Consider the following 113,222-nt stretch of genomic DNA (forward strand, 5'->3'; position numbering starts at 1 on the left):
TGCCAAGCCACAGGTCTGGCAGGCCATCAAATGGGCGCTGGACTACAAGGGCATGCAGGAAAACATCGTGCCGCTGACGCACAAGGTTCACCAGAGCTTCGAGCCGGAAGGTTTCCCCGGCGCCGTCAACGACACGCCGTACCAGCGCGATGTCGAAAAGGCCAAGGCGCTGATGGCGGAAGCCGGTCTTGCCGACGGTTTCGAAATCACCATGGATCACTATTCCGCCCAGCCTTACCCGGATCTGGCGCAGGCCATCCAGGCAAACCTTGCCGATATCGGCATCAAGGTGCGTCTGCAATCTGCCGAGAACCGTCAGGTTCTGACCAAGATGCGCGGCCGCGAACACCAGATGGCGCTTTCCGCCTGGGGCACGGATTATTTCGATCCGCATTCCAATGCCGATGTCTTCAACATCAACAAGGACAATGGCGACGACGCCAAGTCCAAGCCCTTCCTGTGGCGTTCGCGCTTCAAGAACGACGACTTTGCCGCGAAGGCAGAAGCCGCCCGTGACGAGAAGGACGCGGCAAAGCGCATCGAGCTTTATGAAGCGCTGCAGCGCGAGCACATGGAAAACAGCCCCTTCGTCTTCATGTTCCAGACGACGAAGACGGCCGCGTTCCGCAAGGGCGTTTCCGGCTTTGAACTCGGCGTTCTCTCCGAGGGCAATTCCTACCACGATGCTAAGAAAGCGTAACATTGAACAAGCGCGTCAAAAGCATATCGTCGACACTGAGCAGCGTCATTCTGACGCTGTTCGGGTTGATGGTCATCACCTTCCTGATCGGGCGCGTCATGCCTGTCGATCCCGTCATTGCGGCAGTCGGCGACAACGCGCCTGAAGACGTCATTGTGCGGGTTCGGGCCGAAATGGGCCTCGACCAGCCACTGGTCGTTCAGTTTTTCCACTATGTGTCGCAGGTGCTGCACGGTGATTTCGGCAATTCCATCCTGACCCGCAACCCGGTCTGGATCGATATCAAGCGCGTTTTCCCCGCCACCTTCGAGCTTGCTACGGCAGCACTCATTCTCGCTGCGCTGATCGGCATTCCGCTCGGCGTATGGGCCGCCGTGAAGCAGGGTAAGTTGACGGACCAGATCATCCGCGTCGTCTGCCTTGCCGGCCATTCCGTGCCCGTCTTCATGCTGGCGCTGATTTCGCTGCTGGTATTTTACGCCACGCTTGGCGTCGCACCCGGACCGGGCAGGCAGGACATCATCTATGACGGCATGATCTCGCCGGTCACGGGCCTGATGACGGTCGATACGCTGCTTGCCGGCGACTGGGACGCGTTTTACGACGCCATCGCCCATATGGTGCAGCCCGTCTGCATCCTTGCCTATTTCAGCATGGCCTATATCACCCGCATGACACGCGCCTTCATGATCGATGCGCTGAAGGGCGAATATGTCATTACCGCCCGTGCCAAGGGGCTTTCGGCAATGACCGTTATCTGGGGGCACGCCTTCCCGACGGTTGCCGTACAGCTCGTCACGGTTCTCGCACTCACCTATGCCGGCCTTCTGGAAGGTGCCGTGGTGACGGAAACCGTCTTCAGCTGGCCGGGCCTTGGCCAATATCTCACCGTCTCGCTCATGAACGCGGACATGAACCCTGTCGTCGGAGCGACCCTGTTGATCGGCCTGATCTATGTCGGCCTCAACCTGCTCGCAGACGTACTTTACCGAGTAATGGATCCCCGCGTTCGATGATGTTAGCAACTTTCAGAAACTGGGCTCTGGATGAGACGCCGCATTCCCGCAGGCAGGCTGCCTGGGGAAACCGGTACCGCATCTGGCTGAACCTCAAGTCCAATCCGCTGGCGGTGGTCGGTCTCACGATCATCATCGTCTTCATTGCGCTGTCGCTGCTGGCGCCGTTCATCGCGCCTTACGATCCGGCCGCGCAGAACCTCGGCAACCGCCTTGCCTTCCCGAGTGCCGAGCACTGGTTCGGCACGGATGAGCTGGGTCGCGACATTCTTTCCCGCATTCTCTATGGTGGTCGCGTCACGCTTGGCATGGTCATTGCCGTCGTCGTTCTCGTTGCGCCGATCGGTCTCGCCATCGGCTGCATCGCCGGTTATTTCGGCGGTATCGTCGATACGGTGTTGATGCGGGTGACCGATGTGTTCCTGGCCTTCCCGCGCCTCATCCTGGCGCTTGCCTTCGTCGCGGCGCTGAAGCCTGGCGTCGAAAGCGCCATTCTCGCCATCGCGCTCACCGCCTGGCCGCCCTATGCGCGTCTCGCTCGCGCCGAAACCATGACGGTTCGCGGCAGCGATTTCGTTGCGGCCTACCGGCTGACAGGCGCTTCCGCCTGGCGCATCATCGCCCGTCACATCGCGCCGCTCTGCGTGCCGAGCCTCATCGTGCGCATCACGCTCGACATGAGCTCGATCATCATCACCGCCGCAAGCCTCGGCTTCCTCGGCATGGGCGCGCAGCCGCCTTCGCCGGAGTGGGGTGCGATGATTGCGACGGCCAAGCGCTTCATCTTCGAACAATGGTGGGTCGCCACCATTCCGGGCATCGCCATCTTCCTCGTCTCGCTCGCCTTCAACTTCCTTGGCGATGGTCTGCGCGACGTGCTCGACCCGAAGGGACATTGAGCCATGCTGGTCGAAATCGAAAATCTGAAGATCGCGTTCCAGACCCGCACCAGCCGCTTCGAGGCGGTGCGCGGTGTTTCCATGAAGCTCGGAACAGAAAAGCTCGGCATCGTCGGTGAATCCGGTTCGGGCAAGAGCCTCACGGCGCGCGCGCTGATGAAGCTTCTGCCCTCCAATGCTGATATCAGGGCCGACAAGCTCTCCTTTGACGGTATCGACGTGCTTTCCGCCAGTGAAAAGCAGATGCGCCAGATCCGAGGAAAACGGGCAGGTTTCATCCTTCAGGATCCGAAATATTCGCTGAACCCGGTCAAGACCATGGGTGCACAGATCGCGGAAGCCTGGCGCGCCCACAAGGGCGGCAGCAAGCGTGCGGCCATGGAGGCGGCAATCGCCCTGCTCGATCAGGTGAAGATCCGCAATCCGCGCCAGGTCGCTTCGTCCTACGCTCACGAGGTTTCCGGGGGCATGGGCCAGCGTGTCATGATCGCCATGATGCTGGCGCCCGATCCCGAGCTTCTGATCGCCGACGAACCGACGAGTGCTCTCGATGCCACGGTTCAGGCGGAAATCCTGCGGCTGATCGAGGAGCTGGTATCGGAACGCGGCATGGGTCTCATCCTCATCAGCCACGACCTGCCGCTAGTCTCGCATTTCTGCGACCGCGTGGCTGTCATGTATTCCGGCCGGGTGATGGAGGAACTGAAGGCTTCCGAACTCCTGAAAGCACAGCATCCTTACACGCAGGGTCTCTTGAACTGCATTCCCTCGCTGACGCATCCGCGCGAGCGTCTTCCCGTTCTCAACCGTGATGCAGCGTGGTCCAGCCTATGATCGACGTCGAAAATCTCCGTATCAAGTTCGGCGACCGTGAAGTGGTGAAGGGCGTGTCCTTTTCGGTCGAAAAGGGCGGCAGCTTCGGCATCGTTGGCGAAAGCGGCTCGGGCAAGTCCACCATTTTGCGCGCCATGGCCGGCCTTAATGAAAGCTGGGAAGGCCGCATCGCCTTTGCCGGCAAGGATGCACCGCTGAAGCGCACGCCGGAATTCTTCCGGCAGGTGCAGATGGTGTTTCAGGACCCCTATGGTTCGCTGCATCCGCGCCAGACCATCGACCGCATTCTCAGCGAATTGCCGTTGGTGCACGGCATGGACAATATCGAAAAACGCATCCAGCAGGCGCTATCGGATGTGGCCCTGCCCCAGGCGGTGCGCTTCCGTTACCCCCACCAGCTCTCCGGCGGTCAGCGTCAGCGCGTGGCGATTGCGCGTGCTTTGATTGCCGATCCGCAGGTTCTGCTGCTCGATGAGCCGACTTCGGCGCTCGATGTTTCAGTGCAGGCGGAAATCCTGAACCTGTTGCAGGATCTGCGGGCGACGCGCAACCTCACCTATATCCTCGTCAGCCACAATCTGGCTGTTATCGCGCATCTGTGCCCACAGGTGGGCGTGATGCTGAATGGTGAAATGGTCGAGCAGCTGAATGCAGGCGATCTACGCGAAGGCCGCACGAAACACCCGCATACCGAAGAGTTGCGCAGCCTGAGTATCCGGCTGGAAGAGCCGGCTTGAGCCCACGTCGCACATAGATCGAGCGGATGCTGCTCGCTTCTTCTTCCCACCGGGGAGAAGGTCGCGGCAGCGGTATGAGGCTTCCCACAAGACCCACGAAGACACGAGACCGAACAATGTCACAGCAATTCGACTGGAACGCCGCTTCGACGCTTGCCGAGAGTTTCGTCTCGCAATGGGCCGGCAACGAGCCAGGCGGAGCAGTGATCGGTTTCGATCTCAATGGCATCCGTTTTGCCCATGCGGGCGGGGTTGAGAGCCTTTCGACGTTTGCGCCGTTCACGCCGAAAAGCGTGGTGCGTTACGCTTCCGTCACCAAACATGCCTTCTGTGCCATGGTGCTTGCCCATTCCGATCTGATCGGGCTTGACGATCCACTCGGAAAGCATCTGCCGGAGCTGCAATCGCCACTCCGCGACGTCACTGTCGGGCAGGCGCTGGATATGAGCGGCGGATTGCCGGACACGCGCGAATGCCTCTCGCTGCTTGGTCTTTCCGTCTACACCGAAACGAAGGCCGGCCCGCTTCTAGACTATCTGTCGCGGCTGACCCGGCTAAACTTTCCGGCCGGCAGCGAGGTTTCCTATTCGAATACCGGTTATCGTCTGGTCGAGGCGGCGCTGGAGCGCCATGGCTTCCGTTTTGACGATTTCGTGCAGACGCAAATTGCCGGCCCGTTCGGTGTTTTCCTGAAGGCGCCGGACGTCTGGAACGATCCGGTGGACGGATTGGTGCCGGGTTACTGGAAGGCTGAGAGCAACTGGCAACTTTCGGCGGCGGGGCTGCATATTTCCGCTTCGGGCAGTCTTGCCGGCAGTGCCGAAGCGCTGACCCGCTGGCTGCAGGGGCTGATGCGCGGAGAGGGCAGCTTTGCCGCCGTCCTGGACGGGCTTTCCACCGAGCGGCGGCTCGCCGATGGACGGATGAGCGAATATGGTCTCGGCCTGCGCTGGTCACATCTCGGCGACAGACGTTTCGTCGGTCATGGCGGTTCGCATCCCGGCTACAAGACGTATTTCCTTCTCGACCCGGAAAACGGCACGGGTTTCGTCGTGGTATCGAACCGCGAGGATACAAACGGCTTCAAGATTGCGCTGGAAAGCATGGCGGCCCTGACCGGTCTGCCTCTACCCAAACCCGCCGCCAGCTTGCCGGAAGGCCTCTATGTCACCGAAAGCGGACCTTGGTGGCTGGAGATCAAGGGCAGTACCTCGACCTTCATCGATGGCGACGACACGCTTTATGAAGATGCCGATGGCTGGGTGTCATCGCGCTCCGCATCCTCTCCGATGCTTCTGAGGCTCGAGGGCGACGCGATCGTCGGCGAGGCAGGCCACGCCGCTCGTCGGTTCCTGCCGGTTGGTGACCATGCGGTGCCCGATGAGCTTTCCGGAACTTGGCGCTCTACCGAAGGGACGGAATTTACGATTTCCGGTTCGTCGCTGACCATGGGTATCGGTCCCACGCGCCGCTCCATGCCTTTGACGGCGCTCGGCAATGGTCGCTTCCTCTTCACGCTCTCGGACGGGCCGTGGACGAAGCGCATCTGCCTCAATCAATTGAGCGACAGCCGGATAGAGCTTGTAGCGAGCCGGGCGCGAATGATCGAATATTCAAGAAGCCTTTAAGAGGGTTTCAATCAGCTGCCATTGCTCCTAATAAAGACCCTTGTTCCAGCTAAAGGCCGGTTCAACATCTTTGTGGGAGAACAGGCCCTTGGAAGTCAAATGGCTCGAGGATTTCCTGGCGCTGGCCGGAACGCTCAATTTTTCGAAGGCGGCGGAAGAGCGACATGTGACGCAATCCGCTTTCAGCCGGAGGATCAAGCAGCTGGAAGCCTGGGTGGGCGCGACGCTGGTCGATCGCGCTTCCTATCCCTCACGACTGACCGAGGCCGGGGTGAAGTTCGTTCCGGTGGCGCAGGAAACCCTGAAGCAGCTTTACCACGCCCGTCGCACCCTGTTGCAGGAAGACGGTGAGGATGCCAGAACAGTGCGGCTGACGGCGCTGCACACGCTGTCTTTCACCTTCTTCCCGGACTGGCTGAAACGGGTGAACGAGAAGGCGGGACCGCTGTTTTCGGTTCTGCGGCCTGATTCCGGCAGCATGGAGGAGAACCTCAATTCGCTGGTTGACGGGCAGAGCGATTTCCTTCTGACCTACGCTCACCCCGAAGTGCCGATGCTGCTCGATGCGCAGACCTTCGAATTCCGCGTGCTTGGCGCGGAAAACATCATTCCCGTTTCCGCCCCCGCGGAGGATGGCGCACCGCTGCACAGCCTGACGGAAAGCGCGAAAAAACCCTTTGCCTATCTGGATTACGAAAAAGCATCGTTCTTCGGGCCGCTGTTGCGCGATCTCCTGAGTGCGCGCCTGCCGAAATTCGAGCGGGTGCATGAGGGCAGCATGTCGGTGGGGCTGAAAGCCATGGCGATGGCGGGATGGGGTGTTGCCTGGGTGCCGGAAAGCCTGATGCGGCACGAGCTGGATAGCGGCGCGCTGGTGCGTGCCGCCGATCACAGTTTCGATATTGCCGTGGATATCCGGCTTTATCGTTCCAAGGAGAACCGCCGTCCCGTTGTCGAGCGCATATGGGCGGTTCTCGAAGATTGATCCTGGTCAGATCGCGGTGCGGTGGGCGTTTTCGAGATAGAGCGCGCGCAGGCGTTTCACCATCGCGCCTGGTTTGCCATCACCCACCGGCTTGCCGTCGATCTTCGTCACCGAAACCACGAAGTTGGAGGCGCTGGTCAGGCAGGCTTCGTCTGCGTTCATCGCTTCTTCCAGCGTGAAAGGCCGTTCTTCCAGCGTGAAACCGGCCTCCTTGGCCAGTTGCAGGGCGGCAAGGCGGGTGCAGCCGGGCAGGGTCTTGTTGCTGTTGCCGCGGGTGATGATCTTCCTGTCGCCGGTGATGATATAGGCGGTGGAGGATGCGCCTTCGGTGACGAAACCATCCTCGATCATCCACGCCTCATCGCAGCCTTCAGCCTTGGCGATGCGTTTAGCCATGACCTGCGGCAGCAGGCAGACGGTCTTGATATCACGGCGCGCCCAGCGCTGGTCGGGAACGGATTTGATCGCAATGCCGGCCTCTTCCACGGCGGTGCCGACGAGTTTTTTGGCCTGCGTGAACATCACCAGCGTCGGCTTCAAATCGGCGGAAAACAGGAAGTTGCGGTCTTCCGCGCCGCGCGTCAGTTGCAGGTAGATCATGCCTTCGACGAGGTTGTTGTCGGCAATCAGGCGACGTTCGGCCTCGACGATTTCCTTTGTTGTGACCGGCAGCGGCACGTCGATTTCGCGGGCGCTGCGTTCCAGCCGCGCCATGTGCAGGTCGCTGTCGATCAGCTTGCCTTCGAGAACGGAGGTAACTTCATAAATGCCGTCGCCGAACAGGAAGCCGCGGTCGAAGATGGAAAGGCGGGCTTCCGCCTCGGGCAGGAATTCGCCGTTGAGATAAACGATGCGACCGGATTGGCTAGTCATGAAAACTCCGTCTGGAAAAGTCAGGCTGAAAGAAGGGTTTTAAGCGTATCGATGGAAATGGCCTCGACCGTGGAGACCTTGCCGGTTCCAGCGTTGAAGCCTGATGTCGTTGTTGCCGCGCATAGCGAATTTAGGATCGCCTCTTCGGTCGCCTCTATCGCAGCTTCGAACAGTGGCGAGATCGCATCGTTGGAAAGCTCAGGAAAATCCGCCACGGCCTTGCGGCGTGCGGGTGTTTTGCGAAGCCGCTCGTTGGTGGAAAATGCCAGCGCATAATCGCCGGAACCATTGCTCAGTGCCGCACCGGTGCGCGAGAGGCCGCCGAAGCTCCTAGCGGCCAAGCGCTTCAAATTGCGCGACGACAGCGGCGCATCGGTTGCGACGATGATGACGATGGAACCGTCCTTGTCCCTGTGCTCCGGGCTCACATAGGGTTTGCCGCAGACGAGAAGATGGCCGCCATAATTGGACTGCACGAGAACGCCGAGCGTATAGGTTTCTCCGGCAGTCGGTACCATGCGGGATGCTGTTCCGATGCCGCCCTTCATGCCGAAAGCCACCGTGCCGGTTCCAGCACCAATGCCACCCTCGGCCACCGGGCCTGTGGCAGCGTTTTTCAGCGCGGCCGAAATTTCCTCGACGGTCGGGCGTCCAGCGCGGATGTCGTTTAGGCGGGAATCGTTGGTCTCTCCGACGACCGCATTGATCGACACCACTTTTTCGTTACCCGGCTGCGCCAGTGTGTGGCGGTTGATCGTCTCGATTGCCCGGCCGGTTGCAAGCGTATTGGTGAGGATGACAGGCGTTTCGAGTTCGCCGAGTTCCTCGATCTGGGTCGAGCCTGCAAACTTGCCGAAACCATTATAGACGGCGAAGGCGGCGGGCACCTTGTCCTGAAAAAGATTGCCGCCATGCGGCAGGATCGCGGTTGCGCCGGTGCGGATCGTGTCGCCTTCGATGACGGTCGAATGGCCGATCGTCACGCCTTCGACATCGGTGATGGCATTGAGCGGGCCGGTCTCGAAATGGCCGGGCGGCAAGCCGATATCGCGCAGTCTCGGGCGGGTCGTCTGATGCATCGGGCGATCACTTTTGCGGAATGCAGGCTCAAGGTGGAACAAGCGCGGCTTGCGAAAAGCTTTGCTCTGACTTGACGTTAGCCTAGTTCGCCGGGAAACGGCATCGCAAAAATGGAATAGTTTTATGCGGGCAATGGATGCGCTCAGAAGGCGCGTAGCGCCGGTCCCCGTTCACGCTCCAGCCATTGCCGCATCGCGTCTTCGGTCTCTTCGCGTGTGGGTGCCCCGATGCGACCACCGAAGACGGTGCATTTCAGGGCAGCCGCAACGGAGGAGAGCCGGATGGCCGCGCGGCTCTCCATGCCTTCGGCTATGGCAAGCGCAAAGGTGCCGTGGAAAATGTCGCCTGCCGCCAGCGTATCCACCGCCTTGACCTGCATCGTTTCCTGAAAATGGACATTGGGATCGCCAGCTTCCGTCCACCAGCAGCCTGCCGGTCCGGCGGTGACGGCGATGAAGGTTTGTGGGTAGCGGGCGTGCAGCACAGGCAGCATGTCCTCTACCGTCTCAAGCCCCGTCAGCCGGGCGGCGGCGGGTTCGGAAAAAACGATGTGGGTTGCGGCGGGTGCGAGCTTTTCGAGGATTTCAACCGGCGCAACGTCGCCGTCGAGAATGGCGTGTTTGCCGAGCGCGCGTGTCACATCAAGAACATCGAGCGCCAGTTCCGGCCAGCGCACATCCACCAGCACGGCGTCGTAAGCGGCGAGGTCCGCTGGTGTGCAGGAGCGCTTCTTCTCATGCAGCCTGTGATCATAAAAAGGCACGATCAGCCTTTCACCGCGATCATCGATAATGATCGTGGAGAGTGCGGAGCGTGCGCCGGCGGCGACTGTCATGCCTGTGGTGTCGATGCCGCTTTCGGCGAGATCGCGCAGGATACGGGTGCCGGTCTCGTCGTCGCCCACAGCACCCCAAAGGCTGGCGCGCCCGCCCATGCGGTGCACCGCATGGGCTGCGCTGGATGCCATGCCCTCGGCGATCTGCAACATTTCGTAAGGCAGGACCTTGCCTTCGCCCTTTGGCATGTCATGGACGCGAAACAGGGTGTCGAGCACGGCTGCACCCACGCACAGCACATGTTTGCGACTCTCGTGTTGGCTGTCCATGCCCGTCACCCTATGTCTTTGTCTTACACAATTTTACTCGGCATGCGCCTTAGATGCGCTTGCCGGTTGCCTTGTCGAAAAGGTGAACCATTTCCGGGTCGATGGCGATATGGATCGTATCGCCGAACCGCACGTCCAGCCGCTCACGGAACAGGCAGGCAATCTCGTCGCCCTTGCAGTTCAGCTTAGCATAGATTTCCGAACCGGTGCCTTCGACCAGTTCGACCCGGCCTTCGATACCGCCGCTTGCTGCACGGATATGTTCCGGGCGCACGCCGTAGACGAGGTCGCGGCCGCCCAGTGCGGCAATGTCGCTGTTGGCTGGCAGGGGAAGGCTTAAGCCCTTCACGGTGCGGAACACGCCTTCTTCGACGCGTCCACGAATGAAATTCATCGCAGGCGAACCGATGAAACCGGCAACGAAGAGGTTGGCCGGGCGGTCGTAAAGCTCGAGCGGCGCGCCGATCTGCTCGATCACGCCGTCATGCAGCACCACGATCTTGTCGGCCATGGTCATGGCTTCCACCTGGTCGTGCGTGACGTAGATGGTGGTGGTGCCGATGCGCTGGTGCATGGCCTTGATCTCGCCGCGCATCTGCACGCGCAGCTTGGCGTCGAGGTTTGACAGCGGTTCGTCAAACAGGAAGACCTGCGGATCGCGCACCAGCGCGCGTCCCATGGCTACACGCTGGCGCTGGCCGCCGGAAAGCTGGCGCGGATAACGGTCGAGCAGCTTGTCCAGCCCCAGAATGGCGGCAGCCTTGTCGACCTTGGCCTTGGTTTCGTCGGCGCTCACCTTCTTCAGCTTCAGCGCGAAGCCCATATTATCCTTCACCGTCATGTGCGGATAAAGGGCGTAGTTCTGGAAGACCATGGCGATATCGCGGTCGCGGGCAGGCAGGTTGCTCACCTCACGCGCGCCGATGTGGATTTCGCCGTCGCTGACCTCCTCAAGCCCCGCAATCATGCGCAGCAGGGTGGATTTGCCGCAGCCGGAAGGGCCGACCAGCACGACGAATTCGCCATCCTTGATATCGATATCGATGCCGTGGATGATATTGACCGCGCCGAAGCGCTTCTGGACGTTTAGAATATTGACCGGTGCCATGTTTTTGGTTCCCGTATTTTTAATTGGTTGATTCAGCCGCCCTTGACGGCGCCGGCGGTCAGGCCCGCCACGATCTGTTTCTGCGCGAACATGGTGAGCAGCAGCACCGGCAGCGTCACGATCAGCGCGGCTGCGGCAAGCGGTCCCCAGCTCACCTGTTCGAAGGACAGCATGTTGTAGACCGCCACCGGCAGGGTGCGCGTTTCACGGCTGGCCAGCACGATGCCGAAGACGAAGTTGTTCCACGAGAAGATGACCGCCAGAATGAAGGAGACGACGATGCCGGGCTTGGCAATCGGCAGCGCCACCAGCCGGAACACCTGCCAGGAGGATGCGCCATCGATGCTTGCCGCTTCTTCCAGTTCCTTCGGTGTGGTTTCGAAATAACCGATCATGATCCAGACCACGATCGGAACCGTCACCACGAGATGGATGATGATCTGCGGCCAGAGTGTGCCGAGCAGGTTCAGCCATTGGAACAGCAGGAACAGCGGAATGAGGAAGGAGAGGCCGGGCGTCATGCGGGCGATCATGATGACGACAGCCGACTTTTCCGCCTTCAGCCGGGCGATGCCGTAACCGGCAGGCACGCCGATCACCAGCGCCAGAATGGTGGCCGCACCGGTGACGAGCACCGAATTCCAGAAATAGAGGAAGAAATTATTCTCCTCGAACACCTTCACATAGTTCGACCATGCGAAACGCTCGGGGATGAGGATCGGCGGATAGGCGCCGTTGTCGATTTCATATTTCAGCGACAGCGAGATCATCCAGATGAAGAACAGGATAACAGGCGAAATCATCACCAGCGCCACGAAAAACAGGCCGATGCGGTCGAGGTTTTTACGTTTGAGCAATTGGCGAGCCATCAGCGATCCTCCATCTCGTTCCATTGCGCACGCTGGCGCACCATCAAAAGCACAAAGGACAGCGCCACGATGATGATGAAGAAGACGACGGCCATGGCCGAGCCGTAACCGATGTCGTAGTAGGAAAACGCCGTGTTGTAGAGGTAGATGTTGATGGTTTCCGAGGCCGTGCCAGGGCCGCCCTGCGTCATCGCGTAGATGATGTCGAAGCTTTTGACGGCATCGATGGAACGGATGATGACGGCGATCATCAGGAACGGCGCGATCATCGGCATGGTCAGGTAACGAAACTTCTGCCAGGCGTTGGCACCGTCGATTTCGGCGCTCTCATAGGGTTCGCGGGGTACTGCAGCCAGTCCGCCGAGCACGATCAGCATGACGAGCGGCGTCCATTGCCAGGTTTCCACCAGCACCAGCGAGGGGATGACGGTGGACTGGTTGTAGATCCATTCCAGCGGTCCGATATGGATGAAGGACAAGAGATAGTTCAGAACGCCGAGCTGCGGGTGGAACATCATGGTCCAGACGAGCGCGATGGCGACCGGGGTCGCCATCATCGGCATCACGAACACGCCGCGCAGAAGACCGCGCAGCGGAAACTGCGCATCGAAAACCAGCGCCGCCAATGTTCCCAGAAACAGCGGAGCGACGACCGACAGCACGGTATAGATGAGGGTGTGCCAGAGCGATTCCCAGAACCTCACGTCGCTTGCGAGCCTTATATAGTTATCGAAACCGATAAAGCTCTGCTCCTGTCCGAGCGTCCAGCGATGGACGCTCATCCACAGGGTGAAGACCCACGGAAAAACGATAACCGCCGAGATGACGACAAGTGCCGGTATGACGAAAGGCCAGTAGTTGGGAGCAAGCCTTGCGGGCCTGCTCCCTTCTTTCCGGCTGACGCCTGTTTTGGTGTTTTCGATGCTCACGGAGGCCATTATCCCTCGCTACGCGCCAGAACGGGTGCGAACTGTTCCGTCGCTTTTTTCAGCTCAGCTGCCGGGTCCGCGCCGCCGATCATGTTGGTGAGGCCGACGCCGTAGATGTCGCGGAATTCCGTGACCGGAATGATGACCGGTAGGGCAAGCTGCGAGACCTTGCCGGAACCGACGACCGCATCCAGCCAGGCGGCCGGCATCTTCACGCCCTCACGCACCTTCTGGTCTTCGAGGATGGACTGGCGGAACGGAACGCCTGCACCCGCCTGCAACAGGCGCGCGCCCATGTCGTGCGAGATCGCCCATTGGCAGAAGAGGTAGGCCGCTTCCTTCTTGCTGCTGGCTTCGACGACACCAAGGCCATCGCCGAAGGTGCCGGCCGCCTGTACTGCCGGGCCCTTCGGCATGACACCGTAACCGACCTTGCCGACAACGCGGGATTTTTCCGGGTTTTCGATCGGCGGTGCAAAACCGACGCCATCGAACCACATGCCGATCTTGCCCTGAAGGAAGGCAGACTGCGCTTCGGCCCAGTTGAAGCCGGAAACGCCGGGAGGGGCGGCTTTGGTCATCAAGCGTTGATAGAGTTTCGCGGCCTCGACCGCTTCCTTGGATTCGGTGTCGACCTTTCCGTCCGCGCCGATCGGCTTTGCGCCGTAACCCAGCATCAACGAAGTCCAGACCGGGGTGTTGGCGTTCTTCAGGCCGCGGGCGACGAAACCGTAGGTGTTGGTTGCGGGATCGGTGATCTTTTCCGCTGCCGTCACCAGTTCCTCGAAGGTCTCAGGGTATTTCAGGCCCTTGGCTTCGAAGAGTTCCTTGTTCCAGTAGACGATCCAGTAATCCACCGAGAAGGGCAGCGAGCGCAGCACGCCGTCGCTATCCTTGGCAAACAGCATGCCGGCTTCGGCGAAATCCTTTTCGACGAGGGACGGATCGGTCAGCGACGGGTCCTTCAGGAAGCCGCTGATATCGGCCAGCCACTTGCCTTTTTCGAACTGTCTCTTCTGCACGTGGTAGCTCAGATGAACGACGTCGAAGCTCGGCTTGCCGGAGGAAAGCTCGATTACCACCTTCTGGCGCTGCTGCTGTTCAGGCGTTGCTTCGGCATTGACCTTGATGCCGGTCAGTTCCTCGAATTCGCCCAGATATTTGATCAGCGTTTCGCTGCGCGGGCTTTTGACCAGGTTGACTTCAAGCGTGGTGCCGGCGTGTTTTTTCCAGTTCACCGCCGCCGATGCGGGGCGGATGCCGAGCACCGCGCTGCCACCGATCGCTGCCGTGCCTGCCAGAAAGGCGCGACGCGTGGGGTTGAGCAATGAATGCCTCATGTCAGTTCTCCTCCAGTTAGCCGGAAATTCTCCTCACCTCCGGCTTGTTGCTTATTTTCATGCAATTCCGGCCGGGACCTTTCTTCTGCCCTACCGGAATTGCCCTATACTGCCAGCGCCCTGTCCCTTGCGTTGCGGATATGGGCGGTCAGCCGCTCCACGGCGTCTTCGACAGATCGCTTCTCAATGGCTTCGAGAATGGCGAGGTGTTCTTTCATCACCGATTTGACATGGCCTGCGATGCGAAAGCGCTCCTGATTGATGAGGCGCATCTTGATGGAATTGACCCTGTAGGCGTTCGAGATGATCGAATTGCCGAGACTATCGATGAAGGCGTCGTGCATGCCCCAGTCCACCTGCTGCGCGTGCTGGTCCAGCTCCGGCGATTCCCCACCGTTTTCCGTCGCCTCGACGATATCGCGGTGCTGTTTCAACAGCTTGGCGATGGTCTCGTCCGAGGCCGAACGCGTAAAGAGCGCCACGGCCTCCTTCTCGAGAAAGATCCGGAACTGGAACGCCTCGCGGATGAGGTTGATGTCGATATGGGCGACCTGCAATCCCCGCTGCGGCACGGTCTTGATCAGACCTTCCGCCTCCAGCCGTGGAATTGCTTCCCGGATCGCGCCCAGCGGCAGACCCGTCAATTCCACGAGGCGGCGTTGCGAGATGAATTGCCCAGGGCGAACGTCGCGCGAGAGAAGGTGATGCGTAAAGCTTTCATACGCCCGTTCCCGCAATGTCTGTTCGCCGGTATCGTCCATGCTCAACCTTTCAAGGTCTGTTCAGGCGGCCTGTTTGCGAAACAGCGCGTCGAATGCGCCTTCGATCTGCCGCCGGCCCTCCGGTGAAATGGCAACGAGCGGCGCGCGCACGTCAGACCAGATATTTTCCCCTGTCGTGTGTGATACCAGCACCTTGACGGCGGGCGTAACCGGAAATTTCAGAAGTTCCACAACAAGATCAACGATGCGCGCATCGTCCTTGCCGTCAACGGCCATGGCGCGGACTTCCTGCGTCAGGAAATTGGCAACGCCGGAGATGGCTCCCTGACCGCCCAGGCGAACGCCCTTGGCCAGATCACGCTCATCGCCGATCAGAATGGCGAGATCGCCGTGTTCTTTCAGCAGGCGCTCTGTGTGGCTCCAGTTGCCTGAGGAGTCCTTCACGCCGGTGACGATGCCCGGAAACGCTTGTCTCAGCCGCCCCACCAGTTCGACCGACAGTGTTACCATGGTCACGGAAGGGATGTTATAGACGAGAATGTCGCGCGCGCCCTTGCCGATCTTTTGGAAAACCGCCGAGAACCAGGCAAACAGGCCGTCATCGCTGACATTCTTGAAATAGGATGGTGGGGCCAGAAGAATATTGCGGGCACCTGCGTTTAGGGCCTCGGCGGATTGGTCGGCCGCATCCTCGATGGAATCCACGAGAACGCCGGTGACCAGACGGGAAGGCGCAATGCCCGCCTCAATGAAGCGGGAGAGAATGACCTGCCGTTCGCGGCTGCCGACGGAGCATCCCTCGCCGGTGGTGCCGAAGAGTGTCACGCTGTCGCAACCATTTGCAAGGCAACGGCGGGCATGCGCGATCATGGCGTCTGTATCGACGGTTCCGTCAGTTTTGAAAGGGGTCGTCAGTGCTGCCGAAAGGCCGAATTTCTGGGTCAATTAAGATGCTCCTCCAAGATGGCTGCAGATTGATGGCACACTGACATGTTAGTTGTAAAGCGGTAATTACAGAATGATTGTTCGGGAGGCTGGAAAGGGGGGAATTGGCTTCTATAGCTGCCTCAGGATCTGTGTTGCGCCCGGTGAGGCATGGAGTGTTTACACCGGTTTACGCGAATGCCATTTTTTAGCGATGCACAGGAAAAATGCTAAAATAAATTTGACTGTTTAAGTAAAGATTTTTATCAGGCAATCTGAATATGGGATAAAGGGAAGCGTCATGACCATTGTGGAGCAATCAGCGCCTGTGGAAGAGATCGAGCAGAGCCGCGTGAAGCGCCTGAGGGCTGCCACGCGTGGCGCGCATGGTGGTCTCGATACCTTCATCATGGCAGCGAAGCCGTTCGAGAGCCGGGAGAACTTCGGCAAATTCGTGGAAACGCAATATCTTTTCCATCGCGACCTCGATGCGTTTTTCTCCAATGAAACGCTTGATGGCCTGCTGCCTGATCTTAAGGGTCGTCGCCGTCTCTCCATGATAGAGCAGGACCTTGCCGATCTGGGACACGCCATTCCTGAAACAAACGAGCCGCGCTTTACCAGCGAAACGCCGTTCGATCTACCTGAGGCCATGGGCTGGCTTTATGTGGTCGAAGGCTCGAACCTCGGCGCGGCTTTCCTCCTGAAAGACGCAGCCAAGCTTGGCCTCACCGAAGAATTCGGCGCGCGCCATCTGGCCGGCGCTCCGGAAGGGCGCGGCCTGCATTGGCGTACCTTTACGGCCGCGCTCGATGAAATTTCACTGACCATCGAAGAAGAGGAGCGGGTCGTCGCCGGCGCCGAAGCCGCCTTCAGGGCCGTGCATGCCTACGCGCAGCAACGCCTCGGTTGAGGTTTTGGCATAGCTTGTCGCTGGTTGTCTTCACAGCGCTTGAAATGCCTCGTTGCACATTCGTGCTGACCTCGTCTTAGCGCCCCACGCCGTCACCCCGGGCTTGGTCCGGGGTCTAGTGCGATCAAGTGCTTGATCGCGCGGGGCTCTATTGGCGGCGCGGACGGGCCGCGGCTGGATACAGGATCAAGTCCGGCGTGACGGAGGAGTGGTTTTCGGCTGTCGTGCAACGCTTCAGAACCATTGTGAGAGCTACTCATTTCCCGCACATTGCGTTCGATATTTGCCGAATAAACAGGCATGTTAATTTACCAAATGATAAAAATTTTATCTTTTGGTAAAAAGAAATTCGCCTCCAAAAAATTATCCAATTGATAAAATTATTTTTTTTCGTCTGGCACGGAACCTGCTACTCTTTCTTCAAATCAGGAAAACGCCTGATGCCAAAAAAGGGAACAGCAAGATGGAAGTTGGTGTTTTTATACCGATCGGGAATAATGGGTGGCTCCTTTCCGAGAACGCGCCGCAATACAAGCCAAGCTTCGACCTGAACAAGGAAATCACGCTGAAGGCGGAAAAGTACGGCTTCGATTTCGCACTGTCGATGATCAAGCTGCGCGGCTTTGGCGGCAAGACCGAGTTCTGGGACTATAATCTGGAATCCTTCACCCTGATGGCGGGCCTCGCCGCCGTGACCTCCAAGATCAAGCTGTTCGGCACCGCCGCCACGCTTGTCATGCCGCCGGCCATCGTTGCGCGCATGGCGACGACGATCGATTCCATTTCCGGCGGGCGTTTCGGCATCAACCTTATTACCGGCTGGCAGCGTCCTGAATACAGCCAGATGGGCCTTTGGCCGGGCGACGATTATTTCGGTGATCGCTATGAATATCTCGGCGAATATACCTCCGTGCTGAAAGAGTTGCTGACGGAAGGGCAGTCGGACTTCAAGGGCAAGTTCTTTCAGATGGATGATTGCCGCATGAAGCCGGTGCCGCAGGGGGATGTGAAGCTCATCTGCGCCGGTTCCTCCAATTCCGGCATGGCGTTCTCTGCCAAATTCGCCGATTACAGCTTCTGCTTCGGCGTCGGCGTCAATACGCCAAAGGCTTTTGCACCCACCAATGAGCGACTTCTGGCGGCAACGGAAAAGTCGGGTCGCGAGGTTAAATCCGTCGTGCTGACCATGATCCTCGCGGAAGAAAAATCCGAGGATGCCTGGGCGAAGTGGGAGCATTACAAGGCGGGCGCGGATGAAGACGCGATCAAGTGGCTCGGCCTGCAGAGTTCTGTCGACACCAAGTCCGGCTCCGACACCAATGTCCGGCACATGTCCAATCCCGTCTCGGCGGTCAATATCAACATGGGAACGCTGATTGGCTCCTATGAGGAAGTAGCGGCGATGCTGGATGAAATGAGCGAAGTGCCGGGAACGGGCGGCGTGATGCTGACCTTTGACGATTTTCTCGAAGGCGTCGAAAAATTCGGCAAATATGTACAACCGCTGATGAAGAGCCGCCAGCATGTGCTGGCCGAACTGGAGGCAGCGGAATGAGTGAAGCCGTCGTGGCGGGTTACAAGGGGCCGGAAAGCCGTTCGGAAAGTGTCACACTTCCCGCAAGGCCGGAGCCGATTACCCTCAAGCCCAGCGAGACCGCCGTTGTCGTGGTCGACATGCAGAACGCCTATTCGACCGAGGGCGGTTATGTCGATCTTGCCGGGTTCGATATTTCCGGCGCCAAGGGCACCATCGCCAACATCAAGAAGACGCTGGATGCAGCGCGGGCGGCAGGTGTTCAGGTCATTTATTTTCAGAATGGCTGGGACAAGGATTATGTCGAGGCCGGTGGGCCGGGTTCGCCCAACTGGCACAAGTCCAACGCGCTGAAAACAATGCGCAAAAGGCCTGAATTGCAGGGCCAGCTGTTGGCCAAGGGCACATGGGACTATGCCATCGTTGATGAGTTGCAGCCGCAGCCCGGCGATATCTTGGTGCCGAAGACGCGTTATAGCGGCTTCTTTAACACCAATATGGACAGCGTTCTGCGTGCCCGCGGCATCCGCAATCTGGTGTTCGTCGGCATCGCCACCAATGTCTGCGTCGAAAGCTCGCTGCGCGACGCTTTCCATCTCGAATATTTCGGGGTGATGCTGGAGGATGCGACGCATCATTTGGGCCCGGACTATATCCAGCAGGCGACGGTCTACAATGTCGAGAAATTTTTCGGCTGGGTGGCGACCGTCAATGATTTCTGCGGCGTCATCTCGCAGGCCGCACCCGTCAGGGATTGATCCCCAAACACAAAGAGGAGAATGAAATGCCGAAGAAGATCGTCGTGCCTGCCGGTACAAGCAAACCCATCGCCCCTTTTTCGCCGGGAACCCTTGCCGATGGCGTGGTTTACGTTTCCGGTACGCTGCCATTCGACAAGGACAATAATGTCGTGCATGTGGGCGATGCCAGCGCCCAGACACGCCATGTTCTGGAAACCATCAAATCCGTTATTGAGACCGCCGGCGGCACGATGGAGGACGTGACGATGAACCACATCTTCATCACCGACTGGGCGAATTATCAGGCCGTAAACACAGTCTATGCCGAATATTTCCCCGGCGACAAGCCCGCGCGTTATTGCATCCAGTGCGGCCTCGTAAAGCCTGATGCACTGGTGGAAATCGCCACCGTCGCACATATCGGCAAGTAAGGCGAAACGGCAAAATGATGCATTTCGAGGTTCATGGCCGGGCCGAGCCTGAGGCGCCCACTATCCTGCTGTCATCGGGGCTGGGTGGATCGGGCGCCTATTGGGCGCCGCAGATCGAGGCCCTTTCCAGCCATTTCCGGATCGTTACCTATGACCATCGCGGAACTGGCCGGACCGGCGGCGAGGTGCCGGCAGATGGCGGCATATCGGCGATGGCCGATGATGTGCTTGAGATCGTCTCGGCGCTGAACCTCGAAAAATTTCACTTCATGGGCCATGCGCTTGGCGGTCTGATCGGACTCGATATCGCGCTTCGCAAGCCCGGCCTCATCGAAAGGCTTGTTCTTATCAATGCCTGGAGCAAGGCCGATCCGCATTCCGGGCGCTGCTTCGATGTGCGGATCGAGCTTCTGGAAAAATCCGGTGTCGAGGCTTTCGTGAAAGCCCAGCCGCTGTTTCTTTATCCGGCGGCCTGGATGTCAGAGCATCAGGAGCGGCTGGCACGTGACGATGCGCATGGCGTCGCGCATTTTCAGGGCAGGGCGAATGTGCTTCGGCGCATCGCGGCGCTCCGGGCCTTTGATATCGACGCGCACCTCGGCGAGATCGGCAATCCGGTTCTGGTAGTGGCAACCAGGGACGATCTTCTGGTGCCCTATACCCGGTCGCTGCGTCTTGTGGAGGGTTTGCCGCAAAGCGAGCTTTGCCTTCTCGATTTCGGAGCGCATGCGGTCAATATCACCGATTCTGACCTTTTCAACGCGCGGCTTTTGCAGTTTCTGCTACCGGCAACACAAACATTCTGACGGGATTTGAGAGTAAAATGACGAGAGCATTGGACGACGCTGCATTGGCAACACTTTTCACCGAGGCACGCACCCACAATGGCTGGACGGACAAGCCAATCGGGGATGAGACGCTGACAGCGCTTTATGACCTGACGAAGATGGGGCCGACCTCGGCCAATTGCTCGCCGGCGCGTTTCGTGTTCGTGCGCAGCCTGGAAGCCAAGGAAAAATTGAGGCCGGCGCTTTCTTCGGGCAATCTGGAAAAGACCATGGCAGCACCCGTCACGGTCATCGCTGCCATCGACAGCGAATTTTACGAGAAGCTGCCGATGCTGTTTCCCCATGCCGATGCGCGTTCCTGGTTCACCTCCAGTGCGGCGATAGCCGAGGAAACGGCATTCCGCAATGCCACGCTGCAAGCCGGTTATCTCATTCTTGCCGCCCGCGCGCTCGGGCTTGATACCGGAGCCATGTCCGGTTTCGACAAGGGCAAGGTGGATGCCGCATTTTTTGCGGGTACGACGTGGAAATCCAATTTCCTCATCAATCTTGGTTACGGCGATCCGTCGAAGCTGTTCGGCCGCCTGCCGCGACTTGCGTTCGAAGACGCCTGTGTTCTGGCTTGAGGGCCTGTTAAGGAAGGATGGTTTAGATGCGGATGATGTCTCTTGAAAAGGAAGCGGAAATGGAGACGAAGACTGCACAGGAACGCAGCCTCGATTATAGAAACGCCATGGCGCGGCTCGGTGCGGCAGTCAACATCGTCACCACGGACGGTGCGGCAGGCCGTGCGGGATTTGCAGCGACGGCCGTTTGCAGCGTTTCCGACAATCCGCCCACGCTTCTCGTCTGCCTCAACCGCGGCTCTTCCGCTTATAATGTGGTGAAGGGCAATGGCGTCATCTGCGTCAACACGCTTGCTTCGAGGCACGAGGTACTAAGCACCCTGTTCGGCGGCAAGACACCGGCGGAAGAACGTTTCGCTGCCGGAAGCTGGGGCGTGCTCGAAACCGGCGCTCCAGTTCTGGAAGACGCACTGGTCTCCTTCGATTGCCGCATTCGCGAGGCACATGATGGCGGCACGCACGATATCCTGATCTGCGATGTCGTCGATATGAAGATCAATGAGGGCGACGAAGCACTGATGTATTTCAACCGGCGTTACCGGGTGCTTTGAGAGCGGTCTCTGGGGCCGGTTGATACCCTTAACTCACGATCAGCTATTTGCGCGCCGTCATCCTCGGGCTTGTCCCGAGGATCTGCAACCGGGACAAGCCCGAGGATGACGGCGGAGCTTTCTTTTCACGTCAGTAAGAAGGGCGTTTCCGGTCTCCCGGAAACGCCCTTTTTCATTACTTGATCAGCGGCAAAAGATCGTTGATCGACTTCTTCGCATCGCCGTAGAACATGCGGGTGTTGTCCTTGTAGAACAGCGGGTTCTCGATGCCGGAATAGCCCGTGCCCTGGCCGCGCTTGGAAACGATGACCAGCTTGGATTTCCATACTTCCAGAACCGGCATGCCGGCGATGGGCGAGTTGGGATCGTCCTGTGCCGCCGGGTTGACGATGTCGTTGGAGCCGATGACGATGACGACGTCGGTATTGGGGAAATCGTCGTTGATCTCGTCCATTTCCAGCACGATGTCGTAGGGCACCTTTGCTTCGGCGAGCAGCACGTTCATGTGACCGGGAAGACGACCCGCAACCGGGTGGATGGCGAAACGCACGGTCTTGCCGTCGGCGCGCAGCTTGCGGGTCAGTTCGGAAACGGCCTGTTGTGCCTGTGCCACCGCCATGCCGTAACCGGGCACGATGATGACGCTGTCAGCGTCGTTCAGCGCTGATGCCACGCCTTCGGCATCGATTGCCACCTGCTCGCCCTCGATTTCCATCGCCGGGCCCGTCGTGCCGCCGAAGCCGCCGAGGATGACCGAGATGAAGGAGCGGTTCATGGCCTTGCACATGATGTAGGACAGGATCGCACCCGAGGAGCCGACAAGCGCACCGGTAACGATCAGGAGATCGTTGCCGAGCGTGAAGCCGATGGCCGCCGCCGCCCAGCCGGAATAGCTGTTCAGCATCGAGACGACGACAGGCATGTCTGCGCCGCCGATACCCATGATCAGGTGATAGCCGATGAAGAAGGCGGCAAGCGTCATCAGCACCAGCGTCCATGCGCCAGCACCGTTGCAATACATGATGAGCAGGACGAGCGACAGGATCGCGGCACCGGCATTGAGGACGTGTCCGCCCGGAAGCTTCTTCGCCTTGCCGTCCACCTTGCCGGCAAGCTTGCCGAAGGCGACGACGGAACCGGTGAAGGTGACGGCGCCGATGAAGACGCCGAGGAAGACCTCGACCTTCATGATTGCCAGTTCTACCGGCGTCTTGTGGGCGAGGAGGGCGGAAAAGCCTGTCAACAGGGAGCGCGCGGTCTCATCGAGCGAGGCGACATGCGCTTCCTCGATATGGGCGTTGAAGCCGATGAAGACGGCGGCCAGACCGACAAAGGAGTGAAGTGCTGCAACAAGCTGCGGCATCTCGGTCATCTGCACGCGGTTTGCGACGAAGTAGCCGAGAACGGCGCCACCCGCCAGCATCAGAAGTACGATGAACCAGTTGCCGACATCAGGTCCGAAGACCGTGGCGACAATGGCAAGACCCATGCCTGTTATGCCGTACCAGACGGCGCGCTTGGCGCTTTCCTGCCCGGAAAGACCACCGAGGGAGAGGATGAATAGAACGGCTGCGGCAACATAGGCCGCGGAAACGATACCAATGGTCATTATGTGTCCCCTACACGGCTCAGGACTTCTGGAACATGGCGAGCATGCGCCGTGTCACAAGGAAACCGCCGACGATGTTGATCGTCGCGATCAGGACGGAAAGTGAGGCAAGGATCACCACCAGCCAGTTGCCGGAACCGATCTGCAGCAGCGCGCCGATAATGACGATGCCGGAAATCGCGTTCGTCACCGCCATCAGCGGCGTGTGCAGCGAGTGGCTGACATTCCAGATGACGGAGAAGCCGATAAAGCAGGCGAGCACGAAGACGATGAAATGGCTCATGAAGCTTGCCGGCGCGTAAAGGCCGACGAGAAGCAGGGCCGCCGTACCGATGACGAGCAGACCGACCTGGCTTTTCGTCTGCGCCTTGAACTCGGCCCGTTCCTTGGCGTGCTTTTCCTCAGGCGTAAGCTCTTTTGCTCGTTCCTTGGGTTTCTGCGCGGCGATGGCCTGGATCTTCGGTGGCGGTGGCGGAAAGGTGATGTCGCCCTGATAGGTGACGGTCGCACCGCGGATGACGTCGTCTTCCATGTTGTGAACGACCTTGCCGTCCTTTGCGGGCGTCAGATCGGTCATCATGTGACGGATGTTGGTGGAATAGAGCGTTGAAGCCTGCGTGGCCATGCGGCTCGGGAAATCCGTATAGCCGATGACGATGACGCCATTGTCCGAGACGACGCGCTGGTCGGGCACCGTGAGATCGCAATTGCCGCCGCGCTCGGCGGCGAGATCGATGATGACCGAACCCGGCTTCATTGCCGCTACCATGTCGGCCAGCCACAGCTTCGGGGCGTCACGGCCGGGGATCAGCGCCGTGGTGATGACGATATCGATCTGCGGTGCCAGCTCGCGGAATTTCTCAAGCTGCTTTTCGCGGAATTCCGGCGAGGAGGGGGCGGCGTAACCGCCGGTCGCTGCGCCATCCTGGCTCTGGTCGGCGAAATCGAGATAGACGAATTCGGCGCCCATGGATTCGATCTGTTCGGCCACTTCCGGGCGCACGTCGAAGGCATAGGTAATGGCGCCGAGCGAGGTTGCCGTGCCGATGGCGGCAAGACCGGCAACCCCGGCACCGATGACCAGCACCTTGGCGGGCGGCACCTTGCCGGCGGCAGTTACCTGACCGGTGAAGAAGCGGCCGAAATTATTGCCGGCCTCGATGACGGCGCGATAACCGGCGATGTTGGCCATGGAGGACAGCGCGTCCATTTTCTGGGCGCGGGAAATGCGCGGCACCATGTCCATGGCGATGACATTTGCGCCCTTTTCCTTCGCCTGCTCCAGAAGGTCCTTGTTCTGTGCGGGATAGAAGAACGAGATCAGCGTCTTGTCCGAAGACAGGCGATCAATCTCCGACGTTTCCGGCGGACGAACCTTGGCGATGATGTCGGCAACTGTATAAAGCGCATCGGCGCTATCGACGATGGTGACACCGGCTGCGCGATAGGCGTCGTCGGAAAATCCCGCCGCCTTGCCCGCGCCTGTTTCGAGGATGCAATCATATCCGAGTTTCTGCAGGCCTTGCGCGCTGTCGGGCGTCATGCCGACGCGCGCCTCGCCATCATATAATTCCTTAGGCGTCCCGATTTTCAAAATGGCTCTCCCTTTTCCGCACGATAGGGCGTCATAGCCTATTTCGAGCGTTTTTGTCTTGTTTTTGGCGGTTTCTACCTGCGGCGGATTGACAGCATGCGAAAGGCCAGTTCGGGCACTGGCGGTACTGCGGCAATAAAAAACCCGGCGCGTCAGCGCCGGGTTTCTATCGTCGGGAGCGAAACCGCTCACTCCATGGTGTGGATGTCGCGATCCTTGGTTTCCGGCAGGAACAGCAGGCCGATGACCAGTGTGATGCCTGCGAAAACGATCGGGTACCAGAGGCCGTAATAGATATCGCCCTTCGCTGCGCTCATCGCAAAAGCGGTGGCGGGCAGCAGGCCGCCGAACCAGCCGTTGCCGATATGGTAGGGCAGCGACATGCCGGAGTAGCGGATGCGGGTCGGGAACAGTTCGACCAGCAGGGCCGCAATCGGGCCGTAGACCATCGTCACGTAGATCACGAGGACGGTCAGGACCGCGATGATGACGACCCAGTTCACGGCAGCCGGATCGGCGACCATGGCGAAGGTGCCGCCACCGGCAATGCTGTAGACGGCCATTTCCGCCGCTCCGGCGGTCTCGGCCGGCGTCAGCAACTTGTCGGCCACCAGCTTGTCGGTCGCCACCATCTTCTTGTCGGCTGCGCGAACGGCTTCCGCATTGAGGTTGAGTTCCGGGTTGGCGGCAATGAAGGCATCCAGTTTTGCGTCCGGCACCTGTGCTACGCCGCGCACCAGCGGGTAGCCGCCGTCATGCAGCGCGATGTTGACCTGTTTCTGGAAGGCCCTGTCTTTTGCGGCAGCATCCGCACCGGCTGCGATGGCGTCGTAGCTCGCAATGGTGGCGTCGCCGATCTTGACGCTTGCCGGCGTTCCAGCCGCTCCAGCAACGACGTCATAGGGAACGGAGTTGCGTGTCAGGAACGAGGTGGCGATATCGCAGGATGTGGTGAATTTCGCCGTACCTGTCGGGTTGAACTGGAATTTGCAGTCGCCCGGAGCAGCGGTCACGGTGGCGCGAACGCTGGCTTGCGCTTGCGCCAGTGCCGGGTTGCCCGCCCATGTGAGCGCCTTGAACAGCGGGAAGTAGGTCAGCATCGCGAGAACGAGACCCGCCATGATGATCGGCTTGCGGCCGATCTTGTCGGAAAGCCAGCCGAAGAGCACGAAGAAGCCCGTGCCGAGGATGAGGGCCGCCGCGACCATGATGTTGGCCGACTGGCCGTCCACCTTCAGAATGCTCTGCAGGAAGAAGAGCGCATAGAACTGGCCCGTATACCAGACGACGGCCTGACCGATGACGGCGCCGACGAGGGCAAGCAGGGCGATCTTTGCGTTTTTCCACTGGCCGAAGGCTTCGCTGAGTGGTGCCTTGGAGGTCTTGCCTTCTTCCTTCATCTTCTTGAAGGCAGGAGATTCGTTCATTTTCAGACGAATCCAGACCGATACGCCAAGCAGCAGAACCGAAACGAGGAAGGGAATACGCCAGCCCCAGGCGGCGAAGGCTTCCTTGCCGAGTGCGAACTGCACGCCGAGAATGACCATCAGCGACAGGAAGAGGCCGAGCGTCGCCGTCGTCTGGATCCATGAGGTGTAATAGCCTCTGCGACCGTTGGGCGCGTGTTCGGCCACATAAGTTGCAGCACCGCCATATTCGCCGCCAAGTGCCAGACCCTGAAGCATGCGCAGGATGATCAGGATGATCGGGGCTGCGATGCCGATCTGCGATGCACCGGGCAGGACGCCGACGAGGAATGTCGAAACGCCCATGATGAGAATGGTGATCAGGAAGGTGTATTTACGGCCGACAATGTCGCCGAGACGGCCGAACACCAGGGCGCCAAAGGGGCGCACGAGGAAGCCGGCGGCAAATGCCAGAAGCGCGAAGATGTTACGTGTCGTTTCCGGATATTGGCTGAAGAAGTTCGCGCCGATATAGATCGCGAGCGAGCCGTACAGATAAAAATCGTACCATTCGAAGACTGTTCCGAGAGAAGAGGCGAAAATCACCTTCTTCTCCTCACCCGTCATGGGACGGGCGGCGCCGCTCACGGCTGCTACGTTTGCCATTGTCTGTCCTCCACAGATGTCAAATGAGCGCATTGCAGAGCCCTGTCTCTCCTCCGGACTCCCCCGTAAGGGTGCAATGCGCGTAATGTTAGAGTGACAGAAAATTAACCCCAATGAGAGCGATGCTTTCGGATTATGACTTTAGTCTAATGCATAACGTGCAAAAATGTCGCGAGGTGGCATTTGCGCTTGTGCGCCGGGTCGCTCGCAACGTGCCTTTTTTCTTGACACGAACACCAAACCTTCTAATAGCTTCTCGCGAAGAAGGAGCATCACCTTGCGCAGGCATGTTGCAGACATGATTGTCATGGAAGGACCGGCACAATCCGCCGGCGATGATCCGCGTCTTTCTTATTCTATCCGAATTACGGCCAAAACGACGATTAAAACCGTCTGACGTCTCTGGCCACCGCTCTCTCCCCGGTTTGGCTGGGGATCGAGGAAGCCGCAATGCGATGCGGGTTCCCCACCTCACCCAAAAGAGGAGAGACAGAAAGAGAGCTTGATCATGGGTTTCAAAGTTGCAATTGTAGGCGCCACCGGCAATGTCGGTCGCGAAATGCTCAACATCCTGGCCGAACGTGGTTTTCCGGCAGATGAAGTCGTGCCGCTCGCTTCCTCCCGCTCGCAGGGCACGGAAGTCTCCTATGGCGACCGCACGCTGAAGGTTTCCAACCTCGAAAACTACGATTTTTCCGACACGGATATTTGCCTGATGTCGGCCGGCGGCGAGATTTCCAAGAAGTGGTCGCCGAAGATCGGCCAGCAGGGTTGCGTCGTCATCGATAACTCGTCTGCATGGCGCTACGACCAGGACGTTCCGCTGATCGTTCCGGAAGTCAATGCCGACGCGATCTCGGGCTTCACCCGCAAGAACATCATCGCCAATCCGAATTGCTCCACGGCCCAGCTCGTTGTCGCGCTGAAGCCGCTGCATGACTTTGCCAAGATCAAGCGCGTCGTTGTCTCCACCTACCAGTCCGTTTCGGGCGCTGGCAAGGAAGGCATGGACGAACTGTTCCAGCAGACACGCGCCGTCTTCGTAGCCGATCCGGTCGAAACGAAGAAGTTCACCAAGCGCATCGCCTTCAACGTCATCCCGCATATCGACGTCTTCATGGAAGACGGCTATACCAAGGAAGAATGGAAGGTTCTGGCCGAAACCAAGAAGATGCTCGATCCGAAGATCAAGGTAACCTGCACGGCCGTGCGCGTTCCTGTTTTCATCGGTCATTCGGAATCGGTCAACATCGAGTTCGAAAACGAGATCACCGCCGATCAGGCGCGTGACATCCTGCGCGAAGCGCCGGGTTGCCTTGTGATCGACAAGCATGAAGATGGCGGCTACATCACCCCGGTTGAATCCGCCGGCGAGGATGCGACCTATATTTCGCGTATCCGTGAGGATGCGACGGTTGAAAACGGCCTCAATATCTGGGTTGTTTCGGACAATCTGCGCAAGGGCGCTGCCCTCAATGCCATCCAGATCGCCGAACTTCTGGTCAATCGTGGTCTCATCAAGCCCCGCAAGGCGGCGGCTTGATACGATTTTTTAAGGTTCGTTAAGTATAACCCGTCTGTTCTGTGTGGGGCAGGCGGGTTTTCCAATTGGCTATCATCACGGCCAGTTTATTTGCAGGCCTTGCTGCCAAAAGGCAATTTAGGCGGCCAAAAAGCAATTTGGCACCCGAGCCCATACAGCAGCGACGTTTTGGTTCTCGGGATAAATTCCCCAAAGGATATCGAAGGCAGATTTTGATGCGGGCAATGAAGGCAATTCTGGCTGGTGTGGCCATGGTCTCGGTTTTGGCGGCGACGCCGGTTGTGGCTGCGCAATGCGGCAACACTTCGGCAGGGTTCGACGCCTGGGTCGGTGCCTTCAAGCAGGAAGCGGCGAGCCGCGGTGTCAGCGCCTCGGTGCTTGATCGTGCCTTCTCCGGCGTCTCCTACAATCAGGCGACCATCCGCGCCGATCGCGGCCAGCACAGCTTCAAGCTGTCCTTCGACCAGTTCATGCAGAAGCGTGGCGGCCAGACGATCATCTCGCGCGGCAAGACCATGAAGAAGAACAATGCGGCTCTCTTCGCCTCGATTGAAAAGGCCTATGGTGTGCCGGCCGGCCCGCTTCTGGCCATCTGGGGCATGGAAACCGGATTTGGCGGCTTCATGGGCAACCAGCACACGCTGTCCGCCGTGGCGACGCTTTCTTTCGACTGCCGCCGTTCGGATTATTTTACCGAGCAGCTTTATGCGGCCCTGAAGCTCGTCGGCAGCGGTTCGCTGAACGTTAACGCCAAGGGTGCTGCCCATGGCGAAATCGGCCAGACGCAGTTCCTGCCGTTGAACGTTGTGCGCTACGGCGTGGATTTCGACCGCGACGGACGCATCGATCTCGTCGGTTCGCGCGCCGATGCGCTCGCCTCCACGGCCAACTTCCTTGTCGGCCACGGCTGGCAGCGCGGCGCGGGTTATCAGCAGGGGCAGACGAATTACGCGGCCATTCAGGGCTGGAACGCTGCAAGCGTTTATCAGCAGGCGATTGCGTTTATCGGCAAGGCGATTGACGGCCAATAAGGCCGCTTTATCCCAATTGGAACGTCCACTTCCGTGATGCCGGACTAGTTCCGGCATCCAGTCACGGCGCGTCTGCGCCGTGAAAAAAATCCTAAGCAATCAAAGACTTGATCGCGCTTAGCCCCGGATCACGTCCGGGGTGACGAAGCTTTGAGAAGGTTTCGACAATCACAGGTCCGGGCGGCGAAAGTCGCCCGTTTTGCCGTCCATCACCCACAATTCGCCGGTGGAGATATCGAACCAGGCGCCATGCAGCTTCACCTTGCCGGCGGTTTCCTGCGCCTTGACGAAGGGGAAGCCGCGAAGGTTGGCGATGGAGTTGCGAATGGAAACGCGCTCCAGCGCCGTCTGGCGCTCGGAAGCGGTCATGACGTCGTTGCTCTGGATCTGCTCGGCGGCGGATTTCACCATGTTCATCCATTTGCCGATGAAGTCGCCGGGTGACAGAGGTTCAAGATTGGGGTCGAGTGCGGCCTGAATGCCGCCGCAGCGGCCATGGCCCATGACGACGATGTCCTTCACCTTCAGAACCTGCACGGCATATTCGATGGCGGCCGATGTGGCGTGGTACTGACCGTCAGGCTCAAAGGGCGGCACCATGTTGGCGACGTTCCGCACGACGAAAAGTTCTCCCGGTCCGCAGTCGAAAATCGTTTCCGGCGCCGAACGGGAGTCACAACAGGCAATGAACAGGGTCTGCGGTTTCTGTCCGGTATCAGCCAGAACGCGGTATCTTTCGCGCTCGTCGGCATAGCGGCCGCTCATGAAGTTCTTGTAGCCGTTGAGAAGGTTTTCCGGAAAATCTTTCATCTATCGCAGTACCGTTGTGCTTGGACCAAGATCAAGAGAAGAACTCGGTGCGTTGAAGACCAATCCTTTAGCCGCTATTTGCGCTTGCTGCGCGAAGGATGCAAGAGATGGCGCATCTGCACCATCGCCATGGGTGTGGAGAGACTTGAAGAATCCGTCTCCAGCGTCAATTCGTTCATGTCGCGTTTTTTGGTTCGCGCCAGAATTTCGAACACGCTGGCGGTGGCCAGTTGCAGCGCCTTCTCGTCGTCCATACCTTCCAGCAGCCGGGCAAGGAACAGCGCCGCCATCAGGTCTCCGAGACCGTTCGGTGCGTCTTCTATGGCGCGGTGTTCCGCCATCAGCGCGTGCCGGCCGCTCAAATAGAGGTTTCCCGTGCCGCCCGCCATCATCGACACGGCTGAGGTGACCAGCATTTTCGGCGGGCCGAGTGCGAGCGCGGCATCCATGATGGCATTGTTGGTCTCAAGCTCGGCGCCGCTCATCCAGGCCAGTTCATAACGGTTTGGCGTGGCGACGGTGGCAAGCGGAATGAGGTGATCGCGGATGGCTTCGGCAGTCTCAAGGGGAATGTAGAGTCCGCCCAGATCGCCCATGACCGGGTCACAGGCATAAATCAGCGACGGGTTCTTTTCCTTGAGATTGCGGATCAGCCTTGCGACGGAGCGCACCTGCGCCGCGCTGCCGAAATAACCGGTCAGGACAGCCTTGACCTCGCCGATCCATTTGGCGTTTTCGAGGTCGGTCATGGCCTTGTCGAAGTCGTCGTCCTGAAAGCGCATCCGGGTGGACGGGCCATGGCCGGGGTGCCAGGGCAAAACGATTGTGGGCACCGCCCATACCGGATAGCCAAGGGTCTCCAGCGCGAAGACTGCGGCACGGTTGCCGACCGATCCACGCATGACGTGGCTGGAAATGACGATGACGGCGCCCTGGGTATTTTCCTGCATCACGGCCTTCTTGCTTTCAAACGCCACAGAAGCCCGCAAGTGCCCCTGCTCACAGATCAAGATGCGCTCTCATGACATATCGCATCGTCACTTTCCACCGTTAATCCCGCAAGGGTCTATCCCGTAAAACGATGGGCGTCCGGTCTTCTTGGCCTTTCCGGTGCCGGTCCGGTATTGCGGTATCGGCGAGCTGCCCTACCTTTTTGTTTACGCATCGGGTTTTCCCAAAACCGCGGTACACTTTTCGGCACGATGCCCTATAGTTGCATCATGCTCGATCTCGTCATCGCCTATTGGCCTCATATCCTTGCCGCTCTTTCCATTTTGATGGGAACCGTGGCGGCCGTACATGCCACGATGACGAAGGAAGAGGTCCGCTCCGCGCTTGGCTGGGTGGGCGTCATCGTTCTGTCGCCGATCGTCGGTGCAGTCATTTATGCGATTGCCGGCATCAACCGGATTCGCCGGTCCAGTATCAGGCAGCAGCGGTCTTTCATGCAGGACGAGATCATGGATCGCGTGGCGCGCCTGGATGCGAGCGGCGAGGTGATTGCCGCGCGGTTCGGACGCCGTTTCGAGGCGATGAAGACGCTCGGCGACCGGGTGACGCGCCACGCACTGACGACCGGTAACCGCATCGAGCCGCTTGTCACCGGCGACGTGGCCTATGCCGCCATGCTTGAAGCGATAGGCGAGGCGAAGCGGTCGATCATCCTCGAAACATATATTTTCGACAATGACAGGATCGGCGCCCGTTTTGTCGCCGCGCTCGAAAGGGCGAAGTTCCGGGGCGTGGAGGTGCGGGTGCTGGTGGATGCCGTGGGCGCCCGTTATTCCGTGCCGAGCATCCTGCCAACGCTCCGGGAAAAAGGCATCGTTGCCGATGTGTTCAACGGCAATGTCATCATGGGGCTGCGGCTGCCCTATGCCAATCTGCGCACCCACCGCAAGATCCTGGTGGTGGACGGGCGCCTCGCCTTTAGCGGCGGCATGAATATCCGCGAGGGCTTCACCCTTGAATTCGGCGGCGAAAAACAGGCGCACGACACTCATTTCAAGATCAGCGGGCCGGTTGTCTCTGATTTTTTCTCCATTGCGGCGGAGGACTGGAGGTTCACGACGGGGGAGCTTCTGCACACGCCGGTCTGGGATATCGCCATTCCCGATGGTGTGCCGGGTTCACAGATCGTTGCGCGCGTTTCCTCCTCGGGGCCGGATAAGAGCATAGAGACCAATCACAAGATGCTGATGGGGGCGTTTTCCGTCGCCCGCTCCTCCATTCTCGTCATGTCGCCCTATTTTCTCCCCGATCGGGAGCTTATTTCAGCGCTCATTACCGCAGCGAGGCGGGGAGTCGTGGTGGATATCATCGTGCCGCAAAGCAACAATCTGGTGCTTGTGGACAGGGCGATGACGGCGCAATTCGACCAGATGTTGAAGAATTACTGCCGCATCTGGCGGGCGACAGGGCCCTTCAATCATTCCAAGCTTCTGGTGATCGACGAGCGCTGGAGCTACATCGGTTCTTCCAACCTGGACCCTCGTTCATTGCGGCTGAACTTCGAAGTCGATCTGGAAGTTATGGATGAGGAATTCGCCGCGACCATCGGAAACCGCATCCGGGAAGCACGGGCAACCGCTTTACCCGTGCGACTGAGCGAACTGAATGCGCGGCCATTCGTTGTCCGTTTTGTGGAGCGCGTCCTGTGGCTCGCTTCGCCGTATCTTTAGAGCGCCATGCGTCGGAAACGCTCTAAAACTTTTAATTTGCGCATCGGAGGCGTCGCAGCGTGAAGAAAAACAGTTTGCTGGAGCGTGGAAAAACGGCACTGGCGAAAAACAGCAGCCTGCCCGCCTTCGTCATGCAGTCGCTGCGCGACCGCCACCAACGGAAGAATGCCGGGCAGGTGGAGAGAGATCACTCCTTTCCGGTCATCGCGTCCTACAACGTCCATAAATGCGTCGGCCGCGACCGCAGGTTCGATCCTGATCGCACCAGCCGCGTTATTCAGGAAATCGGCGCGGATATCATCGCGCTACAGGAGGCGGACAGCCGTTTCGGCGAGCGCACGGGCCTGCTCGATCTTGCCCGGCTGGAGCGGGAAAGCGGGCTTGTCCCCGTGCCTGTTCTGGCGGGTGTGAAGGCGCATGGATGGCACGGCAATGTCCTGTTGTTCAAGGAAGGTGCGGTGCGGGATGTTCATACGCTGAAATTGCCAGGGCTGGAGCCACGCGGCGCGCTGGTGGTGGAACTGGATTTGAAAAGCGGTGGCGCACTGCGAATAATCGCCGCGCATTTCGGTCTTTTGAGGCATTCCCGTGCCCAGCAGGCGAAGGCGCTTATCGGTCTTCTGGAAGCGCGAAACGAATGCGCGACCATCCTCATGGGAGACCTGAACGAATGGCGTCTCGGCAATGGCTCGTCGCTCAATACTCTGAGGGATGCATTCGGCGCCCTGCCGCCGGCAGTGCCCAGTTTTCCATCCAACCTGCCGGTGCTTGCGCTCGACAGGATCATCGCCAACCGCGAAGGGCTGATCGAGCAGGTGGAAGCGCATGACAGTGCGCTGGCGCGCATTGCCTCGGACCACCTGCCGCTGAAAGCCGCGATAAGGACCGATCTGCTTCCAATCTGATCCTGTGGCAGCATCGGATACGGCGACAGACTTCAGAGCCGCTGCGCTACCGTCAGATGGCTGCGCGAACGGGCCTCCAGCAGCGATGTGCGGATGGCTTCCATCAGCCGTTCACGGTTGTTTCTGGTCTTGCATCTGTCCAGATTCTGCGCGGCAAGCGCCAGATCGAGACCTTCATGCATTACTATCGAATAGGCAATGGTTGTCGCCCAGTTCTCGTATTCCTGCTCCATCATGTCACCCCTGAACTAAATCATTTAGCCCGAATCACCCTGTTCTTGAAATTACCACAAAATGGAAAGCATAAAATAGCATTGTTCCTTTACGTATCTGCTGCCTTATGCGGATATAGTGTATTCGTTATTTCTTTATTGCGGCGCAACATGTATGTGCTTGCTGCTTAAGTCATTGAAACAGATTCTGTTTCAGGCGATGCACATGGACGTTCCCACCAACAAAAACGCCGCGCATCGTGAGATGCGCGGCGGGCTTTCGTCGAAGTTTGCGGTGGATTGGATAAGGTCTCAGCCGGCCTTTTCGAGCTTGTAGTCCGAATTGGCAGGTTCTTCCTGTTTGTGCTGGATGAGAGGACGGTTACCCGACAGCTTGCGAACCAGCACGTAGAATACCGGTGTCATGAAGATGCCGAAGAATGTCACCCCGATCATGCCGGAGAACACTGCGACACCCATGGCCGCGCGCATTTCCGCACCCGCACCGGTGGAGATGACCAGAGGCACCACGCCCATGATGAAGGCGAGTGAGGTCATCAGGATCGGGCGGAGGCGCAGGCGACTTGCCTCGACTGCGGCCTGAAGCGGCGTTCGTCCTTCGAATTCCAGCTCGCGGGCGAATTCCACGATCAGGATCGCGTTCTTCGCCGATAGTCCGACAAGGACGACAAGGCCGATCTGCGTAAAGATGTTGTTGTCCCCTCCCGTCAGCCAGACGCCTGTCAATGCGGCGAGAACGCCGAGCGGAACGATCAGAATGATCGCGATCGGCAGGGTCAGGCTTTCATATTGCGCAGCCAATACGAGATAGACGAGCAGCAGCGCCAGCGGGAAGACCACGAGGCTGGAATTACCGGCAAGGATCTGCTGGTAAGTCAGGTCCGTCCATTCGTATTCGATCCCGGCCGGCAGGTTTTCGGCAAGGATTTTCTCGATCGCCGCCTGCGCCTGTCCAGAGGAGAAGCCCGGTGCCGGACCGCCGTTGATATCGGCTGCAAGGAAGCCGTTATAACGGTTTGTGCGCTCCGGTCCTGTCGTTGCATCTACCTTCAACAGCGTGGAAAGCGGGATCATCTGACCGGTGGACGAGCGGACCTTCAGGCGGCCGATATCTTCGGCATGGGCGCGGAATTGCGCATCTGCCTGTACACGCACGCTGTATGTCCGCCCGAAGGCGTTGAAGTCGTTGACATAAAGCGAGCCCAGATAGATCTGCAGCGTCTGGAAGACGTCGCTGACCGAAACACCCAGCTGCTCGGCCTTGGCGCGGTCGAGATCGGCGAAGAGCTGCGGCACGTTGATCTGGAAGCTGGAGAAGATGCCTGCCAGTTCCGGTGTCTGGTATGCCTTGGCGATGACCGCCTTGGCCGCTTCGTCAAGCGTCTGGTAGCCGTAACCGGCACGGTCCTCGATCTGCAGCTTGAAGCCGCCCGTCTGGCCGAGACCGTTAACCGGCGGCGGCGGGAACATGGCGATGAAGGCATCCTGAATGCCGGCAAACTTCTGGTTCAGCTGCATTGCGATGGCGCCGCCTGACAGTTCCGGCGTCTTGCGGTTTTCGAAGTCGTCGAGAACTGCAAAGACGATGCCGGAATTGGAGCCGATGGTGAAGCCGTTGATCGACAGGCCGGGGAAGGCGATGGCGTGGCTGACGCCCGGCTGTTGCATGGCGATATCGCTCATCCGCTTGATGACACTTTCCGTGCGGTCAAGCGTTGCGCCGTCCGGAAGCTGGGCGAAGCCGATGAGATATTGCTTGTCCTGCGCAGGTACGAACCCGCTTGGGACCGCGCTGAACATGCCGTAGGTGGCAGCCACCAGCGCCATATAGACGATCATGACGAGGCTTTTGCGCGTTACCAGACCGCCTACGGTTTTGCCGTACCCATTGGAGGCGGCCCCGAAGGCGCGGTTGAAGCCACGGAAGAACCAGCCGAAAATCCGGTCCATGAAGCGGGTCAGCCAGTCTTTCGGTGCGTCGTGCTCTTTCAGCAGCAGGGCTGCAAGAGCGGGTGACAGCGTCAGGGAATTGATCGCCGAAATGACGGTGGAAATCGCGATCGTCAGCGCGAACTGCCGGTAGAACTGGCCGGAAAGGCCGGAGATAAAAGCCAGTGGGACGAAAACGGCGACCAGCACAAGCGCGATTGCTATGATCGGCCCGGAGACTTCGCGCATCGCCTTGTAGGTGGCATCACGCGGAGAAAGCCCGTTTTCGATGTTTCGCTCGACGTTTTCCACCACCACGATGGCGTCATCCACCACGATGCCGATGGCCAGCACGAGGCCGAACAGGGTCAACGCGTTAATGGAGAAACCGAAGGCATACATGACGGCGAAGGTGCCGATGATCGACACCGGAACGGCGATCAGCGGAATGATCGAGGCGCGCCAGGTCTGGAGGAACAGGATGACCACCAATACCACGAGGCCAACGGCCTCGAGGAGCGTATCAACGACCTTTTCGATGGACGAGCGAACGAACTTCGTCGTGTCGTAGACGATTTCATATTTCACGCCATCAGGCATCGCCAGTTGCAGATTGTCCATTGTCGCGCGGACATTATCGGCGATTTCGATGGAGTTGGAGCCGGGAGCCTGCAATACGGCAATCGCCACGGCGGGTTCGCCGTCGAGCAGCGAGCGCAGCGTATAGTCGGCAGCGCCGAGTTCGATGCGGGCGACATCGCGAAGACGGGTGATCTGGCCGTTCGCGCCGCTCTTGACGATGATGTTGCCGAATTCCTCCGGAGTCGTCAGACGGCCCTGGGCATTGACGTTGAGCTGCAGGTCGACGCCATTGGGGCTTGGCGATGCGCCGATAACGCCGGCTGCGGCCTGGACGTTCTGCTGACGGATGGCGTCGGATACGTCGCTGGCGGCGAGATCGTGTTCGGCCACCTTTTGCGGATCCAGCCAGACGCGCATGGAATAGTCACCCGCGCCGAAGACCTGCACCTGACCCACGCCTTCGATACGGGCGAGGCGATCCTTGACGTTCAGCGTCGCATAGTTGCGCAGATAGGTGATGTCATAGGCATCGGTCTTCGACACGAGATTGACGACCATGATGAAGTCGGGCGAGCTTTTGACGGTGGTGATGCCGAGTGCGCGCACTTCAGCGGGCAGGCGCGGTTCGGCCTGCGACACGCGGTTCTGCACCAGCTGCTGCGCCTTGTCCGGGTCGGTGCCCAACTTGAACGTGACGGTCAGCGTCAGCACGCCGTCCGATGTCGCCTGGCTGCCCATATAGAGCATGTCCTCGACGCCGTTGATCTGTTCTTCAAGCGGCGTGGCGACGGTTTCGGCGATAACGGCCGGGTTCGCACCGGGATAGGTGGCGCGGACGACGACGGATGGCGGAACGACTTCCGGATATTCGGAAATCGGCAGGGCGCGCATGCCGAGAAGGCCTGCGACCACGATCAGGATCGACAGCACGCCGGCGAAGACCGGCCTGTCGACAAAAAATCTGGAAATATTCATATCCAGTCCCCTCTCCGGGTAGATTTGGAAATGCAAGGACCGTTCCGGCGGCATCATGGCCGCCGGTGAGGGCCGGTTCTTTGTGAAATGCGTCTCGCCGGAGGCGGGACGGCGTTATTGCGAGGCGGCGACCTTGTCTTCCGCCTGCGGTGCGATGGTTGCACCGGGGCGAATGCGCTGCAGGCCGTTGACGACGATCGTATCGCCGGCGGCAAGGCCGCTGTCGATGATGCGCTGGCCGTCAGCCGGTGCGCCGGGCTTGATCTGGCGGTAGCTCACCTTGTTTTCGGCATCGACGACAAAGACGAACCGCTTGTCCTGATCCGTGCCGATGGCGCGGTCGCTGATGACTATCCGGTTTTCCGGCTTCGGTTCACCCATGCGCACCCGCACGAACTGGCCGGGAATGAGCCTGCCATCAGGATTTTCGAAGACCGCACGCACACCAATGGTGCCGCTGGCGGAATCGACCTGGTTGTCGATGAGGTGCAGGGTGCCCTTGATCGGCGTGCCTTCATCCGAAAGCGTGCCGATTTCCACCGGGATCTGTTCGAGCGCGGGCAGGGCGTCGGTTGTCTTCGGCAGCTCGGACAGCGCTTTCGCTACCGTTCCTTCGCTGGCGTTGAAGCTGGCATAGATCGGGTTGACCGAAACCAGCGTCGTCAGGGCAGGCGATGTCGAGCCGGCGGCAACGAGGTTGCCGGCGGTGATTTCGATGCGGCCGACCCTGCCGGAAACCGGTGCAACGATTTCGGTGTAACCAAGATCGAGCTGAGCCGTCGTCAGCGTCGAGCGGGCGGCGCGAAGCTGGGCTTCGGCATCCGCAAACGAGCTTTGCCGCTGGTCGAGATCGCTCTGGGAGATCGTGCGATTGTCGGAAAGCCTGCGGCCACGGTCGAGTTCCGTCTTGGCAAGGCTGACCTTGGCTTCGGCGGAAGCGACCTGGGCTTCAGCACCTGCAACGGCTGCCTGATAGGGGGCCGGATCGATGGTGAAGAGGGGGTCGCCTTCCTTCACCAGCGCGCCTTCGCGGAAATGCACGGCCTTGATCTGGCCAGCGACGCGGGAGCGGATCTGCACGCGGTCGACGGCTTCGAGACGGCCGGAAAATTCTTCCCAGCGCATCACATCGCGGCTTTCCACCTTGGCGACGGTGACTGGGATAGCCGGCGTTTCAGCCGGGGTGGAGGCTGCCGTCGCATCACGGCTGGTGGGCAGGTCGAAAATGAGTGCTGCGGCTGCAACGGACATAGCAAGCCCGATACCGGCGCCCGTCAGGGCCCGGCGCTTTGTGGTCAGCGTCATGGGTCTCTCCTTGGCTCGGATCAGGAGCCGGTCAGTTTCTCTATCTGTGTGTTTTGTCGCATGGTCCGGGCGTAAAACCGCTACGCACTTTTACTGGACATGCTCAAAATGCGATTTCATTGTTTTATCTGGTCAACGAAGGTCTTGAACTCCGAACAGACGGATGGGACCCATCCGCCGCCCTTTCCTTGATAAAGCCCCGTCCAGCCAATACCGGCGGGGAAAACATGCTGCCGGACGCTGACACCGGAGGCGATGAGCCTGTCGGCATAACCGACCGTTTCGTCGCGCAGAGGGTCGTCCTCGGCGGTAAAGATCAGCGCCGGCGCCACCCGGTTCAGCCGCGTACACTGGCAGGGCGCGGCATAGGGGTGAAAAAACCCGCAGGCCTTGGCAAGGTAATGGCTCCAACCATCCGCCCAGCGCTGGCGCATGCCGATCCTGTCCGCATCGCGGAAGGATTCCGTCGTCATCATCGGGTCGATCATGGGCGACAGAAGTATTTGACCGGCAAGCTTGCCCGGCATGCGGTCTCGCGCCTTCAGCGCAAGCCCAGCCGCCACATTGCCACCAGCCTCTTCGCCGGCCACAAACAGCAGCGATTTCGCGCCGCCATAATGCTTGCGGTCCCGGCTCAGGTGATCCAGCGCTTCGAAGGCACAATCGATCACCATCGGAAACTCGTTGCCGGACGACTTGCTATAGTCGGCCTCGACGACGATCGCGCCGCTTTCGGCGAGCGCGCGTGCCACCGGAAGCTCCGGGCAATTGCCGCCCTTTTCAAGAAACGAGCCGCCGCGCAAATAAAGGACCACAGGCGGGTTGGTGCACAGGCCGGCACTTTCATATCGGCGCACGGAAAGCTGGGACGCCGAGCCCCCACAGCCTTCTATATTTTCCCAGTGCGCTTTCATCTGATCCGGTCCCGTGCGCCGCCATCAGCAGCTCACCATATTTGCAAAATCTGAAATTCATATTATTGTTCGGGAGAAAACGATCAAGTACGTCAAAATGAAAACACTATTCCAAAAAAACGGATAATAGCGACATGGATCAGCTTTCCGCCATGCGGGTATTCACTCGCGTCGTCGAAACCGGCAATTTCAGCCGCGCCGCGACCGCGCTGAACATGCCCAAAACCACCGTCACCAACATGGTCCAGGCGCTGGAGGCGCATTTACATACCACGCTTCTCAACCGCACAACGCGGCGGGTGATGCTGACGACGGACGGCGCTCTCTATTATGAGCGGGCCTCGCAGATTCTGTCGGAAATCGAAGAGCTTGATGGTAGCATGTCCAGCGCGCAGGTGCAGCCGTCTGGCCGGTTGCGGGTGGAAATGGCCGGTGTCTTCGCGGACCTCGTGGTTATTCCACATCTTTGCGAATTTTACCAGCGCTATCCGCAAATCCGGCTCGATCTCGGCGTCGGCGACCGTTTGGTCGATTATATCGCGGAGAATGTCGATTGCGCGCTGCGGGTCGGCACGTTGCGGGATCAATCCCTTATAGCGCGTAAGGTCGGCGAGTTGAAATTCGAAACCTTCGCCTCTCCCCTGTACATCGAGAGTTTCGGCATGCCGCAACAGCCGGAAGATCTCGAAAACGGACATCATTCCGTGGGATATTTCAATGCCACCACGGGCCAGATCATGCCGATCTCATTCGACAACGGGCTTCGCAGCGTCGAGATTACGCCCAACTATGTCGTGTCGGTGAATGACAGCCGCACCTATCTCAACGCCGCGCTGGCGGGCATGGGCATGGTGCAGCTGCCCGTTTTCATGGTCAAGGATGCGCTTGCGCGTGGCGAGCTTGTGCCGGTTCTGCCGGAATGGCGGCGCGAACCGATGCCGATCTATGTGGTCTACCCACAGACGAGGCACGTCACTAACAAGGTCCGTGTTTTCGTGGACTGGCTGGCGAAGATGGTTCACAGCCTCGTCTGAGGCAGCTAGTCACCGCCCGACCTTTGCCGCGACAAAATCGATAAAGGCGCGTACGCGGGCGGCCAGGTGATCATGTCCGGCATAAACGGCGTGGATCACCTCCATGTCGCCCGGATTGTAATCCTCCAGCACCGGCACGAGCAGACCGGCCTCGATATCCGGCTCGACATGAAACTCTCCGACCCTTCCCAGCCCAAGGCCCGTCAGGCACAGCCGACGCATTGCCATGCCGCTGTTGACCGAGGCGTTGCCGGTCACGGGAAGGCGGTAGACTTCTGTCGTGCCGGGATCACGGAAAGGCCATTCGTTGAGGCTGCGACTGAAATTGAAGCTGATGCAATTATGTCGGGCCAGATCCTGCGGCTTTTCCGGCAAGCCATGTATTTCGATATAGGCAGGGGAGGCGACGATGATCCGGCGGACCTCTTTCAGCTTTCTTGCCTTGAGGGACGAATCCGCCATCCCGCCGGATCGTACCGCTATGTCGGTGCGCTCCTCGATCAGGCTGATGACGCCGTCGGTCAGCGAGATATCCAGTTCGATTTCCGGATAAAGAGATAAAAACTCCGGTGCGAGCGGCAGAAGATACCTTTCGCCGAAGCCCAGCGTGGCGTTGACACGCAATAGCCCCCGCGGCACCACCTTGCCGCCGCCTGCTACGATCTGCTCCGTATCGGCGATGTCGGCCAGAATGCGCCTTGCCCGGGAAAGATAGATTTCCCCCTCCGGCGTCAGCGTCACCACGCGGGTGGAGCGAGCGAGAAGGCGGGTGCCGAGGCGATCTTCAATGCGGGTGACAAGTTTGCTTACTGCCGAGGGTGAAAGCTTAAGCCTGCGCCCGGCTGCGGAAAAACTCCCCAGCTCGGCTGCCGCGACGAAGACTTCCATTTCTCCGGCCCTGTTGTCCATCGCTGCACCACTTGTGAAATTAATTCAAAGGCCTTTATCCAATCTTGCTGATTATCATGCAAGTCCCCTTCGCCCATATTGCAATCATACAGTTGATCCAACCGGACAGTACCCGCTGTCCATAACGCCCGCGATCCCGCTCCGGGCGAAGAGGTACTCGTCATGCCATTGGCCATATTTGCCTTGACGATCGCGGCTTACGCGATCGGAACCACGGAGTTTGTCATCGTCGGTCTTTTGCCGACGGTCGCCGCAGATCTCCACATTACCCTGCCGCTTGCCGGCCTTATCGTTAGCGTTTACGCGCTGGGTGTCACTTTCGGTGCGCCGATCCTGACTGCGCTGACCGGCAAGATCGAAAGAAAGCCGCTGCTGCTGGGTCTGATGGCGCTGTTCGTCGTCGGTAATGTCGCAGCCGCCGTGTCGCCAAGCTATGAGACGCTTCTGGTCGCGCGGGTGCTTTCCGCCTTCGCCCATGGCGTGTTCTTCTCCGTTGGCGCCACCATCGCCGCCGATCTCGTGCCGGAAAACCGCCGTGGCTCGGCGATTGCCATGATGTTCATGGGTCTGACCGTCGCCATCGTCACCGGCGTGCCGATCGGTTCCTATATCGGGCAGATTTTCGGCTGGCGCGCCACCTTCTGGGCGGTTGCAGGTCTTGGTGTCATCGCCTTTGCCGGTATCGCGGCCCTGTTGCCGGGAACGCTGAAGAAAGCGCCGCCCGCCAGCCTTCTCGATCAGGTGCGGGTGCTGGGTTCCGGCCGGCTGATCATCGTTTTCGCCATGACCGCCCTTGGTTACGGTGGCACCTTCGTCGCCTTCACCTTTCTGGCGCCGATCCTTCAGGATGTCACAGGCTTCTCCGAAAAGAGCGTCGGCCTGATCCTTGTGCTCTACGGCATCGCCATTGCCGCCGGTAACATCGGTGGCGGCAAAATCGCCAACCACAATCCGGTCAAGGCGTTGATCGGCCTCTTTCTGGCACAAGCCATCGTGCTGCTGGTCTTTTCCTTCACCGCCGTTTCGCCGGTTCTGACCCTGATCACGCTGGTGGCGCTCGGCTTCCTGTCCTTCGCCAACGTTCCCGGCCTGCAGCTTTATGTGGTGCAGCTGGCCAAGGAACACCGCCCCGGCGCTGTCGATGTCGCCTCGGCGCTCAATATCGCCGCCTTCAATCTCGGCATCGCGATTGGTGCGTGGCTTGGCGGTCTCGTGGTGGAATCGCCGATGGGCCTTGCCGCAACCCCATGGGTCGGCGCCATCCTTGTCGCTATTGCCCTCATTCTGACCCTCTGGAGCAGTGCACTCGACCGTCGCGCCTCGCTCTCGCTGAAGACTGCCTGAGTTTTTCATATAAATCCCGGCCACTGCCTAAGGGCTGGCCGGGCGTACCCTAAAAGGAGAAAATATATGTTTGATGTCACCGCCAACGGCGCATCGATCCCGGTGCTTGGCTTCGGTACCTTCCGTATTCCCGGCCCCGATGTTCTTCGGATCGTTCCGCATGCCCTGAAGGTCGGCTTTCGCCATATCGATACCGCACAGATTTACGGTAATGAGGCCGAAGTCGGCGAAGCCATTGCCGGTTCCGGCGTGGCACGCAGCGATATCTTCCTGACCACCAAGGTCTGGGTGGAGAACTACAGGCACGATGCCTTTCTTGCCTCCGTCGATGAGAGCCTGAAAAAACTGAAGACCGATTATGTCGATCTCCTGCTTCTGCACTGGCCGAACGAAGCAGTAACGCTGGCCGAGCAGATCGGCGCGCTGAACGCGGTTCGCGACGCCGGCAAGGTTCGCCATATCGGCGTGTCCAACTTCAATACGGCGCTGATGGCTGAGGCGGTCAGTTTGTCAAAGGCACCGATCGTCACCAATCAGATCGAATACCATCCCTATATCGATCAGGATATGGTGATCGCGGCGGCCAAGGCTGCCGGCATGTCGGTGACGGGTTATTACGGTATGGCCGACGGCAAGGTTTTTGCCGATCCGGTTCTAAAGGACATCGCCGCAAGCCGGGGCAAGTCGGTGGCGCAGGTGGTGCTGCGCTGGCTCGTGCAGCAGCAGGGTGTTATTGCGCTTTCGAAGACGGTGAGCGAAGCCCGTGTTGATGAAAACCTTGCGATCTTCGATTTCACGCTGTCGGTCGCTGAGACGGATGCGATCCGTGCTCTTGCTCGACCGGATGGCCGTATCGTCTCGCCGGACGGGCTTGCGCCGGTATGGGACGCGGCTGCCTGACAGTTGCCAACGGGTGTGGGTGGAATTCCTCCTGGTGCCGTCACCGGGGTCTAGCCCGGCATGACGGAGGAGCGGTTTTCACTGATATAGATAACCTTAAGACACCCGGATAAGCTATCCGGGTGTCGTCTGAGAGAGTGGATCAGAATTCGCCCCATGTCTGATCTTTCGAGGCCGTGGATACGCCGAGCGCTGCGGCCACCTGGCCGATCATGCGACGCGCCGGGGATGGTCTCGGCTGTGCGTTGTCCGCAACGCGCACCGGCGCTGAAGGCTTATATGCGGTTCTAGCCGTGCTGGTGCTGGCCATTGCGCCATCCAGCTTGAACTGGCCGACGATCTGGCGGAGTTTTTCGGCATCACCGGCAAGCGATGCGCTGGAGGCCGTTGCCCTTTCGACCATCGCGGCATTGTGCTGCGTGACCTGGTCCATCTGGTTCACCGCGCTGTTGACCTCGGCCAACCCGACCGACTGTTCCCTTGCGGATGTCGCGATGGCGTCGAGTTGTGTATTGATGGCGATGACGTGACTCTCAATGATCTTCAGGGCGTCGCCGGTTGCGGTCACGAGTTTCACGCCGTTCTGCACTTCGTCGGCGGAGTTGCGGATAAGCTCCTTGATTTCCTTGGCCGCTTGCGCCGAGCGCTGGGCCAGTTCACGCACTTCCTGTGCCACAACCGCAAAGCCCTTGCCTGCCTCGCCCGCACGGGCCGCCTCGACGCCGGCGTTGAGTGCCAGAAGATTGGTCTGGAAGGCAATCTCGTCGATGACGCCTATGATGTTGGAAATCTGGCTTGAAGAGCTTTCTATGCGCTTCATGGCATCGACCGCAGTTGCCACGACCTGACCGGATGTCTGCGCGGATCTGTTGGCCTCGACCGCCACGATCCGCGCCTCCTCAGTCCGTCTGGTCGAATTGCTGACGTTGCTGGTTATCTGGTCGAGCGCTGCGGCTGTTTCTTCCAGCGATGCGGCTTGGGTTTCCGTGCGTTGCGACAGGTCGCTCGCACTCGAACTCAACTCGCGAGAGCCGTTGTCGATCGTGGCCGTTACATCGGCAACGGACAGCAGTGTTTTGTTAAGCTGGTTTACGGCGATATTGAAGTCCGCACGCAGGCTTTCGAATTCTGCGGAGAAAGGCGTTTTCAGCTGGTAGGACAGGTCGCCATTGGCCATATGCTTCAGACCTTCGGCAAGGCCGCTGGTCGCTTCCGCCATTTCGGCGGCGCGCCTGCGATCAATTTCGGCGGTTCTTTGACGCTCTGCCTCGGACTGGTTACGCACCTGCGCCGCATCCGCTTCCAGCCGGCGGGCCTTCAATTCGTTATCCTTGAAGACCTCAACGGCCTTTGCCATCGTGCCGACCTCGTCGCGCCGGTCCGTTCCCTCGACATTGACGGACAGGTTACCCTCCGCAAGCGTTTGCATCGTGCCGACAAGACCGCGGATCGGCGTGACAAGCCAGCTGCTGATCGCGAAATATCCGATGACGACGACGGTGATGAAGCCGAGGACGACCGCCGCGACGGTAATCAGTGCAGTCCGTTGGCTTATGTCGCTCAGATCATCGCTCTGCTGGGCGCTACGGTTCGAAATATCAGTGGCTATCTGTGTAAGTTTCGCGCCGATCTTGGCAAAGACTGGCTGGCACTCGGTGCCAAACGCTTTTTGCGACGCAAGTGCCTCATCCACGGTTGATGCGGTTCGGCCCAGGTGCCAGGCGTTCTTGCACGTCACGTTATAGAGCGTCGTCACGTCGTCCTTGAGTACGCGCAGGCGGTTGTCTTCGGGGATATTGGCGATGGCTCCATCCATCGATACCATGAACTTGTCGCGTGTGGCCTTCACCTCAGCTTCGGCAGCGGCATTACCCTGTTCCGTAAAGGCGATCATCATATCGGCCAAAGCCGCACGCCCGTTCAGCAGTTCTTGGTTCGCGAGTGCCAAATTCAAGGCCGCTGCGCTGTCACGCGCAATAAGGTCACTATAACTTCCATCGATCGATTTGATCTGTATGGCGGAGTAGGCCGCAATCAGGATTGCACATACGCCGAATAGCGCAAATACCGTCAAAAACTTTCCGACAACGGGAATATTTCTCATCGTTATGGCTCCCACAAGAAAATCGAGCCCTTCATGGGTCATATTTCGGCATCATGCGCTTTTCCGGTGATGATTATACTTACAAATTTAAGAAATAATTATGTATTATTAGTAATTACGTATCTATAATAAGATACTGTACTATTATAGTAAATAAGAATAGTATTTAATACTGAATAATTCTAATGGGCATCTCAAATCGGTTGTCATGTCTTGCGCGTCCGCGAACGCCTTCCCGAAGCGAATAAGTTCGGTGTCTAGGGCACGGGACTATGGTTGGGCGTCAGATCGGCCCAGAACATGCGGGTAGGCTTCGGTTGAAGAGGAGCTATCTGGGACCGACGGCAAAATCAGGCGGTGCCTGTAAGCGCTTTGACATTCCCGACGTTTTCCAGGGAAAACTGGAGCGGGCGAAGGGATTTGAACCCTCGACCCCAACCTTGGCAAGGTTGTGCTCTACCCCTGAGCTACACCCGCTCAAAAACCGCTGGTCCGGGGTAGTTCGCTGGACCGCGGGCCGCCAAAGCGTGGCGACGGGTGCTATATCGCTCAATCGTTTTTGGAATGCAACAGTTTCTTTTGCGGTTTCGGTGGAAATCCGTCTGGCCTGTGGGTTTATTCAAAACGGCCGGGCCGATGCGTCGTAAAAAAGTGTGTTGGCGGGCGAAGGTATTGTTTCGGCTGGCCTTTATTTGGGTTGTAAAAGCACACAACCGGCCGGATGGCCAAAAAATAACCTGTTTACATTTGGTTAAAATCTGATTCGACAAGTGATTCGTTCGGGTGTACAAATTTCATGTCCACAAAAAAAGAAACGATACTTGGCATGTCATCATCGGGAGGATGAGCCTTGTCGTATGCAGCTTTTGAAAGAGTCGGCGCACAATTGTCGCCCCAGCAGATCACCGATCTGCAGAATATTTTCGACGGCGTATGTTTCGAGTGCCTTCAAGATCGCTGTAGCCACGTCGCCAACGAGTGCGCGGCGGTTTTGATCCGTAGCGCCCAGCGCGGCATTCTCGATCATGAGATGTTGCGCGACATCGGTCTTGCGGTTTTACGTCGGCACTGATTGCGCCATTTCATAAAAAAAGCGCCCGGGCATCTCGGGCGCTTTCGTGTGTTTAGTCGCAGTAGCCGCGTTACGGCTCAGCTCTTTTCCTGAACGTGCGCTTCGAGGAACCACAGCGCCTTGTCGAGATCGCGCGAGGCAGCGGTGAAGATATCCGCTGTCGTCGGGTCGCCGGCCTCGTCGGAATCATCGATAGCCTTGCGGATCATGTTGGCCACGTCGCCATAACGGGCGATCAGTTCGTCCAAATGATCGTGGATCTTGTAGATATCGGTCGGATAGGCCTTGAGCTTGGTCGTCGAAGAGACGGATTGCAGGCTACCGAGGGCCGTGCCACCAAGCTGCACCACACGTTCGGCAATGGTATCGCCGTGATTGTCGAGCTGGGCGCGGAAGGTGTCGAGAAGTTCGTGCACGGCGATGAATTGCGGACCTTTCAGGTTCCAGTGCGCCTGCTTGGTCACCAGTGCAAGGTCGATCACCGAAGCGAGCGATTCGTTCAGAATACCCATCACCGTTGATTTGGCGTTGGAAGGCAGGTCGTTCTTCGTCTTGTGCGTCTTCATCGATGTCTCCTGACGTTGCGGACGGAATGCCGTTTGGCAAAATCTCCGCCGATTAACGCCCTGGCCGGTTGCCCTGTTCCGTCGCTCGGACGGCAATGGCAAAAAACCTCTGCAATCGTCGTATCTCACTCATAAAACAGACAGATGCGTCGACCGTCTATGTCGTTGACACTGATGGTCATGTCGTAGATTTCCCGCAGAACCTCCGGACGGATAATCTGTTCCGCCGGTCCCTGGCGGCAGATTCGGCCATCACGCATGGCGATGATGGTGTCGGAGTACCAGGAGGCGAAGTTGATGTCGTGCAGCACCAGAACCACGGTCTTCTTCAGCTCGTCGGCGGCGCGACGCATGATCTTCATCATGCTTGAGGCGTGTTTCATGTCGAGATTATTGAGCGGCTCGTCCAGGAGCACATAGTCCGTGTCCTGACACAGAACCATGGCCACGAAGGCGCGCTGACGCTGGCCGCCGGAAAGCTCGTCGAGAAAGCGGCCGGAAAGGTTTTCGAGATGGAGATATTCCAGCGCCCGGTCGATATGGACCTTGTCCTCGATGGTGGGACGGCCCTTGGAATAGGGATAACGTCCAAAACCGACGAGATCGCGCACCGTCAGGCGTGACGAGATGTGGTTGTCTTGCCTGAGGATCGAGAGCCGTTTTGCCAGCGTGTCGGAAGGGGTTTTGGTCACATCCAGCCCGTCCACCGTCACGGTTCCCGCATCCATGGACATCAGCCGTGCCACGATGGAGAGCAGCGTGGATTTTCCCGCCCCGTTCGGCCCGATGATGGAGGTGACGCCGCCTGCCGGAATGGCGACGGAGACGCCATCGACAACAACCGTGTCGCCATAGGATTTGCTGATCTGACTGGCGATGATCATCGCGCACCCCGCTTGAGAATAAGACCGATAAAGACGATGCCGCCCAGAAATTCGATGATGATGGAAAGCGCCGTGTTGAAGGCGAAGATCCGCTCCAGCACCACCTGACCGCCGACCAAGCAGATGATGGCGATGAGGATTGCAGCCGGCAGCACATAGGCATGTTTGCCGTTACCTGTGAGATAATGGGCCAGCGCCGCAACCAGCAGCCCGAAGAACATGACGGGGCCGACGAGTGCGGTGGAAACGGCAACGAGAACGGAGACCAGCACGAGGATGATCGTCACCGTTCGCTTGTAGTCCACGCCAAGGCTGATGGCCGTTGCGCGGCCGAGCGAAAGGACGTCGAGCGTGTGCAGGAGCCGCAACCCGATAATCGTCACCACGCCGACGATGATGGCTGATACCGCAAGAAGGGTGGGATCGATGGAATTGAAGCTGGCGAACAGCACATCCTGCAGCACCGCATATTCATTGGGGTCCAGTACGCGCTGCATGAAGCCCGAGAGGCTGCGAAAGAACACGCCGAAGACGATGCCGACCAGCACCAGAAGATGCAGGCTGCGTTCCGCGCCGACGAAAAGCCAGCGGTAGAGCAGGGCGGAGAAGGTGACGAGCAGCGAGGTTTCGGCAAGAAACTTCAGCTGCGGATCGATCATCACCACGGTTGCCGAGCCAAACACGAAGATCAGCGCCGTCTGCACCAGCACATAGAGCGAATCGAAACCCATCACCGAAGGGGTGAGAATGCGGTTGTTGGTGACCGTCTGGAACAATACCGTCGAAACGGCGATGGCATAGGCCACCAACAGCAGCGACAGAAGCTTGATGCCGCGAAACGGCAGGATGAAGCTCCAACTGCCCTTTGCACCGAGCGTCATGAAGGCAGCCATGGAGATGAGCGCCAGTGCGAGAAGCATCAGCAGCACGAGTTTCGCGCGCCGGTCGGGATGTCTCTCATGCATGGTGGCGTTTCCGGAGCAGGAGATAGAGGAACAGCGCGCTGCCGATGACGCCGACCACGGTTCCGATCGGTATCTCATAGGGCGCGCGCACCGTTCTGCCGATGATGTCGCAGGCAAGAACGAAGACCGTGCCAAGCGTCGCCACCCAGGGCACGGAACGGCGCATATTGTCGCCGATCATCAGGCTGACCACATTCGGCACAATCAGGCCGAGAAAGGGGATCATACCCACCGTGACGACGACGACGGCACTGACCAGCGAGACGATGGTGAGGCCGAGCGCCATCACCCGGCGATAGTTCAGTCCGAGATTGGTGGTGAAGTCGCGCCCCATGCCTGCCACCGTGAAACGGTCGGCGGCGAGATAGGCGGCGATGGCGAAAACGAAGCCGATCCACAGCAATTCATAGCGGCCACGCAGCACGCCGGAAAAATCCCCGGTCATCCACGCGCCGAGCGATTGCAGCAGATCGAAACGATAGGCGAAGAAAGTGGTGACGGCAGAAATGACGCCGCCCAGCATGATGCCGATCAGCGGCACCAGCAGCACATCGCGCAGTGGCACCTGCCGTAGAATACGCAGGAAAAGTGCGGTTCCGGCCAGCGCGAAAGCGGCCGCCACCAGCATCTTGCCGAAGATCGGCGTTTCCGGGGCAAGCAGGGTGACGGTGAGCAGGCCAAGGCCGGCGGATTCGGTGGTTCCAGCCGTCGAAGGCTCCACGAAGCGGTTGCGTACCAGCATCTGCATGATGAGACCGGCAATCGCCATCGAGCTTCCGGCCAGTATGAGCGCCAGCGTGCGCGGAATGCGGCTGACGAGGAGCACGCGCAGTGCATCCGCGCTCGTATCCGGCGCAAAAAGCGTCGCCAGCGAGACGTTGCTCACGCCGACGAACAGGCTGACGATGGCGAGTGTCAGCGCCAGAAGGAGGGCGAGGATGAGGGACAGGGATTTCACGTCAGTGGTTTTTCGAAAATGGTGCTGGCTCGCTTCGACATCGCAGATTGCCCGGAGGACTGAACCTCTCCTTCGTCATCCTCGGGAGAAGCCCGGGGATGACGTCGCGAAGGCAGTTTTTACGACTTCTTTTCGGATACGGCCTCGTAGACCTGATCAAGCAGGGTGGTGAGCGCCGTATAACCGCTGCTGACGATATAGGCCGCCTGCGGGTCGAGATAGACGATCTGCTTTTTCTTCCAGGCGTTGGTCTGGTGGATCAGTTCGTTGTCCAGCACCTGGGCGGCGGCCTTGCCTGGGTCCGTTGCGCGGCCGATGCCGGCATCGCGGTCAATCACGAACAGCCATTCGGGATTGACCTCTGCCAGATATTCGAAGGACACGACATCGCCCCGGTCGAAGCGGTCGTCGATATCAGGAGCGACCGGCTTGAAGCCGATTTCCGTGTGCAGCCAGCCGGTGCGCGAGCTTGGGCCGTAAACACCGACCTTGCCGGCATTGGTGACGAGGATCATCGCCGTGCCGGAATTCGGCGCGATGGCCTTCAGCTTTGCGACCTTCTCGTCAATGGAGGCGTCGAGCTTTTTTGCTTCTTCCTGCTTGCCGAAGATATCGCCGAGCTTGGTGATATTGGCTTTGACGCTCGCGATAAATTCCTTGGAATCGATCGACATGTCGATGGCGGGCGTGATCTTCGCAACATCGGGATATTTCGCCCGCGAACGGCCGCCGACGATGACGAGATCGGCTTCTGCCGCATTGATCGCCTCGTAATCGGGTTCGAACAGCGTGCCGACCTTCAGATATTTGCCATCGGCATATTTCTGGAGATAGGTCGGCAGGTTGGAACCAAGGACACCAGCTGGCTCGACGCCCATCGCATCGAGATTGTCGAGCGAGGGGATATCCAGAACCAGAACCTTTTTCGGCGCGGCTTTCAGAACGGTCTCGCCCTGCGCGTGCTTGATCGTCATTTCCTCAGCGCCTGCGGTCATCGCGCCAAGGCTGAAGGCCGCTGCTGCCAGCAGCCGAACGGGGAAGGTGAAGTTGATGGCCACGGATATGTCCCTTGCAATATGGTTCTTGACCCTGCGGAAGCGGCTCCCGCAGGCGTAACTTGATGTTCGCTGTCAGCTTTATTGGCAAGGTATGCGGAAATCAAAAATATGTTTTAGAATGGTTCTGAATTGCCGTGAGCGGGAAATGTGTGTGGCACCGGAAGCATACCCCGGAGCCACATCAGGGGCCGTATCTTTTCTCAATTCGGCGGCCAGTCACCCACAATCTCGCGTCTTTCCAGTTTCAGCGACCGGTCAGGCTGGATGCGGTAGGTTTCAATCGCCAGGCGGCCGTCGCCCATGACGAATTCGTGGCTGAGCGTGCTGCCGATGGGTGACTTGGTCAATTTGGTGTGGGGTTGTCCGCCATAGGTGATGCTGCCCGGAATGGGTTGCACGTCGGGTGCCGCGGTGGCGCAGCCGGCAAGGCCCAGAACCAGCATGATCGCGATCTTGCGCATGTTTTTCTCCTGCGTTGGACAGGAATACTATCACGGCTGTGCCTGCGCCACACATCCCGTTGCCGTGAATAAAAAGGGCCCCGCATCCGGAAGGAGACGGGGCCAGTTGCCTTGGGAGGCTGTTTGTTATCAGTCCTCGTTGGCGGCAAGCTGCGTCAGCACCTCGCCGCGGCCGCGGATGCGCATGATGAGCGGGACGATGAAGGCGGCGGCTGCGACAAGGAACAGGCCGACGGCAATCGGTGAGGTGAGCAGCACGGTCGGGTCGCCCTGGCCGATGGCGAGTGCACGGCGAAGCTGCTGTTCGGCAAGCGGCCCGAGGATGAGGCCGACCACGGCAGGCGCGATCGGATAACCGAAGATGCGCATGATGTAACCGAGGATACCGAAGGCGAGCAGCATGCCGAGTTCGAACACGGACGGGTTGGCGCCGATGGTGCCGAGCGTCGCAAACAGCAGGATGCCGGCATAGAGCCAGGGTTTCGGGATGGTCAGCAGCTTCACCCACAGGCCGATGAGTGGCAGATTGAGCACCAGCAGCATCAGGTTGGCAATGAACAGGCTGGCGATAAGGCCCCAGACCAGCTGCGGATTGGTGGCAAACAGCAGCGGGCCGGGCTGAAGACCGAACTGCTGGAAACCGGCGAGCATGATGGCAGCGGTTGCCGTCGTCGGCAGGCCGAGCGTCAGGAGGGGCACGAGCGTACCGGCAGCGGACGCATTGTTGGCGGCTTCCGGGCCGGCAACCCCTTCGATGGCGCCATGGCCGAATTCTTCCGGATGTTTGCTGAGCCGCTTTTCGGTTGCATAGGAAAGGAAGGTGCCGATTTCAGCCCCACCGGCAGGCATGGCGCCAATCGGGAAGCCGATCAATGTGCCGCGCAACCAGGGTTTCCAGGAACGCGCCCAGTCCTGCGCACTCATCCAGACCGAACCCTTGACCGCTTCGACCTTCTCGTCGCCACTCTGGCCCTGCGCAACGATGAACAGCGTCTCGCCGATGGCGAACATGGCCACCGCAAGCGTCGTCACTTCCACGCCGTCGAGAAGGTCGGGAATGCCGAAGCTCATGCGGGTCTGGCCGGTCAACTGGTCGATACCGACGATGGCGAGCGCGAAGCCGATGAACAGCGAGGTAAGGCCGCGCAGTGCCGAATCTCCGAAAGCCGAGGAGACGGTGACAAAAGCGAGCACCATCAGCGCGAAATATTCGCGCGGGCCGAAAACCAGCGCCAGCTTGACGATATAGGGTGCAACAAAGGCGAGAGCGACGGTGGCGATGAGACCAGCGACGAAGGAGCCGATGGCGGCGGTGGCAAGTGCCGGACCGCCGCGGCCCGCACGGGCCATCTTGTTGCCTTCGAGCGCAGTAACGATCGATGCGCTTTCGCCCGGCGTGTTGAGCAGGATCGAGGTGGTCGATCCGCCATACATGCCGCCATAATAGATGCCGGCGAACATGATGAGCGAACCGGCGGGATCAAGCCGGTATGTAACGGGCAGAAGCAGAGCGACCGTCAGCGCCGGCCCGATGCCGGGCAGAACGCCGACGGCAGTGCCGAGTGTCACGCCGATCAGCGCATAGAGCAGGTTCATGGGTTGGGCAGCAACCTCAAGACCGTGCAGCAGGAATTCAAACGTACTCATGGACAGATGTCCCCCAAGTCGAGCAGATGGGCGGGCGGAACGGCTGGCGTTTGCGTCATCGCGCGCCGGCGGTTTCCTGTGATCTCGAATTTTGGTCGGAATGGCTGTTAGAACAACAGCCGTTCCAGAGGCCCGGCAGGCAAAGAAAGCTGCAGCAGCCGCGCAAAGATGATCCAGATGACGAAGCTCAGAGCGATGCCGATGGGGATCGAATACCAGAGCTTGCGTTTGCCGAAGGCGCGCGCCGTAAACGCAAACAGGAGACCGGTGGCGATGGAGAAACCGGCGACGTTCAGCAACAGCATCTGCGCGGCAAGGCCGGCGACGACCCATATGACCGGGGCGACTTCCTGTTTGTCCCGTTCAGGAAAATCACCGCGCCAGGCTTCGATGGCCGTCCAGAGCGCAAGGCCGACAAGACAGAAGGCGATGGCGTAGGGGACCGTTGCCGGACCGACCGGCGAGTAGCCGGTGACGCTGGCGAGACGCGCACTGTCCCAGAAGATCACGCAGGCGATAAGGACGAGGGCTACGGCGATCGCCAGCGCCGCCCAGTCAGGGCGGCGCTCTTGATGTTGTGAAGGGTTGGAACCCTGGCTCATTTTACCAGTCCGATTTCTTTGAGGATGGCGGCGGTGGCGTCGGTGTCCTTGGCAAGCTGCGCCTTGAACTCGTCACCGGAAAGATAGGTATCCATCCAGCTCTTGGTCTTCAGCGTTTCCTGCCACTTTGCGGATTTCGCCAGCTTCTCGATATCGGCGCTGACGGCCTTTTCCTGTTCCGGCGTCAGGCCGGGAGGAGCAGCGACCATGCGCCAGTTCTGTACGACGACGTCGAGGCCGCTTTCCTTGAGCGTCGGTGCGTCAACGCCTTCCAGCTTCTCTTCGCTGGAAACGGCCAGCAGGCGCAACGTGCCCGCCTTGACCTGGCTTTCGAATTCGCCGTAGCTCGAAATGCCGGCAGTGACCTGCGAGCCGAGGATCGAGGCAAGCGCTTCGCCGCCGCCGGAATAGGCGATGTAGTTGATCTTGGTCGGATCGACGCCGGCCGCCTTGGCGATCAGGCCAACAGCGATATGATCGGTGCCGCCGGCCGAGCCGCCGCCCCAGGACACGCTGCCCGGATCTTTTTTGAGCTGGTCGACGAGGTCGCCGATGGTTTTCAGCGGCGAGGATGCCGGAACGACGATTGCTTCATATTCACCGGTCAGGCGGGCGATTGGCGTCACTTCCTTGAGGGTGACGGGCGCCTTGTTGGTGAGGATCGCGCCGACCATCACGTAACCGCCGACGATGAGGGCGTTCGGGTTGCCCTTCTGCTGGCTGGCGAACTGTGCAAGACCGATGGTGCCGCCGGCACCTGGCACGTTCTGCACCTGAACGCTCTTGGAAATGCCTTCTTCCTGCAGCACGGTCTGCAGGGAACGAGCGGTCTGGTCCCAGCCGCCGCCGGGATTGGCCGGCGCGATGATGGTGTAGTCCGCTGCGACCGCCGGAAGCGCAATCACGCCTGCCAGAAATGTGCCGATAAGAAAATGTTTCACTTAGAAAACCCTCCTCAGGATGCCCTTTTTGGGCGTCGTTTTTCGTTTATGCGGAAGGGAGTTTTAGGCCGTGCCTATCCTGACGCTGCCAGGGCAGCGCGGAGCTCTACGGTCCTCAAGATTTCCTCCCGCATCTTCTTCCGCCTCCACGGAATGAAGAAGGATTGCAGAGCATCATAAAAAGCTGTCATCTAACTGACGCACCGCAAGTCCTTGCGCATTTACTCTCTATTAATTTGTGCTTGCCGTCTACTATTGCGAGCGTAGCGCCTCGTTCCAACGCTCGATCAGGCGGCTGCGCTTGACCTGATCCAGATAGACCATCAGGCCCGGGCTGACGGGCACGGGGCGCAATTGTGCGCCGTGGATCGCCTGCATGGTGTTGGCGGTGTTTTCGCCCGCCACGTCAGGGCTGACGGCGGGGATCTGCAATTGCCGGGCCATGATCGTCTGGCCCTCCTTGGACATGAAGAATTCGAGATAGCGGCGGCCGAGCGCCGGGTTGGCGGCGGCTTCCGGCACCAGCCCGATGCGCGACATGACCACGGTATAGTCCTTGGGCAGAACGATGCCGACGTCGGGATGGCGCGAGGCCCAGTCGGCCGCGTAGGAACCGAGAATATTGTAGCCCAGCACGAAGCGCCCGTCGGAGACACGCTCCAGAATGGCGGATGACGTGGAATAGACCTTCACGCCGGCCGCGCCCATAGCCTTGATGACGCTCCATATATCGCCGAACTGCTCCTGATCGCGCGACATGAACAGGAAGCCGACGCCGGAGCGCTCAATGTCATAGGTAGCGATGCGGCCATGCACTTCCTTGGCGTGGCGCTCAAGATAATCGACGAATTCGGCACGGGTGGCGGGCGGCTTTTCGGTGGTGAAGCTCGGCTTGTGATACACGAACACCGCCGGCTCGAAGGTCAGCGCATAGGCGGTGTTGCGCCAGTTGGCCCAGGTGGGCCAGCGCGCGCTCATGGCAAGGTCGGAGCGCTGGGCGTAACCGTCATTGCTCAACTTCACCTGCAAATCCATGGCGGATGAAAAGGCGAAATCGGCGGTCTTTTTGCCCGCATCGGTTTCTTTCACGATGCGATCATAGATTTCGCCGGTCAGCATGTCCTCGTAATGGACAGCGATATCGGGGTTGGCCTTCTGGAAACCCTCGATCATCGGCGTGGCCAGCGGTTCGTCCAGCGAGGAATAAACCACCAGCGTTTCCGCATCCGCCTTGCCTGATGGTGCAGGGAAAACGGCGACTTGTGCAGGCGCCGGTGAGGCCATGCAAAGACAGAGACAGAGAAAAACGGCGATACGCATGGAAAAGATCATGCCGCACGCGCTTGCCATTCACAAGCGCCAAGGGCTTGGATAAGCTCGGCAATGTTGCGGGAGGAAGAATTGCGTATTTTGCTGGTCGAGGACAATCAGGTGCTGTCGGAAGGGCTGTGTGCGCTTCTGCGCGGCAGCGGTTATGCGGTGGATGTCGTTTCAGACGGCGCTTCCGCCGACGCGGCGATTGCGGCGGAAAATTTCGATCTCGTCATTCTCGATCTCAACCTGCCGGAAATGGACGGCATCGAGGTGCTGCGCTCCATGCGCTCGCGCCAGGACAAGGCGGCGGTGCTGATCCTGACGGCGCGTGGCACGCCGGAGGAGAAGGTCAAGGGGCTCGATCTCGGCGCCGACGACTACATGATCAAGCCCTTCGACATCACCGAATTTGAGGCGAGGGTGCGGGTGCTGCTGCGTCGCAATGCCGGCCTGCGCTCTTCTACGCTCGGCTTCGGCAAAGTCCTGTTCGACCTCACATCCCGCACCTTTTCAGCCGATGGGCGCCCGCTCGATATTCCGGCGCGTGAAGTGGCGCTGCTCGAGGTGCTGTTCATGCGGGCGGGCAAGGTGGTTGCCAAGGAGGCGATCGTGCAATCGCTGACCGGTTTCGACGACGAGATATCAGGCAACGCCATCGAGCAATATGTCAGCCGGCTGCGCAAGCGGCTTGCCCCCCACGGGCTGACGGTGAAGACGGCGCGTGGCATCGGCTATTATCTGGAAAAGCTGCCGGAGATGGCTGAATGAGACAGGCCGCCTATTCGCTCAGGCGGCGTCTTTTAGGCTGGCTTCTCATCTCCACCGCCATCATCGGCTGCGTTGCGCTCACTGATACCTGGCGCGAGGCGGTCAATACGGCCAATGTCGTCTCCGACCGGGTGCTGTCAGGTTCCGCGCTTGCGATTGCCGAGCGGGTGGTGGTGGCCGAAGACGGCTCGCTGGAGGTCGATATTCCCTATGTCGCGCTGGAAATGCTGACATCAGCGGCGCAGGACCGGGTTTTTTATCGTGTCGACGGGCCAAGCGGGCAATTTCTCACCGGTTACCAGAACCTGCCAACGGTGGAGAATCCGGCCGGAGAAACGCCTGCCTATCGCGATGCCGTGTTTCGTGACGAGCCGATCCGCATCGCCGCGATCCGCCGTTTTGCTTCCACCGGCATCAATTCCGTGCCCTTTTCCGTGACGGTGGCTGAAACGACGATCGCCCGCAGCCAGCTTGCGCAGGCCATCATCCTGCGCTCGGCCTTGCGCCTGCTGTTCATGATCGTGGGCGCGGCGATCATCGTCTGGATCGCGGTGACGATTTCGCTCCGGCCGCTTTACCGGCTCAGCGAGGCGATTGCCGAGCGCAGCCCCAACGACCTGCATCCAATTCGGCAATCAGTGCCGGTGGAGGTGGAAAATCTGGTGGAAACGGTCAATTCCTTCATGGTGCGGCTGCAATCGGCGCTCGATGCGCTCAGGCATTTCACCGGCAATGCCAGCCATCAATTGCGCACGCCGCTTGCCATCATCAGCACCCAGCTTGCGCTTTCCGCCCGCGCCGCAAGTCTCGAAGACGCGCAGGCGGCGGCGCGCAAGGGCGGCGCTTCGGTGGCCCATGCCGAACACATCCTCGCCCAGTTGCTGCGCATGGCAAATATCGATGCCGCCGGTTCGAGCGAAAAACACGATTTTTCCGCGATAGACTTGGTGGCCGTCGCGCAAAACGTGACGGCAGATTTCGTGCCACGCGCGGCCGACGCCGGCATCGATCTCGGTTTCGAAGGCGAGGGCGAAGCGACAATTCTCGCCGAGCCGCTCCTTATCGGTGAACTGATCGGCAATCTCGTTTCCAATGCCATCAACTACGCGGGGCGTGGTGCGGAAGTCACCGTGCGCGTCGGCAGGCAAGCGGGCGCCGTCTGGCTGGAAGTTGAAGATAACGGCCCCGGCATACCCACGGAAAAACGCGCCATCGTGCGCCAGCGCTTCGCCCGCGGCGAAGCCAACGCCGCCCCCGGCGCCGGCCTCGGCCTTGCGATCATCGAGGAGATCGCCGGGCTGTTCGGCGGGCGACTGACGCTGGAGGACGGCGCGGGAGGGCGGGGCTTAAGGGCCCGGGTAAAGTTTTCCTGAGGCGGCACTGCTGCGCCGTCCCCTTGGATGAGACTCGCGGTCCTATTCGTTCATCTTATCGATAATCTGCATCATGATGTCAGCGCAGGCCTTCATCGGCTCGTCATCGGCACATTTGACGTCGATTTTGCGCTCGCCGTCTTCAATCCTGAAATGCGCTGCCTTGGAGGGCGGGGGTGGCATTCTCCTGCCATGCGGGCCGTCCCGCCAGCCTGCTTCCCTCGGACCACCAGGGCCGGGCGGAGGAGGTGGCGGCGGCGCATCCACCCTTGAACCAGCGTCCGCTGGTCCCGGCGGTGGTGGCGGCTGCTGGGCGAAGCTGGACCCCGCCGCGATGAGAAACGCGGCGCCGGCAATGACGAGTTTTTTCATGTGAGAGACCTCGCTGTTGGGCTACAGTGAAGAAACGGTCACATGGGATGCTCGGTTGCCGGTCGGTAAAAATAATTCCGCGTTGTTGTCGTGGCGTATTAGCCCATCCGTTCCGAAGCGTAGCTGCCCGGGCTTGGCGGGAAGACTACGGTGCGGTTGCCGTTGATGAAGGTGCGGTGGTGGATGTGGGCATGGATGGCGCGTGCCAGTACCTGGCTTTCCACATCACGGCCAAGAGAGACATAGTCTTCGGCAGATTGGGCATGGGTAACGCGCACCGTGTCCTGCTCGATGATCGGGCCTTCGTCCAGATCGGCGGTGACGTAATGGGCTGTCGCGCCGATCAGCTTTACACCTCGGTCATAGGCCTGCTTGTAGGGGTTGGCGCCCTTGAAGGATGGCAGGAAGGAGTGGTGGATGTTGATGATCCGGCCCGACATCTTGCGGCACATGTTATCGGACAGCACCTGCATGTAACGCGCCAGCACCACCAGTTCGGTGCCGCTGGTCTCGATCAGGTCCATCAGCTGCGCTTCGGCCTGCGGCTTGTTTTCCTTCGTTACCTTGATGTGGTGGAAGGGAATGTCGTGGTTGACCACCACTTTCTGATATTCGAAATGGTTGGAGACGACGCCGACGATATCGATCGGCAGCGCGCCGATCTTCCAGCGGTAGAGCAGATCGTTGAGGCAATGGCCGAAGCGGGACACCATCAGAAGTGTTTTCATGCGCTGGCCGTCGCTATAGATGCGGGCTTCCATACCAAATTTTTCCGCCACCGGCTGAAAGCCCTCGGTGATGGCCTGCATCGTCGCGCCCTCTTCGGAAATGAAGGAAACGCGCATGAAGAACTTGCCGGTCTCGAGGTCGTCAAACTGCGAACTGTCGACGATGTTGCAGCCCTTTTCCGCCAGATAACCGGAAATCGCGGCGACGATGCCGCGGGTCGATTTGCAGGCTACTGTCAGAACATAGGTTGTCATTCGTTTTCCCTCAAAGACTTTGCACCGGCGAGAACCGGCGCAGTTGGCGCGTTCCATAGCGCAGCTCTGTGGCGGAGCAAAGCGCCAAGACGAGTGCAGCAAAGTCATAAGACGGGAAAAGGGGCCGCGCCGTGCCGGAAGCGACATGGAATGTTCCACGGCCAGCACGGCGGCGGCAGGCGTTGCCGCCTGCCGTTACCACTCTCAGGCGCGGCGCAGGCGCATGGCCGGGCGGCCGCGGCCGTCGATCAACTCCAGCGTGCCGCGGCGCGGTTCGAGCCGGAAGGAGTGGGCACCTTCCAGCGCTTCGATGAACTGCCTTTCCTGGCGCATGATGTCAGGAGCGCAGGCCATCTGGGTGGAAATCATCCGGCCGAAATCGACGCGGTTGCGGCTTATCTTCACCTCGCCGCCGATGCCGTTGCAGCCGGCATTGCCGGAAACGCGGCCCTCGCGGGAAATTTCCAGCGTTGCCTCGCGGCGGCCGCGAACCCTTTCGCCACGGATTTCCTGCACCAGCCAGCGCCCCTCAATGCCAGCCTGCGGCTCCGGCCTGCCTGGAGCCGCCGCCACCCGTTCCAGAACGAGATCGGTGTCGTCACGCCCACCGGCCAGAACCGAGTAACGGCGCGTGGTGGTGAAGAGCAGCCGGTCGCCCTCGCGGATTTCGGCGCTGAGCGCATAGGAGCGGCGGCCACGGATGTCGCGGTCGTCATAACGCAAAACGAAGGGTACCGGCACCTGCCCACGCGGGCGTATGGTTGTTTCGGCGATCGTCTGCGAAGGCGCGTCCGCCAGCGAGACATCGATCAGGCGCACCGTAACAGTCGCGCCCGGCGGCAGGGCGATCCGCTCCCGATAGGAAACGCTGCCGCGCAGGCTTGCGGGTGCGGCAGCCGCACCGCCCGCTGCAAAAAGCGGTGCAAGCGCGAGGAGCCCTGCGAAATTCCGGCGCGAAAGAAGTGGCTGGCGGTCGTTCATGGTGCTTGCTCCGTGCTGCTGATCGAATTTCAGCGGATGATAAAAAACGGCACTGAACGGGCGATGAACCGGTGAATGTTTCCTCACGAGTGGGGCTGAGCCATCGCGGATTGATGAGGAAGGAGGGAGGCCACCACCAGCAGCCTCCCATTCACTTAGCCACGGAAACTGTCCCGCAGCGCTTCGAACTTCGCCAGCTGATCGCCACGCAGTTCCTTGTTTTCGTCGCGACGGACGAAAATCTTGAACATGGCGCCGCCGGCGGCATTCATGAACCAGACGGAACAGGAGCGTCGGCCGTGAAAGCCGCGATCGACGAAGGTGATGCCGGTGCAATTGTCCTTCTTGATGTGGCCGCCGATGGGGCTGTCCCCGTGGATGTTGAACCAGCCGTGGCTTTCGCTGCCCTCTGGCAGGTCACCCGGCACTTCCAGCACGATATCGCCGGTCTGGACGATCATCAGGACTTCGCCCCAGCCGCGCATCTCGTTCCAGATCGCGTCGAACTGATCGGAACCAGCCGAAACGGCCGCACCTTGCGGCAGGATCGCCAGAATTTCGGCTGATGTCACCTCTGCCTTGGCGGCAATGGCTTCCACGATGCCGTCAGGCTTTTCGGCAAGTGCTGCGGCAGCGCGGGCCTGCCGGTCATCGGTCTTTTGTGCTGCAATGCTCATAGGCGAGCCTCAGGCGGCAATCGAACGGCGTTCGCCATTCTTGTCTTCGTGGATGATGACGTCAAAACCTTCGAAATGCGGGCCCGAAAGATATTCGACCTTGCCACGGTTCTCACCGGCCTTGGCATGGGCGGCACGGAACTGTTCGGACTTGGTCCAGCTCAGGAAATCGTCCTTGGTGGCCCAGACGGTGTGCGAGGCATAGAGCGTATGGTCATCCGCCTTCGGGCCTTTCAGCATGTGAAATTCGATATAGCCCGGCAGCTCGCTCAGGTGCGATTTACGCTCGCGCCAGATGGATTCAAAGGTATCCTCATAGCCCGGTACGACGCGAAAACGGTTCATTGCGATAAACATGGAAGTCTCCCTTTAAGTTTACAGTTGCAGTCAGGATATCCAGCCGAAGCGTGGATGGAAAGAGGCTGACGATAAAGCGAACAATTTTACTCCACTTATCGATTGCGCCGTCTATAAACATGTGCAAATAACTCAAGTTAAATAAGATGGGCAATCCCGTATCCGCCCGTGCCAGCTTGTGTTTCAGGATAGCGTCATGTTGAATTTAAGCCTTCGCTCGTTCGTTTTCGCCGCCCTCGTGCCCGCCGTCATCGCCGTTGCCGCGCCCGGAGCTAGAGCTTCGGACAAGGGCAATCCGGAGGCGAAACGCATCGTTGCAGTCGGCGGTACGGTAACGGAAATCCTTTATGCGCTTGGCGCGAGCGACCGCATCGTTGCGCGTGACAGCACCAGCAGCTATCCGGCGGACGTGCTGTCCAAGCCCGATATCGGCTATATGCGGGCGCTCTCGTCGGAGGGCATTCTGTCGCAGAAGCCCGATCTCATCCTGTCTGAAGATGGGTCCGGCCCGGCGGATGTCGTTGCCATCCTCAAGGCCAGTGCGGTGCCTTTCGTCACCGTCGATACCCCGCCGAGCGGCGACGCCATCCCCAGGAAGATCGAAGATGTCGGTGCGGCAGTTGGTCTTGCCGACAAGGCAAAGGCGTTGGCCGCGGAAACCAAAGCCGGGCTTGATGTGCTCGCCAAGGACGTCTCAGCCGTGCCGGAAAAGAACAGGAAGCGTGTGCTCTTCGTGCTCTCCAGCGCCGGCGGTCGCATCATGGCGGCGGGCAAGGGCACCGAAGCGGCGGCGATCATCGAAATGGCCGGCGGCATCAATGCCGCGCAGGAAATCAGCGGGTACAAGCCGTTGACAGATGAGGCGGTCATCGCCTCCGCGCCCGATGTGGTGCTGACCATGGCGCGCGGCGACCATGCTGGCAAGGCGGATGAGATTTTCGCGCTGCCCGCGTTCCAGTCCACGCCGGCTGCTGCTGAGAAGGCGCTGATCAGCATGGACGGGCTTTACCTCATCGGTTTTGGCCCGCGCACGCCCGCCGCCGGTCGTGAACTGGCGCACAAGCTCTACCCTGATGTGGTGAAGCCGTGAGCCTTGCTGCCTTGAGTTCCACGGAGGGCAGGGTTGCCGGTGACAGATCCCGTCAGGGGGTCATTACCCTTGCCGCGCTCGTTGGCATCCTGCTGTTTGCCTGTGGCGTGTCGCTCGTCAGCGGGCCCACGGGTGTGGGCATTTCCGAACTCTGGGCCTATCTGACTGGCAGTGCGGATCAACTCGATGCGCGTGATAAAGTCATTCTCGAGGCGGTGCGACTGCCGCGCACGGCGCTCGGCATGTTGATCGGTGCTGGGCTTGGCGTCTCGGGCGCCATGATGCAGGGTCTTTTCCGCAATCCGCTGGCCGATCCCGGCATTGTCGGTGTCACCTCGGGTGCAGCACTTTTTGCGGTTGCGGCAATCTCTCTTGGGGAAGGTGCGCTTGCAACCGTCGCCGTATTTTTCGGCCCGCATTTTCTGCCGCTGATGGCGTTTTTCGGCGGGCTTTTGAATACCTGGCTGCTTTACGTCATTGCCACAAGGGATGGCGCCACCTCCACGACAACGCTTATTCTGGCCGGTATTGCGGTTGCGGCGATCAGCGGTGCGCTGACCGGCCTGATGATTTTTGTGGCCGATGACCGGGCGCTCCGCGACATCACCTTCTGGTCTCTCGGTTCGCTTGGTGGGGCCACCCCTGCCAAGGTTCTCGCCACCTTGCCGTTCATCATCGTCGTGCTTGCCATCATTCCCTTTGTCGCAAGGGGGCTGGATGCGCTGATCCTTGGCGATGCGGCGGCCTTTCACATGGGCATTCCCGTGCAGCGGCTGAAGCGAGTCGTCATTCTGGCCGTTGCCGCTGCCTGCGGGGCAAGCGTGGCGGCTGCCGGCTCCATCGGTTTTGTCGGTATCGTCGTGCCGCATCTGCTGCGGCTTGCCATTGGCCCATCGCACCGCTTCCTGCTGCCGGCCTCTGCACTTGGCGGGGCCGCACTTCTGCTTCTCGCCGACAGTTTTGCCCGCACGGTTGCGGCACCGGCGGAACTGCCCATCGGTGTGGTCACCGCGCTGATCGGCGCGCCGGTCTTCCTGTTCCTGCTGCTTGGCCGCGGCGGATTTTCCATGCGGAACATGTCATGATCCAGGCCGAAAACCTCACCCTCATCCGCTCCGGCCGCCGTCTGCTCGACGAGGTCTGCGTCGATCTGAAGCCCGGCAAGGTCAATGTCATTATCGGTCCGAACGGCGCCGGCAAATCGACGCTGATGAAAGTTCTGTCCGGCGAGATGCGTGCCGAGGCCGGTTCAGTGACCTATAATGATGTTGCCCTGCCGTTGTTTACGCCGGTTCAGCTTGCGCGCATCCGCGCCGTTCTGCCGCAGCATACCCAGCTTGCCTTTCCTTTCACCGCGCTCGAAATCGTGCGCATGGGCGCTGTCGCGCAAGGGTCGCGCGCGCCGGAAGAGCAGGCCCGCCGGGCGCTCGCCAGGGCCGGGCTTCGCGGGTTCGAGCAGCGCTCCTACAACATGCTGTCTGGCGGCGAGCAGCAGCGCGTGCAATTTGCCCGCGCTCTCGCCCAGGTGCCGCATCCCGTGGAAAACGGCGAGGTGCGGGCTCTCTTTCTCGACGAGCCGACGGCCAGTCTCGATATCGGCCACCAGATCGCGGTGCTGGAAACGGCGCGGGATTTCGCTATTGGCGGCGGTCTCGTGCTTGCCATCCTGCACGATCTCAACCTTGCGGCAGAATTTGCCGATCAACTTATCGTCATGCATGGCGGTCGGGTAACGGCGAGCGGTCCATCGCTGGACACGATCAGCGACGAGACGATTGCAAGGGTCTATGGCATTGGCGGCGTCGTCGGACGTCTGCCGGCTCGGCATATTCCTTATGTGCTGCCGCAGTCGAGGCATCGTTAGAGCATTTCCAGGAAAAGTGGAACCCGGTTTTCCGTCAGGAAATGCGACAAGGCATTAAAGGTGATGTCGCCTCAGCTTTCCGGCCGGGTGACGATGAAGAGTGCAGAACCGAGCATGACGGCGGCAACGATTGCCGCGCGCAGAGCCGGCGGGTCGCTCAGGGACCAGAAGGCGGCATAACTCGCACACATGGCCGACAGGGCCGCAATCTTCGCCTTGCGGGCAATTGCGCCGCGTTCGCGCCATTGCCGAAGCGACGGGCCGAATCGGGGGTGGGTCAGAAGCCACGCCTCGAGTTTCGGTGAGGAGCGGGAAAAGCACCAGAGCGCCAGCAGCAGAAATGGCGTGGTGGGCAAAACGGGAAGAAACGCGCCGACGATGCCGGTCGCGACCATAAGCCAGCCAAGACAGAGGTACAGAAGGCGCATGGATATGCCGGTATCATGAGTTCTCTACTCAGGATAGAGCGGCGGGGCGAAATGTGAGGGCCATTTTGACCGGAAAGCCTGCGTGCCCTGGTCATGCGCCAACTGTTTCGCCATCACATTTGCCGTGATCGGGCGGTTTCCCCTGCTCCTTAATCCGTCTTTAGGGTTGAAAGCACGGCACTCTGTCTTTATCCCCTTGGTCCGCAATGTCCGGAGCACAACCGGACGACGACGAGATAAGAAGCAGAAGGAAAACACCATGGCCAAGCTGATCCACTCGATGGTCCGGGTGCTGGAAGAAAAGCGTTCGGTGGAGTTTTACAAGCAGGCTTTCGGGCTTGAGATTGCGGAACGTGCCGAGTTCGAAAATTTCACGCTGATCTATCTCAGCAATGCCGAAGGCGATTTCGAGCTGGAGCTGACTGTCAACCGGGGTCGCGAAGTGCCCTATGCGCTGGGTGACGGCTACGGCCATCTCGCGGTCAGCGTTGCCGATGTGGATGCCGAACATCAGCGTTTCATCGAGCTTGGCCTGTCTCCGGGCAAGATCATCGAAGCCGACCATAAAGGTCAGCCTTTCGCGAAATATTTCTTCATTTGCGATCCGGATGGCTACAAGATCGAAGTGCTGCAGCGCGGCAACCGGTTCAAGTAACAAAGAGGCACAACATGGCAGAGGCAGGCGTCAAACTCGAAGACAGCTGGAAACGTGTTCTTTCCACCGAATTCGCCAGCCCCTACATGCAGAAGCTCAAAGATTTCCTGCTTGCCGAAAAAACTGCTGGCAAGCACATCTTTCCCAAGGGTGCCGAATATTTCCGGGCGCTGGATCTGACCCCGCTCGACAGGGTCAAGGTCGTCATTCTGGGGCAGGACCCCTATCATGGGGTTGGCCAGGCACATGGGCTTTGCTTTTCGGTGCAGCCCGGCGTGCGCATTCCCCCCTCGCTCGTCAATATCTACAAGGAATTGCAGAGCGATCTGGGCATCCGCCCCGTCAGTCACGGTTTTCTGGAAAGCTGGGCGAAACAGGGCGTGCTTTTGCTCAACAGCGTGCTGACGGTGGAAGAATCGCGCGCTGCCTCGCATCAGGGACAGGGCTGGGAAAAGTTCACCGATGCCGTCATCCGCGCCGTCAATGACGAATGCGAGCATGTGGTGTTCCTGCTCTGGGGTTCCTATGCCCAGAAGAAGGCGGCTTTCGTGGACCAGAAAAAACACCTCGTGCTGCGCTCGCCGCACCCTTCGCCGCTTTCGGCCCATAACGGCTTTTTCGGCAATGGCCATTTTTCCAAGGCAAACGCCTTCCTGGTATCCCATGGCCGCGAGCCTATCGACTGGCAGTTGCCGGAAACTGCTTAAGCAACCTTCCAGCCTCCTCCGTCATGCCGGCTCAAGACGGGCATGACGGGGAGTGCAGCAAACATCTTTACAGCGCAGTCGGGTCCGGTTTAAGAATACTCGACTACAAAGTGAAGGATTTGTGCCCGTGTCTCTCCTGTCTGCAGAAACCTCTGTCTCGCTGCCCGATCCCGCATCGATCGTCGATGCTTTCGAGGATCATTTTTCGGAGCATATGGAGATGGAGCGGGAAGGGACGACGGTGCGTTTCAAGGCGGAATATGGCCATGGCAGCTTCAGCGCCGAAGGTGGCCGGTTCGCCGCCCGGGTAAGCTGCGTTTCGGAACATATATTGACGTCGGTCAAGGCCATGGTGGCTGAGCATATCGTTGAGTTTTCCGGCAAGACGGGACTCGATTTCCGTTGGAGCGGACACGGCGCCTATCAGCGCGAGCTACCCAATCTCTTCGTCGGCAAGGTTGCCCGCGCCTATAATCTGACGCCGCATATGCGCCGTCTCGTGGTGTCCGTCGAAAGCGGTATTGAAAGGCTTGTCACCGGCGGCATGCATGTTCGCCTGCTGCTCGTTCCCGATCAGGCGCGCGCTGCGGTCTGGCCTTACCTCGCGCCCACCGGCGCGATCGTCTGGCCGGCGGGCGACGATCTTCTGACGCGGCGCGTCTATACCATCCGCTCCGGCGATGTCGGCCGCGGTGAGGTGGATATCGATTTCGTCATGCATGAGGGCGATGACATGCCGGGCGCAAATTTTGGCGCGACGGCAAAGCCGGGCGACGTTCTCGGCATCATCGGTCCGAGCGGCACTTGCCCGGAAGCGGAGCGTTACGTCTTTGCCGGCGACGAGACCGCGCTGCCGGTGATGCTGCGCATGGCGGCGGAAATGCCTGTTGGCAAGACGCTCAGTGTCTATGCCGAGATCGACAACGAGGCGGAACGGCAGGAGATCGTCTGCGCCGCCAATGTCGAATGGACATGGCTTTATCGGCGCGGCAAGCCCGCCGGCACATCGGGCCTTATCGAACAGGCGTTGCGCGGCCATGCCTGGACGGGCGAGCATGACGGCCTGCATGTTTTCGTTGCCTGCGAGAAGTCCGAGGCGAGGGCGGCGAAATCCTTCCTCACTGATGAGATCGCCTTCCCCAAGGCATCGCTGCGCGCAGTCGGTTACTGGAGCATGGGCCTCGCCGACGATCATTGAGGCATGCCTCTATCGACTGGGTTGAACAGTCGGTTTTATCGTTCACCAATCGGGAACAATCCGTTCCTGTTGCCGGTCTATGCCCGCAGCACTTCTTACCCCATCTTCACGCCATGAACACGGCTGGCCCGATTGACGGGCCGCCAGGGCGAAAAGGGGTTTATCATGTTGAACCAGATCAAGGGCCTGCACCACGTCACCTCCATGGCCGGTAGTGCGCGCCAGAACAACGGCTTTTTCACCGATACGCTCGGCCTGCGCCGGGTGAAGAAGACGGTCAATTTCGATGCACCGGATGTCTACCATCTCTATTATGGCGATGAGGTCGGCACGCCCGGCTCCGTCATGACCTATTTTCCGTTCCCGCACATTGCCCGTGGTCGTCCCGGCACCGGCGAAGTGGGCACAACGCTGTTTTCCGTCCCGGAAGGCTCGCTCGGCTACTGGAGGGATCGTCTTTCCAAGGCGGGCGTGGACGGTCTGAAGGCTGACGAGGCATTCGGCAACAAGCGCCTGCATTTTGCAGGTCCCGATGGTGATGGTTTCGCACTGGTCGAGATCAAGGATGATGCCCGTTCGCAGTGGACCGGCAATGGGGTCAGTGCGGATCAGGCGATCCACGGTTTTCAGGGCGCCTCCTTGCGCCTTCGTGACGAAGGGGCGACCGCCGAGCTTTTGAAGTTCATGGGGTATGAGGAAGTGGACCGCCAGGATGGCGTGCGGCGTCTCGGCATGCCCGGCGGCAACGGTGCTGATGTCATCGACATCGAGACCATGCCGAACATCTCCGGCGCGCGCCTCGGCGCGGGTTCGGTGCACCACATCGCCTTTGCGGTCGAAAACCGCGAAAAGCAGCTCGAAGTCCGCAAGGCGCTGATGGATACGGGCTATCAGGTGACCCCGGTGATCGACCGCGATTATTTCTGGGCGATCTATTTCCGCACGCCCGGCGGTGTGCTGTTCGAAGTGGCCACCAACGAGCCCGGTTTCGACCGCGACGAGGACACGGCGCATCTCGGCGAGGCGCTGAAGCTGCCGACCCAGCACGCGCATCTGCGCGCCCAGCTGGAAAAGCAGCTGGAGCCGCTGGGTGACGAGAAGGCGGTTTAACCCTATCGGACCTGGCCATCCTTCGGCAGGACGTTTGCTACTCTTTTCTTCTCCCTGTCCGGGGAGAAGACGACACGCTGAAACCTTTCGCTCGACATGTGATGCCCAATGTCTTGCGGCAGAGCGAGCTCGGTATCGCTGAATTTCTCCTTTCAGAAAGGATTATCCAATGACCAAAGACACATATTTCCACAAATCCCGTGCCGGCGTTGCGGGTGCACCGCTTTTCGTCGTGCTGCACGGCACCGGCGGTGATGAAAACCAGTTCTTCGATTTCGGCTCGGGCCTGTTGCCGAATGCCACGATTGTCTCGCCGCTCGGCGATGTCGCCGAACATGGCGCTGCGCGGTTTTTCCGGCGCACGGGTGAGGGCGTTTACGACATGGCCGATCTAGAGCGGGCAACAGCCAAGCTGGCGGATTTCGTCAAAGCCAACCGGGAGCACTATCAGGCTGGTCCGGTTATCGGTCTCGGTTTCTCCAACGGCGCGAATATCCTCGCAAATGTGCTGATCGAACAGCCTGAGCTTTTTGATGCCGCCGTGCTGATGCATCCGCTCATCCCGTTCGAGCCGCAGGCGGCTGCGGCCAAATCCTCGCGCCGGGTGCTGATCACGGCCGGAGAACGCGATCCCATCTGCCCGGTGCCGCTGACGAAGGCGCTGGAAAAGAGCCTTGAAGCGCAGGGCGGCACGGTGAAAACGGTGTGGCATCCAGGCGGGCATGAAATCCGTTCGAACGAGATCGAGGCGGTGCGGGAGTTTCTGGCGCCTTATGGAGAGTAGCTTTCTGCCCGGCCTCCTTCCTCACCGTCATGCCGGATCTAGTCCGGGGTGACGGTGAGGGTAGGTGATCCGCCTTTCCGCATCGCATCCAGGCAGAACGATCCTGCTACATCCGCCTCAGCGATATCCGCATTGCTGCAACTGCGCCTCGTAACGCAGCGCCATGTTGGCGGAGCGGCGGGCGGCTTTCTGGACGGCGGAATTGTTGCGCCAGCTTCCCTTGGCGTAACCGGCATGGCCGGAATAATAGGCGAGGTAGAGATTATAGGGATCGTTCAGCGCAATGCCGTTTTCGCGGCGGCTCTTGGCGTGATACCAGCCGACGAAATGGATCGCGTCGGTGAAATCCGTGCGGCTTGCCGACCAGCGGCCGGTTTCGCGCTTGTAGACTTCCCATGTACCGTCCAGCGCCTGGGCATAACCGTAAGCGGTGGACTGGCGCGTCCAGGGAATGAAGCCGAAGAGTTTGGTGCGCGGCGGGCGGGCATAGGGGCGGAAGGCGGATTCGGTGTAGATCGTTGCCATCATCACCGGCACCGGCACGCCGAACTCCCGTTCGGCTGCCCTCGCGTCACGTCGCCAATTGTTGAAGAGGCCGTTCCGCTGCTCGAAAATCGCACAGGCATTGGTGACCTGCGACGGTGCGGTTGCGCAACCGGCCAGAACAGTCATCAGTAAAACAACGGCAAATACGCCACGCATCGCGGAACCCTTTCGTTCCGCTATTCTTAAATTGCTAACCATTAACGTCGGGTTTTAAGACAAGGTTAATTCAAATGCCGCTGATCAAGCGCCTGTTAACCCGCTGAAAATTCCTGTGTCGGGGATGCGGCAAAACCATGGGGTAAGTGGCGTTTTTTCCGGAAATGGCATTGCCGGCATCCCCGCACATCCCCGGTCTCACAAAGCCGCTTATCCTTATCCCATCCCGGTCATCCAGCGTGCGCGCGGCGCAAGGTGGGCGGGGCAGGCGGCCAAAACCGGGGAGTTTCCCGATGTCACGGTTGAGGCGGCCGGCATGTGCCCATCCTCCAAACAGGAACCGGTTTGGCGGGCGGGTCACATGTTGAAGCCGGGGCCGCATCGTCTGCAAAACCCTACTACACCATTTGATACTCCCGCAGCGATGCGGCCCCTTTATCGCTTCTAAGCGTTGCCTCGGTTTCGGGGCGACGGGCGCGGGCTATGTTTCCGGAGAGCCTGCCCGCTGTACAAAAATGAAAACCGATAAAATTGTAGCAATCGGCTTAAAGCGGCTGAAAACAGTGCTGTGCCATTGTGGGATCACAGACAAGGAGCGGACAACCTGCAAGGACGGGGCCGCTGCGGAAAACAGAAATCGAGACCGGCACAAGCCGGCGGATCGTCAAACGGGGTATGAAAATGCTGAAGAAGATTATTGCTGCCGCCATCTGCGGAATTGCCATTGCTTCCATGTCCACTCATGCCGATGCGGCTGGTGCCGCCGGTTTTGCCCGCAGCTTTGCCGCAGCCGAAAAGAGCGCCGTAACACAGATCGGTATTTCGGCGCCCGGCGGTTTTGATGGCTGCGTTCTGTCCGCCGGCCAATGCGTTTCGACGATTGCCGCGCCGCTGACCGGCGAACGCCGCGATGAACTGCTGCGCGTCAACCGCGATGTGAACGCCACCATGGGCGCACTCGATGATTATTTCTCCGGCTTTTCAGCCGATGTTCCGGCAACGCCTTCGGTAAGCGCCAATGATTGTGGCGATTGTGCCGCGATCAAGCGCACGGCACTGGCCGGTGCCGGCTGGTCTTCCGCAGCACTGCGCCTTGCCTTTTTGCTTGATGATGACGGATCGCTCGAAAAGGTGCTTGTTGTCACCACAGACAAGGGCGATATCGTGCTCGGCAACGCCGCTTTCTCTCCGGTTGAGCGCGAAACCGCGCTCTAACCCGAACTTTTCATGCCTGCCAGACTGCGCCGGTTTTCCAGACCCTTACGGGATCAGGAAGCCGGCGATTTTTTTCGTTCCGCCACGGCAATGCCGGCCAGCGCCATCACCAGCGCCGCGATCTGGTAGGGATGCAGGGTTTCGCTGAGGACGATGACGGAGAGAAGCGTGCCGAAGACGGGGACGAGGTTGATGAAAAGGCCGGCGCGGTTAGCGCCGATCTGCTCCACGCCCTTGATGTACAGGATCTGGGCGATGAGCGACGCGAAGATGGCGGCATAGACCACCAGCACCCAACCCTTCTGATCGGGCCAGACGACGTTGTCGCGTGAGATTTCCCAAAAGACCAGCGGGACTGAGGTTAGGAGGGCGAAAAAGGCTGGGATCGCCATCAGCGTGCGCCAGTCCACGATTGGTTTCCAGCGCAGGATGACGGTGTAGATGGCATAGACCAACACCGCCAGCAGCATGATGGCGTCGCCGGCATTCATCTCCAGTTGCAGCAGCGAGACCGGATCGCCATGCGAGGCGAGAAGCGCCACGCCGGCAATGGTAAGACAGAAACCGGCGATCTGGCCGAACAGCACGCGAGTGCGGAACAGGATGAAGTTCAGCACGAATATTACCATGGGAATGCCCGCCTGGATGACGGCGGCATTGATGGCGGAGGTGTGCTGAAGCGCGGTATAAAGAAAGACGTTGAAGGCGGTGTAACCGATACTGCCGAGCACGAAGAAGTAAGGCAGGCGTTTTTTCACCACCGGCCAGTCCTTGATGAGCTGCGGCACGGAAATGGCGAAGATGATGGCGACGGCCAAAACCCAGCGCAGGAAGGTAAACGCCATGGGGCTGATGTGGCCGACGGCGAGCTTTCCGGCAACGGTATTGCCACCCCAGCAGAGCGTGGCGATGATGAGGGCGAGATAGGCTTTCGAAGGCACGCTGATGTTTCGCTTCTTCAAGGGGCGGGAAAAAGGCTAAGGGGTGAATAGCGGCCTTGTGTCCGCGCTTGTCCCCCCACGGGGCGAGATAATGCGGAATTCGACGTTTTGTCACGGAAAAAGCAAAATTCACCATAAGAAACAGGGTCGCTTTCCGTAAAACAACGCAGTATACATTCGCGGGTTTGGGTTTCCCATCGGGTTATCGGGCGCGCAAGCGCCATGAGCAGGAAAGCAAGAAATGACGAATGTTGTGGTGGTCGGCTCGCAGTGGGGCGACGAAGGCAAAGGCAAGATTGTCGACTGGCTGTCCGAGCGGGCAGATGTCGTCGTGCGGTATCAGGGCGGCCACAATGCCGGCCATACTCTTGTCATCGATGGCATCAGCTACAAGCTTTCGCTTCTTCCTTCCGGCGTCGTGCGTCCGGGCAAGCTCGCCGTCATCGGCAACGGCGTCGTGGTCGATCCGCATGCGCTGATCGCTGAAATCGGCCGTCTGGAAGTGCAGGGCGTAAAGGTCACGCCGGAAAACCTGCGCATTGCAGACAATGCCACGCTCATTCTTTCCCTGCACCGCGAACTTGATGGCATGCGCGAAGACGCTGCCTCCAACAGCGGCACCAAGATCGGCACCACGCGCCGCGGCATCGGCCCGGCCTACGAAGACAAGGTCGGCCGCCGCGCCATCCGCGTAATGGATCTGGCCGACATGGAGGCGCTGTCCGCCAAGGTCGATCGCATCCTGACGCATCACAATGCGCTGCGTCGCGGCTTCGGCGCTGCTGAAGTTTCGCATGAAACCATCATGGAAGAGTTGAGCTCGGTTGCAGAACGCATCCTGCCGTTCAGCGAAACCGTATGGCTGCTGCTCGACAGGAAGCGCCGCGCCGGTGCGCGCATCCTGTTCGAAGGCGCGCAGGGCTCGCTGCTCGATATCGACCACGGCACATACCCTTATGTCACCTCTTCCAACACGGTTGCCGGTCAGGCCGCTGCCGGTTCGGGCATGGGTCCGGGTTCGCTGGGTTATATTCTCGGCATCACCAAGGCCTATACGACCCGCGTTGGCGAAGGTCCTTTCCCGACCGAGCTGCATGACGAAATCGGCCAGTTCCTGGGCGAAAAGGGCCATGAGTTCGGCACTGTCACCGGCCGCAAGCGTCGTTGTGGCTGGTTTGACGCAGCGCTGGTGCGCCAGTCAGTCGCCACCAACGGCATCACCGGCATCGCGCTCACCAAGCTTGACGTTCTCGACGGTCTGGACGAGCTGAAAATCTGCGTCGGCTACAAGCTCGACGGGCAGGAAATCGATCATCTTCCCGCAAGCCAGGGTGCGCAGGCTCGTGTCGAGCCGATCTATGTCACGCTGGAAGGCTGGAAAGAATCTACCGTCGGCGCCCGAAAATGGGCGGATTTGCCTGCTCAGGCAATTAAATATGTCCGTCAGGTGGAAGAACTGATCGGGGCGCCTGTCGCGCTTCTGTCGACAAGTCCGGAGCGTGACGACACCATACTTGTGACTGATCCGTTTGAGGACTAATGTCCTCGGCGATCTAGATTCATAAACCATATCGGGCCGGTACGTCGCCGGTCACGACGAGAAAGTGCTTATGGCGGATTTTGTAGCAGTCATTCGCAAGGCCGTGGATGGCTTGGCGAACAATACTCCCGAAAACCGGGCGAAGGTTTACGACAAGGCGCGCAGTGCGGTTGTGCGCCAGCTCGAGAATATGAAGCCACGTCCGCCGGAAGAATTGTTGCGCCGGCAGATCGCCAAGCTGGACGCCGCCATAGCCGAGGTGGACAGTGAATATGCCGAGGCCTTGCCGGCACTGGAGGAGGATGATGCTTTCTCCCCCGTGGCGGAAGAGGTGGATGCTGTCTATCATCCGCAGGACGTTGCCGAAGAGCCTGCCGTTCATGCCGCCGAGCGGTACGAGCCGGTGGAGGAAGAGCCTGCTCCGGTTGTGCCCGCACATTCGGAGCCGGTTTATCCTGTCCAGCCAGAGCCGGTTTATGAAGAACCGGCCCGCGAAGAGGAGCCTCTCCCCGAGGAACCCGTCGCCGCTTTAATCCCGCATGAGGAGCAGCATTACGGCGCGCGAGAACCGGAGGAGCTTTACGACGCACCCGAACCGGCCCGTGTCGCGCCGGTTCATGAAGCCGGTCCTTACGAGGAAGCCGGTACCTATTTCACCCGCGCGCATGAAGAGCCGGCCTATCAGCCGGAGGACGAGCGCGTTGATGATGTCGCGCCTGAAGCGGCGGCCCCCCATGCCGATGATTCCGTGCCGCCCCATTGGGCGCAGCCGGTTGACGAGGATGACTGGCGCAAGCTCGAAGAAGCGCAGGACGAGGATGTTCGCCCGGCTGCCGAGGCCGAAGTGGGCCACGAGAGGGACGACCATTCCGTCGTCGCCGGTTATTCCGCGCAGCACTATCAGGCCCCTGATGTCAGCTTCGAGCCGGAGCGGCGCGACGGGAACGAGCATGCCGGTTACCGCGCTGCTGCCGATCACGATCCGATTTTTGGCGGGCACGACGATTTTTCCGAACCCCGGCAGACCGAAGACACGGCCCCGAAAAAGGCTGCTGTCGTCGAGGACTTCTCGTCCTATTTCGAGGACACGGATCTCGCGATCCCGCCGAAGGCCACGCCTGCGTTGCCGCGCGCCGATAACGATCCCTTCGATGACCGTGCCTCCAAGGACAACAAGGAGCGCACGCCCTGGGACGATCTGGACGAGCTGATCGGTTATGACGGCGCATCGTCTTCCAGCCGGGCAACGACGAACGAAATGCCCGCTCTCGGTGCTGGTGCCGCGACGCCCGCTTACATGGTCAAGAAGAAGCCGCGCCGGAATTATGCCTCGCTGGTACTTGCGCTTGTGGGCGCCGGGCTTCTTGCCGGTGGTGGTTATGCGCTCTGGTTGAACCGTGATGCGCTGAACGACATGGTCGGTGGCCTGGTGCAATCGGCACAGAAGGATGGCGGCACCCAGACGCCTCCAGCCAATACGGCGCAGACGCCGACATCCACACCGCCAGCTGCCCAGCAGCCGGCTGCCAGCGGGCAGCAGCCGACGACAAGCCCGACCAACCATCAGGCGCAGCCGCATGCCGATGACGGGTCCGTCACCGGCACGAAGTTCACCCAGCGGCTTCTGGCCGACGGGACCGAGCGCGATGAGGGGCCAGCGCCGGGCGCCAATGGCCAGCCCGTCACGGCGGAAGGCCAGTCGGTCTATGAGCAGAATGTCGCGCCGCCACCTGCGGGCGAGGCTCCGGCCAATACGGCTGCGGGTACTCCGGCTGGTACGCCGCCGGCACAGCCGCCTGCTGCGGCCGCTGCCGCCACGGGCGACCGCATGTTCCTCTACGAGGAAGTGCTGGGCCAGACGGTTCCGACCGCCATTCAGGGCAGCGTTTCCTGGTCCTTGCAGCAGGAAAACGACAATGAGGGTCGTCCGTCCGCAACGGTGCAGGGCCAGATCACGGTTCCCGGCCGTGGCCTCAGCGCGCTCATCACCTTCAAGCGCAACACCGATCCGTCGCTTCCGGCAAGCCATCTGATCGAGATCGTCTTCTCGGTTTCGCCCGGCTTCGAAGGCGGCGCGATCGACAGCGTCCAGCGTATCGCGATGAAGAGCACGGAGCAGGATCGTGGTAACGCCCTGATCGCGGTTCCGGCCAAGATCACCGACGATTTCCACATGATCGCGCTCAACGACTTCCCGGATGCGATGAAGACCAATCTGGAGCTGTTGAAGAGCCGCAACTGGATCGACATCCCGGTTTCCTACCGCAACGGCCGCCGTGCGCTTCTGACCTTGCAAAAGGGCAATGACGGCATCGCCGCCTTCGACACGGCGCTGCGCGAATGGGCGGCTGCAAAGCCCGCGACCGGTCAGTGATGATCTTGGGGATCGGCTAAAGCCGGTCCCCTCATTTCTTCCTTATGTCTTGCAAATAAAAAGCCCGCAGATCTCGCGATCTGCGGGCTTAGAAATTTACTGGCAAAGAATCTCACTCTCTCGTCACGCCGGACACCAAGGGGAGTGAGATGGGATGGCAGTCGAGCCAATTACTCCGACGTCATCCTCGGGACAGGCCCGAGGATGACGTAGCCGATAAGTTCAGCCCCACTCTCTTAAAAAGACCGAGCCTTACGCATCCACCACGCGCAGCGCGCGGGCGGCTTCGAGGGCTTCCTTCTGCACCGCTTCCTGAACCTTCTCGAAGGCGCGAACCTCGATCTGGCGCACGCGTTCGCGGCTGATATCGAACTCGGATGAGAGTTCTTCCAGCGTTACCGGATCTTCGGCAAGGCGGCGGGCCTCGAAGATGCGGCGTTCACGATCGTTCAGCACGCCCATGGCCTTGGCCAGCATGCGGCGGCGGGTTTCCAGCTCGTCCTGCTCGATCAGCACGGCTTCCTGGCTTTCATGGTCGTCCACCAGCCAGTCCTGCCATTGGCCGGATTCGCCTTCGGATGCCTTGATGGGCGCATTCAGCGATGCGTCGCCATGCAGGCGGCGGTTCATCGAGATCACTTCTTCCTCGGAAACCTGCAGCTTGGTGGCGATTTCCTTGACGTGTTCCGGCTTCAGATCGCCATCGTCGATAGCCTGGATACGGCCTTTCAGCCGGCGCAGGTTGAAGAACAGGCGTTTCTGGTTGGCAGTCGTACCCATCTTCACCAGCGACCACGAACGCAGGATATATTCCTGGATCGAAGCCTTGATCCACCACATGGCGTAGGTGGCCAGACGGAAACCGCGTTCCGGATCAAACTTCTTCACCGCCTGCATCAGGCCGACATTGCCTTCGGACACGACTTCGCCAATCGGCAGGCCGTAACCGCGGTAACCCATGGCAATCTTGGCAACAAGGCGCAGGTGGCTGGTGACGAGCTTGTGAGCGGCGTCGCGGTCGCCATGCTCGGCGTAACGCTTGCCAAGCATGTACTCTTCCTGCGGCTCCAGCATCGGGAATTTACGGATTTCGTCGAGATATCTATTGAGACCGGCTTCGCCGGCCGTAATTGTAGGCAAACTGTTGCGGGCCATAAAGCACCCCCTTATCTATGGTCTGGAACGGCACCCTCATCGATTGGCGATTACTCGCCCAAGGCACACCGCTAGTGGCGGGTCGTTACCGACCCCGCACGAACCCACGTAACAAATATGTATGCACCCGCCGCGTTTCAAGCGAACACAGCGTTCACACATGCGTTATGTCCCGGCGACACCTTCTTTGACCTGTTTAACTTTCGAACGGTAAATTCGTTCCGAAAAACCACCGAGACCAGAGCGCACCATCAGCTCATACATTACCCGCCGGCGGGTGGGGTTATGCAGGCGAACGACCCGGGAGCCGAGAAACTCCGTTTCGACATGATCGAGTGTCTGCAAGTCGGGGCCAGAGGCAATCGCGTCCGCGTAGACAGCGTGAAATTCGCGGCGGCAGACATAGGTCTTGTATTTCGTCATTGCGAAGCAGGCGAGGCTGTGGCCGTGGGTGCGCAGAAAATCGGCGACGCCAACGGTCACTTCCGGCCATGCGGGGTTGAAGGTATCGTCGAAGACGATGACGCCGTGCGGGGCGATCACCTCCAGCGCCAGTTTCGCGTCCGCCAGCACATGGTGCAGGTGGTGCCCGCCGTCAATGCTGAAGAACCTGACGGGACCGGTCCGCGACGTAATATCGGTGGGTGCGAGCCGGGTGCTGTCGCCCTTGATGATCAAGTCCTCATCCATCGCAAAACCCAACCGCCTGCCGTTTTCCATCAGGCGGTCATATTGGTCGAGGCTTCCGTCCGAGGGTGGGTCGAGTTCGAACAGGTCGACGCCCAGAACCTTTTCCTGCGGCTGCGCGAATTTGCGCAGCAGAAAATAGGAGCGGCCATAATAGACGCCGATCTCCGCCATGCCGCCCTTCAGGCCGTCCCTTGTCTGCGCCTGCAGCAGCGCCTTGAAGACAAGCGCGTCGGGTGGGTCGATATAGCCTTCGACGCTTCGTAATCCCTGAAAGATAAACTGGCGTTCATCGGTGTTCATGCGCGATAGATCCCGTCGTCATGCCGGTTCCGTTCAGCTCTGCGGATAAAACGGCGTTCCTTGCAACGTCTGTCTTTCGGCAAGCCCGAGGTCCGGCCACGGCATTCGCGGTGACGATTTCAAGCTTTCCGGGGTTCGAAGAGGTGCGACGATTGAAGCGGAATTGGGGCGGTCTACAAGAAAGACCATGTGGGGAATATCGCTATCCGCTAATCTCTTTTTATTTTCCGTGGCTTCCGGCAAGATGCACGGCGTGGTTTTTTTGACCTCGCCGTGCGGCATTTTCAGCTCCGCAGGGCGATGAGCAGTTCTTCCATATCATCAGGCATGTCTGTTTCGAATTCCATCACCTCGCCGGTGCGGGGGTGTTCGAAGGCCAGGAGATAGGCATGCAGCGCCTGTCGCGGAAAGCGGTTGACGGTGCTTCTTGCCGGTTCCTCAAGCAGGTTCGCCTTGGTGCGGAAGGCCGCGCCATATTCGGGGTCGCCGATCAACGGATGGCCGATATGGGCCATGTGCACGCGGATCTGATGGGTGCGGCCGGTTTCCAGGCGGCACTCCACCATCGAGGCGAGGCAGGACGCATCCGCCTTTTCATGAAAACGTTCCATAACCTCGTAATGGGTTATCGCCTCGCGGGCATCGTCCGTGTCCTCGCGCTTGACGGCGCGTTTGGTGCGGTCGGCGCCGCGGCCGAGTGCGGCGTCAATGGTGCCGCGCAGCGTGCGCGGTCGGCCCCAGACGACGGCCTTGTAGGCGCGTTCCAGCGGGCCGGTGCGGCCGTGATCGGCAAATTGCGCGGCGAGATGGCGGTGTGCATTGTCGTTTTTCGCCACGACCATGACGCCGGAGGTTTCCTTGTCCAGCCGATGCACGATGCCGGGGCGCTTCACGCCGCCAATGCCGGAGAGGCTGTCGCCGCAATGATAGATGAGGGCGTTGACCAGTGTTCCGGTCCAGTTGCCGGCGCCGGGATGCACGACGAGACCGGCGGGTTTGACGAGCACGATCAGGTCGTCGTCCTCATATTCCACATCGAGCGGGATATCCTCGCCCTTGGGTTCGGGGTCTTCCGGCTCCGGCATGACGATCTCGACGCGGTCGTGCGGGTGCACCTTCTTTTTCGGCTCGGTCACCGGCGTGCCATTCAATAAAACGGCACCCTGCTCGATCAGGGCTTTCAGGCGGCTGCGCGACAGATCGCCGCCAACTTCGCCCGCCAGCCACACATCGATGCGGCCTTCGGCGTCTTCGCCGGCAATCAGGACTTTCCTTGCGTCTCCGCCTTGTTTAAAGGGGTCGTTCATTCTTATTTTTCCGATCAATCAGCATTCTAGGGAACCCGATGACGCACATCGAGCAAGACGAACAGGAAGACAAGCCGCTTGATCCGGCCATGGATAAAGTTCGCCGCAAGATGATCCGTTTGCAGATCGTGTCGGGCTCCGTGATGTTCATCAGCCTTATGGCTGTGTTCGGCGCGGTTGTCTACAAGGCGGTAGGACCATCGAAAACCGTTGTAACGCAGAGCGTACCGCAAAATCTGGCGGTTCCCACCGGCAACGGACCGCTTGCCGTGACCGCCAGCCTGCCGCAGGGCTTTACAATCGACAATGTCAGCTATTCCGGCGGTGACATGCTGTTTTACGGCAAGCTTGCCAACGGCACCCGCAAGGCGCTGGTCTTCAACGTCGCGGCCGGCCGGTTTCTCGCCGATGTGACGGTCGATGCCCAGTGAGGATATTGATCCGGCGGGCGCGCATGCGCTCCTGGACGGTCGGGCTCTGATCCCGGTCGAAGACCCGGCCGATCCGCGCATTGCCGCCTTTCGCGATATTCGCGAGCGTGATCTCACCGGTCGCCATGGCCGTTTCATCGCGGAAGGCACGGTTGTGTTGCGCATGCTGGCCGCCGCCCACAAGGCGGGTGGTGCCTTTGCGGCGGAAAGCATTCTCATCCTCAAGAACAGGCTTTCCGGCGTCGCGGATATCCTTGCCGATTTTCCGCCCGATGTGCCGGTCTATGTGGCGGAAGCGCCGGTGCTGGATAGCATTGTCGGTTTTCACCTGCATCGCGGCATTCTGGCGCTCGGCCGCCGGGTGCGTGACATTACGCTGGACGGGTTGACGGACGCGTTTCCCGCCTCGTCGCTGGTGCTGGTGGGCTGCGGCATTTCCAACCACGACAATCTGGGTGCGATGTTCCGCAACGCCGCGGCCTTTTATGCCGATGCGGTGTTTCTGGACGAGACTTCATGCGATCCGCTCTATCGCAAGGCGCTCCGGGTGTCCGTCGGTTCCGTTCTCTCGGTTCCCTATCATCGCGGCGGTGGTGCGGTGCAGATGCTGGAGCGGCTTTCGCAGGCCGGTTTTGCGATCTGGAGCCTTTCGCCGAATGGCGAGACCGAGATTCGCGATATTCCACGTTCGGATCGCATGGCGCTGGTCATCGGCACGGAAGGTGAGGGGTTGCCGCAATCGGTACTGTCTCGGTTCCATACCGCCCGGATTGCGCAGTCGCCGCAATTGGACAGTTTGAATGCGGGGACGGCTTCGGGGCTGGCGCTTTATCAGATGGCGGGGGCGATAGGGCGGGTTTAGGTCTTCGCGATGTTACTCGTGACGAATGCCGCTCACCCCCTCTGTCCTGCCGGACATCTCCCCCACAAGGGGGGAGATCGACCTGAGGCTAGGTCTCGGCCATCTCGATGTTTGCGAATGAAGTGACGTAAAGCTTCTTGCCGATCTCCCTCCTTGGGGGGGAGATGTCCGGCAGGACAGAGGGGGGTAAACCACACCCACCGAAGGGAATATCACCCCTTCCGCTTCTCCATCAACACACTCGCCCGCTTCGCAAGGCTCTCACGGCCGGTCGAGGCGGTGGCTTTCGCAAGCAGCCCCGGGATCGGCGATTTCTCGCCCTCCTGCGCTGCGGTGAGCGCGATCATCTGGGCGGCGATGCGGGCGATTTCGCGACGGATCGGTTCGTCGTTGCCGGTGCCGCGCACATTCAGCAGGCGTTCGGTAAGTGCCGTTCCCTGATTGCGGATATCCTCGATCTCCTGCTCCAGACCTTCCGGCGGCGTCGCTGCCGGTTCCATGGCGGTTGAGACCGGTGGAATGTCTGCCGCGACCACGGGCGCGATTTCGGGCAGGACGGGCGCCTTTTGCGGCTGGCTTGCGGTTTCCCCGTTCAGTACGGCGGGGTTGGGTAGACGAATGATCATGTCGTCGGCGCGGCCGCCGGTTGCGGCAAGCTGTTCCTTCAGGCGGGCAACCTCCTGATTGCGCAGGGTCAGCATGGTGTCGAGATCGGCATTTTTTGCCATGACACTGGCGATCTGTTCTTCCAGCCGGGTGACCTTGCGGCTTTCGCGCGCAACCGCTGTCATGGCCTCCTTGTTGCGGGCAGCGACATCCTGCAATTCGCGGGTCGCCGTTTCGCCCTCCTTGCGGAAACGCGAGGCGGTCTGTTTTGCCTGCTCGGCCTCCAGATCGCGGGTGGCGGCGAGGATTTTCGAATCATCCAGCTCGCGGGTCAGATTGGTGAGGCGAGCGGTGATCTCAGACATCTGGCCGGCACGCGCATTTGCGGCCTGTTCCTGCTCCAGAAGGTTTGCCTGTATTGCGCCCGCGCGTTCCTCGCTGGCGTCGAGTGCGCCTCGCAATTCGCCGATTTCCAGCGTCAATTCCTCGATTTTCAGCAAAAGGCCGCGGTTCTGCTCGCCGAGGCGATAGGCATCGCTGGATGCTGCCTCGTTGGCGAGGCGGAGCGAGGTGTTCTTTTCCCGTTCGGTGTCCAGTTCCTGACGAACCTTGGCGTTTTCGGCGGCATAGAGCGCGCGTGCCATGTCCTTCTGAGCGCGAACTTCCTGGGGGCTGATGGGCATTGTCGCGCGCAGCCGGTTTTCCGTATAGGCAACGATGCGGCGATGGATCGCGGGCGCGATCAGCAAGGCCAGCAGGGTTGCGGTGAGAAAACCCAATCCGAAAAGAATGGCATATTCAATCACGCGAGACAGTCTCCGAAACTCAGATACGCGCGCATTCGGAAAGAGGAGCGCGAGAGCACGTTACGCTATTATTGCAACCGTTGGGAGGGGTATCGCCAAGGCAATTGCGCGGGGAGCCGCAAGAGTGCCTCCCCATCTCAGCGTCAGAAGGGGTTCCAGGTCGGTTCCTGGGTGAGCTTCAGGTAGCCGACATTGATGCCGAGGCGCGCGCCGATGCCGGTGCGAATGGGTGCCAGCGTGACATCGCTGCTTTTCAGATAAGTCATGCCGACGCCGGCGACGATGAAGGCGGAGCCGCTGACGCCGCCGTAACGGCGATAAAGCGAATCGACCGACGGCAGGTTGTAGACCAGCATCATGGCGCGGGTGCCTTGGCCGCCGTAATCGAGGCCGAGCGACGGGCCTTGCCAGAAGACGGGATGCTGGCCGGCATTTTTGGTATAAAGCGTGCCTTCGCCATAGGTGAGGCCCGCGACGAAAGCGCCGGAGCCTTCCTGCCCCAGAATATAACCGTTCGGAAGACCGTATTGCTGGAAGGCGCGTTCCACCACCTTGGCGAGGCCGCCGGTGGTTTCACCGAAGAATCCGTGGCCTGCATCCACGACTTCCTGAAAAGAATATTGATCGCTGTTCTGGGCCGAGGCCGGTGCGGCCCACATCAAAAGGCTGGCAAGGAGCGCAAAAATCTTTCCCAGTCCGAGGCGTGCAATGGTGCGGGTTTTCGTAAGGCGCATCGTCATGTCCGTCCGTCTGTTCGTTGGTGCATCAGCCCGAAAATCCGAATCGATTTTCGGCAGGGCCCATGCGAAGATTCAAAGTTCCAGAGCATCCTTTATACGTCCGAACGGACGCAGGGCGCTCCAGGGTGGCCTGTTAAGGCATTTGGCATTTTGAAACCATCCTATTAACAATCGGTTTACCAAATATGGTGTCATTATGGCTTAACAATTTCCACACCGTCCGCGCCTCCCTTGCGCAGGAGAGAATTTTATGACGAGCAAACTCAATATCACGCTGTCCGGTCCCGATCTGGCAGCTCTTCTGTGCAGTCGTGTGTGCCATGACGTGATCTCTCCTGTCGGCGCCATCAATAACGGCCTCGAATTGCTGGACGAGGGCGGCACCGATGACGATGCGCTGGATCTCATCCGCACATCCGCTCTTAACGCATCCGTGCGGCTGAAGTTCGCCCGCCTTGCTTTCGGCGCGTCCGGATCCGCTGGCGCTTCGATCGATACCGGCGAGGCTGAAAAAGCCGCCAAGGATTTCGCTGCCGCCGAAAAGAAGGCCGAAGTGACCTGGAACGGCCCACGCGCCATCGTCGCGAAAAATCGTGTCAAACTTTTGCTCAACCTCTTTCTCGTGTCGTACAGCGCGATCCCGCGCGGCGGCAATGTGGATGTGGTGCTGGAAGACCCTGAGGGTGACGCGAAATTCGAAATCACAGTCAAGGGCAAGATGATGCGCATTCCGGCCAAATTCGCCGAGATCTACGAAGGCAGGCTGGAAGAGGCGGTCGACGCCCATTCCGTGCAGCCCTATTACACGCTGCTTCTGGCGGAGGAGGCCGATATGGCCGTGGAATACAAGGTGCATGAGGATCGCATCGTGTTTACCGCAAAGACGGTTGCCGCGTGATCGTTCAGTTGCAGAGGTAGTTTTGTGAAAGGGCCGGCTAGCGTTTTCCGACGCGCCGGCCTTTTTTGCTTTTGGGGAAGAGGTTCATGACACGTCTGACAACCGCGCGCCTCGTCCTGCGGCCGCACGCCATCACGGATGAAGCGCTTTATTGTGCGTTCTGGAGCGCGGATGTGCGGCCCATCGAAGGGGTTAGATCGATTACGCCGCTGGACCCCGAAATCTCCTTTGCCCGTCTTTTGCGCTTCATCGGCCATTGGTCGGTCTTCGGCTTCGGTCCCTTTGTCGTGGAGGAGGCAAGCTCCGGGCGTATCGTCGGCGAGGTGGGCTTTGCCCATATGCGCCGTGGAAACGGCACCGATTTCGATGGCGTGCCAGAAGCGATGTGGAAAATCGATGCTGATCTGAACGGCAAGGGCGTCGCGACCGAGGCGGTGGCGGCGGCAACAGGGTGGTTTGATCGCAGCGGAATTTCGCAGCGGACCGTCTGCATGATCGACCCGCTCAACACCCCCTCGCTCGTCATCGCCGCCCGTTTCGGCTTCCGCCTGTTTCGAGATTCGACATTCCGGGGCAATCCCATCCGGCTTTTCGAGCGGGTGGTGGGGGTTTAGTACTGCGCATTCCCACCGGGCCGTCTCAATCGCGTTTCAGGGCGTCCTGAAACCTGTTCGAGGTCTCGGACGGTGGCGGTTTGAACCAAGGGTTGATCCAAGATCAATTTTTGGAGCTTCACATGCGCTATTTTCTTGTGGTCGCCATCGCCATCCTCTCCACCGCTGCGCCCGTGATGGCGGAGAACGCCATTGGTTTCAGACAGCTGGAATTGCCCGATGATTCGGGCACGCGACTGCTGAACCTGTCATTGTGGTATCCGTCCGCACCATCGGGAAAAACTGAGACAGTGGGCGAAAACGCTGCCTTTTATGGTCTCGAGGTTCAACCTGATGCGTCGTTTCTGGCCGGTTCCCGTCCTTTGGTGTTGCTGTCACACGGATTTGGCGGAAGCTGGCGCAATCTGAACTGGATCGCCGGTGAGCTTGTTCAGCAGGGTTATATCGTGGCCGCGCCGGATCACGCGGGCGAATCATTCACTGAAGAGAATGCGATGGAGATCGTGCCGTTATGGGAACGCCCGCGCGACATCAGCCGAACGTTGACGGCGTTGCTCGATAACGATCAACTCGCTGGAAAAATCGACAGGGCACGCATCGCGGTCATCGGCCATTCTCTCGGAGGCTGGACCGCCATGGAGCTGACTGGCGCCCGCTACAGCGCCGATCTCGCGCTAAAAGACTGCAATGCGGAGAAGGTTCTGCCGCAATGCAAGGCACCACGGTTGCTGGCCAAGGTCGGAATCGTTAACGGTGGCAAGGCCGATCCACGCCTTTCGATGGATTTGCGCGATGCTCGCATCCGCGCGGTGATTGCGCTCGACGCTGGCCCGGCTGCCGGTTTCCTGCCGGAAACGCTGAAACGTGTCGATGTACCGGTTCTGGTTCTGGCCGCCGGTGTGGAAACGCCCGAGATTGCCGCCATCAAGGCCGATTCGGAATATATCGCCCGCAATCTGCCAAAGGCGACCACGGTTTATCGCGAAATACCGGACGCCAGCCATTTCAGCTTCATGCAGACATGCAAGCCAAACGGCGAAAAAATCGTCGAGGAGCTTTCACCGGGGGAAGGTTTCGTCTGCCGTGACGGCGGGGGCAGGGACCGCCTGGCCATCCACCGGCAGATCGCGGAGGCGATTGTCGGCTTCCTGAACGTGGAAATGCATTAAGACAGGTGTTCGGGACGTCTCGATGAACCGTTGCGCGACGTCCCGATCCTTCAGGCGACTTTTTGCGGATGATACCGATAGGCAAGGTCTTCGGGATCAGACCGTGGTGCCGATGGGTCGATAACACCGCCGAGGCGCTGTGCAACCGCTGCGGATTTGCTGTTGCGCGGCGAGACATAGCTGACCAGCGTCTGCAATTTCAGGGTCTCGAATGCCCAGTCGCGCAGTGCAGAGGCCGCTTCCGCAGCATAACCGTGGCCTTCCTGGCCGCCATAAAGCAGCCAGCCCAGTTCCTTTTCGGGAAATAGCGGGCCGTGATTGATGCCGACCTGGCCGATACATTGCCCGGTTTCGCCAAGTTCGATCATCAGCGCCCCGTGGCCGAAAAAATGCCAGTTGGCGAGATCGTGACAAAAAACGCCCCAGGTTGACGGCAGGTCATATGGTCCGCCGACGCCGATGGAGCGGGTTGACGCCATAAAGTCTCTATAGGCGGGGAAATCCGCCATGATCTGCGGGCGCAAAATCAGGCGTTCCGTTCTGAGGGTGGGGATAGAATGGTCCATGGCACTATCCAATCGTGAAATCGCAACAAAAAACCCGCTGTCGCCAGCGGGTCTTTTAAAAACTGCCATATCCTGAAGGGGATCAGGCGGTTTCGAGAAATTCCGTGGCTCCATCAGGCTCGCGCAGGACATAACCGCGGCCCCAGACGGTTTCGATGTAGTTTGCGCCGCCTGCGGCATTTGCGAGCTTCTTGCGCAGCTTGCAGATGAAGACGTCGATGATCTTCAGTTCCGGTTCGTCCATGCCGCCATAAAGGTGGTTCAGGAACATTTCCTTGGTCAGCGTCGTGCCCTTGCGCAGCGAAAGCAGCTCAAGCATCTGATATTCCTTGCCGGTCAGGTGAACGCGCTGGCCGCCCACTTCAACCGTCTTGGCATCGAGATTGACGATCAGCTCGCCGGTGGAGATGACCGATTGCGCATGGCCCTTGGAACGGCGGACGATTGCGTGAATACGGGCAACAAGCTCGTCCTTGTGGAACGGCTTCGTCATGTAGTCGTCTGCGCCGAAGCCGAGACCACGAACCTTGTCCTCGATACCGGCCATGCCGGAGAGGATGAGGATGGGTGTCTTGACCTTGGAAAGGCGCAAGGTTCTCAAGACCTCGTAACCCGACATGTCGGGCAGGTTGAGATCGAGAAGAATAATGTCGTAATCGTAGAGTTTACCGAGGTCCACGCCTTCCTCGCCGAGGTCGGTCGTGTAGACGTTAAAACTTTCCGACTTGAGCATCAGTTCGATGCTCTGCGCTGTTGCGCTGTCGTCTTCAATAAGTAGAACCCGCATAATTATCCCCTTTGCCGCCCGCAGATTGGTAAATCATTGCCTCGCGCGATGCGGATCCAGACGTTGCCTGATTTGCAGGCTGCCACCAAATGGTTAACAAATTCTAATTGCCTTTGGCAAGGTGTATCGAATTTATTAAGCAAAGTTGGCATTTCGCTGTTTTTGCACGTGAATCCACCATCGCCAAAATTGAAGCTTAACGTGAGGATATCTCGCTAAGTGATTCAATCGACTCTTACATCGTCGGGCCCGTTTTTTTGGACCTGGCATTTACCGACCCTTAAATGATCGTGTTTATCATTAACGATGCCCGTAAACGAAAGGTTAACGGCGGCGTTTTTTTATTAACGCCGGGTAACTTTTGGGAATCATTCCGGCACAACGGGTTAACCGGGCCGGTTGAGCGGGCGGGTTAAACGGGCCGATCGAGGGGGCATAGTGCCTTTTTGATCCGGGTCTCGCTATCCATGGAGTATTGCGTATGAAGTCGCGTGACAGCCTGGTTCGCCTGAAAGAATTTCAGGTTAATGAAAAACGCCGGCAACTTAGCCAGTTGCAGCAGATGATGTCCGAGTTTGAGCGGATGGCAAAGGAACTGGTGCATCAGATATCGCTGGAAGAGAGCAAGTCCGGCATTACCGATCCGACCCACTTCGCATATCCGACCTTCGCCAAGGCCGCGCGTCAGCGTGCGGACAATCTTCAGGTCTCGATCCGGGAGCTGAAGACCCAGCAGGAAGCCGCAGAGGCTTCTCTGGAAGAGGTGCAGGCCGAATATGAAAAGGCGGCGGCACTGGAAAACCGCGACGGAGCGATCCGCGCCCGCGCCTAGGTATTGGCGCAAGATCATATAAGGATCGTCCTCATTGACGGCTGCCGGTGGATCAGGAGGCGGCTTTCAATGACGGGATGCCCATGCTTTTTTCTGGAAGGCCGCCCCTCGTTGGCGGCCTTTTGCTTTGGCGCACCGCAGCGCCTTGCCCGGTCGGTTTCTTGCGGGGCAGGGATGGAGGGAATCCCTGCGTTTTCGATTGTCCGGGGCCAGGGAAAGGCGTAATTTGGTGAAGTTCCGACCAAGAGCCGGAGGCTTGTCCCACGCGCGCCCTGCGCGGACGCGGGTGGGCCAGAAGCGGGGAGGAAACAAATGGCCCGCCAATATATCGATTGCCGCGAATTCCCGAGCGACAGCAAATGCTCGATCGCCATCTCAGCCGATACGCCGGAGGAGCTCATGGAAGCGGCGGTTCAACATGCCGTGGCAGTGCATGGCGCCGAGGATACGCCGGAATTTCGGGCCGAAGTTCGAAGGAGCATACATGCAGGAACACCGCCGCTGAAGGTGGCGTGATTGCTGGCAGCCTGAAACCTATCCGTCGACATGCCGGGCCTGATCCGGCATCCAGCCGACGCGCGTCTGCGCGGCGGAAGATTCCCTTAAGCTCAAGGATTTGCGCTGGCTGGACCCCGGCTCTTGGCCGGGGTGACGGAGCGTGTGGGCTCCGCTTTCGCTAAAAAACAAACTTGAGGTTTTGTCCCGAGCCTCAGCCCGTCTGGCTGGTTACCCCTTGATAACATCTGCCCAGTCAGGGTGGCGTAGCGTCTGAGCCTTGAAGAAGGGGCAGAGCGGAATGATTTTCCAGCCGCCCTTGCGCGCTTCATCGATGGCATGGGCGGCGAGCGCCTGGCCGACACCCTTGCCCCGCAGTGCATCGGGCACGCCGGTATGATCGATGATGATGAGGGAAGGGGAGGTGCGCGAATAGGTCATCTCGGCCTTGTGGCCGTCGATGGTTGCCGAATATTCGCCGCGCGATCCGGTTTCGGTTGTCTTAATATCCATGATCTCTGCCTTCGCATTGCTTTTCGTTTTTTCCACTGTAACGGCCTGCGCCTGAATTGAAACAGCGGGATAGCGAACGCAGTGGACACAAACCGGTGACAGTCACCGGCTGTGTCTGGCAATTTTCAGGGGAAATCCAAAATCAAACCGAAAGCCCCGTCGATGCGACGGGGCGTTTTGGAAGTTCGGTTTGGGCGCGTTGCCGCGCCGGCGCACTGGTTTAGTGGCGATATTGCTGAATGCGCGTGGTGCGCAGGCCGGCAAGGCCATGATCGGCAATCGACGACTGCCAGGACAGGAATTCTTCGACGGTGAGCGTATAACGCTCGCAGGCTTCCTCAAGGCTCAGCAGTCCTCCGCGCACGGCGGCGACGACCTCTGCCTTTCTGCGAATAACCCATCGACGGGTATTTGACGGCGGAAGATCCGCAATCGTCAGAGGGCTGCCATCGGGGCCGATGACATATTTAACTCGTGGGCGTATCATTTCGGTCATTGGACACTCTATACAAACTCAAGACCATATGACGGGAACTTTAGCCCCGTACCTTTAAAAATTGCCTAAGCAGTTCGTGACAATTTATTAAGAATTTGAACGGTTTCGCCCGATCTGTTCGAGTCGCCTTATTTTGTCGGGAAAAAATTTTTCCAAAAATCGTGTTTTTTATCGTCCATCGGTTGTTTTCCTCACAGCGCCGCAAGCGAAAGGCACGTTTTCCCGCTGCCGTGGGCGAATTCCGCGGTTCCCTCATGCAACAGCCGCAGGCGATCGCCGGCATTGAGGGAGAGGATAAGGGTCGTCGACTGCGAGGTGCCGGCATTGGAGGCGTTGCCCGCTACAGTGAGGCCGCCAGCCGCGCCGTTGACGGCAAGCGAAACCCGGTGCCCGGATGAGGACACCACAGCAAGCGACAGGGTGGCCAGATAGAGACCTTTCACGGGAACGACGAGTTCCCTTCCGCCGCCTGTGCCGACCGCGTCGCCGAGAACGAAACCACCCTCATCGATGAAGAGCATTGAAAACCCCGAAGCCGAGCCGTTGGCCGGCCTCGTCGTGCCCGAAGGCAGGCTGGCCAGAACCACGGGCCGGTTCGGCATCGTGACCCTGCCGTCGCCGCTGCACAAAAGGGCCGTGTGCCAGGAGATGCCGTCGGCGCTGGTCTTGATCGAAAAACCGTCATGGCCTGCAAGGCCCATTTCCGCCCGGCCGCTCCAGCCGGACTGGAACAGCAGCGAGGCGGTATCGGCCTTTGCCGCCTTGTTGATCGCCATGCGGTGGTTGCCGTTCTCTTCTGTGTGGGTGAAGAGGCTGGCGGGGGCGGCAAGTGCCAGACGGTTGGTAGCATCGGCCTGTGTGCCAATGCCAAGCCTTTCGACGGTCGCTGCGGCAGGCAGCGGCACGTCCCGCCATGCGCTGTCTCGCAGGACGCGATGTTTACCCTCGCTGGCAAACCATGCCGTCCAGCCGGACTGCGGCGCTATCAGCAGCCATGCACCGTCCTGCCGGAAGGCAAGCTTCCCGCCCTTGCCCGCCCAGTCACCAGCCGCGTCAAGCGAGAGCAGGAAGCAGTCTCCCTCCGGCGCATTGTTGGGCGGGGCGGCGACCACGTCCTTGACGACCAGCTGGACGATCGCGTCCAGCCGCTGCAGCGCCTCGTTGTGGGTGACGTGTTTCTGTGCCTGCGAGGGCAGGATATAAGGAAGCCTAAGTCTCGCCGTCTGTTCAGTCATGATGTCTCTTCCGCGCTCGGTGGCTGTTCGCTGGCGATTGTGATGCGGCGCGGCGGGGCGGGGATGAGCGGGGATGAAATTATTTTTGCGGCTTCGGTGGGGAGTGCGTTCCGTGGTTGCGGAGATGGCATGAGTTGGCAAGGGGCCTCAGGTGCCTGCGGCTTCACCCCCCTCTGCCCTGCCGGGCATCTCCCCCACAAGGGTGGAGATCGGCAAGCGGCTTTACCGTCGCTTCATTCTCAAACATTGAGATCTGCAAGACCTTGCCACGAGTCGATCTCCCCACCTGTGGGGGAGATGCCCGGCAGGGCAGAGGGGGGGTAAGCCGCAGACACCGAAGCGAACGCCCAAAAACGCCTGATCACCGAAGGAGGTCTAGCGGTCTCCTCGCAGGCTTATGTCGCAATTTCCACCGTCGCTGCCATTGCGCCCTCGGCAATGAAATCCGGGTTGGCGAGTGCATCTTCACCATCGCCTCTCACCTCATAGGCAAGCAGCCGGCCCTCGCAATCCAGCGTTCTGCCACCGGCGGCGCGCAGTACGGCGTCGCCTGCCGCCGTATCCCACATCATGGTGCGGCTGAAGCGGGGATAGATATCGGCAGCACCTTCCGCCAGCATGCAGAATTTCAGTGAGGAACCAACGGAAATGCAGTCTTTCAGGCCGTGTTCGGCCACGAAGGCTTCCGTTTTCGCGGTACAGTGCGAGCGGCTGATCAGCGCCACGGGGGAGGCGCCGCGCTGGCGTGCCCGGATGGGGTGGCGCGCGAGGATCGCGCCTTCGCCTGATATTGCGAGCTTTTCGGCGCTGTCGTCTTTGCCGGTCCAGGCCTGGCCGCGGCAGGGGGCGTAAACCACGCCTGCAACCGGCACGCCGTTTCTGATCAGGGCGATATTGACGGTGAAATCATCCTTGCCGGAAATGAATTCCTTGGTCCCATCCAGCGGATCGACCAGAAAAAATTCCGTGCCTGTCTCCGGCAGAATGCCGTTCGAGACCGCTTCTTCGGCAATGACCGGGATTTCGGGAAAATGCGCAGCCAGTGCCTGCAGAATGATCACCTCCGCCCGCTGGTCTGCCTCGGTCACGGGTGAGCAATCGTCCTTGTACGATACGTGTGGCCCGGCGCGATGGACCGCCATGATTGCCTGCCCGGCGTCCAGCGCCGCTTTCGTCAATATGTCGATCATCTTGTTGCCGTTGCCATTTCGTGCCGGGGATCCTTTACCCCTCTATTTCGCTACTCTTTTGCCCGCCACCCGTCAAACAATGCGTCAGGCAACACTGAAATAAGCATTCGAACGCCAATTTTTTAGCACTTACTGCCGAAATCCTGGCTATTCTGATCGGGAAAACGGCAACGAATGTGGAAATTCCAAATTTTGTGCAGGATCGCCCGTTTTTGACTTCACATTTTTAGCGAACACGATATGCATTTTGCAGGTGGGGGCTAATCGAAAAGGTTCCCCCTATAATTAACATAAACGAGGCGTGGCTCATTAGAGGTCATGCCCAGGGGAAAGACATGGAGTATTTTATCCAGCAGCTCATCAACGGGCTGACTCTTGGATCGATCTACGGCCTCATCGCAATTGGCTATACGATGGTCTACGGCATCATCGGCATGATCAACTTCGCCCATGGCGATATTTTCATGCTTGGCGGTTTCGCCGCGCTGATCGTTTTTCTGATCGCAACATCGTTTTTTGCCGGTATTCCGGTGGCGCTTCTTCTGATTTTGATGATGGTCGTCGCCATGCTGATGACCGGCCTGTGGAACTGGGTGATCGAGCGCGTGGCCTACCGTCCGCTCAGGGGCTCGTTCCGCCTTGCGCCGCTGATCACCGCCATCGGCATGTCGATCGCGCTGTCCAACTTCATCCAGGTGACACAGGGTCCGCGTAACAAGCCGATCCCGTCAATGGTGACGGAAAGCTACCATTTCGGCTCCATCACCGTCTCGCTGAAGCAGTTCATCATCATGGCGGTGACGTCGGTGCTGCTGTTCGCCTTCTGGTACATCGTCAACAAGACTCCGCTCGGCCGGGCGCAGCGCGCCACGGAACAGGACCGCAAGATGGCGGCCCTTCTGGGTGTGGATGTCGACAAGACGATCTCGATCACCTTCATCATGGGTGCCGCACTCGCGGCGGTCGCCGGTACGATGTATCTGATGTATTACGGTGTCGCATCGTTCAACGATGGCTTCATTCCGGGTGTCAAGGCGTTTACCGCAGCGGTTCTCGGCGGTATCGGTTCGCTTCCGGGTGCCGTTCTCGGCGGTCTCCTGATCGGCCTCATCGAATCTCTCTGGTCCGCCTATTTCTCCATTGCCTACAAGGACGTCGCGGCATTCGGCATCCTGGCTTTCGTGCTGATCTTCAAGCCGACCGGTATTCTCGGTCGTCCGGAAGTCGAGAAGGTGTGATCCCATGACCAATATCGCTTCCGAAAACGACACTTCCAGCCCGAGCCTGATGGCAACGGCGGTGAAGGAAGGCATCTTTGCGGGCATCGTCTCGCTCGGCATGTTCATTCTTTACGTCGGTATCGTCACCTATCAGGATATCAACAACCAGCTTATCTGGGGCACCCGCTGGGGTCTTCTGTCGATCTTCGTCGGCGTCGCCGCCATCGGCCGTTTCCTGATGGTCGGCTTCATCCGGCCGTCGATGGATCGCCGCAAGCTTGCCAAGGCCAAAAGCGGCATTCTGGAAATCTCCGAGGAAAAAGGCTTTTTCCACAAGCACTTCCTGAAGCTCGCGCTTGTCCTGCTGCTGCTTTATCCCGTCGTCGCCGTGCAGCTGTTCGGTTTTCAGGGCTCGCTGAAATTCGTCGACAATTTCGGCATCCAGATCCTGATCTATGTGATGCTGGCGTGGGGCCTCAACATCGTCGTTGGCCTCGCGGGCCTGCTCGATCTCGGTTATGTGGCCTTCTATGCGGTGGGCGCCTATTCCTACGCGCTGCTGTCAAGCCATCTCGGCCTGTCCTTCTGGGTGCTTCTGCCGGTGGCCGGCATTCTCGCGGGCTTCTGGGGCATCATTCTCGGCTTCCCGGTGCTCAGACTTCGTGGCGACTATCTTGCCATCGTCACGCTCGCCTTCGGTGAAATCATCCGTCTCGTGCTGTTGAACTGGACGGATGTGACCAAGGGCACCTTCGGCATTTCCGGCATCGCCAAGGCGTCTATCTTCGGCATCTGGTCCTTCGATGTCGGCGCGCCGAACAATTTCGCCAAGGCCTTCGGCCTGACGATGTCGTCGGCCTATTACAAGATCTTCCTGTTCTACGTGATCCTGCTTCTGTGCATGCTGACGGCTTACGTCACCATCAAGCTGCGCCGCATGCCGATCGGCCGGGCGTGGGAAGCTCTGCGTGAAGACGAAATCGCCTGCCGCTCGCTCGGCATCGATACCGTCATCACCAAGCTTACCGCTTTTGCGACAGGCGCGATGTTTGGCGGTTTCGCCGGCTCGTTCTTCGCCGCCCGTCAGGGTTTCGTATCGCCGGAAAGCTTCGTCTTCCTGGAATCGGCCGTCATCCTTGCCATTGTCGTTCTCGGCGGCATGGGTTCGCTCACGGGCATCGCCATTGCCGCCCTCGTCATGGTCGGCGGCACGGAGCTGCTGCGCGAAATGGAATTCCTGAAGCATGTCTTCGGGCCTGATTTCACGCCGGAACTCTACCGCATGCTGCTGTTCGGTCTCGCCATGGTCATCGTCATGCTGTTCAAGCCGCGCGGCTTTGTCGGCTCACGAGAACCGACGGCCTTCCTCAGGGAACGCAAGGCCGTCTCCGGCAGCTTTACCAAGGAAGGTCACGGTTGATGGCTTCCGGAACGACAAACATGACACCCAATCTAACTGGCGATACGATCCTCAAGGTCGAACATCTCTCGATGCGGTTTGGCGGCCTGATGGCCATCAATGACTTCTCCTTCGAGGCGAAGCGTGGCGAGATCACGGCGCTGATCGGCCCGAACGGTGCTGGAAAGACCACTGTTTTCAACTGCATCACCGGCTTCTACAAGCCGACGATGGGCATGATCACCATGCGTCAGCAAAACGGCGAGGCGCATCTTCTGGAGCGCCTGCCGGATTTCGAGATCACCAAGAAGGCGAAGGTGGCGCGTACCTTCCAGAACATCCGCCTGTTTTCGGGTCTGACGGTTCTGGAAAACCTGCTGGTGGCGCAGCACAATGCGCTTATGAAGGCATCGGGCTACACCATTCTCGGTCTTCTCGGCCTGCCCGCCTACAAGAGGGCGGTCAACAGTTCGATCGATAAGGCCAAATACTGGCTGGACAAGGCCGATCTGACCGACCGCGCCGACGACCCGGCCGGCGATCTGCCCTATGGCGCGCAGCGCCGTCTGGAAATTGCCCGCGCAATGTGCACGGGGCCGGAACTTCTGTGCCTCGATGAACCGGCGGCGGGTCTCAACCCGAAGGAATCGCTGGCGCTCAATGCGCTGCTGCGCGGTATCCGCGACGAAGGCACGTCGCTGCTTCTGATCGAGCACGACATGTCGGTGGTGATGCAGATTTCCGATCACGTCGTGGTTCTCGAATACGGCCAGAAGATTTCCGACGGTTCGCCGGACCATGTGAAGAACGACCCGAAGGTCATCGCCGCCTATCTGGGTGTCGAGGATGATGAAGTGGAAGACGTGATTGCGGAAGAACTCGACGGAGGAGTGGCCTGATGTCCGGTGAACCGCTTCTCAAAGTACAGGGTGTCGAAACCTACTACGGTAACATCCGGGCCTTGGCCGGTGTCGATGTCGAGGTCAACAAGGGCGAGATCGTCAGCCTTATCGGCGCCAACGGCGCCGGCAAATCGACACTGATGATGACCATCTGCGGCAGCCCGCAGGCGCGCACTGGCCAGGTGACGTTCGACGGCGAAGACATTACCCGCCTGCCGACGCACCTTATCGCCCGCAAGCGCATTGCCCAGTCACCCGAGGGCCGCCGGATTTTCCCGCGCATGACGGTGCTGGAAAACCTGCAGATGGGCGCCAATCTCGACAACCTCAAATATTTCAAAGAGGACGTCGAGAAGATTTTCGTCATGTTCCCGCGGCTGAAAGAACGTCAGAGCCAGCGTGGCGGTACGCTTTCCGGCGGCGAGCAGCAGATGCTCTCCATCGGCCGCGCGCTGATGGCACGGCCGAAACTGCTGCTTCTCGACGAACCGTCGCTGGGCCTTGCCCCGCTGATCGTCAAGGGCATCTTCGAGGCCATCAAGAAGCTCAATAAGGAAGAGGGCCTGACCGTCTTCCTCGTTGAACAGAACGCCTTTGCGGCACTGAAGCTTTCCGACCGCGCCTATGTGATGGTCAACGGCAAGGTGACGATGAGCGGTTCGGGCAGGGAATTGCTGGCTGATCCGCAGGTACGCGCGGCCTATCTCGAAGGCGGCCGGCACTGAAAGATTTTACTTGCGCCGGAAATTTTGCGGCGCAAGATAACGAACCGCCGCCGGCCGTTTTCGAAGGGGAAATGGCCGGTGGCAAACAATAAAATGCCTGCCGGAAAAACGGCGGGACGACAAACAAGGCAGGGCCGGACATTTGCATCCCGGCGCTGATGGGGAAAGAAGATGCAGGGCCTTTTATTCGAGACCGATAGCGGCGTGCGTTATATTCTGCGCGCACTGGTTGTTCTTCTTGGTTTCTGGACGGCGTGGCGCACGGGCAGATCCGTCGCCGATGGCTGGGGCGATTTCCCGCGTGTGGTGGTCTATACGCTGGCTTTGGGGCTCGTGATGCGGTTTCTGCATTTCGCGCTTTTCAACGGGCCGTTCATCAACGGCTTCTACTACGTGTTTGACGTCGTTCTTCTTCTGGCTTTTTCCAGCATCGGTTTCCGCATGCGCAGGACGAGCCAGATGGTCAATAACTACTATTGGCTCTACGATCGGACGTCGGCATTTTCATATAAAAAGAAAGATTGACAGCCGGATTCCTCCGGCTGCACGATACTCGCGTGAGTGGAACGTTTCCTGTTCGGTTAAGGTGGGTACTGAACAGGTCCTGGTAGTCAACCCATCCAAAGGAACTGGGAGTATAGTAATGAAGAAGTCTCTTCTTTCCGCCGTTGCGCTGACCGCCATGGTCGCCTTCAGCGGTTCGGCCTGGGCCGATATCGTGATCGCTGTCGGCGGCCCGCTGACAGGCCCGAACGCCGCATTTGGCGCTCAGCTTCAGAAGGGTGCTGAACAGGCTGCGAAGGATATCAATGCTGCAGGCGGCATCAACGGCGAGCAGATCAAGATCGTTCTCGGCGATGACGTTTCCGACCCGAAGCAGGGTATATCGGTTGCCAACAAATTCGTTGCTGATGGCGTGAAGTTCGTCGTCGGTCACTTCAACTCCGGCGTCTCCATTCCGGCTTCCGAAGTTTATGCCGAAAACGGCATTCTCGAAGTAACGCCTGCTGCGACCAACCCTGTTTTCACCGAGCGTGGCCTGTGGAACACCTTCCGCACCTGCGGTCGTGACGACCAGCAGGGTGGCATTGCCGGCAAATATCTGGCCGACCACTACAAGGACGCCAAGATCGCCATCATTCACGACAAGACCCCCTATGGTCAGGGCCTTGCCGACGAAACCAAGAAGGCAGCCAATGCGGCCGGCCTGACGGAAGCCATGTATGAAGGCGTCAATGTCGGCGACAAGGACTTCTCCGCACTGATCTCCAAGATGAAGGAAGCCGGCGTTTCCGTTATCTACTGGGGTGGCCTGCACACCGAAGCCGGTCTGATCATCCGCCAGTCGGCTGACCAGGGTCTGAAGGCGAAGCTCATCTCGGGCGACGGTATCGTTTCGAACGAACTTGCCTCCATCGCCGGCGACGCCGTCGAAGGCACGCTGAACACCTTCGGTCCCGATCCGACGCTGCGTCCTGAAAACAAGGAACTGGTAGAGAAGTTCAAGGCCGCCGGCTTCAACCCGGAAGCCTACACGCTCTACTCCTACGCCGCCCTGCAGGCGATTGCCGGTGCTGCCAAGGCTGCCGGTTCCGTTGAGCCGGAAAAGGTTGCCGAAGCTCTGAAGAAGGGCACCTTCCCGACCGCGCTTGGCGACATCTCCTTCGACGAGAAGGGCGACCCGAAGCTTCCCGGTTACGTCATGTACGAGTGGAAGAAGGGCCCGGACGGCAAGTTCACCTACATCCAGCAGGGGACGTAAGTCTTACTGGACTGCAATATGGAGGCCCGGTCGCAAGACCGGGCTTTCTGCTTTCTGGTGCGGGGCATTTTCGGCGTCAGCACCCAGCCAGCCCAAGTCCTTGGGCTAAAACACTTTCCGAGCCGCACGTCAGACGGATTCCGTCTTAAAGACGGAATGACGGTGATGGGAAAGGCTCGAAACACTTGGCTCCGATCGCGCCTTCAGCCAGCTTCAGCCGCCAGCCTCTCCAGCACAATATCGGCACGTTCCGTGACGGGTGCTTTCGGCAGCACAATCGTCTCATAATCCAGACGGGCATAGTCGTGCATCAGGCGTTGATATTCCTCCACTGCCACCTCGAAACCATGCTTGCGCTCGCTGTCGCCCCGGTAGATCTCCGGCCAGGGCGGGGTGAGGAAGACCAGCGGGTTGTAGCGGTGCGTGCGCCGCAGCGTTTCGATGAATCCATCGCCGCTTATATGGTGAAGTGCTGAGGCGGCGTCGATCAGGCCGCGGTCGAAGAAGACGAGGCCTTCCGCTGGCGCCTTTTGCCGGTCCTCCAGCGCCATGGCGATCGCCCGGCGGGCAAAGGCTTCCAGGTCGATCCAGGGGAGGGCGGTGCCGTTATTTCTCGTTTCCTCAGTAACGATGCGCCGCCCCGGTTCCTCGACGGTCGCGAAACCACGGTGAGCAAGCTCGGCAAGCAGGGTTGATTTGCCGCCGCCGGAGCAGCCGGAAAGAATAATGAAATGGTCCATGGGAACCTCCCTGCGCGGGGTTTGGGTTGGATGGAAGATGATGTTTTTTTGGGGGGCTTGGATTGCGGCGTTGCCGCTTGTTTCTTTTCCTCGAGGGGAGAAGAAATATGCTGCACTCGCTCGGCGAATAAGTCGATGCTCTACGCTTAAGCGGAAAATATATGTTTTTCCAGCCGTGTCACATCAGATGCAGCCGTCACCCCTGATGCAAAATATGCGCGGCCTTGACGGCGGCGGAGGCGCGGTTTTCGACACCGAGTTTGACGTAAATCTGTTCCAGATGTTTGTTTACGGTTCTGGCGGAAAGGCCGAGAATATCGCCGATATCGCGGTTGGATTTGCCTTTGGCAATCCAGAGCAGAACTTCCGATTCCCGCGTTGTCAGGGCAAAGTGGTCCTTTAGCAGGTGGTCGTCGGATTTCTCGTTGGCGGCTGTCAGACGGAAGAGATATTCGTCCGGTCCCATTGCGCCGAGGAAGGATAGCTGCAAAGCGGGCCGCCCGGCCTCGGTGATCGTCAGCGGTGCATCGCGGGCGGCATCCACCGTTGTCCTGTCGGCCAGCCAGCCGGAAATATGGGCAACGACAATCTCCAGCCCATCATCGCGGCCGGTGGCGGCGTTGACCAGCCGGGTTGCCTGTGGTGTGGACCAGTGGATCGCGCCGTTGGCGCGCACGGCAAGCAGGTGGCGTCCGGCGGCATCAAGCGCCACGCGGGCGCTCTGCGCCGAGCGGGCATTGGAGAGATGCACACGGATGCGGGCGCGCAGCTCATCGATGTTGATCGGCTTGGTCAGATAGTCGACACCGCCGGATTCGAGCGCCCGCACCACATGTTCGGTCTCCGTCAGCCCGGTCATGAAGATGACAGGCACCTGGGCCACGGCGGCGTTGGCCTTCAGGCGGCGGCAGGTTTCGAAACCGTCCATGGCCGGCATGACCGCATCGAGCAGGATGATATCGGGCGTGATGCGTTCGGCAATGTTGAGCGCGGCCTGACCGGATGTGGCGATCAGCGCCGAAAAGCCTGACTGTTCCAGCGCATCGGTGAGGAACCCCAGCGCTTCCGGGCTGTCATCCACCAGCAATACAATGTCTCTCGGCAGTGCTGTGCCTTGCCCGCTCATGCCTTGCCGTCTCCCCTGTCGTTCTCTTCAAACCGCTTTAGAAAATGGGCGTAACCGGCCAGATCGAAGGCCTGCACATAGGTGCCAAGCTCTTGCGTGAAGGGCAGGTTGTTCGCGTTGCGGGCGAGATCTGCGAGTTTTGCCTCTATGCCGCGTATGTAGCCTATTTCGCCGAGCCTCTGCAAATCCTTGATATGAATCGCGCCGGGATGAACGATCTGCGCCGGCGGCTGGGGGATGGGTGCCGGGGGAAGGTCGGTATCGTAAATCCATTTCAGGCCGAGATGCACCGCAAGCCTGTCGCACAGGTGGCGGATATCGACCGGCTTGGCGATGGCGTCGTTGTGATTGTCTTCTCCGGCACCCGCTACGGTGCCGTCACCGATATTGGCCGAGAGCATGATGAGCGGAGCCGTCTGCCCTGCTTCACGCAACTTCGTCACAAGCTGCCAGCCGGACATGCCGGGCATGGAAATATCGATGAGGAAGAGGTCGGGCTGCACGCCTTCGATGAGTGTCAGGCATTCCGGTCCGCTCTGGGCGGTCAGCACCACGAAATCGAGCGGCGAAAGCACCTGCCGCATCAGCTCGCGGTGATCTTCGTTATCATCAACCACCACGATGGTGCGGCGTGGGCCGGAATAGGAGCGAATGGTTTTTTCCGGCGCAGGTGCGGTACTTGGCCGGTGCACGGCCGACAGCATGAGACGGACGCGGAAGGTGGAGCCGTTGTCCTTTTCGCTGGAGACGGAAATCTCGCCGCCCAGTGTGTTGGTCAGAAGCCTCGTGATGGTGAGGCCGAGGCCAAGGCCCGGCATGGGGCGCACGCTTTCGGCCTCGCCGCGCTGGAAAGGCTCGTAGATGCGGGCAAGATCTTTTTCGGCAATGCCGCGCCCGGTATCCGACACCGTGAAGCTCGCCACCTGGCTGCGATAGGCGACATCGAAGGTGACGCTGCCCTCGTCGGTGAACTTGATGGCGTTGGAGAGCAGGTTGACGAGGATCTGGCGCAGACGCTTTTCATCCGTGCGGACATATTGCGGCAGGGAATGGGCGCGTTCATGCCGGAATTCCAGACCCTTGGCCTGCGCCTGCGGGCGGAACATATCAACGATCTGGTCGAGGAAATCCTGAATATTGATCTCGTTGGAATAGACCTGCAGGCGGCCAGCCTCGATCTTGGAGATATCCAGAAGCCCGTCAATCAGGCCGGAGAGATGGTCGGCGGAACGGCGAATGACCTTGATGGCCGATTGCCGCGGCGCGGGAATGGTCTCATCGCGTTCGAGGATCTGGGCGTAGCCCAAAACAGCGTTGAGCGGCGTGCGCAATTCGTGGCTGAGGCCGACCACGTAGCGGCTCTTGGCGCGGTTGGCGGCCTCAGCCGTTTCCTTGGCGTCCTGAAGGGCGGCGTCAGTCTTCTTGTGTGCGGCGATTTCCTTCAACAGCAGCGTGTTCTGGCGTGAGGATTCCTCTTCCGCAACCACCCGGCTGTCATGGGCAAGAACCAGAAACCAGCAGACGATGCCGGCAATGACGGCAAAGACGAAAAATACGATGAGGATGGTGCGGTTGACCACGTCAGCCGTTGCCGGCGAGGCGGTGCCGACCTGATGGGCGATGAGCGCCAATATGCCGCCAATGGCGGTGACGGCGATGGCCGCCGCCATGCCATAACGTCCGAGCCTTGTGGCGAGTTTTGCAACCAGTTGGTGGGGCAGGAAAGATTTTGCGACCGTCGCGACCTGATAGTTGAGCTTGGCCTTCGGCTTGCACATGTCATGGCAGCGGCTGTCCAGCGAGCAGCAGAGCGAACAGATCGGCGCCGCATAGGCCGGACACCATGCCATGTCTTCCGGCTCGAACGGGTGTTCGCAGATGGAGCAGGTGATGGCGCTCAGCTCGCGCCATTTCTGGCGCGGCTTGCGGGCCAGATAGAATTTGCCCTTCGTGCCCCACGCGATCAGCGGCGAGGCGATGAAGGCGACGATGAGGGTGAGATAGGGCGCAAGCGAGGCAGCGAGTGCGCCGAAGGTGCCGAAATGCGCCATCAGCGCAATCGTGGCCGAAAGCGCCATGGAGCCGACGCCGACGGGATTGATATCGTAGAGATGGGCGCGCTTGAACTCGATGCCCGGTGGGGCAAGGCCGAGTGGCTTGTTGATGAACAGATCGGCCGAGATGGTGCAGAGCCAGGCCATGGCGACGATGGAAAAAATGCCGAGTGTTTCTTCCAGCAGGCGATAGATGCCGAGTTCCATCAACAGCAGCGCGATCACCACGTTGAAGACCAGCCAGACCACGCGGCCGGGATGGCTGTGGGTGAGGCGGGAAAAGAAGTTGGACCAGGCGAGCGAGCCCGCATAGGCGTTCATGACGTTGATCTTCAGCTGCGAGACCACCACGAAGGCGACCATCAGTAGCATGGCCGCCGTATGGTTGGGGATCATGTAGCCGAAGGCGGTCAGGTACATCTGGGCCGGATCGGCGGCGCGGTCCACCGAGACGCCGGAACTGAAGGTCAAGACCACGAGGAAGGAACCGGCCAGCAGCTTCGGCACGCCGACGACGACCCAGCCAGCACCGGCCAGAAAGACCGCGATGCGATGGCGCAGACGGCTCTGTCCCTCGGCGGGCAGGAAGCGCAGGAAATCCACCTGTTCGCCGATCTGCGACATCAGCGCGAGGATGACGGCAGACGCCGCGCCGAATTCCACCAGATTGAAATGGGCCACGGTGCCCGGCGGACCGGAGGCGTGATGAATGCCGGAAAAGGCTCGCCACAGATCGTATTTTTCCCAGTCCATCAAAGCGATGAAGATGAAGGGCAATACGTTCAGCACGATCCAGAAGGGCTGGGTGATGATCTGGAAACGGCTGATGAGGCGCACGCCATGCGTGACGAGCGGAATGACCATGACGGCGGAGATGATGTAGCCGATCCAGAGCGGAATGCCGAGCGCCAGCTCCAGCGCGCCGGACATGATCGACGCCTCTATGGCGAAGAGCATGAAGGTGAAGGCGGCGTAGATCAGCGAGGTGATGGTGGAGCCGATGTAACCGAAGCTCGCGCCGCGTGTCAGGAGGTCGATATCGACGCCATGGCGGATGGCGTAACGGCTGATCGGCAGGCCGACGGCAAGCATGGCAATGGCCGCGACGATGATGGCGTAAAAGGCGTTGGTGGTGCCGTATGACAGCGTGATCGCGCCGCCGATGGCTTCCAGTGCCAGAAAGGAAATCGCGCCGATGGCGGTGTGGGAGATGCGGTTGGACGAAAATTGCCGGGCGCTTTTGGCGGTGAAGCGCAGCGCATAATCTTCCAGCGTCTGGTTGGCGACCCAGCGGTTATATTCGCGCCTGACGGGGATGATGCGTTGCCGTGCGGCCATGCCTAGGATCCAGCCCCTTTCCGCAAAAGGTGTTTTGCCATTCTCACAGCCGCACCGACATGCCGCCATCCACCGTCAGCACATGGCCGTTGACGAAGGAGGACGCGTCGCTGGCCAGAAACAGGGCTGCACCGGCGATTTCATCCGGTCTGCCCCAGCGTTCCAGCGGCACGCGCAGTTTGGCGAATGCGACCATGTCAGGGTTTTCGGCAAGGGCCGCATTGGTTTCCGTGGCGAACATGCCGGGTGCAATGGCGTTGCTGGTGATGCCGCGCGCACCATATTCGACAGCGATTGCGCGCATCAGCCCGGTCAGCCCCTGCTTGGCAACGGGATAGATCGCATCGCCCGGCCTGACGATGTGGCCGAGAATGGAGGTGATGGTGATGATGCGGCCGTAACCGTTGGTATTCATGGCTTGCGCGGCATCTCGCGACAGCGAGACGGAGGAGGTGAGGTCGGTGCGGATAAGCTCCAGCACGTCCTCGTCGCTGAATTCGGAAAGCGGGCGGCGGTCGCGTGCGCCGACATTGTTGACGAGGATATCGAGATGGCCGAATTCGTCCATGATGCGGTGGACGAGGGCAGTTCCGGCGGCGGTGTCGGCAATGTCGAAAGCGGCATAATCGGCTTTTCCGCCGGCTTGCCGAAGTGTGCCTGCTGCCTGTTCCAGCGCCTCGGCGTTACGGCCGGTCAGCCACACATGGGCGCCAGCCTCGGTAAAGGCCCTGGCGATTTCGAAACCGAGACCGCGGCCGCTGCCGGTGATGATGGCGATGCGGTTTTCGAGAGAGAATTTTTTGAGAATGCCCATCGCTCACCTTCTTGCTTTAGAGCATCGGACCGAAAACCGTGTCGCGGTTTCGGAAAAGCCGATGCGGTTGGTCAAAGCCACGCAACGTCTTCGAGTTTGCGCATAGGCAAGAATATTCCACGCAGGGCAGAGGGCGAAAGGTCGCGTGTCCGGTCCGGCCGTTCGGTGGACATAAAAATGGCGTCGCCCGGTTGCGGGCGACGCCATGTCTTGGGTTATCAGGCAGCAGCCGACTTTGCGAGCGGCACTTCTGCAATCGTCTTCAGAACGACGGAAGCGATCTGGTAAGGGCAGCCCTGCGAGTTCGGACGACGGTCTTCGAGGTAACCACGGTAACCGTTGTTGACGAAGGAGTGCGGAACGCGGATCGAGGCGCCACGGTCGGCAACGCCGTAGGAGAACTTGTTCCACGGAGCGGTTTCGTGCTTGCCGGTCAGGCGCAGGTGGTTGTCCGGACCGTAAACGTCGATGTGCTCCTGCCAGTTCTTGGCGAAAGCGGCCATGAGGGCTTCAAAATACTCTTTGCCGCCAACTTCACGCATGAACTTGGTGGAGAAGTTGCAATGCATGCCCGAACCGTTCCAGTCGGTATCGCCGAGCGGCTTGCAATGGAATTCGACGTCGATGCCGTACTGTTCGCAAAGACGCAGCAGCAGGTAACGGGCGATCCAGATCTGGTCGGCGGCGCGCTTGGAGCCCTTGCCGAATACCTGGAATTCCCACTGGCCCTTGGCCACTTCGGCATTGATGCCTTCGTGGTTGATGCCGGCTTCGAGGCAGAGGTCGAGATGTTCTTCAACGATTTCGCGGGCAACCGAGCCGACGTTCTTGAAGCCGACGCCGGTGTAATACGGACCCTGCGGAGCCGGGTAACCCTGCTCGGGGAAGCCGAGCGGGCGGCCGTCCTGGTAGAAGAAATATTCCTGTTCGAAGCCGAACCATGCGTCCTCGTCGTCGAGGATGGTCGCGCGGCTGTTCGATGCATGCGGGGTGACGCCGTCAGGCATCATGACTTCGCACATGACCAGTACGCCGTTGGTGCGGGCCGGATCGGGGTAGATGGCGACGGGCTTCAGCACGCAATCCGAAGAGTGGCCTTCGGCCTGCTGCGTGGACGAGCCATCAAAACCCCAAAGCGGCAGCTGCTCGAGCGTCGGGAATTCATCGAATTCCTTGACCTGTGTCTTGCCGCGCAGGTTGGGGACCGGCTTATAACCGTCAAGCCAGATGTACTCGAGTTTGAACTTAGTCATTACGAACCTCTCATAGGTAACAATGCGAAGCCTTGAGGCTTGCCGTGGCTTTCGCCACCGGAAGCACATTCGCGTTCAAGGGCTGGCCATATAGATGCATGCCGCGTGCCAGATTGGCGATGTTTTGCGATTCCTTCGAAAAATCTTTCAGGCATGCTCAGGGCCGAGGGGGCCGATATGGCCATTAACCGCTCATGCTGCACTGCGGCAGGTAAATCGAACCCTAATGTTTCGTCAGTGATTCCTAACAGATAGCGGGTGGCATCGCTCAAAATGCCCTGTTGCGGTGCAATGTTTTCGATTGCGAGCGACGGATCGGCATTTGCCCCAAAAACCGGCGCTTCCGGAATGGTTTTTCTTGCTGAATGACCATTTAATGCCTATATTTTCCGCAACGTGATTTTTTTTTAATCAGATGGAGCTAAACCAGAGCTAACGGGTTTGCTTCACAACCAAAGTGCTTCGATGCAAACAAAGTGAGATGTTCGATATGGCAACTGGCTTTCATCGTGAAACGGCAACGATCTTTCAATTTCCGGTCGGCGGACGCGCGGGGCTCTCAAAGTTCCGTAACATCGGGCTGAGCGATCTGGAGCGCGAGGCACGTCAGCCGCATGTCGATTTCGGCTCCTGGTATCATGACGATGCGATCCGTGACGAAGAGCGGGACGACAAGCCGCACGCCTGATGTGAAGCGTCGCTGATGGTTTCTTCTCCCCTGCCGGGGAGAAGGTGGCGCGGAGCGCTGGATGAAGGGACGACTTCTCAGTCTGTCTCCGACCTCGCACCCTCGACCCGCTGCCGCTCTCGTTTTGCCTGCCGGAGAAGAAGCAAGTTGAAACGCCAGGTTTCACATCGGTTGCCCCGGCCGGGATTTCCCTCTCCCCAACACCCCCTGCAGCTTTCGCCACCCCTCCTACGTCAATTGACGTATACGGTTTCTCGCCCGCGAGATCGATAGTCCCTTCCAGCAGCGGTCAACGATGCCGCTGAAGCCCCGTGAGGGCTAAACAAGGAGAGGGGTTCTTCCGATGACATTCCGCAAGACGCTTAGCGCCGCGCTGCTCGGCGCAATCATGTCCACCACCGCCTTCCATGGCGCATTTGCCGCCGACGATACGATCAAGGTAGGCGTGCTGCATTCTCTTTCCGGCACCATGGCGATTTCAGAGACGACGCTGAAGGACGCCATGCTGATGCTCATCGACGAGCAGAACAAGAAGGGCGGCGTTCTCGGCAAGAAGCTCGAAGCCGTCGTGGTCGACCCGGCCTCCGACTGGCCGCTGTTTGCCGAAAAGGCCCGCCAGCTGATTTCGCAGGACAAGGTCGCCGCCGTTTTCGGTTGCTGGACATCTTCGTCGCGCAAGTCCGTGCTGCCGGTTTTCGAAGAGCTGAATTCCCTGCTGTTCTACCCGGTGCAGTATGAGGGTGAAGAATCCTCCCGCAACATCGTCTACACCGGTGCAGCGCCTAACCAGCAGGCCATTCCGGCCGTCGATTATCTCGCCAAGACCGAAGGCGTCGAGCGCTGGGTTCTGGCAGGTACCGACTATGTCTACCCGCAGACCACAAACAAGATCCTGAAGGCCTACCTGATGTCGAAGGGCGTCAAGGAAGAGGACATCATGATCAACTACACGCCGTTCGGCCAGTCCGACTGGCAGACGATCGTGTCCGACATCAAGAAGTTCGGCTCGGCCGGCAAGAAGACCGCCGTTGTTTCCACCATCAACGGCGATGCCAACGTGCCCTTCTACAAGGAGCTGGCGAACCAGGGCATCAAGGCCGAGGACATTCCGGTCGTCGCCTTCTCGGTCGGTGAAGAAGAGCTTGCCGGTCTCGATACCGCGCCGCTGGTCGGCCACCTTGCCGCCTGGAACTACTTCCAGTCTGTCGATACCGAGGTCAACGCCGAATTCATCAAGACCTGGCATGCGTTTACCAAGAACGACAAGCGCGTGACGAACGACCCGATGGAAGCCGCCTATATCGGTTTCAACGCCTGGGTTAAGGCCGTCGAAACCGCAGGTACGACCGATACGGACGCGGTTCTTGACAGCATCATCGGCGTTTCCGTGCCGAACCTTTCTGGCGGTTACTCCACCGTCATGCCGAACCACCACATCACCAAGCCGGTGCTGATCGGTGAAATCCAGGCCGATGGGCAGTTCGAAATCGTGCAGCAGACGCCACAGGTCGTGGGTGACGAATGGTCGGATTATCTGCCTGACTCGAAGGATCTGATTTCGGATTGGCGCAAGCCGATGTCCTGCGGCAACTTCAACGTGGCCACGGGCAAGTGCGGCGGCAAGGGTAGCTGATAGGGGTTAGTGGTTTCCGCCCCCTCGTTGGGGGCGGTTTTATCATTCGAAACTGAACAAGCATGCCCCCTCTGCCCTGTCGGGCATCTCCCCCACAGGTGGGGAGATCGACTCGCGGCAAGGCTCCGCCCTTTCTCATCTGTAGAGACAGAGCGACGCAGGCGCGTCTTGCCGATCTCCCTCCTTGCGGTGGAGACGCCCGGCAGGGCAGAGGGGGGTAAGCCACTTACTCATCGCCAGATAAAATACACCGCCGCTCCAAGGAACCCGACATGACGATCCGATCTTTTCTCGGAGCCATCTTCTTCTGGCTCACCCTGGGGATCGCCGCCCAGTCCCTCGCGCAGAGCGATCCGAAGGCGCTGATAGACCAGCTCGGCACGGCCGACTTCAAGCAGGCCGAAACATTGATCGGCCAGATTGCTGCCACCGGCGACGCGCGGGTGGTGCCGGCGCTTGAGGCTTTTGCATCAGGCGATCTTTACGTGCGCAAGGCCGACAATCTGGTGTTCATGACCAAGCCGTCGGGTTCCAATTTCACGCTCATCGATCCGCTGACCGGCGAAAGCGCTGGCGAAGCGCCGAAGGCGGCGGTTACCAAGATCAGGGTCAACAACAATCTGCGTCGCGTCATCCGCGCCGCGATGGGCGGCCTGACGTTGCTCAGTCCGGAACGCTCGGTGCGGCTTTCCGCCGCCGATGCGGTTCTGAAAGCCCCCAGCGCCGAAAATCTGGAATTGCTGGAAGCGGCCATATCCAAGGAAACCGACAAAGAGGTGCGGACGCGGATGGAGGAGGCGCGGGCTGTCTCGCTGCTCTCTTCCGACCGCCCCCTCGAGGTGAAGAAAGAAGCGATCGCCACCATCAAGGCGCTTGGCGGGCGCGATGCGATCAGCATTCTGATGGCGGCGACGCCCACGGTTGATCCGAGCCTGAAGCCGGATGTGGACGAGGCGATTTCGAACATCGAGAGTTCCCTTGCCTTCTGGGATTACGCACAGAATGTCTGGTACGGCCTGTCGCTCGGCTCGGTGCTGCTGCTCGCCGCCATCGGTCTTGCCATCACCTTCGGCGTCATGGGCATCATCAATATGGCGCATGGCGAGATGGTGATGATCGGCGCTTACTCCACCTTCATGGTGCAGGAGCTGATCCGTAGCCATTTCCCCGGCCTGTTCGACTGGTCACTGGCGATTGCCCTGCCGGCCGCCTTTCTGGTCACAGCCTGCGTCGGCCTCATCATGGAGCGCGGCGTCATCCGCTATCTCTACGGGCGACCGCTGGAAACGCTGCTCGCCACCTGGGGTATCTCGCTGATCCTGCAACAGGGCGTGCGTTCCATCTTCGGCCCGACCAACCGTGAGGTCGGCAGCCCGAGCTGGATGTCCGGCTCCTTCAGCGTCGGTTACCTCAATTTCACCTGGAACCGCGTGTGGATCGTCTGCTTCTCGCTTTCCGTCTTCTTCGCGCTGCTGGTGCTTTTGAAGCGCTCCGCCTTCGGCTTGCAGATGCGCGCTGTGACCCAGAACCGCCGCATGGCCTCTTCCATGGGCATCCGCACGCCCTGGGTGGATGCCTTCACCTTCGCGCTCGGTTCCGGCGTTGCCGGCCTTGCCGGGGTAGCGCTGTCGCAGATCGACAATGTCTCGCCCAATCTCGGCCAGAGCTACATCATCGACAGTTTCATGGTGGTGGTGTTCGGCGGGGTCGGCAATCTCTGGGGAACGCTCGTGGGTGCGCTGTCGCTCGGCGTGCTCAACAAGTTCCTTGAGCCGACGGTGGGCGCCGTGCTCGGCAAGATCCTCGTGCTCGTTCTCATCATCCTGTTCATCCAGAAGCGGCCGCGTGGTCTCTTCGCACTCAAGGGAAGGGCGATCGAAGCATGATTACCGGCTTCCTCCTGCGCGCGCTCGATCGGCGCATTTCCATCGCCATCGGCATCATCCTGGCCATCGCCGTGCTGGTGCCCGCCTCCAATCTGCTGTTGCCGGCTGACAGCGCGTTCCGCATCCCGACCTACATCATGTCGATGCTCGGCAAATATCTGGCCTACGCGCTGCTGGCGCTGGCGCTTGATCTGGTCTGGGGATATTGCGGCATTCTCTCGCTCGGCCACGCCGCCTTCTTCGCGCTCGGCGGTTATGCCATGGGCATGTATCTGATGCGGCAGATCGGCACGCGTGGTGTTTACGGCCATCCTGTGCTGCCTGACTTCATGGTGTTCCTCAACTGGAAGGAACTGCCGTGGTTCTGGCATGGCTTCGACATGTTCTGGTTTGCAGCACTGATGGTGCTGGTGGTGCCCGGCCTGCTCGCCTTCGTGTTCGGCTGGTTCGCCTTCCGCTCGCGCGTTAACGGCGTTTACCTCTCCATCATCACGCAGGCCATGACCTACGCCCTGCTGCTTGCCTTCTTCCGCAACGACATGGGTTTCGGCGGCAATAATGGTCTCACCGATTTCAAGGATATTCTCGGCTTTTCCGTGCAGGCGGATGGCACCCGTGCCGTGCTGTTTGCGATGACGGCCGTGATGCTGGCGCTTTCGCTGCTGATTGCATCCGGCATCGTCAATTCCAAATTCGGCAAAGTGCTGGTGGGCGTGCGCGATGCCGAAAGCCGGGTGCGCTTCCTCGGTTTCCGGGTGGAAAACATCAAGCTCTTTACCTTCGTCGTCTCGGCCATGATGGCGGGCATTGCCGGTGCCCTGTTCGTGCCGCAGGTGGGCATCATCAATCCCGGCGAATTCTCCCCCGCCAACTCCATCGAGGTGGTGGTTTGGACCGCAGTCGGCGGGCGCGGCACGCTGATCGGGCCGATCATCGGCGCGCTGCTGGTCAATGGCGGCAAGAGCTATTTCACCGGCGCTTTCCCCGAATTCTGGCTGTTTGCACTGGGTGGGCTGTTCATCGCGGTGACGCTGTTCTTCCCCAAGGGCATCGTCGGCACCGTGCAGCATTATCTGGTCGGGCGGCGCGAAAAGCGTGTTGCGCGGGCGGCAAGTGCGGCCGGACAACCGGGCAACGACAGTGCTGCAACAGCGGCGCAACAGGCGGCGGAGTGAGGCTGATATGAACACGGTTTCCGAAAACAGAACCAAAAGCCTGCTTTATCTCGACGGTGTTTCCGTTTCCTTCGACGGGTTCAGGGCGCTCAATTCCCTGTCCTTCGTGGTGGAGCCGGGCGAGCTGCGGGCCATCATCGGTCCGAATGGCGCCGGCAAGACGACGATGATGGATATCATCACCGGCAAGACCCGGCCGGATACCGGCACGGTGCTGTTCGAAGACAGCATCGACCTCACGAAAAAGGACGAGGCGGACATTGCCCAGCTGGGCATCGGGCGTAAATTCCAGAAGCCAACGGTGTTTGAAAGCCATACCGTCTGGGACAATCTGGAACTGGCGTTGAACCGCAAACGCGGCGTCTTCGCCACGCTGTTCTACAGGCTCACAGCGGAGGACAAGGCGCGTATCGAGGAAATCCTCGCCACCGTGCGTCTCAGCCACCGCCGCGGCGATCTCGCGGCCAACCTCTCCCACGGCCAGAAACAGTGGCTGGAGATTGGCATGCTCTTGGCACAGGAACCGAAGCTGCTGCTGGTGGACGAGCCGGTGGCGGGCATGACGGATGCGGAGACAGCCGAAACCGCCGTGCTTCTGAAGGAAATCGCCAAGACCCGCTCGGTCGTGGTGGTGGAGCACGACATGGGCTTCATCCGCGAGCTGGGCGTGAAGGTGACGTGTCTTGCCGAGGGCTCAGTGCTGGCCGAAGGGTCGATCGATTTTGTGTCCAGCGATCCGAAGGTGATCGAGAATTATCTGGGGCGGTGATGGAAGCGTCTGCGGCTTTACCCCCCTCTGCCCTGCCGGGCATCTCCCCCACAAGGGGGGAGATCGGCAAGCGGCTAACACCCTGCCCCAAGACCAGTAGGCGATGGGACGAGCGGGAACGGCATCTGATTTCCCTCCGTGTGGGGGAGATGCCCGGCAGGGCAGAGGGGGGTAGCGCCGCCCACCAAAGCATCAATGGAGTTGCACCATGCTGAATGTCGAAAACATCAACCTCCACTATGGCGCAGCCCAAGCCCTGCGGGGCGTGTCGCTGAAAGCGGAGATGGGCAAGATCACCTGTGTTCTCGGCCGCAACGGCGTAGGCAAAAGCTCGTTGTTGCGCGCGGTCACCGGCCAGCATGCCATCAGTGGCGGGTCGATCAGCTTTGAAGGGGCGGCACTGGATGGGCTGGCGCCTTACCACCGGGCCAAGCGCGGCGTCGGCTACGTGCCACAGGGGCGTGAAATCTTTCCGCTGCTCAGCGTGCAGGAAAACCTTGAAAGCGGTTATGCGCCGCTGCCGCGCAAGGAGCGTTTCATTCCCGACGATATTTTCAGCCTGTTTCCGGTGCTGCAATCCATGCTGGGCAGACGCGGCGGCGACCTGTCCGGTGGCCAGCAGCAGCAGCTCGCCATCGGCCGGGCGCTGGTGACGCGGCCGAAAATCCTCGTTCTCGACGAGCCGACCGAAGGCATTCAGCCGTCGATCATCAAGGATATCGGTCGCGCAATCAAATATCTCAGGGATTCCACCGGTATGGCGATCCTGCTGGTCGAGCAATATCTGGATTTCTGCCGTGAGCTTGCCGACTATGTCTACATCATGGACCGGGGCGAAATTGTGCATGAGGGGCTTGCCGAAACGCTGGATACGCCCGAGGCGCGTCGCCATCTGACAGTATAAATCGAGACTAGAAGCCACGCACGCCGATCACGGCGTGCAAACGTCCGATTAATATTTTGAAAGTCTATGCGTGTCTGCATGGCTTTTATGCGCAATTTTAGCATTTCATTGAATAAACGCCTGTGATATTGGCAGCGGAAATGCTGCATGCGAGACACAGACGAAGTCTATTCGCACGCCGCGACAGTTGATCCCTTACATTCCACGCGCGTCCGACGTATCGTCGGGGAAACCGTGCCCAATAAAGGCGTGTCAATGCATCAAGACTTTGCCCTTGGCCGGGCTGCCCGGCTGTTCCGCTCCGCCCGTACCCTGTTTCTGGGTCTTGCGATCTGCGCGAGCGCGAGTGTCGCAGCGTCGGCCTCGACCTGCGGTCAGCTTGCTCAACCCGGCGTGGAACCGGGCAGGCATGATTTTTCCATTCTCTCCAGTGGTCAGAAACGCGAAGGCGTTTATTTCGTTCCATCGGCCTATGACGGAAAAAAACCGGTGCCTGTCGTGTTCGATTTCCACGGCTCCAACAGCAATCCGCACGGACAGCTGAACCGCAGCGGCTGGGACAAGCTTGCCGAGCGCGACGGCCTGATGGTGGTGGCGCTGGCGGGCAGCCTCAATGGCGAATTGCCCGGCACCCATGCCTGGAATGTTCCTGGTGTTACCACCCGTCCCGGCGGGCTGGATGAGGTGAGCTTCATTCGCGATGCAATTGCCATGGTGAAAGGCAAGTTCTGCGTGGATGAGGAGCGCTT

At 59.7% G+C, this 113,222-nt stretch carries 110 protein-coding genes and 1 tRNA gene (2 of these 111 cut by a window edge); 55 read left to right on the forward strand and 56 right to left on the reverse strand.

Annotation, left to right across the window (positions count from 1 at the left end):
- From AB4Z23_RS07985 to AB4Z23_RS08015, 7 genes are all read left to right on the forward strand, one after another.
- Positions 1-700 carry the end of an ABC transporter substrate-binding protein gene (locus AB4Z23_RS07985; RefSeq protein ID WP_421477092.1) on the forward strand. It extends 896 nt beyond the left edge of the window, so 700 of the gene's 1,596 nt are visible here — the last part of the coding sequence; the start codon falls outside the window, past its left edge; the stop codon is at positions 698-700.
- Between the two features lie 2 nt (positions 701-702).
- Positions 703-1,716: an ABC transporter permease gene (locus AB4Z23_RS07990; RefSeq protein WP_003514118.1), complete on the forward strand. Its 1,014-nt coding sequence runs from the start codon at positions 703-705 to the stop codon at positions 1,714-1,716.
- Positions 1,713-2,615 (forward strand): nickel transporter permease, encoded by a 903-nt coding sequence (gene nikC / locus AB4Z23_RS07995; protein ID WP_003514116.1) that lies wholly within the window; start codon positions 1,713-1,715, stop codon positions 2,613-2,615. Before AB4Z23_RS07990 ends, nikC begins: the two co-directional genes overlap by 4 nt.
- A 3-nt stretch (positions 2,616-2,618) precedes the next feature.
- Positions 2,619-3,449, forward strand: coding sequence for an ABC transporter ATP-binding protein (locus AB4Z23_RS08000; protein WP_003503986.1), 831 nt, complete (start codon positions 2,619-2,621; stop codon positions 3,447-3,449).
- Entirely contained in the window at positions 3,446-4,186 is a 741-nt protein-coding gene (locus AB4Z23_RS08005; RefSeq protein ID WP_421477094.1) for an ABC transporter ATP-binding protein, read from the forward strand. Before AB4Z23_RS08000 ends, AB4Z23_RS08005 begins: the two co-directional genes overlap by 4 nt.
- A gap of 116 nt (positions 4,187-4,302) precedes the next feature.
- Positions 4,303-5,814, forward strand: a complete 1,512-nt coding sequence (locus tag AB4Z23_RS08010; RefSeq protein ID WP_441360048.1) for a serine hydrolase domain-containing protein — start codon at positions 4,303-4,305, stop codon at positions 5,812-5,814.
- Positions 5,815-5,902: 88 nt separating this feature from the next.
- Positions 5,903-6,799, forward strand: a complete 897-nt coding sequence (locus AB4Z23_RS08015) for a LysR substrate-binding domain-containing protein (protein WP_097100847.1) — start codon at positions 5,903-5,905, stop codon at positions 6,797-6,799.
- 6 nt (positions 6,800-6,805) lie between these two features.
- Here AB4Z23_RS08015 and AB4Z23_RS08020 read toward each other — a convergent pair whose 3' ends face one another.
- The 9 genes from AB4Z23_RS08020 to AB4Z23_RS08060 all read right to left on the reverse strand — a co-directional run bounded on the left by AB4Z23_RS08020 (position 6,806) and on the right by AB4Z23_RS08060 (position 15,770).
- Entirely contained in the window at positions 6,806-7,672 is an 867-nt protein-coding gene (locus tag AB4Z23_RS08020; RefSeq protein ID WP_421477100.1) for a D-amino-acid transaminase, read from the reverse strand.
- Positions 7,673-7,692: 20 nt separating this feature from the next.
- The gene (locus AB4Z23_RS08025) at positions 7,693-8,751 is read right to left on the reverse strand and encodes a DmpA family aminopeptidase (protein WP_421477102.1); all 1,059 of its coding nucleotides are present in this window, start codon (positions 8,749-8,751) and stop codon (positions 7,693-7,695) included.
- 143 nt (positions 8,752-8,894) lie between these two features.
- Positions 8,895-9,857 (reverse strand): sugar kinase, encoded by a 963-nt coding sequence (locus AB4Z23_RS08030; protein ID WP_421477104.1) that lies wholly within the window; start codon positions 9,855-9,857, stop codon positions 8,895-8,897.
- 49 nt (positions 9,858-9,906) lie between these two features.
- Positions 9,907-10,965, reverse strand: coding sequence for an ABC transporter ATP-binding protein (locus tag AB4Z23_RS08035; RefSeq protein WP_013636780.1), 1,059 nt, complete (start codon positions 10,963-10,965; stop codon positions 9,907-9,909).
- A gap of 32 nt (positions 10,966-10,997) precedes the next feature.
- Positions 10,998-11,834 carry a carbohydrate ABC transporter permease gene (locus AB4Z23_RS08040; protein WP_003504003.1) on the reverse strand — a complete coding sequence of 279 codons (837 nt, stop codon included), beginning with the start codon at positions 11,832-11,834 and terminating at the stop codon, positions 10,998-11,000.
- Positions 11,834-12,772 carry a carbohydrate ABC transporter permease gene (locus AB4Z23_RS08045; protein ID WP_421477106.1) on the reverse strand — a complete coding sequence of 313 codons (939 nt, stop codon included), beginning with the start codon at positions 12,770-12,772 and terminating at the stop codon, positions 11,834-11,836. The genes AB4Z23_RS08040 and AB4Z23_RS08045 overlap by 1 nt, the downstream gene beginning before the upstream one ends.
- Positions 12,772-14,103: an ABC transporter substrate-binding protein gene (locus AB4Z23_RS08050; RefSeq protein WP_421477108.1), complete on the reverse strand. Its 1,332-nt coding sequence runs from the start codon at positions 14,101-14,103 to the stop codon at positions 12,772-12,774. The genes AB4Z23_RS08045 and AB4Z23_RS08050 overlap by 1 nt, the downstream gene beginning before the upstream one ends.
- A gap of 104 nt (positions 14,104-14,207) precedes the next feature.
- A complete protein-coding gene (locus AB4Z23_RS08055) occupies positions 14,208-14,864 on the reverse strand; it encodes a GntR family transcriptional regulator (RefSeq protein ID WP_003504009.1) in 657 nt (218 codons plus the stop codon).
- A 21-nt stretch (positions 14,865-14,885) separates the two neighbouring features.
- Entirely contained in the window at positions 14,886-15,770 is an 885-nt protein-coding gene (locus AB4Z23_RS08060) for a dihydrodipicolinate synthase family protein (protein ID WP_113076423.1), read from the reverse strand.
- A 280-nt stretch (positions 15,771-16,050) separates the two neighbouring features.
- Here AB4Z23_RS08060 and AB4Z23_RS08065 point away from each other — a divergent pair, with 280 nt between their 5' ends.
- The 7 genes from AB4Z23_RS08065 (at position 16,051) to rutF (ending at position 21,332) form a co-directional block, all read left to right on the forward strand.
- Positions 16,051-16,662: a biliverdin-producing heme oxygenase gene (locus tag AB4Z23_RS08065; protein ID WP_421477110.1), complete on the forward strand. Its 612-nt coding sequence runs from the start codon at positions 16,051-16,053 to the stop codon at positions 16,660-16,662.
- Positions 16,663-17,125: 463 nt separating this feature from the next.
- Entirely contained in the window at positions 17,126-18,217 is a 1,092-nt protein-coding gene (gene rutA / locus AB4Z23_RS08070; RefSeq protein WP_003504013.1) for a pyrimidine utilization protein A, read from the forward strand.
- The gene (gene rutB / locus AB4Z23_RS08075; protein WP_003514094.1) at positions 18,214-18,954 is read left to right on the forward strand and encodes a pyrimidine utilization protein B; all 741 of its coding nucleotides are present in this window, start codon (positions 18,214-18,216) and stop codon (positions 18,952-18,954) included. The genes rutA and rutB overlap by 4 nt, the downstream gene beginning before the upstream one ends.
- A 26-nt stretch (positions 18,955-18,980) precedes the next feature.
- Positions 18,981-19,367: a pyrimidine utilization protein C gene (gene rutC / locus AB4Z23_RS08080; RefSeq protein ID WP_003492069.1), complete on the forward strand. Its 387-nt coding sequence runs from the start codon at positions 18,981-18,983 to the stop codon at positions 19,365-19,367.
- A 14-nt stretch (positions 19,368-19,381) separates the two neighbouring features.
- Entirely contained in the window at positions 19,382-20,173 is a 792-nt protein-coding gene (gene rutD, locus AB4Z23_RS08085; RefSeq protein WP_421477112.1) for a pyrimidine utilization protein D, read from the forward strand.
- 17 nt (positions 20,174-20,190) lie between these two features.
- On the forward strand, positions 20,191-20,781 hold the full coding sequence (locus AB4Z23_RS08090; protein WP_421477114.1) for a malonic semialdehyde reductase: 591 nt from the start codon (positions 20,191-20,193) through the stop codon (positions 20,779-20,781).
- Between the two features lie 26 nt (positions 20,782-20,807).
- Positions 20,808-21,332 carry an NADH-dependent FMN reductase RutF gene (rutF, locus tag AB4Z23_RS08095; RefSeq protein ID WP_421477116.1) on the forward strand — a complete coding sequence of 175 codons (525 nt, stop codon included), beginning with the start codon at positions 20,808-20,810 and terminating at the stop codon, positions 21,330-21,332.
- 175 nt (positions 21,333-21,507) lie between these two features.
- Here rutF and AB4Z23_RS08100 read toward each other — a convergent pair whose 3' ends face one another.
- The 3 genes from AB4Z23_RS08100 to AB4Z23_RS08110 all read right to left on the reverse strand — a co-directional run bounded on the left by AB4Z23_RS08100 (position 21,508) and on the right by AB4Z23_RS08110 (position 26,607).
- Positions 21,508-22,941, reverse strand: coding sequence for an NAD(P)(+) transhydrogenase (Re/Si-specific) subunit beta (locus AB4Z23_RS08100; RefSeq protein ID WP_003514086.1), 1,434 nt, complete (start codon positions 22,939-22,941; stop codon positions 21,508-21,510).
- A 19-nt stretch (positions 22,942-22,960) separates the two neighbouring features.
- Positions 22,961-24,535: a Re/Si-specific NAD(P)(+) transhydrogenase subunit alpha gene (locus AB4Z23_RS08105; RefSeq protein ID WP_421477408.1), complete on the reverse strand. Its 1,575-nt coding sequence runs from the start codon at positions 24,533-24,535 to the stop codon at positions 22,961-22,963.
- Between the two features lie 188 nt (positions 24,536-24,723).
- Positions 24,724-26,607, reverse strand: coding sequence for an MFS transporter (locus tag AB4Z23_RS08110; RefSeq protein ID WP_003514082.1), 1,884 nt, complete (start codon positions 26,605-26,607; stop codon positions 24,724-24,726).
- A gap of 508 nt (positions 26,608-27,115) precedes the next feature.
- Between AB4Z23_RS08110 and AB4Z23_RS08115 the strand changes: the two genes are divergently transcribed.
- Positions 27,116-28,150, forward strand: a complete 1,035-nt coding sequence (locus AB4Z23_RS08115) for an aspartate-semialdehyde dehydrogenase (RefSeq protein WP_003514078.1) — start codon at positions 27,116-27,118, stop codon at positions 28,148-28,150.
- A 215-nt stretch (positions 28,151-28,365) separates the two neighbouring features.
- Positions 28,366-29,181 (forward strand): lytic murein transglycosylase, encoded by an 816-nt coding sequence (locus tag AB4Z23_RS08120; RefSeq protein ID WP_038492118.1) that lies wholly within the window; start codon positions 28,366-28,368, stop codon positions 29,179-29,181.
- Positions 29,182-29,349: 168 nt separating this feature from the next.
- Here the strand turns inward: AB4Z23_RS08120 and AB4Z23_RS08125 are convergent, their stop codons facing one another.
- Together AB4Z23_RS08125 and pdxY are read right to left on the reverse strand one after the other, a co-directional pair.
- Positions 29,350-29,991, reverse strand: a complete 642-nt coding sequence (locus AB4Z23_RS08125; protein WP_003514071.1) for a carbonic anhydrase — start codon at positions 29,989-29,991, stop codon at positions 29,350-29,352.
- A gap of 74 nt (positions 29,992-30,065) precedes the next feature.
- Positions 30,066-30,941, reverse strand: a complete 876-nt coding sequence (gene pdxY, locus AB4Z23_RS08130) for a pyridoxal kinase PdxY (RefSeq protein WP_026330745.1) — start codon at positions 30,939-30,941, stop codon at positions 30,066-30,068.
- Between the two features lie 270 nt (positions 30,942-31,211).
- Between pdxY and AB4Z23_RS08135 the strand changes: the two genes are divergently transcribed.
- On the forward strand, positions 31,212-32,672 hold the full coding sequence (locus tag AB4Z23_RS08135) for a phospholipase D-like domain-containing protein (protein WP_112675685.1): 1,461 nt from the start codon (positions 31,212-31,214) through the stop codon (positions 32,670-32,672).
- Positions 32,673-32,731: 59 nt separating this feature from the next.
- Complete coding sequence (locus AB4Z23_RS08140) at positions 32,732-33,577, forward strand: endonuclease/exonuclease/phosphatase family protein (RefSeq protein WP_441360050.1); 846 nt, start codon at positions 32,732-32,734, stop codon at positions 33,575-33,577.
- Positions 33,578-33,609: 32 nt separating this feature from the next.
- Here the strand turns inward: AB4Z23_RS08140 and AB4Z23_RS08145 are convergent, their stop codons facing one another.
- From AB4Z23_RS08145 to AB4Z23_RS08160, 4 genes are all read right to left on the reverse strand, one after another.
- A complete protein-coding gene (locus AB4Z23_RS08145) occupies positions 33,610-33,813 on the reverse strand; it encodes a hypothetical protein (RefSeq protein WP_003514064.1) in 204 nt (67 codons plus the stop codon).
- Positions 33,814-34,101: 288 nt separating this feature from the next.
- A complete protein-coding gene (locus AB4Z23_RS08150; RefSeq protein WP_019565072.1) occupies positions 34,102-37,296 on the reverse strand; it encodes an efflux RND transporter permease subunit in 3,195 nt (1,064 codons plus the stop codon).
- Between the two features lie 114 nt (positions 37,297-37,410).
- Entirely contained in the window at positions 37,411-38,601 is a 1,191-nt protein-coding gene (locus AB4Z23_RS08155; protein WP_013636766.1) for an efflux RND transporter periplasmic adaptor subunit, read from the reverse strand.
- 116 nt (positions 38,602-38,717) lie between these two features.
- A complete protein-coding gene (locus tag AB4Z23_RS08160) occupies positions 38,718-39,515 on the reverse strand; it encodes an alpha/beta hydrolase fold domain-containing protein (RefSeq protein WP_003514059.1) in 798 nt (265 codons plus the stop codon).
- 134 nt (positions 39,516-39,649) lie between these two features.
- On the opposite strand from AB4Z23_RS08160, the gene AB4Z23_RS08165 reads away from it, so the two are divergent.
- Positions 39,650-40,549 carry a LysR family transcriptional regulator gene (locus AB4Z23_RS08165; protein ID WP_003514057.1) on the forward strand — a complete coding sequence of 300 codons (900 nt, stop codon included), beginning with the start codon at positions 39,650-39,652 and terminating at the stop codon, positions 40,547-40,549.
- A 9-nt stretch (positions 40,550-40,558) separates the two neighbouring features.
- Here AB4Z23_RS08165 and AB4Z23_RS08170 read toward each other — a convergent pair whose 3' ends face one another.
- Positions 40,559-41,458 carry a LysR family transcriptional regulator gene (locus AB4Z23_RS08170; protein ID WP_421477405.1) on the reverse strand — a complete coding sequence of 300 codons (900 nt, stop codon included), beginning with the start codon at positions 41,456-41,458 and terminating at the stop codon, positions 40,559-40,561.
- Positions 41,459-41,620: 162 nt separating this feature from the next.
- On the opposite strand from AB4Z23_RS08170, the gene AB4Z23_RS08175 reads away from it, so the two are divergent.
- Both AB4Z23_RS08175 and AB4Z23_RS08180 read left to right on the forward strand, forming a co-directional pair.
- Positions 41,621-42,802: an MFS transporter gene (locus tag AB4Z23_RS08175; protein ID WP_441360051.1), complete on the forward strand. Its 1,182-nt coding sequence runs from the start codon at positions 41,621-41,623 to the stop codon at positions 42,800-42,802.
- Positions 42,803-42,868: 66 nt separating this feature from the next.
- Entirely contained in the window at positions 42,869-43,702 is an 834-nt protein-coding gene (locus AB4Z23_RS08180) for an aldo/keto reductase (RefSeq protein ID WP_421477403.1), read from the forward strand.
- A 142-nt stretch (positions 43,703-43,844) separates the two neighbouring features.
- Here the strand turns inward: AB4Z23_RS08180 and AB4Z23_RS08185 are convergent, their stop codons facing one another.
- Both AB4Z23_RS08185 and AB4Z23_RS08190 read right to left on the reverse strand, forming a co-directional pair.
- The gene (locus AB4Z23_RS08185) at positions 43,845-45,806 is read right to left on the reverse strand and encodes a methyl-accepting chemotaxis protein (protein ID WP_421477401.1); all 1,962 of its coding nucleotides are present in this window, start codon (positions 45,804-45,806) and stop codon (positions 43,845-43,847) included.
- Between the two features lie 402 nt (positions 45,807-46,208).
- Positions 46,209-46,283 (reverse strand) — tRNA-Gly (locus tag AB4Z23_RS08190).
- A gap of 373 nt (positions 46,284-46,656) precedes the next feature.
- On the opposite strand from AB4Z23_RS08190, the gene AB4Z23_RS08195 reads away from it, so the two are divergent.
- On the forward strand, positions 46,657-46,878 hold the full coding sequence (locus AB4Z23_RS08195; protein WP_013636760.1) for a hypothetical protein: 222 nt from the start codon (positions 46,657-46,659) through the stop codon (positions 46,876-46,878).
- A 77-nt stretch (positions 46,879-46,955) separates the two neighbouring features.
- On the opposite strand, the gene dps is transcribed toward AB4Z23_RS08195, so the two are convergent.
- From dps to AB4Z23_RS08245, 10 genes are all read right to left on the reverse strand, one after another.
- Positions 46,956-47,444: a DNA starvation/stationary phase protection protein Dps gene (dps, locus tag AB4Z23_RS08200; RefSeq protein ID WP_003514046.1), complete on the reverse strand. Its 489-nt coding sequence runs from the start codon at positions 47,442-47,444 to the stop codon at positions 46,956-46,958.
- A gap of 125 nt (positions 47,445-47,569) precedes the next feature.
- The gene (locus AB4Z23_RS08205; RefSeq protein WP_003514045.1) at positions 47,570-48,328 is read right to left on the reverse strand and encodes an iron ABC transporter ATP-binding protein; all 759 of its coding nucleotides are present in this window, start codon (positions 48,326-48,328) and stop codon (positions 47,570-47,572) included.
- Entirely contained in the window at positions 48,325-49,293 is a 969-nt protein-coding gene (locus AB4Z23_RS08210) for an iron chelate uptake ABC transporter family permease subunit (RefSeq protein ID WP_112154321.1), read from the reverse strand. Before AB4Z23_RS08210 ends, AB4Z23_RS08205 begins: the two co-directional genes overlap by 4 nt.
- Complete coding sequence (locus AB4Z23_RS08215; protein ID WP_421477398.1) at positions 49,286-50,251, reverse strand: ABC transporter permease; 966 nt, start codon at positions 50,249-50,251, stop codon at positions 49,286-49,288. Before AB4Z23_RS08215 ends, AB4Z23_RS08210 begins: the two co-directional genes overlap by 8 nt.
- Before the next feature lie 119 nt (positions 50,252-50,370).
- Positions 50,371-51,309 carry a siderophore ABC transporter substrate-binding protein gene (locus AB4Z23_RS08220; protein ID WP_013636756.1) on the reverse strand — a complete coding sequence of 313 codons (939 nt, stop codon included), beginning with the start codon at positions 51,307-51,309 and terminating at the stop codon, positions 50,371-50,373.
- A 200-nt stretch (positions 51,310-51,509) separates the two neighbouring features.
- Entirely contained in the window at positions 51,510-51,770 is a 261-nt protein-coding gene (locus AB4Z23_RS08225) for a hypothetical protein (RefSeq protein ID WP_003514037.1), read from the reverse strand.
- 129 nt (positions 51,771-51,899) lie between these two features.
- On the reverse strand, positions 51,900-53,417 hold the full coding sequence (locus AB4Z23_RS08230) for a tripartite tricarboxylate transporter permease (protein WP_003514036.1): 1,518 nt from the start codon (positions 53,415-53,417) through the stop codon (positions 51,900-51,902).
- A 107-nt stretch (positions 53,418-53,524) separates the two neighbouring features.
- Positions 53,525-54,019, reverse strand: a complete 495-nt coding sequence (locus AB4Z23_RS08235; RefSeq protein WP_013636754.1) for a tripartite tricarboxylate transporter TctB family protein — start codon at positions 54,017-54,019, stop codon at positions 53,525-53,527.
- Positions 54,016-54,960 (reverse strand): Bug family tripartite tricarboxylate transporter substrate binding protein, encoded by a 945-nt coding sequence (locus AB4Z23_RS08240; protein ID WP_003514032.1) that lies wholly within the window; start codon positions 54,958-54,960, stop codon positions 54,016-54,018. Before AB4Z23_RS08240 ends, AB4Z23_RS08235 begins: the two co-directional genes overlap by 4 nt.
- A 252-nt stretch (positions 54,961-55,212) precedes the next feature.
- Complete coding sequence (locus tag AB4Z23_RS08245; RefSeq protein ID WP_421477420.1) at positions 55,213-56,292, reverse strand: ABC transporter substrate-binding protein; 1,080 nt, start codon at positions 56,290-56,292, stop codon at positions 55,213-55,215.
- Between the two features lie 69 nt (positions 56,293-56,361).
- On the opposite strand from AB4Z23_RS08245, the gene AB4Z23_RS08250 reads away from it, so the two are divergent.
- Positions 56,362-57,042: a response regulator gene (locus AB4Z23_RS08250; protein WP_025594373.1), complete on the forward strand. Its 681-nt coding sequence runs from the start codon at positions 56,362-56,364 to the stop codon at positions 57,040-57,042.
- Entirely contained in the window at positions 57,039-58,415 is a 1,377-nt protein-coding gene (locus AB4Z23_RS08255; RefSeq protein WP_421477396.1) for a sensor histidine kinase, read from the forward strand. The genes AB4Z23_RS08250 and AB4Z23_RS08255 overlap by 4 nt, the downstream gene beginning before the upstream one ends.
- Positions 58,416-58,457: 42 nt before the next feature.
- Here AB4Z23_RS08255 and AB4Z23_RS08260 read toward each other — a convergent pair whose 3' ends face one another.
- The 5 genes from AB4Z23_RS08260 to AB4Z23_RS08280 form a co-directional block, all read right to left on the reverse strand.
- Positions 58,458-58,787 (reverse strand): hypothetical protein, encoded by a 330-nt coding sequence (locus AB4Z23_RS08260; RefSeq protein WP_013636751.1) that lies wholly within the window; start codon positions 58,785-58,787, stop codon positions 58,458-58,460.
- Positions 58,788-58,885: 98 nt separating this feature from the next.
- Complete coding sequence (gene purU / locus AB4Z23_RS08265) at positions 58,886-59,770, reverse strand: formyltetrahydrofolate deformylase (protein WP_003514019.1); 885 nt, start codon at positions 59,768-59,770, stop codon at positions 58,886-58,888.
- 204 nt (positions 59,771-59,974) lie between these two features.
- Positions 59,975-60,751, reverse strand: coding sequence for a YbaY family lipoprotein (locus AB4Z23_RS08270; RefSeq protein ID WP_112675667.1), 777 nt, complete (start codon positions 60,749-60,751; stop codon positions 59,975-59,977).
- 155 nt (positions 60,752-60,906) lie between these two features.
- On the reverse strand, positions 60,907-61,428 hold the full coding sequence (hutX, locus tag AB4Z23_RS08275) for a heme utilization cystosolic carrier protein HutX (RefSeq protein WP_013636749.1): 522 nt from the start codon (positions 61,426-61,428) through the stop codon (positions 60,907-60,909).
- A 9-nt stretch (positions 61,429-61,437) separates the two neighbouring features.
- Positions 61,438-61,785 carry an antibiotic biosynthesis monooxygenase family protein gene (locus AB4Z23_RS08280; RefSeq protein ID WP_003514016.1) on the reverse strand — a complete coding sequence of 116 codons (348 nt, stop codon included), beginning with the start codon at positions 61,783-61,785 and terminating at the stop codon, positions 61,438-61,440.
- A gap of 196 nt (positions 61,786-61,981) precedes the next feature.
- Between AB4Z23_RS08280 and AB4Z23_RS08285 the strand changes: the two genes are divergently transcribed.
- Genes AB4Z23_RS08285 through AB4Z23_RS08295 form a run of 3 tightly spaced genes read left to right on the forward strand, consistent with a single transcriptional unit; the run spans position 61,982 to position 64,739 of the window.
- On the forward strand, positions 61,982-62,875 hold the full coding sequence (locus AB4Z23_RS08285; protein WP_003514008.1) for a heme/hemin ABC transporter substrate-binding protein: 894 nt from the start codon (positions 61,982-61,984) through the stop codon (positions 62,873-62,875).
- On the forward strand, positions 62,872-63,960 hold the full coding sequence (locus AB4Z23_RS08290; RefSeq protein ID WP_013636748.1) for a FecCD family ABC transporter permease: 1,089 nt from the start codon (positions 62,872-62,874) through the stop codon (positions 63,958-63,960). Before AB4Z23_RS08285 ends, AB4Z23_RS08290 begins: the two co-directional genes overlap by 4 nt.
- A complete protein-coding gene (locus AB4Z23_RS08295) occupies positions 63,957-64,739 on the forward strand; it encodes a heme ABC transporter ATP-binding protein (protein ID WP_065662145.1) in 783 nt (260 codons plus the stop codon). Before AB4Z23_RS08290 ends, AB4Z23_RS08295 begins: the two co-directional genes overlap by 4 nt.
- 71 nt (positions 64,740-64,810) lie before the next feature.
- On the opposite strand, the gene AB4Z23_RS08300 is transcribed toward AB4Z23_RS08295, so the two are convergent.
- Positions 64,811-65,167 carry a YbaN family protein gene (locus AB4Z23_RS08300; RefSeq protein WP_421477394.1) on the reverse strand — a complete coding sequence of 119 codons (357 nt, stop codon included), beginning with the start codon at positions 65,165-65,167 and terminating at the stop codon, positions 64,811-64,813.
- 259 nt (positions 65,168-65,426) lie between these two features.
- Here AB4Z23_RS08300 and AB4Z23_RS08305 point away from each other — a divergent pair, with 259 nt between their 5' ends.
- From AB4Z23_RS08305 to AB4Z23_RS08325, 5 genes are all read left to right on the forward strand, one after another.
- Positions 65,427-65,822 (forward strand): VOC family protein, encoded by a 396-nt coding sequence (locus tag AB4Z23_RS08305; RefSeq protein ID WP_003514001.1) that lies wholly within the window; start codon positions 65,427-65,429, stop codon positions 65,820-65,822.
- A 14-nt stretch (positions 65,823-65,836) separates the two neighbouring features.
- Positions 65,837-66,529 (forward strand): uracil-DNA glycosylase, encoded by a 693-nt coding sequence (ung, locus tag AB4Z23_RS08310; RefSeq protein WP_025594362.1) that lies wholly within the window; start codon positions 65,837-65,839, stop codon positions 66,527-66,529.
- Positions 66,530-66,650: 121 nt separating this feature from the next.
- Positions 66,651-67,727, forward strand: a complete 1,077-nt coding sequence (locus AB4Z23_RS08315; protein ID WP_065662147.1) for a siderophore-interacting protein — start codon at positions 66,651-66,653, stop codon at positions 67,725-67,727.
- Between the two features lie 165 nt (positions 67,728-67,892).
- Positions 67,893-68,837, forward strand: coding sequence for a VOC family protein (locus tag AB4Z23_RS08320; protein WP_441360052.1), 945 nt, complete (start codon positions 67,893-67,895; stop codon positions 68,835-68,837).
- A gap of 169 nt (positions 68,838-69,006) precedes the next feature.
- Positions 69,007-69,621 (forward strand): alpha/beta hydrolase, encoded by a 615-nt coding sequence (locus AB4Z23_RS08325; protein WP_038492068.1) that lies wholly within the window; start codon positions 69,007-69,009, stop codon positions 69,619-69,621.
- Positions 69,622-69,738: 117 nt separating this feature from the next.
- Here the strand turns inward: AB4Z23_RS08325 and AB4Z23_RS08330 are convergent, their stop codons facing one another.
- A complete protein-coding gene (locus AB4Z23_RS08330) occupies positions 69,739-70,323 on the reverse strand; it encodes a transglycosylase SLT domain-containing protein (protein WP_013636743.1) in 585 nt (194 codons plus the stop codon).
- Between the two features lie 681 nt (positions 70,324-71,004).
- Between AB4Z23_RS08330 and AB4Z23_RS08335 the strand changes: the two genes are divergently transcribed.
- The gene (locus AB4Z23_RS08335; protein WP_013636741.1) at positions 71,005-71,538 is read left to right on the forward strand and encodes a transglutaminase-like cysteine peptidase; all 534 of its coding nucleotides are present in this window, start codon (positions 71,005-71,007) and stop codon (positions 71,536-71,538) included.
- 53 nt (positions 71,539-71,591) lie between these two features.
- Here the strand turns inward: AB4Z23_RS08335 and AB4Z23_RS08340 are convergent, their stop codons facing one another.
- Complete coding sequence (locus tag AB4Z23_RS08340) at positions 71,592-72,479, reverse strand: DMT family transporter (protein WP_025594357.1); 888 nt, start codon at positions 72,477-72,479, stop codon at positions 71,592-71,594.
- A gap of 241 nt (positions 72,480-72,720) precedes the next feature.
- Here AB4Z23_RS08340 and AB4Z23_RS08345 point away from each other — a divergent pair, with 241 nt between their 5' ends.
- Complete coding sequence (locus AB4Z23_RS08345; RefSeq protein WP_441360053.1) at positions 72,721-74,019, forward strand: adenylosuccinate synthase; 1,299 nt, start codon at positions 72,721-72,723, stop codon at positions 74,017-74,019.
- A gap of 70 nt (positions 74,020-74,089) precedes the next feature.
- A complete protein-coding gene (locus AB4Z23_RS08350; RefSeq protein WP_441360054.1) occupies positions 74,090-76,393 on the forward strand; it encodes a hypothetical protein in 2,304 nt (767 codons plus the stop codon).
- Between the two features lie 252 nt (positions 76,394-76,645).
- Here AB4Z23_RS08350 and rpoH read toward each other — a convergent pair whose 3' ends face one another.
- From rpoH to AB4Z23_RS08370, 4 genes are all read right to left on the reverse strand, one after another.
- On the reverse strand, positions 76,646-77,548 hold the full coding sequence (gene rpoH, locus AB4Z23_RS08355) for an RNA polymerase sigma factor RpoH (RefSeq protein ID WP_003491840.1): 903 nt from the start codon (positions 77,546-77,548) through the stop codon (positions 76,646-76,648).
- A 165-nt stretch (positions 77,549-77,713) separates the two neighbouring features.
- On the reverse strand, positions 77,714-78,538 hold the full coding sequence (locus AB4Z23_RS08360) for a class I SAM-dependent methyltransferase (protein ID WP_025594353.1): 825 nt from the start codon (positions 78,536-78,538) through the stop codon (positions 77,714-77,716).
- A gap of 33 nt (positions 78,539-78,571) precedes the next feature.
- The gene (locus AB4Z23_RS08365) at positions 78,572-78,820 is read right to left on the reverse strand and encodes a hypothetical protein (protein ID WP_019565095.1); all 249 of its coding nucleotides are present in this window, start codon (positions 78,818-78,820) and stop codon (positions 78,572-78,574) included.
- Positions 78,821-78,822: 2 nt separating this feature from the next.
- Complete coding sequence (locus tag AB4Z23_RS08370) at positions 78,823-79,845, reverse strand: RluA family pseudouridine synthase (protein WP_003513979.1); 1,023 nt, start codon at positions 79,843-79,845, stop codon at positions 78,823-78,825.
- 38 nt (positions 79,846-79,883) lie between these two features.
- Between AB4Z23_RS08370 and AB4Z23_RS08375 the strand changes: the two genes are divergently transcribed.
- Entirely contained in the window at positions 79,884-80,276 is a 393-nt protein-coding gene (locus tag AB4Z23_RS08375; protein WP_003513978.1) for a hypothetical protein, read from the forward strand.
- On the forward strand, positions 80,266-81,138 hold the full coding sequence (locus AB4Z23_RS08380) for a TrmH family RNA methyltransferase (RefSeq protein ID WP_441360055.1): 873 nt from the start codon (positions 80,266-80,268) through the stop codon (positions 81,136-81,138). The genes AB4Z23_RS08375 and AB4Z23_RS08380 overlap by 11 nt, the downstream gene beginning before the upstream one ends.
- 212 nt (positions 81,139-81,350) lie before the next feature.
- On the opposite strand, the gene AB4Z23_RS08385 is transcribed toward AB4Z23_RS08380, so the two are convergent.
- Positions 81,351-82,550, reverse strand: a complete 1,200-nt coding sequence (locus AB4Z23_RS08385; RefSeq protein ID WP_421477389.1) for a hypothetical protein — start codon at positions 82,548-82,550, stop codon at positions 81,351-81,353.
- A gap of 143 nt (positions 82,551-82,693) precedes the next feature.
- Complete coding sequence (locus AB4Z23_RS08390; RefSeq protein WP_003513975.1) at positions 82,694-83,290, reverse strand: DUF1134 domain-containing protein; 597 nt, start codon at positions 83,288-83,290, stop codon at positions 82,694-82,696.
- Between the two features lie 250 nt (positions 83,291-83,540).
- Here AB4Z23_RS08390 and chpT point away from each other — a divergent pair, with 250 nt between their 5' ends.
- The 3 genes from chpT (at position 83,541) to AB4Z23_RS08405 (ending at position 85,971) form a co-directional block, all read left to right on the forward strand.
- Positions 83,541-84,188 carry a histidine phosphotransferase ChpT gene (gene chpT / locus AB4Z23_RS08395; protein WP_003513974.1) on the forward strand — a complete coding sequence of 216 codons (648 nt, stop codon included), beginning with the start codon at positions 83,541-83,543 and terminating at the stop codon, positions 84,186-84,188.
- A gap of 86 nt (positions 84,189-84,274) precedes the next feature.
- Complete coding sequence (locus AB4Z23_RS08400; RefSeq protein WP_112959863.1) at positions 84,275-84,802, forward strand: GNAT family N-acetyltransferase; 528 nt, start codon at positions 84,275-84,277, stop codon at positions 84,800-84,802.
- A 122-nt stretch (positions 84,803-84,924) separates the two neighbouring features.
- A complete protein-coding gene (locus tag AB4Z23_RS08405) occupies positions 84,925-85,971 on the forward strand; it encodes an alpha/beta hydrolase family protein (RefSeq protein WP_441360056.1) in 1,047 nt (348 codons plus the stop codon).
- 50 nt (positions 85,972-86,021) lie between these two features.
- Here AB4Z23_RS08405 and AB4Z23_RS08410 read toward each other — a convergent pair whose 3' ends face one another.
- Both AB4Z23_RS08410 and ctrA read right to left on the reverse strand, forming a co-directional pair.
- Entirely contained in the window at positions 86,022-86,537 is a 516-nt protein-coding gene (locus AB4Z23_RS08410) for a GNAT family N-acetyltransferase (protein ID WP_111784155.1), read from the reverse strand.
- 82 nt (positions 86,538-86,619) lie between these two features.
- The gene (gene ctrA / locus AB4Z23_RS08415) at positions 86,620-87,324 is read right to left on the reverse strand and encodes a response regulator transcription factor CtrA (protein WP_003491823.1); all 705 of its coding nucleotides are present in this window, start codon (positions 87,322-87,324) and stop codon (positions 86,620-86,622) included.
- A 481-nt stretch (positions 87,325-87,805) separates the two neighbouring features.
- On the opposite strand from ctrA, the gene AB4Z23_RS08420 reads away from it, so the two are divergent.
- A complete protein-coding gene (locus tag AB4Z23_RS08420) occupies positions 87,806-88,156 on the forward strand; it encodes a flagellar export protein FliJ (RefSeq protein ID WP_013636730.1) in 351 nt (116 codons plus the stop codon).
- A 312-nt stretch (positions 88,157-88,468) separates the two neighbouring features.
- Positions 88,469-88,672: a DUF1059 domain-containing protein gene (locus AB4Z23_RS08425; protein ID WP_003513967.1), complete on the forward strand. Its 204-nt coding sequence runs from the start codon at positions 88,469-88,471 to the stop codon at positions 88,670-88,672.
- 210 nt (positions 88,673-88,882) lie between these two features.
- Here AB4Z23_RS08425 and AB4Z23_RS08430 read toward each other — a convergent pair whose 3' ends face one another.
- From AB4Z23_RS08430 to cysQ, 4 genes are all read right to left on the reverse strand, one after another.
- Positions 88,883-89,164 carry a GNAT family N-acetyltransferase gene (locus AB4Z23_RS08430; RefSeq protein ID WP_003513965.1) on the reverse strand — a complete coding sequence of 94 codons (282 nt, stop codon included), beginning with the start codon at positions 89,162-89,164 and terminating at the stop codon, positions 88,883-88,885.
- Between the two features lie 220 nt (positions 89,165-89,384).
- Entirely contained in the window at positions 89,385-89,660 is a 276-nt protein-coding gene (sciP, locus tag AB4Z23_RS08435) for a CtrA inhibitor SciP (protein ID WP_003513963.1), read from the reverse strand.
- A 191-nt stretch (positions 89,661-89,851) separates the two neighbouring features.
- Complete coding sequence (locus AB4Z23_RS08440) at positions 89,852-90,895, reverse strand: DUF2793 domain-containing protein (RefSeq protein ID WP_421477384.1); 1,044 nt, start codon at positions 90,893-90,895, stop codon at positions 89,852-89,854.
- A gap of 395 nt (positions 90,896-91,290) precedes the next feature.
- Complete coding sequence (cysQ, locus tag AB4Z23_RS08445) at positions 91,291-92,085, reverse strand: 3'(2'),5'-bisphosphate nucleotidase CysQ (RefSeq protein WP_421477382.1); 795 nt, start codon at positions 92,083-92,085, stop codon at positions 91,291-91,293.
- Between the two features lie 335 nt (positions 92,086-92,420).
- Between cysQ and AB4Z23_RS08450 the strand changes: the two genes are divergently transcribed.
- The 6 genes from AB4Z23_RS08450 to AB4Z23_RS08475 all read left to right on the forward strand — a co-directional run bounded on the left by AB4Z23_RS08450 (position 92,421) and on the right by AB4Z23_RS08475 (position 98,093).
- Positions 92,421-93,323: a branched-chain amino acid ABC transporter permease gene (locus AB4Z23_RS08450; protein WP_013636726.1), complete on the forward strand. Its 903-nt coding sequence runs from the start codon at positions 92,421-92,423 to the stop codon at positions 93,321-93,323.
- Positions 93,324-93,372: 49 nt separating this feature from the next.
- Entirely contained in the window at positions 93,373-94,725 is a 1,353-nt protein-coding gene (livM, locus tag AB4Z23_RS08455) for a high-affinity branched-chain amino acid ABC transporter permease LivM (RefSeq protein WP_370647612.1), read from the forward strand.
- Entirely contained in the window at positions 94,725-95,603 is an 879-nt protein-coding gene (locus tag AB4Z23_RS08460) for an ABC transporter ATP-binding protein (RefSeq protein WP_019565106.1), read from the forward strand. The genes livM and AB4Z23_RS08460 overlap by 1 nt, the downstream gene beginning before the upstream one ends.
- Positions 95,603-96,331, forward strand: coding sequence for an ABC transporter ATP-binding protein (locus AB4Z23_RS08465; RefSeq protein ID WP_080797839.1), 729 nt, complete (start codon positions 95,603-95,605; stop codon positions 96,329-96,331). The genes AB4Z23_RS08460 and AB4Z23_RS08465 overlap by 1 nt, the downstream gene beginning before the upstream one ends.
- 171 nt (positions 96,332-96,502) lie before the next feature.
- On the forward strand, positions 96,503-96,856 hold the full coding sequence (locus AB4Z23_RS08470) for a DUF6867 family protein (protein WP_065658669.1): 354 nt from the start codon (positions 96,503-96,505) through the stop codon (positions 96,854-96,856).
- Positions 96,857-96,974: 118 nt separating this feature from the next.
- Positions 96,975-98,093 carry a branched-chain amino acid ABC transporter substrate-binding protein gene (locus tag AB4Z23_RS08475; RefSeq protein ID WP_003513936.1) on the forward strand — a complete coding sequence of 373 codons (1,119 nt, stop codon included), beginning with the start codon at positions 96,975-96,977 and terminating at the stop codon, positions 98,091-98,093.
- Between the two features lie 203 nt (positions 98,094-98,296).
- Here AB4Z23_RS08475 and AB4Z23_RS08480 read toward each other — a convergent pair whose 3' ends face one another.
- The 5 genes from AB4Z23_RS08480 to AB4Z23_RS08500 form a co-directional block, all read right to left on the reverse strand.
- Positions 98,297-98,833 (reverse strand): AAA family ATPase, encoded by a 537-nt coding sequence (locus AB4Z23_RS08480; protein ID WP_421477379.1) that lies wholly within the window; start codon positions 98,831-98,833, stop codon positions 98,297-98,299.
- 196 nt (positions 98,834-99,029) lie between these two features.
- On the reverse strand, positions 99,030-99,959 hold the full coding sequence (locus AB4Z23_RS08485; RefSeq protein ID WP_441360057.1) for a response regulator: 930 nt from the start codon (positions 99,957-99,959) through the stop codon (positions 99,030-99,032).
- Complete coding sequence (locus AB4Z23_RS08490; protein WP_421477375.1) at positions 99,956-103,351, reverse strand: hybrid sensor histidine kinase/response regulator; 3,396 nt, start codon at positions 103,349-103,351, stop codon at positions 99,956-99,958. The genes AB4Z23_RS08485 and AB4Z23_RS08490 overlap by 4 nt, the downstream gene beginning before the upstream one ends.
- Before the next feature lie 43 nt (positions 103,352-103,394).
- The gene (locus tag AB4Z23_RS08495; protein WP_080835762.1) at positions 103,395-104,165 is read right to left on the reverse strand and encodes an SDR family oxidoreductase; all 771 of its coding nucleotides are present in this window, start codon (positions 104,163-104,165) and stop codon (positions 103,395-103,397) included.
- A 218-nt stretch (positions 104,166-104,383) separates the two neighbouring features.
- A complete protein-coding gene (locus AB4Z23_RS08500; RefSeq protein ID WP_003510168.1) occupies positions 104,384-105,418 on the reverse strand; it encodes a glutamine synthetase beta-grasp domain-containing protein in 1,035 nt (344 codons plus the stop codon).
- A 481-nt stretch (positions 105,419-105,899) separates the two neighbouring features.
- Between AB4Z23_RS08500 and AB4Z23_RS08505 the strand changes: the two genes are divergently transcribed.
- The 7 genes from AB4Z23_RS08505 to AB4Z23_RS08535 all read left to right on the forward strand — a co-directional run.
- Positions 105,900-106,106: a DUF2735 domain-containing protein gene (locus tag AB4Z23_RS08505; RefSeq protein ID WP_003513926.1), complete on the forward strand. Its 207-nt coding sequence runs from the start codon at positions 105,900-105,902 to the stop codon at positions 106,104-106,106.
- Between the two features lie 343 nt (positions 106,107-106,449).
- Positions 106,450-107,739 (forward strand): urea ABC transporter substrate-binding protein, encoded by a 1,290-nt coding sequence (gene urtA, locus AB4Z23_RS08510; RefSeq protein WP_003513924.1) that lies wholly within the window; start codon positions 106,450-106,452, stop codon positions 107,737-107,739.
- A gap of 272 nt (positions 107,740-108,011) precedes the next feature.
- Positions 108,012-109,625, forward strand: coding sequence for an urea ABC transporter permease subunit UrtB (urtB, locus tag AB4Z23_RS08515; RefSeq protein WP_441360058.1), 1,614 nt, complete (start codon positions 108,012-108,014; stop codon positions 109,623-109,625).
- Positions 109,622-110,800: an urea ABC transporter permease subunit UrtC gene (gene urtC / locus AB4Z23_RS08520; protein ID WP_003513919.1), complete on the forward strand. Its 1,179-nt coding sequence runs from the start codon at positions 109,622-109,624 to the stop codon at positions 110,798-110,800. The genes urtB and urtC overlap by 4 nt, the downstream gene beginning before the upstream one ends.
- Before the next feature lie 7 nt (positions 110,801-110,807).
- Positions 110,808-111,569: an urea ABC transporter ATP-binding protein UrtD gene (urtD, locus tag AB4Z23_RS08525; RefSeq protein ID WP_003513917.1), complete on the forward strand. Its 762-nt coding sequence runs from the start codon at positions 110,808-110,810 to the stop codon at positions 111,567-111,569.
- Positions 111,570-111,777: 208 nt separating this feature from the next.
- Positions 111,778-112,473 (forward strand): urea ABC transporter ATP-binding subunit UrtE, encoded by a 696-nt coding sequence (gene urtE / locus AB4Z23_RS08530; RefSeq protein WP_003513916.1) that lies wholly within the window; start codon positions 111,778-111,780, stop codon positions 112,471-112,473.
- 255 nt (positions 112,474-112,728) lie between these two features.
- Positions 112,729-113,222 carry the beginning of an alpha/beta hydrolase family esterase gene (locus AB4Z23_RS08535; protein WP_019565111.1) on the forward strand. Its footprint extends 760 nt past the window's final position, so only the first 494 of its 1,254 coding nucleotides appear in the window; the start codon lies at positions 112,729-112,731; its stop codon lies beyond the right edge, outside the window.

This window comes from Agrobacterium sp. MCAB5, from assembly GCF_052114365.1.
GTDB classification, from domain to species: Bacteria; Pseudomonadota; Alphaproteobacteria; order Rhizobiales; family Rhizobiaceae; genus Agrobacterium; species Agrobacterium tumefaciens.

Coding starts and splice junctions, on each gene's coding strand:
- AB4Z23_RS08000 (WP_003503986.1), top strand. CDS start 2,619: ATGCTGGTCGAAATCGAAAATCTGAAGATCGCGTTCCAGACCCGCACC.
- AB4Z23_RS08245 (WP_421477420.1), bottom strand. CDS start 56,292: ATGATCTTTTCCATGCGTATCGCCGTTTTTCTCTGTCTCTGTCTTTGC.
- AB4Z23_RS08025 (WP_421477102.1), bottom strand. CDS start 8,751: ATGCATCAGACGACCCGCCCGAGACTGCGCGATATCGGCTTGCCGCCC.
- AB4Z23_RS08405 (WP_441360056.1), top strand. CDS start 84,925: ATGCGCTATTTTCTTGTGGTCGCCATCGCCATCCTCTCCACCGCTGCG.
- AB4Z23_RS08120 (WP_038492118.1), top strand. CDS start 28,366: ATGCGGGCAATGAAGGCAATTCTGGCTGGTGTGGCCATGGTCTCGGTT.
- AB4Z23_RS08500 (WP_003510168.1), bottom strand. CDS start 105,418: ATGACTAAGTTCAAACTCGAGTACATCTGGCTTGACGGTTATAAGCCG.
- AB4Z23_RS08230 (WP_003514036.1), bottom strand. CDS start 53,417: ATGAGTACGTTTGAATTCCTGCTGCACGGTCTTGAGGTTGCTGCCCAA.
- AB4Z23_RS08280 (WP_003514016.1), bottom strand. CDS start 61,785: ATGTTTATCGCAATGAACCGTTTTCGCGTCGTACCGGGCTATGAGGAT.
- AB4Z23_RS08040 (WP_003504003.1), bottom strand. CDS start 11,834: ATGGCTCGCCAATTGCTCAAACGTAAAAACCTCGACCGCATCGGCCTG.
- cysQ (WP_421477382.1), bottom strand. CDS start 92,085: ATGATCGACATATTGACGAAAGCGGCGCTGGACGCCGGGCAGGCAATC.
- pdxY (WP_026330745.1), bottom strand. CDS start 30,941: ATGCAGGAAAATACCCAGGGCGCCGTCATCGTCATTTCCAGCCACGTC.
- AB4Z23_RS08185 (WP_421477401.1), bottom strand. CDS start 45,806: ATGAGAAATATTCCCGTTGTCGGAAAGTTTTTGACGGTATTTGCGCTA.
- AB4Z23_RS08055 (WP_003504009.1), bottom strand. CDS start 14,864: ATGGACGATACCGGCGAACAGACATTGCGGGAACGGGCGTATGAAAGC.
- rutA (WP_003504013.1), top strand. CDS start 17,126: ATGGAAGTTGGTGTTTTTATACCGATCGGGAATAATGGGTGGCTCCTT.
- AB4Z23_RS08010 (WP_441360048.1), top strand. CDS start 4,303: ATGTCACAGCAATTCGACTGGAACGCCGCTTCGACGCTTGCCGAGAGT.
- AB4Z23_RS08210 (WP_112154321.1), bottom strand. CDS start 49,293: ATGCATGAGAGACATCCCGACCGGCGCGCGAAACTCGTGCTGCTGATG.
- AB4Z23_RS08270 (WP_112675667.1), bottom strand. CDS start 60,751: ATGAACGACCGCCAGCCACTTCTTTCGCGCCGGAATTTCGCAGGGCTC.
- AB4Z23_RS08365 (WP_019565095.1), bottom strand. CDS start 78,820: ATGCCGCACGGCGAGGTCAAAAAAACCACGCCGTGCATCTTGCCGGAA.
- AB4Z23_RS08330 (WP_013636743.1), bottom strand. CDS start 70,323: ATGCGTGGCGTATTTGCCGTTGTTTTACTGATGACTGTTCTGGCCGGT.
- rpoH (WP_003491840.1), bottom strand. CDS start 77,548: ATGGCCCGCAACAGTTTGCCTACAATTACGGCCGGCGAAGCCGGTCTC.
- AB4Z23_RS08345 (WP_441360053.1), top strand. CDS start 72,721: ATGACGAATGTTGTGGTGGTCGGCTCGCAGTGGGGCGACGAAGGCAAA.
- AB4Z23_RS08390 (WP_003513975.1), bottom strand. CDS start 83,290: ATGACGATGCGCCTTACGAAAACCCGCACCATTGCACGCCTCGGACTG.
- AB4Z23_RS08335 (WP_013636741.1), top strand. CDS start 71,005: ATGCTGAAGAAGATTATTGCTGCCGCCATCTGCGGAATTGCCATTGCT.
- AB4Z23_RS08125 (WP_003514071.1), bottom strand. CDS start 29,991: ATGAAAGATTTTCCGGAAAACCTTCTCAACGGCTACAAGAACTTCATG.
- AB4Z23_RS08090 (WP_421477114.1), top strand. CDS start 20,191: ATGACGAGAGCATTGGACGACGCTGCATTGGCAACACTTTTCACCGAG.
- AB4Z23_RS08480 (WP_421477379.1), bottom strand. CDS start 98,833: ATGGACCATTTCATTATTCTTTCCGGCTGCTCCGGCGGCGGCAAATCA.
- AB4Z23_RS08115 (WP_003514078.1), top strand. CDS start 27,116: ATGGGTTTCAAAGTTGCAATTGTAGGCGCCACCGGCAATGTCGGTCGC.
- AB4Z23_RS08470 (WP_065658669.1), top strand. CDS start 96,503: ATGCAGGGCCTTTTATTCGAGACCGATAGCGGCGTGCGTTATATTCTG.
- AB4Z23_RS08465 (WP_080797839.1), top strand. CDS start 95,603: ATGTCCGGTGAACCGCTTCTCAAAGTACAGGGTGTCGAAACCTACTAC.
- livM (WP_370647612.1), top strand. CDS start 93,373: ATGGCAACGGCGGTGAAGGAAGGCATCTTTGCGGGCATCGTCTCGCTC.
- AB4Z23_RS08460 (WP_019565106.1), top strand. CDS start 94,725: ATGGCTTCCGGAACGACAAACATGACACCCAATCTAACTGGCGATACG.
- AB4Z23_RS08360 (WP_025594353.1), bottom strand. CDS start 78,538: ATGAACACCGATGAACGCCAGTTTATCTTTCAGGGATTACGAAGCGTC.
- AB4Z23_RS08045 (WP_421477106.1), bottom strand. CDS start 12,772: ATGGCCTCCGTGAGCATCGAAAACACCAAAACAGGCGTCAGCCGGAAA.
- AB4Z23_RS08150 (WP_019565072.1), bottom strand. CDS start 37,296: ATGAATATTTCCAGATTTTTTGTCGACAGGCCGGTCTTCGCCGGCGTG.
- rutC (WP_003492069.1), top strand. CDS start 18,981: ATGCCGAAGAAGATCGTCGTGCCTGCCGGTACAAGCAAACCCATCGCC.
- AB4Z23_RS08450 (WP_013636726.1), top strand. CDS start 92,421: ATGGAGTATTTTATCCAGCAGCTCATCAACGGGCTGACTCTTGGATCG.
- urtC (WP_003513919.1), top strand. CDS start 109,622: ATGATTACCGGCTTCCTCCTGCGCGCGCTCGATCGGCGCATTTCCATC.
- AB4Z23_RS08495 (WP_080835762.1), bottom strand. CDS start 104,165: ATGGGCATTCTCAAAAAATTCTCTCTCGAAAACCGCATCGCCATCATC.
- AB4Z23_RS08050 (WP_421477108.1), bottom strand. CDS start 14,103: ATGAGGCATTCATTGCTCAACCCCACGCGTCGCGCCTTTCTGGCAGGC.
- AB4Z23_RS08225 (WP_003514037.1), bottom strand. CDS start 51,770: ATGCGCAAGATCGCGATCATGCTGGTTCTGGGCCTTGCCGGCTGCGCC.
- AB4Z23_RS08295 (WP_065662145.1), top strand. CDS start 63,957: ATGATCCAGGCCGAAAACCTCACCCTCATCCGCTCCGGCCGCCGTCTG.
- ung (WP_025594362.1), top strand. CDS start 65,837: ATGGCAGAGGCAGGCGTCAAACTCGAAGACAGCTGGAAACGTGTTCTT.
- AB4Z23_RS08285 (WP_003514008.1), top strand. CDS start 61,982: ATGTTGAATTTAAGCCTTCGCTCGTTCGTTTTCGCCGCCCTCGTGCCC.
- ctrA (WP_003491823.1), bottom strand. CDS start 87,324: ATGCGGGTTCTACTTATTGAAGACGACAGCGCAACAGCGCAGAGCATC.
- AB4Z23_RS08475 (WP_003513936.1), top strand. CDS start 96,975: ATGAAGAAGTCTCTTCTTTCCGCCGTTGCGCTGACCGCCATGGTCGCC.
- urtB (WP_441360058.1), top strand. CDS start 108,012: ATGACGATCCGATCTTTTCTCGGAGCCATCTTCTTCTGGCTCACCCTG.
- AB4Z23_RS08430 (WP_003513965.1), bottom strand. CDS start 89,164: ATGGATATTAAGACAACCGAAACCGGATCGCGCGGCGAATATTCGGCA.
- AB4Z23_RS08205 (WP_003514045.1), bottom strand. CDS start 48,328: ATGATCATCGCCAGTCAGATCAGCAAATCCTATGGCGACACGGTTGTT.
- AB4Z23_RS08165 (WP_003514057.1), top strand. CDS start 39,650: ATGGATCAGCTTTCCGCCATGCGGGTATTCACTCGCGTCGTCGAAACC.
- AB4Z23_RS08065 (WP_421477110.1), top strand. CDS start 16,051: ATGACCATTGTGGAGCAATCAGCGCCTGTGGAAGAGATCGAGCAGAGC.
- AB4Z23_RS08170 (WP_421477405.1), bottom strand. CDS start 41,458: ATGGACAACAGGGCCGGAGAAATGGAAGTCTTCGTCGCGGCAGCCGAG.
- AB4Z23_RS08255 (WP_421477396.1), top strand. CDS start 57,039: ATGAGACAGGCCGCCTATTCGCTCAGGCGGCGTCTTTTAGGCTGGCTT.
- AB4Z23_RS08260 (WP_013636751.1), bottom strand. CDS start 58,787: ATGAAAAAACTCGTCATTGCCGGCGCCGCGTTTCTCATCGCGGCGGGG.
- sciP (WP_003513963.1), bottom strand. CDS start 89,660: ATGACCGAAATGATACGCCCACGAGTTAAATATGTCATCGGCCCCGAT.
- AB4Z23_RS08420 (WP_013636730.1), top strand. CDS start 87,806: ATGAAGTCGCGTGACAGCCTGGTTCGCCTGAAAGAATTTCAGGTTAAT.
- AB4Z23_RS08325 (WP_038492068.1), top strand. CDS start 69,007: ATGACCAAAGACACATATTTCCACAAATCCCGTGCCGGCGTTGCGGGT.
- urtE (WP_003513916.1), top strand. CDS start 111,778: ATGCTGAATGTCGAAAACATCAACCTCCACTATGGCGCAGCCCAAGCC.
- AB4Z23_RS08375 (WP_003513978.1), top strand. CDS start 79,884: ATGACGCACATCGAGCAAGACGAACAGGAAGACAAGCCGCTTGATCCG.
- AB4Z23_RS08410 (WP_111784155.1), bottom strand. CDS start 86,537: ATGGACCATTCTATCCCCACCCTCAGAACGGAACGCCTGATTTTGCGC.
- AB4Z23_RS08370 (WP_003513979.1), bottom strand. CDS start 79,845: ATGAACGACCCCTTTAAACAAGGCGGAGACGCAAGGAAAGTCCTGATT.
- AB4Z23_RS08505 (WP_003513926.1), top strand. CDS start 105,900: ATGTTCGATATGGCAACTGGCTTTCATCGTGAAACGGCAACGATCTTT.
- AB4Z23_RS08235 (WP_013636754.1), bottom strand. CDS start 54,019: ATGAGCCAGGGTTCCAACCCTTCACAACATCAAGAGCGCCGCCCTGAC.
- AB4Z23_RS08425 (WP_003513967.1), top strand. CDS start 88,469: ATGGCCCGCCAATATATCGATTGCCGCGAATTCCCGAGCGACAGCAAA.
- rutF (WP_421477116.1), top strand. CDS start 20,808: ATGCGGATGATGTCTCTTGAAAAGGAAGCGGAAATGGAGACGAAGACT.
- hutX (WP_013636749.1), bottom strand. CDS start 61,428: ATGAGCATTGCAGCACAAAAGACCGATGACCGGCAGGCCCGCGCTGCC.
- AB4Z23_RS08035 (WP_013636780.1), bottom strand. CDS start 10,965: ATGGCACCGGTCAATATTCTAAACGTCCAGAAGCGCTTCGGCGCGGTC.
- AB4Z23_RS08380 (WP_441360055.1), top strand. CDS start 80,266: ATGCCCAGTGAGGATATTGATCCGGCGGGCGCGCATGCGCTCCTGGAC.
- AB4Z23_RS08350 (WP_441360054.1), top strand. CDS start 74,090: ATGGCGGATTTTGTAGCAGTCATTCGCAAGGCCGTGGATGGCTTGGCG.
- nikC (WP_003514116.1), top strand. CDS start 1,713: ATGATGTTAGCAACTTTCAGAAACTGGGCTCTGGATGAGACGCCGCAT.
- rutD (WP_421477112.1), top strand. CDS start 19,382: ATGATGCATTTCGAGGTTCATGGCCGGGCCGAGCCTGAGGCGCCCACT.
- rutB (WP_003514094.1), top strand. CDS start 18,214: ATGAGTGAAGCCGTCGTGGCGGGTTACAAGGGGCCGGAAAGCCGTTCG.
- AB4Z23_RS08110 (WP_003514082.1), bottom strand. CDS start 26,607: ATGGCAAACGTAGCAGCCGTGAGCGGCGCCGCCCGTCCCATGACGGGT.
- urtD (WP_003513917.1), top strand. CDS start 110,808: ATGAACACGGTTTCCGAAAACAGAACCAAAAGCCTGCTTTATCTCGAC.
- dps (WP_003514046.1), bottom strand. CDS start 47,444: ATGAAGACGCACAAGACGAAGAACGACCTGCCTTCCAACGCCAAATCA.
- AB4Z23_RS08440 (WP_421477384.1), bottom strand. CDS start 90,895: ATGACTGAACAGACGGCGAGACTTAGGCTTCCTTATATCCTGCCCTCG.
- AB4Z23_RS08030 (WP_421477104.1), bottom strand. CDS start 9,857: ATGGACAGCCAACACGAGAGTCGCAAACATGTGCTGTGCGTGGGTGCA.
- AB4Z23_RS08160 (WP_003514059.1), bottom strand. CDS start 39,515: ATGAAAGCGCACTGGGAAAATATAGAAGGCTGTGGGGGCTCGGCGTCC.
- AB4Z23_RS08100 (WP_003514086.1), bottom strand. CDS start 22,941: ATGACCATTGGTATCGTTTCCGCGGCCTATGTTGCCGCAGCCGTTCTA.
- AB4Z23_RS08400 (WP_112959863.1), top strand. CDS start 84,275: ATGACACGTCTGACAACCGCGCGCCTCGTCCTGCGGCCGCACGCCATC.
- AB4Z23_RS08005 (WP_421477094.1), top strand. CDS start 3,446: ATGATCGACGTCGAAAATCTCCGTATCAAGTTCGGCGACCGTGAAGTG.
- AB4Z23_RS08320 (WP_441360052.1), top strand. CDS start 67,893: ATGTTGAACCAGATCAAGGGCCTGCACCACGTCACCTCCATGGCCGGT.
- AB4Z23_RS08180 (WP_421477403.1), top strand. CDS start 42,869: ATGTTTGATGTCACCGCCAACGGCGCATCGATCCCGGTGCTTGGCTTC.
- AB4Z23_RS08490 (WP_421477375.1), bottom strand. CDS start 103,351: ATGGCCGCACGGCAACGCATCATCCCCGTCAGGCGCGAATATAACCGC.
- urtA (WP_003513924.1), top strand. CDS start 106,450: ATGACATTCCGCAAGACGCTTAGCGCCGCGCTGCTCGGCGCAATCATG.
- AB4Z23_RS08155 (WP_013636766.1), bottom strand. CDS start 38,601: ATGACGCTGACCACAAAGCGCCGGGCCCTGACGGGCGCCGGTATCGGG.
- AB4Z23_RS08135 (WP_112675685.1), top strand. CDS start 31,212: ATGCTCGATCTCGTCATCGCCTATTGGCCTCATATCCTTGCCGCTCTT.
- chpT (WP_003513974.1), top strand. CDS start 83,541: ATGACGAGCAAACTCAATATCACGCTGTCCGGTCCCGATCTGGCAGCT.
- AB4Z23_RS08020 (WP_421477100.1), bottom strand. CDS start 7,672: ATGACTAGCCAATCCGGTCGCATCGTTTATCTCAACGGCGAATTCCTG.
- AB4Z23_RS08145 (WP_003514064.1), bottom strand. CDS start 33,813: ATGATGGAGCAGGAATACGAGAACTGGGCGACAACCATTGCCTATTCG.
- AB4Z23_RS08485 (WP_441360057.1), bottom strand. CDS start 99,959: ATGAGCGGGCAAGGCACAGCACTGCCGAGAGACATTGTATTGCTGGTG.
- purU (WP_003514019.1), bottom strand. CDS start 59,770: ATGACAACCTATGTTCTGACAGTAGCCTGCAAATCGACCCGCGGCATC.
- AB4Z23_RS08175 (WP_441360051.1), top strand. CDS start 41,621: ATGCCATTGGCCATATTTGCCTTGACGATCGCGGCTTACGCGATCGGA.
- AB4Z23_RS08305 (WP_003514001.1), top strand. CDS start 65,427: ATGGCCAAGCTGATCCACTCGATGGTCCGGGTGCTGGAAGAAAAGCGT.
- AB4Z23_RS08300 (WP_421477394.1), bottom strand. CDS start 65,167: ATGCGCCTTCTGTACCTCTGTCTTGGCTGGCTTATGGTCGCGACCGGC.